The organism is Bacillus haynesii, from assembly GCF_001969855.1.
GTDB lineage: Bacteria > Bacillota > Bacilli > Bacillales > Bacillaceae > Bacillus > Bacillus haynesii.
Map to the genome: position 1 here is coordinate 1 of NZ_MRBL01000014.1, position 90539 is coordinate 90539.

The 90539-nt window shown below is 45.5% G+C and carries 76 protein-coding genes and 1 pseudogene; 52 read left to right on the top strand and 25 right to left on the bottom strand.

What is annotated here, in order from left to right:
• Positions 1-221: 221 nt before the first annotated feature.
• The 8 genes from adhE to BTA31_RS12480 form a co-directional block, all read right to left on the bottom strand.
• Positions 222-2825: a bifunctional acetaldehyde-CoA/alcohol dehydrogenase gene (adhE, locus tag BTA31_RS12445; RefSeq protein ID WP_076792016.1), complete on the bottom strand. Its 2604-nt coding sequence runs from the start codon at positions 2823-2825 to the stop codon at positions 222-224.
• Positions 2826-3111: 286 nt separating this feature from the next.
• Positions 3112-4515: a decarboxylating NADP(+)-dependent phosphogluconate dehydrogenase gene (gene gnd / locus BTA31_RS12450; RefSeq protein ID WP_076792019.1), complete on the bottom strand. Its 1404-nt coding sequence runs from the start codon at positions 4513-4515 to the stop codon at positions 3112-3114.
• 29 nt (positions 4516-4544) lie between these two features.
• Positions 4545-5891 (bottom strand): GntP family permease, encoded by a 1347-nt coding sequence (locus tag BTA31_RS12455; RefSeq protein ID WP_043927692.1) that lies wholly within the window; start codon positions 5889-5891, stop codon positions 4545-4547.
• 22 nt (positions 5892-5913) lie between these two features.
• A complete protein-coding gene (gntK, locus tag BTA31_RS12460; RefSeq protein ID WP_076792021.1) occupies positions 5914-7455 on the bottom strand; it encodes a gluconokinase in 1542 nt (513 codons plus the stop codon).
• Positions 7448-8179, bottom strand: a complete 732-nt coding sequence (locus BTA31_RS12465; protein ID WP_076792024.1) for a GntR family transcriptional regulator — start codon at positions 8177-8179, stop codon at positions 7448-7450. Before BTA31_RS12465 ends, gntK begins: the two co-directional genes overlap by 8 nt.
• A gap of 159 nt (positions 8180-8338) precedes the next feature.
• A complete protein-coding gene (locus tag BTA31_RS12470; RefSeq protein WP_076792027.1) occupies positions 8339-8773 on the bottom strand; it encodes an EVE domain-containing protein in 435 nt (144 codons plus the stop codon).
• Positions 8767-9159, bottom strand: a complete 393-nt coding sequence (locus BTA31_RS12475; RefSeq protein ID WP_076792029.1) for a rhodanese-like domain-containing protein — start codon at positions 9157-9159, stop codon at positions 8767-8769. The genes BTA31_RS12470 and BTA31_RS12475 overlap by 7 nt, the downstream gene beginning before the upstream one ends.
• A 12-nt stretch (positions 9160-9171) precedes the next feature.
• Entirely contained in the window at positions 9172-9597 is a 426-nt protein-coding gene (locus tag BTA31_RS12480) for a MarR family winged helix-turn-helix transcriptional regulator (protein ID WP_076792032.1), read from the bottom strand.
• A gap of 152 nt (positions 9598-9749) precedes the next feature.
• Here BTA31_RS12480 and BTA31_RS12485 point away from each other — a divergent pair, with 152 nt between their 5' ends.
• A complete protein-coding gene (locus BTA31_RS12485) occupies positions 9750-10922 on the top strand; it encodes an ROK family transcriptional regulator (RefSeq protein ID WP_076792034.1) in 1173 nt (390 codons plus the stop codon).
• Between the two features lie 35 nt (positions 10923-10957).
• Here the strand turns inward: BTA31_RS12485 and galT are convergent, their stop codons facing one another.
• From galT to BTA31_RS12500, 3 genes are read right to left on the bottom strand one after another with little or no spacing between them, the layout of a single operon-like run.
• Positions 10958-12445, bottom strand: a complete 1488-nt coding sequence (galT, locus tag BTA31_RS12490) for a UDP-glucose--hexose-1-phosphate uridylyltransferase (RefSeq protein WP_076792037.1) — start codon at positions 12443-12445, stop codon at positions 10958-10960.
• Positions 12442-13443: a UDP-glucose 4-epimerase GalE gene (galE, locus tag BTA31_RS12495; RefSeq protein ID WP_076792040.1), complete on the bottom strand. Its 1002-nt coding sequence runs from the start codon at positions 13441-13443 to the stop codon at positions 12442-12444. The genes galT and galE overlap by 4 nt, the downstream gene beginning before the upstream one ends.
• A 14-nt stretch (positions 13444-13457) precedes the next feature.
• Positions 13458-14627, bottom strand: a complete 1170-nt coding sequence (locus tag BTA31_RS12500) for a galactokinase (protein ID WP_043927702.1) — start codon at positions 14625-14627, stop codon at positions 13458-13460.
• A gap of 244 nt (positions 14628-14871) precedes the next feature.
• On the opposite strand from BTA31_RS12500, the gene BTA31_RS12505 reads away from it, so the two are divergent.
• The 6 genes from BTA31_RS12505 to BTA31_RS12530 all read left to right on the top strand — a co-directional run bounded on the left by BTA31_RS12505 (position 14872) and on the right by BTA31_RS12530 (position 22932).
• The gene (locus BTA31_RS12505; protein ID WP_076792043.1) at positions 14872-15864 is read left to right on the top strand and encodes a LacI family DNA-binding transcriptional regulator; all 993 of its coding nucleotides are present in this window, start codon (positions 14872-14874) and stop codon (positions 15862-15864) included.
• A 147-nt stretch (positions 15865-16011) separates the two neighbouring features.
• On the top strand, positions 16012-17280 hold the full coding sequence (locus tag BTA31_RS12510; RefSeq protein WP_076792046.1) for a galactooligosaccharide ABC transporter substrate-binding protein GanS: 1269 nt from the start codon (positions 16012-16014) through the stop codon (positions 17278-17280).
• An 81-nt stretch (positions 17281-17361) separates the two neighbouring features.
• Complete coding sequence (locus BTA31_RS12515) at positions 17362-18618, top strand: galactooligosaccharide ABC transporter permease GanP (protein ID WP_076792048.1); 1257 nt, start codon at positions 17362-17364, stop codon at positions 18616-18618.
• 3 nt (positions 18619-18621) lie between these two features.
• Positions 18622-19461 carry a galactooligosaccharide ABC transporter permease GanQ gene (locus tag BTA31_RS12520; protein ID WP_076792051.1) on the top strand — a complete coding sequence of 280 codons (840 nt, stop codon included), beginning with the start codon at positions 18622-18624 and terminating at the stop codon, positions 19459-19461.
• Positions 19462-19497: 36 nt separating this feature from the next.
• A complete protein-coding gene (locus BTA31_RS12525; protein ID WP_076792052.1) occupies positions 19498-21552 on the top strand; it encodes a beta-galactosidase in 2055 nt (684 codons plus the stop codon).
• 105 nt (positions 21553-21657) lie between these two features.
• Complete coding sequence (locus tag BTA31_RS12530; RefSeq protein WP_076792055.1) at positions 21658-22932, top strand: arabinogalactan endo-beta-1,4-galactanase; 1275 nt, start codon at positions 21658-21660, stop codon at positions 22930-22932.
• Positions 22933-23090: 158 nt separating this feature from the next.
• Here the strand turns inward: BTA31_RS12530 and ald are convergent, their stop codons facing one another.
• Positions 23091-24221 carry an alanine dehydrogenase gene (gene ald / locus BTA31_RS12535; protein ID WP_076792058.1) on the bottom strand — a complete coding sequence of 377 codons (1131 nt, stop codon included), beginning with the start codon at positions 24219-24221 and terminating at the stop codon, positions 23091-23093.
• A 313-nt stretch (positions 24222-24534) separates the two neighbouring features.
• On the opposite strand from ald, the gene BTA31_RS12540 reads away from it, so the two are divergent.
• Together BTA31_RS12540 and BTA31_RS12545 are read left to right on the top strand one after the other, a co-directional pair.
• Positions 24535-25959: an alanine/glycine:cation symporter family protein gene (locus BTA31_RS12540; RefSeq protein ID WP_043926163.1), complete on the top strand. Its 1425-nt coding sequence runs from the start codon at positions 24535-24537 to the stop codon at positions 25957-25959.
• A gap of 154 nt (positions 25960-26113) precedes the next feature.
• Positions 26114-27799, top strand: coding sequence for a methyl-accepting chemotaxis protein (locus BTA31_RS12545; RefSeq protein WP_076792060.1), 1686 nt, complete (start codon positions 26114-26116; stop codon positions 27797-27799).
• Between the two features lie 28 nt (positions 27800-27827).
• Here BTA31_RS12545 and BTA31_RS12550 read toward each other — a convergent pair whose 3' ends face one another.
• Positions 27828-28199, bottom strand: coding sequence for a YxeA family protein (locus BTA31_RS12550; RefSeq protein ID WP_076792063.1), 372 nt, complete (start codon positions 28197-28199; stop codon positions 27828-27830).
• A 181-nt stretch (positions 28200-28380) separates the two neighbouring features.
• Between BTA31_RS12550 and BTA31_RS12555 the strand changes: the two genes are divergently transcribed.
• The 8 genes from BTA31_RS12555 to BTA31_RS12590 all read left to right on the top strand — a co-directional run bounded on the left by BTA31_RS12555 (position 28381) and on the right by BTA31_RS12590 (position 36639).
• The gene (locus BTA31_RS12555) at positions 28381-29088 is read left to right on the top strand and encodes a response regulator transcription factor (RefSeq protein WP_003177869.1); all 708 of its coding nucleotides are present in this window, start codon (positions 28381-28383) and stop codon (positions 29086-29088) included.
• Positions 29085-30092, top strand: coding sequence for a sensor histidine kinase (locus tag BTA31_RS12560; RefSeq protein ID WP_076792065.1), 1008 nt, complete (start codon positions 29085-29087; stop codon positions 30090-30092). Before BTA31_RS12555 ends, BTA31_RS12560 begins: the two co-directional genes overlap by 4 nt.
• A 91-nt stretch (positions 30093-30183) precedes the next feature.
• The gene (locus BTA31_RS12565) at positions 30184-30948 is read left to right on the top strand and encodes an ABC transporter ATP-binding protein (RefSeq protein WP_043926167.1); all 765 of its coding nucleotides are present in this window, start codon (positions 30184-30186) and stop codon (positions 30946-30948) included.
• Positions 30923-32809, top strand: coding sequence for an FtsX-like permease family protein (locus BTA31_RS12570; RefSeq protein WP_076792068.1), 1887 nt, complete (start codon positions 30923-30925; stop codon positions 32807-32809). The genes BTA31_RS12565 and BTA31_RS12570 overlap by 26 nt, the downstream gene beginning before the upstream one ends.
• Positions 32810-32956: 147 nt before the next feature.
• Complete coding sequence (locus BTA31_RS12575) at positions 32957-34045, top strand: acyltransferase family protein (protein WP_076792070.1); 1089 nt, start codon at positions 32957-32959, stop codon at positions 34043-34045.
• Positions 34046-34228: 183 nt separating this feature from the next.
• Positions 34229-34456: a FeoA family protein gene (locus tag BTA31_RS12580; protein ID WP_043926170.1), complete on the top strand. Its 228-nt coding sequence runs from the start codon at positions 34229-34231 to the stop codon at positions 34454-34456.
• Entirely contained in the window at positions 34453-36465 is a 2013-nt protein-coding gene (gene feoB / locus BTA31_RS12585) for a ferrous iron transport protein B (RefSeq protein ID WP_076792073.1), read from the top strand. The genes BTA31_RS12580 and feoB overlap by 4 nt, the downstream gene beginning before the upstream one ends.
• Before the next feature lie 15 nt (positions 36466-36480).
• Positions 36481-36639: a FeoB-associated Cys-rich membrane protein gene (locus BTA31_RS12590; protein ID WP_076792076.1), complete on the top strand. Its 159-nt coding sequence runs from the start codon at positions 36481-36483 to the stop codon at positions 36637-36639.
• Positions 36640-36660: 21 nt separating this feature from the next.
• On the opposite strand, the gene BTA31_RS12595 is transcribed toward BTA31_RS12590, so the two are convergent.
• Positions 36661-37029 (bottom strand): VOC family protein, encoded by a 369-nt coding sequence (locus tag BTA31_RS12595; RefSeq protein WP_043926172.1) that lies wholly within the window; start codon positions 37027-37029, stop codon positions 36661-36663.
• Between the two features lie 208 nt (positions 37030-37237).
• Between BTA31_RS12595 and BTA31_RS12600 the strand changes: the two genes are divergently transcribed.
• Complete coding sequence (locus tag BTA31_RS12600; protein ID WP_239693193.1) at positions 37238-37543, top strand: DUF6773 family protein; 306 nt, start codon at positions 37238-37240, stop codon at positions 37541-37543.
• 121 nt (positions 37544-37664) lie between these two features.
• Here BTA31_RS12600 and BTA31_RS12605 read toward each other — a convergent pair whose 3' ends face one another.
• Entirely contained in the window at positions 37665-38624 is a 960-nt protein-coding gene (locus tag BTA31_RS12605; RefSeq protein ID WP_076792078.1) for an iron-hydroxamate ABC transporter substrate-binding protein, read from the bottom strand.
• A 171-nt stretch (positions 38625-38795) separates the two neighbouring features.
• On the opposite strand from BTA31_RS12605, the gene BTA31_RS12610 reads away from it, so the two are divergent.
• The 4 genes from BTA31_RS12610 (at position 38796) to yidA (ending at position 42074) form a co-directional block, all read left to right on the top strand.
• Positions 38796-39257 carry a DUF3052 domain-containing protein gene (locus BTA31_RS12610; RefSeq protein ID WP_076792080.1) on the top strand — a complete coding sequence of 154 codons (462 nt, stop codon included), beginning with the start codon at positions 38796-38798 and terminating at the stop codon, positions 39255-39257.
• A gap of 147 nt (positions 39258-39404) precedes the next feature.
• Positions 39405-40055 (top strand): MtnX-like HAD-IB family phosphatase, encoded by a 651-nt coding sequence (locus BTA31_RS12615; protein WP_076792082.1) that lies wholly within the window; start codon positions 39405-39407, stop codon positions 40053-40055.
• A complete protein-coding gene (locus BTA31_RS12620) occupies positions 40055-41104 on the top strand; it encodes an iron-containing alcohol dehydrogenase family protein (protein WP_043926176.1) in 1050 nt (349 codons plus the stop codon). The genes BTA31_RS12615 and BTA31_RS12620 overlap by 1 nt, the downstream gene beginning before the upstream one ends.
• Positions 41105-41261: 157 nt before the next feature.
• Positions 41262-42074 carry a sugar-phosphatase gene (gene yidA, locus BTA31_RS12625; RefSeq protein ID WP_076792084.1) on the top strand — a complete coding sequence of 271 codons (813 nt, stop codon included), beginning with the start codon at positions 41262-41264 and terminating at the stop codon, positions 42072-42074.
• A gap of 36 nt (positions 42075-42110) precedes the next feature.
• Here the strand turns inward: yidA and BTA31_RS12630 are convergent, their stop codons facing one another.
• Positions 42111-43646, bottom strand: a complete 1536-nt coding sequence (locus BTA31_RS12630) for an ABC-F family ATP-binding cassette domain-containing protein (RefSeq protein WP_076792087.1) — start codon at positions 43644-43646, stop codon at positions 42111-42113.
• Positions 43647-44070: 424 nt separating this feature from the next.
• Between BTA31_RS12630 and htpG the strand changes: the two genes are divergently transcribed.
• Positions 44071-45951: a molecular chaperone HtpG gene (htpG, locus tag BTA31_RS12635; protein WP_076792090.1), complete on the top strand. Its 1881-nt coding sequence runs from the start codon at positions 44071-44073 to the stop codon at positions 45949-45951.
• 51 nt (positions 45952-46002) lie between these two features.
• On the opposite strand, the gene glpT is transcribed toward htpG, so the two are convergent.
• From glpT to BTA31_RS12655, 4 genes are all read right to left on the bottom strand, one after another.
• A complete protein-coding gene (glpT, locus tag BTA31_RS12640) occupies positions 46003-47361 on the bottom strand; it encodes a glycerol-3-phosphate transporter (RefSeq protein ID WP_043926179.1) in 1359 nt (452 codons plus the stop codon).
• 22 nt (positions 47362-47383) lie between these two features.
• Positions 47384-48277: a glycerophosphodiester phosphodiesterase gene (locus tag BTA31_RS12645; protein WP_076792093.1), complete on the bottom strand. Its 894-nt coding sequence runs from the start codon at positions 48275-48277 to the stop codon at positions 47384-47386.
• A 255-nt stretch (positions 48278-48532) separates the two neighbouring features.
• Positions 48533-49468 carry an aldo/keto reductase gene (locus BTA31_RS12650; RefSeq protein ID WP_011198461.1) on the bottom strand — a complete coding sequence of 312 codons (936 nt, stop codon included), beginning with the start codon at positions 49466-49468 and terminating at the stop codon, positions 48533-48535.
• Positions 49469-49551: 83 nt separating this feature from the next.
• Complete coding sequence (locus BTA31_RS12655; protein WP_076792096.1) at positions 49552-50316, bottom strand: DeoR/GlpR family DNA-binding transcription regulator; 765 nt, start codon at positions 50314-50316, stop codon at positions 49552-49554.
• 467 nt (positions 50317-50783) lie between these two features.
• On the opposite strand from BTA31_RS12655, the gene iolA reads away from it, so the two are divergent.
• The 15 genes from iolA (at position 50784) to BTA31_RS12730 (ending at position 67541) form a co-directional block, all read left to right on the top strand.
• The gene (iolA, locus tag BTA31_RS12660) at positions 50784-52247 is read left to right on the top strand and encodes a methylmalonate-semialdehyde dehydrogenase (RefSeq protein WP_076792099.1); all 1464 of its coding nucleotides are present in this window, start codon (positions 50784-50786) and stop codon (positions 52245-52247) included.
• Positions 52248-52321: 74 nt separating this feature from the next.
• Positions 52322-53137 (top strand): 5-deoxy-glucuronate isomerase, encoded by an 816-nt coding sequence (gene iolB / locus BTA31_RS12665; RefSeq protein ID WP_076792102.1) that lies wholly within the window; start codon positions 52322-52324, stop codon positions 53135-53137.
• A gap of 27 nt (positions 53138-53164) precedes the next feature.
• Positions 53165-54142 (top strand): 5-dehydro-2-deoxygluconokinase, encoded by a 978-nt coding sequence (iolC, locus tag BTA31_RS12670; RefSeq protein ID WP_043926184.1) that lies wholly within the window; start codon positions 53165-53167, stop codon positions 54140-54142.
• 31 nt (positions 54143-54173) lie between these two features.
• The gene (iolD, locus tag BTA31_RS12675) at positions 54174-56087 is read left to right on the top strand and encodes a 3D-(3,5/4)-trihydroxycyclohexane-1,2-dione acylhydrolase (decyclizing) (RefSeq protein ID WP_076792105.1); all 1914 of its coding nucleotides are present in this window, start codon (positions 54174-54176) and stop codon (positions 56085-56087) included.
• Positions 56088-56100: 13 nt separating this feature from the next.
• A complete protein-coding gene (iolE, locus tag BTA31_RS12680; RefSeq protein ID WP_043926186.1) occupies positions 56101-57003 on the top strand; it encodes a myo-inosose-2 dehydratase in 903 nt (300 codons plus the stop codon).
• 12 nt (positions 57004-57015) lie between these two features.
• The gene (locus BTA31_RS12685; RefSeq protein ID WP_076792107.1) at positions 57016-58320 is read left to right on the top strand and encodes an MFS transporter; all 1305 of its coding nucleotides are present in this window, start codon (positions 57016-57018) and stop codon (positions 58318-58320) included.
• Positions 58321-58344: 24 nt separating this feature from the next.
• The gene (iolG, locus tag BTA31_RS12690) at positions 58345-59379 is read left to right on the top strand and encodes a bifunctional inositol 2-dehydrogenase/D-chiro-inositol 1-dehydrogenase (protein WP_076792109.1); all 1035 of its coding nucleotides are present in this window, start codon (positions 58345-58347) and stop codon (positions 59377-59379) included.
• 23 nt (positions 59380-59402) lie between these two features.
• Positions 59403-60269, top strand: coding sequence for a sugar phosphate isomerase/epimerase family protein (locus tag BTA31_RS12695; protein ID WP_026589371.1), 867 nt, complete (start codon positions 59403-59405; stop codon positions 60267-60269).
• Positions 60270-60334: 65 nt separating this feature from the next.
• On the top strand, positions 60335-61171 hold the full coding sequence (gene iolI, locus BTA31_RS12700; RefSeq protein ID WP_076792112.1) for a 2-keto-myo-inositol isomerase: 837 nt from the start codon (positions 60335-60337) through the stop codon (positions 61169-61171).
• Positions 61172-61192: 21 nt separating this feature from the next.
• Positions 61193-62071 carry a class II fructose-1,6-bisphosphate aldolase gene (fba, locus tag BTA31_RS12705; protein ID WP_076792114.1) on the top strand — a complete coding sequence of 293 codons (879 nt, stop codon included), beginning with the start codon at positions 61193-61195 and terminating at the stop codon, positions 62069-62071.
• 208 nt (positions 62072-62279) lie between these two features.
• On the top strand, positions 62280-63218 hold the full coding sequence (locus BTA31_RS12710) for a DMT family transporter (RefSeq protein WP_043926191.1): 939 nt from the start codon (positions 62280-62282) through the stop codon (positions 63216-63218).
• Positions 63175-64452 (top strand): ATP-grasp domain-containing protein, encoded by a 1278-nt coding sequence (locus BTA31_RS12715; protein WP_076792117.1) that lies wholly within the window; start codon positions 63175-63177, stop codon positions 64450-64452. The genes BTA31_RS12710 and BTA31_RS12715 overlap by 44 nt, the downstream gene beginning before the upstream one ends.
• 1 nt (position 64453) lies before the next feature.
• A complete protein-coding gene (locus BTA31_RS12720) occupies positions 64454-65020 on the top strand; it encodes a prephenate dehydratase domain-containing protein (RefSeq protein ID WP_076792120.1) in 567 nt (188 codons plus the stop codon).
• A complete protein-coding gene (locus tag BTA31_RS12725; protein ID WP_076792122.1) occupies positions 65017-66255 on the top strand; it encodes a DUF6421 family protein in 1239 nt (412 codons plus the stop codon). The genes BTA31_RS12720 and BTA31_RS12725 overlap by 4 nt, the downstream gene beginning before the upstream one ends.
• A complete protein-coding gene (locus BTA31_RS12730; protein ID WP_076792125.1) occupies positions 66252-67541 on the top strand; it encodes a valine--pyruvate transaminase in 1290 nt (429 codons plus the stop codon). Before BTA31_RS12725 ends, BTA31_RS12730 begins: the two co-directional genes overlap by 4 nt.
• Before the next feature lie 37 nt (positions 67542-67578).
• Here BTA31_RS12730 and BTA31_RS12735 read toward each other — a convergent pair whose 3' ends face one another.
• Genes BTA31_RS12735 through BTA31_RS12755 form a run of 5 tightly spaced genes read right to left on the bottom strand, consistent with a single transcriptional unit; the run spans position 67579 to position 74573 of the window.
• Positions 67579-69699, bottom strand: coding sequence for a cellulose biosynthesis cyclic di-GMP-binding regulatory protein BcsB (locus BTA31_RS12735; protein ID WP_076792127.1), 2121 nt, complete (start codon positions 69697-69699; stop codon positions 67579-67581).
• Between the two features lie 5 nt (positions 69700-69704).
• Positions 69705-70967 (bottom strand): glycosyltransferase family 2 protein, encoded by a 1263-nt coding sequence (locus tag BTA31_RS12740; protein WP_076792130.1) that lies wholly within the window; start codon positions 70965-70967, stop codon positions 69705-69707.
• Entirely contained in the window at positions 70960-72690 is a 1731-nt protein-coding gene (locus BTA31_RS12745) for a DUF2334 domain-containing protein (RefSeq protein ID WP_076792133.1), read from the bottom strand. The genes BTA31_RS12740 and BTA31_RS12745 overlap by 8 nt, the downstream gene beginning before the upstream one ends.
• Positions 72680-73531: a diguanylate cyclase domain-containing protein gene (locus BTA31_RS12750; protein ID WP_076792136.1), complete on the bottom strand. Its 852-nt coding sequence runs from the start codon at positions 73529-73531 to the stop codon at positions 72680-72682. Before BTA31_RS12750 ends, BTA31_RS12745 begins: the two co-directional genes overlap by 11 nt.
• Positions 73512-74573 (bottom strand): hypothetical protein, encoded by a 1062-nt coding sequence (locus BTA31_RS12755; protein ID WP_043925276.1) that lies wholly within the window; start codon positions 74571-74573, stop codon positions 73512-73514. The genes BTA31_RS12750 and BTA31_RS12755 overlap by 20 nt, the downstream gene beginning before the upstream one ends.
• 352 nt (positions 74574-74925) lie before the next feature.
• Here BTA31_RS12755 and BTA31_RS23335 point away from each other — a divergent pair.
• From BTA31_RS23335 to BTA31_RS12825, 14 genes and pseudogenes are all read left to right on the top strand, one after another.
• Positions 74926-74988 (top strand): annotated as a pseudogene (locus BTA31_RS23335) (hypothetical protein); the annotation flags it as partial.
• Positions 74989-75150: 162 nt separating this feature from the next.
• Complete coding sequence (locus tag BTA31_RS12760; RefSeq protein ID WP_043925275.1) at positions 75151-76089, top strand: sugar-binding transcriptional regulator; 939 nt, start codon at positions 75151-75153, stop codon at positions 76087-76089.
• Positions 76090-76214: 125 nt separating this feature from the next.
• Positions 76215-76886, top strand: coding sequence for a deoxyribose-phosphate aldolase (gene deoC, locus BTA31_RS12765; RefSeq protein WP_076792139.1), 672 nt, complete (start codon positions 76215-76217; stop codon positions 76884-76886).
• Positions 76887-76967: 81 nt separating this feature from the next.
• Positions 76968-78149, top strand: a complete 1182-nt coding sequence (locus BTA31_RS12770) for a NupC/NupG family nucleoside CNT transporter (protein WP_003177771.1) — start codon at positions 76968-76970, stop codon at positions 78147-78149.
• Positions 78150-78179: 30 nt separating this feature from the next.
• Positions 78180-79481 (top strand): pyrimidine-nucleoside phosphorylase, encoded by a 1302-nt coding sequence (locus tag BTA31_RS12775; RefSeq protein WP_076792161.1) that lies wholly within the window; start codon positions 78180-78182, stop codon positions 79479-79481.
• Positions 79482-79809: 328 nt separating this feature from the next.
• Positions 79810-80202, top strand: coding sequence for a DUF5082 domain-containing protein (locus tag BTA31_RS12780; RefSeq protein WP_073411360.1), 393 nt, complete (start codon positions 79810-79812; stop codon positions 80200-80202).
• 9 nt (positions 80203-80211) lie between these two features.
• A complete protein-coding gene (locus BTA31_RS12785; protein ID WP_073411362.1) occupies positions 80212-80481 on the top strand; it encodes a DUF5344 family protein in 270 nt (89 codons plus the stop codon).
• Positions 80482-80498: 17 nt separating this feature from the next.
• Positions 80499-82091 (top strand): ribonuclease YeeF family protein, encoded by a 1593-nt coding sequence (locus BTA31_RS12790; RefSeq protein ID WP_076792142.1) that lies wholly within the window; start codon positions 80499-80501, stop codon positions 82089-82091.
• A 13-nt stretch (positions 82092-82104) separates the two neighbouring features.
• A complete protein-coding gene (locus BTA31_RS12795) occupies positions 82105-82878 on the top strand; it encodes a hypothetical protein (RefSeq protein ID WP_239693194.1) in 774 nt (257 codons plus the stop codon).
• 18 nt (positions 82879-82896) lie between these two features.
• Positions 82897-83502, top strand: coding sequence for a hypothetical protein (locus BTA31_RS12800; protein ID WP_076792148.1), 606 nt, complete (start codon positions 82897-82899; stop codon positions 83500-83502).
• 813 nt (positions 83503-84315) lie between these two features.
• Entirely contained in the window at positions 84316-85758 is a 1443-nt protein-coding gene (locus BTA31_RS12810) for a DEAD/DEAH box helicase (protein ID WP_076792153.1), read from the top strand.
• Positions 85759-85877: 119 nt separating this feature from the next.
• A complete protein-coding gene (locus BTA31_RS12815; RefSeq protein ID WP_422109655.1) occupies positions 85878-87281 on the top strand; it encodes an arabinan endo-1,5-alpha-L-arabinosidase AbnB in 1404 nt (467 codons plus the stop codon).
• A 132-nt stretch (positions 87282-87413) separates the two neighbouring features.
• Positions 87414-88403, top strand: coding sequence for a choloylglycine hydrolase family protein (locus tag BTA31_RS12820; RefSeq protein ID WP_076792155.1), 990 nt, complete (start codon positions 87414-87416; stop codon positions 88401-88403).
• Positions 88404-88562: 159 nt separating this feature from the next.
• A partial coding sequence (locus BTA31_RS12825; protein ID WP_076792158.1) for a DUF262 domain-containing protein occupies positions 88563-90539 on the top strand: 1977 nt, incomplete at its 3' end.

Genomic DNA, 90539 nt, shown 5'->3' on the forward strand with positions numbered 1-90539 from the left:
CTTTATTTCTCTGTAATTATTATAATTATATACAAATTATCAAATAATAAATATTTTTTGTCAAGGGGAAAGACCTTTAATTTTTTGTTAAGTATTTCAGCTAAAGAAAAGAGTTGGAGTTTCATAACTTTGAAATAGTATGATTGGCACAAAAGATAGAGTGGTGAGAATGAAGAGACCTAATTGAAAACGAAAAGCCGTCGGAAGGACGGCTTTTCTGGCTAAACTCCTTTATACGCGGAACGGTAAATCTCAGCCAGCTCTGAAACGAGCGGCAGCTTCGGATTGGCTGTCGTGCACTGGTCTTCAAAGGCGCGTTCGGCCATGAGATCCACTTTGCTTTCGAATGCAGCGGCATCCACGCCGTTTTGTTTAATGCTCATCGGAATTTTAAGCTCTTTGGCGAGCGAGATGATCTCCTGGACCAGGCTTTCAACACCTTCTGCAGTTGTTTTTGCAGGCAGGCCGAGCGTTCTGGCAATCTCCGCATAGCGCTGGTCGGCAACGAAGTGGCTGTATTTAGGAAATGCCGTGAACTTTTTCGGCTTCGCTGCATTATAGCGGATCACGTGCGGCAGAAGGATGGCGTTTGCCCGTCCGTGAGCGATGTGAAACTCCGCACCAAGCTTATGGGCTAAGCTGTGGTTGATGCCGAGGAAGGCATTGGAAAATGCCATTCCGGCAATCGTTGATGCATTATGCACTTTTTCGCGGGCCAGCTCGTCACTGCCGTTTTTGTATGCTCTTGGCAGGTATTCGAAGATCAGCTGGATGGCCTTCATGGCCAAGCCGTCTGTATAGTCGTTAGCCATGCACGATACGTATGATTCAATTGCGTGTGTTAATACGTCCATTCCTGTGTCAGCCGTAATATGTTTCGGCACGGTCATGACAAATTGCGGGTCAATGATGGCGACATCCGGTGTTAATTCATAGTCGGCCAGCGGATACTTCGTATTCGTTTCTTTGTCTGTAATAACAGAAAATGACGTGACTTCAGAGCCTGTGCCCGATGTCGTCGGGATCGCGACAAATTTTGCTTTTTCGCCCAGTTTCGGGTATTTGACAATGCGCTTGCGGATGTCCAGGAATTTTTGCTTTAAGCCAAAGAATTCAGCATCCGGGTGCTCATAGAACAACCACATTCCTTTTGCGGCATCCATTGCAGAACCTCCGCCGAGGGCGATGATGACATCCGGCTGGAATTTGGCCATCATGTCGACGCCGTTCATCACTGTTTCGATTGAAGGATCAGGCTCGACATCAGAAAAAATTTCACAATGAACGTAATCCGGACGCCTTCTTAAGTAGTGAAGGACGCGGTCTACATATCCGAGTTTCACCATTCCCGGATCGGTCACAATCAACGCTTTTGAGATGTCAGGCATTTTCGCTAAATATTGAGTTGCGTGTTTTTCAAAATAGATTTTTGGAGGCACTTTAAACCACTGCATATTGACATTCCTTTTCGCCACTTTTTTCGTGTTGATTAAATGAACAGCTCCTACATTTGACGAGACGGAGTTCCCGCCATATGTGCCGCAGCCGAGTGTTAAGGAAGGCATATAGGCGTTGTAAATGTCGCCGATCGCCCCTTGTGACGACGGTGCATTGACGATGATCCGCCCGGCTTTCATCCTTAATCCGAATTCTTTAACGGCTTCTTGATCGTTCGTATGAATCACCGCCGAGTGGCCGGTTCCGCCGAACGCCAGCATGTCTTCGGCGCGTTTTAACCCTTCTTGAATCCCGCTGACTTTGTAGCACGCTAAAACAGGGCTCAGTTTTTCTCTGGACAGCGGGTAATCCGGACCTACGCCTTCTAATTCGGCGATGAGGATTTTTGTATCTTGAGGCACTTTTATACCGGCCATTTCAGCGATTTTGAATGCCGGCATGCCGACGATATCAGCGTTTACCGCGCAAGTATTTTCATTGATGACCAATTTCTCGACCTTTGATTTTTCGGTTTCATTTAAGAAATAGCAGTTGTTTCTTGTCATTTCAGCTTTGACGTCTGAGTAGATGTCTTTGTCTATGATGACGGCCTGCTCAGATGCACAAATCATGCCGTTGTCAAATGTTTTGGATAAGATCAGATCATTGACGGCTTGCTTCAGGTTGGCAGACCTCTCGATGTAGCATGGAACGTTTCCAGGTCCGACGCCAAGAGCCGGTTTTCCGGAGCTGTAAGCGGATTTCACCATGCCTGCGCCTCCTGTTGCGAGGATCAGGGAAACGTTCGGGTGGGTCATTAAGGCTTGAGTTGCATCCAGAGAAGGCGTTTCGATCCATTGGATGCAATTGTCGGGTGCTCCTGCCTTGACGGCTGCATCCCGAAGGATTCTTGCCGCTTCACGGCTGCATTTTTGGGCGGATGGGTGGAAAGCAAACACGATTGGATTTCTTGTTTTGATCGCTATCAGGGACTTGAACATGGTAGTGGAAGTAGGGTTGGTCACCGGCGTCACACCGGCGATGACACCGACAGGCTCCGCGATCTCAATGACTCCGTCGTGTTCGTTTTCATTGATGATGCCCACTGTTTTATCGTATTTGATATGATGGTAGACATACTCTGTGGAAAACATGTTTTTAATGATTTTATCTTCATAAACGCCGCGCTTCGTTTCTTCGACGGCAAGTTTGGCGAGAGGCATGTGCTGATCAAGGCCGGCAAGCGCCATCTGTTTGACGATCTCATCAATCTGCTCCTGATCAAAGCTGCGGAATTCTTCCAATGCCTTTAGGCCTTTTTCGACTAGCTGATCAATCATGTTTGAGGCATTTTGCTTTTGTTTCATGTCTTTTTCTTCGATTGCCATTGTAAACCCTCCAGTGAATGAATAGGAATTTGATTACAACAGGATATCCAGGGATGAATGATGTCGGCATAGTTTGTGAAACATTTCACAATATAGATTAAAAATTTTTATCCCTGAAGTGAATCTGATGCTGATTATCTGGTTTATTTTGGCATCAGTCCTCCTTTTCTGTGGCTGAATTTATCATATCACGAATTTGAAGTATGAGTTTGTGAAATGTTGAACAAAGTATGAAATTCATTCTTGAGTAAAATAAGAATGCACCCCGAGATCCGGGGTGCAGCTTTTAATGCCAGTCCGTATGAAACACGCCTTCCATATCCGTCCGCTCATACGTGTGAGCGCCGAAATAATCGCGCTGCGCCTGCAGGAGGTTCGCGTTTGAGCGGCCCGTGCGGTAGCTGTCGTAATAGGAAAGAGCTGTGCTTAAGCATGGGAATGAGATGCCTGAGCTGATGCCTTCGCAGACGACCTTTCGCAAGCCGGACTGGTATTCTTTTAGTTTTTCAGCAAAGTCTGGTGCGACCAGCAGGTTGGACAGGTCCGGCTGTTTGTCGAACGCTTCGCTGATAAGATTTAAAAATTGTGCGCGGATGATGCAGCCGCCGCGGAAGATGAGAGCGATGTCCTTTAACGGCAGGTTCCATCCGTTCAGGTCAGATGTCATTTTGTATTGAGCGAAGCCTTGTGCATAGGCGCAGACTTTCCCCATGTATAATGCCTGTCTGACGCGGTCGATCCACACGTTTTGATCCAGGTGCCGTTCTTCTGTTTCAGGTCCGGCCAATACTTTTTCCGCAGCTGTCCGTTCGTCTTTTAATGATGACAGGTAACGGGCAAACAGGGATTCCGTGATAATCGATGATGGAATGCCGTTGTCGACGGCTTGCAGGCTCGTCCATTTGCCCGTGCCTTTTTGGCCGGTTTTGTCGAGGATGACGTCGATGAGCGGAGCGCCCGTGCGCTCATCCTTTTTCCGCAGGATCTCCGCCGTGATTTCGATTAAATAGCTTTTCAGCTCTCCTTGATTCCACGTGTCGAAAATGTCAGCGATTTCATCTATCGGCAAGAGAAGCTTTTCTCTTAAAAACGTATACGCTTCGGCGATGAGCTGCATGTCTGCGTATTCGATGCCGTTGTGCACCATTTTGACAAAATGACCCGCGCCTTTCGGACCGATATAGACACAGCATGGATCTCCTCCCACTTGGGCGGCGATTTTTGTGAGAATCGGGGCTGCTTTTTCATAGACGTCCCGATCTCCGCCGGGCATAATGGATGGGCCTTTTAAAGCCCCGACTTCGCCGCCGGAAATGCCGATTCCCAAGTAGCCGATTCCTTTTGCTTTCAAACTGTCATATCTTCGTTCTGTATCTTCGTAGTGGGAGTTGCCGCCGTCCATGATGACGTCCCCTTCTTCAAGTAGAGGAACGAGCGAGTCGATGACAGAATCGACCGGTTTGCCTGCTGTGACCATAAGAAAGATTTTTCTCGGTTTTTCTAAAGACTGTACGAAATCTTCAAGCTCATAGTACGGTTTGACTGTTTGGCCTCCCGTTTTTTGGACGAGTTGATCGGTTAAATCCCTTGTGTAGTTATAGACGGCGACTTGTTCGCCTTTGCTTGCCATGTTCAGGGCGATATTGCTCCCCATGACCCCCAAACCTATGACACCGATTGTATTGCGCATGTGGTACCTGCTCCTTCATTAAAACTTTTTTATACAAATAGACTTAACAATAAAGTAAATCCTAATCCGGCCACCGCGATAATTGTTTCAAGCAGTGTCCAGGTGGCAAATGTTTCTTTCATGCTTAGGCCGAAATATTCTTTGAACATCCAGAAGCCCGCGTCATTGACATGGGAAGCGATTACACTTCCGGCCCCTGTTGCAAGCACGACCAGCGCAAGATTGACATCGCTTTGTCCGAGCATCGGGAGAACGAGTCCGGTTGTGCTTAATGCAGCAACTGTTGCGGAACCTAAAGAGATGCGCAGAATCGCGGCGATGACCCAGGCGAGCAAGATCGGCGACATGGCTGTTCCTTTGAATAATTCAGCTACATAGTCGCCTACTCCGCCGTTGATCAAGACTTGTTTGAAGGCGCCGCCGCCCCCGATGATCAAGAGCATCATTCCGATTTGTGTAATGGCAGTTGAACAGGAATCCATCACTTGTTTGATCGGGATCTTTCTGGCGATACCCATCGTATAGATCGCCACCAACAGGGAGATGACCATCGAAGTCGAGGCATTCCCGATTAAGCGAACCGCTGCCAGCAGGCTGTTGTCTGCAAGTCCCATCGTTTCTTGAATGAGCGTAATAACAGTCGAAATCGACATGATAATGACCGGAAGCATAGCTGTGAAGACGCTGATGCCAAAGGCTGGCGTCTCTTCAAGCTTGAACGTTTTCTGCTCACCGAGCGAAGCGATGCTGCCCATTTTCTCAAATGATTGCGGGACGATTTTTTTCGCCAGTTTTGTAAATAAAGGTCCGGCCAAAAGAACGGTTGGAATGGCAACAATGATACCGTAGAGCAGCACTTCCCCGATATTGGCGCCGAGCTCTCCCGCGATAGCCGTCGGTCCCGGATGCGGAGGCAGGAAGCCGTGTGTGACGGATAAGGCCGCCGTCATCGGAATTCCAAGGTATAAAATAGAAATCTTCAATTCTCTTGAAATGGCGAATACAATAGGAATTAATAAAACCAATCCGACTTCGAAGAATAATGCAACCCCGATGATAAAGGAGGCGATGACGACCGCCCATTGGATATTTTTCTCCCCGAATTTGTTGACGAGGGTCATCGCAATGCGCTGAGCGCCCCCTGAATCCGCGATCAGCTTACCCAGCATGGCGCCGAGCCCGAAGATCAATGCGATATGGCCGAGCGTTCCGCCAAGGCCTTGTTCAATCGTTTTGACGATGTCGTCAAGCGGCATTCCAAGTGCCAATGCAACACCGAACGATACGATAATCAAGGAAACAAACGTATTCAGTTTTAACCCCATAATCAAAAGCAATAATGCGACAATCCCGATTGCTACGATCAATAATGGCATGATAACGCCTCCAATTCTTCCCCTATTGTTTGCTGGTTAAGCTTCTTTGATAATTTGCAATTTGTGTATACTCGTTTTCCAGTGCTCGAGATAAGTTGATAAATATCGGCATTAATTTTCTGTATTCTTTGGCCGATTCTTCTTTCGGTGCGTGTCTGTGCGTGCTTCCGACCATGTCGGAGACGACATCGAACGAATCGATTTTTCCTGTCGCGTACAGCCCCAAAATGCAGGCGCCGAGACAAGAGCTTTCATAGCTTTCCGGCACGACGACTTCCGATTCGAAAATATCGGCCATCATTTGCCTCCACACATCAGATCTTGCGAAACCTCCGGTCGCTTGAATTCGGGCAACTGGACCGTCCATGCATTCTGTCAACGCCAGGAAGACGGTGTACAGATTGTAAATAACCCCTTCCAATGCCGCGCGAATCATGTGTTCCTTTTTATGCGACATGGTGAGGCCGAAGAATGAACCGCGCACATCCGGATTCCAGAGCGGCGCCCGTTCGCCCGCGAGGTATGGATGGAACAGCAGTCCGTCGGCACCCGGCCTGACGCGTTCGGCAATTTTGGTCAAGACATCGTACGGATCAATGCCGAGGCGTTTTGCCGTTTCGATTTCTGATGAAGCAAATTCATCTCTGATCCAGCGAAGGACGATCCCGCCGTTGTTGACTGGCCCGCCGATGACCCAATGGTTCTCAGTTAAGGCATAGCAAAAGATTCTGCCTTTTTCATCGGTCTGCGGCTCATCGATAATCGTGCGAATCGCACCGCTTGTCCCGATGGTGACGGCGATTTCGCCTTTTTTAATCGCGTTGACGCCGAGGTTGGACAACACGCCGTCGCTGGCACCGATGACAAACGGCGTTTGCGGATCGATTCCCATCATCGCCGCCAGTTCTGGATCGCAATTATGGAAAATGGCTGTTGTCGGAACGAGCTTTGATAAGTGGTCGGGCGTGATGCCGGCAATGGTCAGCGCTTCTTCGTCCCAGTTCAATGTTTTGAGATTCATCATTCCCATCGCCGAAGCTAATGAGTGATCGACGACATATTGATCAAATAGTTTTTTGAAAATATATTCTTTGATTCCGATATATTTTTTCGCTTTGGCAGCGGTTTCAGGATGTTCGTTCACAATCCACGTGATTTTGTTTAGCGGCGTCATTGGATGAATCGGCGTTCCCGTCCGTTTGTAGATATTGTGCCCGTTCATTTCTTCTTTGATTTTATGAGCCCAGCCTTCGCTTCTGTTATCTGCCCAAGTGATGCAGGAGGTGAGCGGCTTGTCGTTTTCGTCCATCGCAATCACGCTGTGCATCGCGCTGCTGAATGAAATGAATGACGGCTGTTTGTCAGGATGCTGCTGCATGATTTTCGCCGTTGACTGGATGACGGCCTGAAAGATTTCATCCGGGTTTTGTTCAGCGGTCGAGATGTCCGGTGTGTGAAGCGGGTAGCCGATGCTTTCCTTTTGGATCACGGCCCCTTTTTCACTGAATAAAACCGCTTTCGTGCTTGTCGTACCGATATCTATGCCTAACATATAACTAGTCATTTTCTTGTTCGGCCCCTTTCGTCAGCATTTGTTGCGACAGCCATAGATCTTCAACTTTACCTTGTACGTCATCGAAATTTTGATGTAGGGATTTAAGCATCAGATCCCTGTCTTTCGTTTTGATCGCTTGGATATAAAGTTCATGGTTATCGAGAATTCGTTCAAAGTCTTCGTATTTTTCTTTTAAGCGGGCCCTCATGGATAAAAGAATAAAGCTTTCCATCACAGGTTTGAGATTGTTCCATATCATCAAAATGTAAGAATGATTGATGGAGCGGACAATCGTTTCGTGAAATAAGACGTCTTGAAATGAGAACTCGTCGGCATCTTTGTATTTGATGGAGACTTTCATCATCTCCAATATTTTGCTGAGGTCTGTTACCAGTTCGTCGACATTGGCCCGTCCAAGCCGTTCGAATACGAATGTTTCCATCACCAGACGCACATCATAAATTTCTCCAATTTCTTTTTCAGTTAAACCGATGACAACGGCGCCCATCCGTTCCAAACGAATGATTTTTTCCGATGCCAGTATTTTTAAAGCCTCGCGGATGGGAGACCGGCTCACCGAGAATTCCGCAGCCAATTTATTTTCAGATAAAATGGTACCGCTTTCAATCAAGCCGGAAATAATGCGCATTCTCAGCTCGCATGCGACGCGAACACCTGTTGAAGCTCTTGAAAGCCACTTCTCCGGATATAAAAGGCCTTTAGATCCGCTCATACGCTCACCTTCCTAGTTATACGAGTATACTTGTATACAAGTATGATAACGCGATTATTTTGATTATGCAAACACTTTCATTTTAAATTTTTCGAAAAATTTTTTCCAGTTGCTTTGAATGCCCCGCTAAAGCAAAAAAATAAAGGGAGCAGGTGCCCTTTATTTTTTGACCATTTGTTTAACGATGAGTTTGAAGTCATGTTCGCTAATTTCTATGTGCCCAAATCGAAAGGAATAACCCCAGTGCCGTTTGTTTTTGATGAAAGAGAGGTTAGGAATGAATGGTTGGATCGGCGTTTCCCGGCATTTTAAAAAGTTGATCTTCCTTCTGTAAGGTGAGAATCCTTCTCCCGCATGAACCTTGTAAACTCTGTTATCACTCACTTCCCCTACAGCTGTAAACTTTTGATAGGGCGCATGATCTTTGAGATTTTGTTTTGGCGAGTAATAAAAGATCCAATCGCCAGGATTCATTCTTTTTAAAGGCGCCTCTTTTCCGTGGCAAAGTTGGGCGAAGCCTCCGGATACACCTTTCAAGACGTGATCGCGCGAAGCTACGCCGATCCAATACCTTCTTTTCATTCCATTCAGCATCCGCAAGCATCCTTGTCAGTATCCCCTTCGGTGCATGCTGACACAGGAAAATTCATTTCTCTCCATGCCGCAATCCCTCCGGTCAGCTCTTTCACTTGATAGCCTTTTTCTAATAAAAATTTAGCTGCTTTAGCTGCCGTATTGCACCAGACATCCCAGCAGTACACAATGATTTCTTTATCTTTCGGGATATCCTTTAATCGATGAGGGAGCTCCTGTTCAGGTATTACTTGAGCACCTTTTATTGTCAAGCTCCTGACTTCGCTTGGCCCGTTTCTTACATCCATTAAAAAATATTTTTCAGGGTTGTCCTTTGATGATCTTAAATAATCCATCGGACTAATGGTGGCTTCTAAACGTGCATTGAAAAAATCAATTGAATTCATGGGACACGCCTCCTAGTTTTTATACTTTTTCCATACTTTTAAAAGCAAATCTTTAAATAATTTCTTTTCATTGTCTGTCAGAGGGGATAAAACCTCGTATTCTGTCTGTACTAAAATCTGTTTGCACGATGACAGTACATCGCTGCCTTTTTCAGTAAGGATTAGGCTGTATGCCCTGCGATCACTTGCGTTTTTTGTCCTTTCCACAAAGCCTGATGCTTCTAAATGGTCGACATGGCTCACCATTGTCGTACGGTCGATCTGCAGTTGTTCAGAAATCAGTTTTTGAGAAGAAAAAGGGTTTTCTTCAATAAATACAAGTACTCCGAATTGCCTGGCATTCAAGCTATATGGAGCGAGAACATCAGCAAATTGATCCTCCATTTGCTGAAGAACCTTTCCTAGCAAAAATCCGTAGAATTGACTTAATTGTTCCAAAAATCATCACCACCTAAAATAATCACCAAACAATATAGTCAGTATAACTGATTATATTGTTAAACGCAAGCTTTCTTGTTTTCGTTTGTTAATTTAATTAATTAACCGTGGTACAATAAAACCTACGATATGGTGTAAATGGAGGATTTCACATGCAGCGCGGTACATTTCAATTAATGAAATCGGTGAACAAATCGATCATTCTTAATAAAATCAGAACTTCAGAGCCGATTTCGAGAGCCGAGATCGCCAAGGAAACAAAGATTACCCCTCCCACGGTTTCAAGCATTGTCAAAGAGCTGATCGGACAAGGGCTCGTGAAAGAAAGCACGCTCGGTCATTCGAGCGGCGGAAGGAAGCCGACCATGCTGCACATCAATACAAGTGCCTTTTATGTCATTGGCATTGATGCCGGGCCTGAGACGGTGGAGTGCATCTTAACCGATTTAGCCGGAGGGGTTTTGCAGCGGACAGCTAGCCTGTTGAAAAAACCGCTGACAAACGAGATGTTTATTGATGTTTTAAAAGAAAATATCTATGCGATTTTGGGACGAGCCGATGTCGATCAAGAAAAGATCATCGGGATCGGCATCGCAATGCACGGGGTTGTCGATGCTGAAACGGGAATGTCGCGCATTGCACCGATTTTAAACTTAACCAATATTCCCATCAAAGATGTGCTGGAACAAGAATTCAACTTAACCGTAAGAGTTGAAAACGATGCCAGGGCGATGGCGCTTGGCGAATCGTGGTTCGGCGGCCGCGGTAACGCAGGCAGCATGGCTGCCGTGAATATCGGCCGCGGCGTCGGTGCGGGGATCGTCATCAATGGAAAACTGTACCATGGAGCTGAAGGAATCGCGGGTGAACTGGGCCATATGATCATTGATATCAATGGAGAAAAGTGCGAGTGCGGCAACCGCGGCTGCCTGCAGACGATTGTGAGCGGAAAAGCAATTGCCGAACGGGGGAAAAAGCGGTTGAAAGAAAGTCCAGACTGCCTGACGGCCAAAGATTTGTTTGAAATGGCCGAGAACGGCTGCCAAACGTGTATCGAACTCTTTCGGGAAACCGGTGTGATCATCGGAATCGGGCTGACCAACTTCATTCATCTTGTCAATCCGGGCAAAATCGTGCTGGGCGGCGGAGTGATGAAAGGCGGGAAATTCATATTGCCGGCGATACGAGAAACGATACAGCAGAAAGCTTTAACAGCCGAAGCGAGGCAGACAGAGGTGACGATAACGAAGCTCGGTGATGAGGCAACGCTTTACGGAGCCGTTTCATTGCTGCTGGCGGAGCTGTTTGATCCGGTGTTAAAATAAGCCGTTTTTTCGCCTATTTTAACACCGGTGAAGCCTTACCCCTGATGATTGACCGTGCGGATAAAGCGCATGAAAGCTTCGCGGTCTTTGAATACCCCGGCATCCTCAAGGGCTTTAACAAACTTCCGGCCAAGTTCTTTTCGTACAATTGATTCAGCCTGCTCGGGCTCGGACAGCTCTCCGTATTCGGCTTTGAGCTGTTCGGCCCATTCCCGGTGATGCGCTTCAACGGCATCTGACTGACCGAGCAGGAATTCTTTTACTCCCGCCAGTTCGGTCTTTAAGCGGGGAGGAAGGACGGCCAGGCCCATCACTTCGATTAAGCCGATATTCTCTTTCTTAATATGGTGAACGTCAGCATGCGGATGGAATATGCCGTATGGGTGCTCGGCAGATGTCCGATTGTTTCTGAGCACAAGGTCGATTTCAAAAACGCCGCTCACGTTTCTTGCGATAGGCGTAATCGTGTTATGAGGTGTGCCATCTGTAAAAGCCGTGATATCCGCTTGTTGATCCGAGTAGTTTTTCCAAGTCTGAAAAATATGGTCCGCCGCATCAACAAGGCTGTTGATCGCAGTTCCTCTCAGGCGGATGACGGACATCGGCCATTTTAAAACGAAAGCTTCGATGTCAGGATGCTGTTTGATTTGAAAGGAGAACGCATCTTCAGCGCGCGTCATCGCAAACTCATATCGTCCGGCCTGATAATGGTCATGGCTTAAAATAGACCCGCCGACGATCGGCAAATCGGCATTCGATCCGATAAAATAATGCGGAAACAGCTCTGTAAAAGCAAGCAGTCTGTGAAAGGCAAGCTTATCAATTTTCATCGGCCGATGCTGCTCAGAAAATAAAATGCTGTGTTCGTTATAGTAAGCATATGGAGAATATTGAAAATACCAATTTTCTCCGGCGAGCGGGACTTTAATAATCCTGTGGTTCGCCCGGGCAGGATACCCGATTCGCCCCGCATACCCCTCGTTTTCTTTGCACAGCAGGCATGTCGGATAGCTGCGTGATTGTTTTGCTGCCGCGCGTTCCCGCTTGATTTGCTCAGGGTCTTTTTCCGGTTTTGACAAATTGATCGTAATATCCATTGTGCCGTAAGGGGTGTCCATCTGATACGAAATATTTTTTTCAATTCGTTTTGTCTGGATGTAGTTGCTGTTTTTGCTGAGCTGATAAAAATATTCGGTGGCCTCCAGCGGCGATTGCTCGTATTTTTGCTGAAACACAGTATTGATGACAGAAGGTCTTGCAACAAAGCAGTTCATCACATTTGCCGCCAGCATATCTTTCGCGTCTAGATCGTCGGTTATCACGCCGTGTTCGACTGCATAGGCGGCGAGTTTTTCCAAAAGGTCTGGGATGGAGTCGCCGGAAGCCGCAGGGACTTCCTCAGGAAACGATTCCAAGCCCAGCAGATTCATCACTTGGTTTCGTGCATAGTTCACGTCAGCCGGTTCGATTAACCCTGTTTCAAGCGCTTTTTGAATGAGTCCGGCTATGTCTTGTTCAATCATGTTGACACTTCCTTCCTGTACCCGTTTGGATGTGAGGAATGCCACTTCCAGGCGTCTTCAATGATCTTTGCTACAGAAGTGCGCGAAGGCCTCCAGCCCAGAACTTGCTTTGCCTTGTCAGAGCCGGCAATCAGGATGCTCGGGTCGCCGGCTCTGCGCTTGCCGATCTCTGCGGGAATATCTTTCCTGGTTACCTTTCTAGCCGCATCAATCATTTCTTTTACCGAAAATCCTTCGCTGCTGCCGAGATTGAATATATCGCTTTTGCCGCCTTTTCTTAAATAGTCTAATGCCGACAGATGAGCATCAATCAGGTCTTCAACATGAACATAGTCACGAATGCAAGTGCCGTCGGGTGTATCATAGTCATCACCGAAAATCGTAATATGCGGTCTTTGTCCGAGAGCGGTTTGCAGGATGATGGGGACAAGGTGTGTTTCCGGACGGTGGTCTTCTCCGATCTCTCCGGTTTCCCTTGCTCCCGCAACATTGAAGTACCTGAGAGATACAAAGCTGATCCCATGGGCTTCTTCAGTCCGCTTCATGAGCTTCTCCATGATCAGTTTCGTTTCCCCGTAAGTGCTTGTCGGCTGCGTCGGCATGTCTTCTGTGATCGGCACCGATGCAGGCTCTCCGTAGACGGCCGCCGTCGAGGAGAATACGATTTTTTTCACATCGTGATCGAGCATCGTCTGAAGCAAAACCTGTGTTCCGGATACATTGTTGTCATAATATTTGAGCGGAACTTTCATCGATTCGCCGACAAGTGAACTGGCGGCGAAATGGATCACTTCTTCAATACGTTCCTTTTCGAAAACCGTGCGGAGGAAATCACTATCACGCACATCCCCTTCATAAAAGATCGCATCAGGATGTACCGCCTGCCTTTGGCCGGTCTCGAGATTGTCAACGACAACGACGGTTTCACCCCTGTCTATTAATTGGTACACGGCGTGTGAACCGATATAGCCGGCACCGCCCAAAACCAACACACTCATATCTATTCCCCTTTCTATATTTCTTTGGCGCCGTCGCCTATTGCAGCAGTATAAAAAGCGGCATCATAGCCAACCGTTTCGCGGTAGACGGCATTCACGCGTTCATTAAAGCTTTCTGTCCGGTCTTTTTCTACAATCGCAATCGCGCAGCCGCCGAACCCGGCGCCGGTCATGCGGGCACCCAGGACACCGTCTTGTTCCCAGGCTGCCTGGACAATGGTATCAAGCTCCAGCCCTGTCACTTCATAATCATCCCTTAATGACACATGAGATTCATTCATCAGCTTGCCGAACCCGGCGAGGTCGCCCTCGCGAAGTTTTTCCAGCGCTTTCAGCGTCCGGGCATTTTCGTACACAGCATGCTTGGCGCGTTTTTGATTGGTTTCATTTCGGATGAGGTGCTGATGGGCTTCAAATACTTCCGCCGTCAATTCGCCCAGGCTTGCAATCGATAACTCCTCCTGTAGGTCGGCGAGCGCTTCTTCGCATTGAGCGCGCCTTTCATTATATTTAGACCCGGCCAGCGTCCGCTGTTTGTTTGTATTGATGATGATCACATCGTGTTCCTTCAACACGAAGGGCGCGTATGTGTAATCAAGTGTATGGCAGTCTAACAGAATCGCGTGATCCTTTTTCCCCATGCCGATCGCGAATTGATCCATAATGCCGCTCCCCACGCCGATGTATTCGTTTTCGACTTTTTGTCCGAGCTTCACCATGGAGATTGTGTCTGTCTGCAAATCATAAAGCCCTTTTAACAAAACGCCTGTCGCAAGCTCAATCGATGCGGAAGAAGAGAGGCCCGCCCCGTGCGGAATATTTCCGTAATACAAAATATCGGCGCCGTGAACGATTTGATGGCCTGCCGCTTTCATCAAAAGGAACATTCCTTTCGGATAGTTGGCCCAACCGTCAGACTTGTCAAAGGCTAAATCGCTCAAGCTGCATTCAATGATTCCTTTGTCAGGGAAGTTCTTTGAATAGAAACGGATCATTTGATCATCGCGCTTCACGCCAAGGGCATAGGTGCCAAATGAAATCGAGGCGGGGAAAACATGCCCTCCATTATAATCCGTGTGTTCTCCGATTAAGTTGATTCTTCCCGGAGCAAAAAAGGTTCGCGGTGTCTTTTCTGTCTTAAAAATAGAACGAAAGTCGTTTGATAAAGCGGCTGCAGTATTCATATATCCTCCCATTCGTATGACGTACAGACTTAATAAATTAATTTAATTAAGTTTAACATCAGTTTACTACGGGTTTTCAATTGGTGCAATAAAAAGTGTTTTTTCAAATGAAGCGTTTTCATGTAAAATCCTTATTGGCAGGGATAGGGCAATCAGCACTTGACTTTTACGCAAATCAACGTTAAATTAGTAAAATATTTTACTAAAAACCTTGAAATTTAAAATACATGGAGGTTTTACAATCGTGGCGACGATAAAAGATGTTGCAGAAAAGGCGGGGTATTCCATTTCAACTGTTTCCCGCGTATTGAATAATGACGAAAGCCTTTCCGTACCTGATGAGACAAGGGAAAAAATATTTGAAGTGGCGGAAAGCCTGAACTACCGCAAAAAAACGATCAGGACACTGGTAAAAAACATCGCGTTTCTGTACTGGCTGACGGATAAGGAAGAGCTCGAAGACGTGTATTTTAAAACGATGAGGCTGGAAATCGAGAAGCTAGCAAAGCAATTCAACGTCGAGCTGACAACGTATAAAATTTCGGGCGGCATTGACGCCATTCCCGAAAACATAGAAGGATTCATTGCGGTCGGCTCATTTTCAGATGATGAATTAATCCGCTTAAGACAGATGACGCCTCACGGAGTATTCATCGATTCGACGCCTGATCCGAATCATTTTGATTCAGTGAGGCCGGACTTAAAGCAGATGACGAGGAAAACGGTAGACTTTCTCATTGAAAAAGGACATGAAAAGATCGGCTTTATCGGAGGTACGTACCACAATCCCAATACTGATGAAGACGAAATGGACGTAAGGGAACGAACGTTTCGCGATGATATGAGAGAAAAAGGGCTCTTGGAGGAAAACTATATTTTTTGCCGCAGGGGATTTTCGGTGGAAAACGGCTACCATCTGATGGAAAAAGCGGTTGAAACATTGGGCGAAAAGCTGCCGACGGCCTTTTTTACAGCGGCGGACCCGATTGCCGTAGGCTGCCTTCAGGCATTAAATGAAAAAGGGATCGCCATCCCGGGCAGGGTGAGCATCATCAGCATCAATAACATCAGTGTGGCGAAATACGTATCTCCACCGCTGACGACATTCCATATCGATATTAAAGAACTTTGTAAAAACGCCATTGAATTGCTTCTGGAACAAATACTTGAAAAAAGAAAAGCTGTAAAAACACTATATATCGGTGCTGAACTGGTGGTCAGGAAAAGCACCAATTAAAAAAGGCGCGGGCTGCTGTTTCACAGGCTGCGCCTTTTTTCGTAAAATATTTTACTATAGTCAGTAAAATAATTGTTTACACTTTTCCTAAGTCATGCTATATTGTTTTTGTAAAACGCTTTCACTCCAATAAAAGGAATGAGACAAATGATGAATATGAAAAAATATGTGGGAATCAGCAGTGTCATCGCTCTCAGTTTGTCTTTAACTGCCTGCGGGCCTAAAGAGAGCAGCAATGAAGCATCAGGCTCGAAGCAAAAGGAACTCGTGGTCTGGGAAGATAAAGAGAAAAGCGAAGGCATTAAAGATGCCGTCGCCCAGTTTGAAAAAGAGCACGGCGTATCTGTCAAAGTTGTTGAAAAGCCTTACGCAAAGCAGATCGAAGACTTGCGGATGGATGGACCGGCAGGAACGGGGCCGGATGTGTTAACGATGCCTGGAGATCAAATCGGAACAGCGGTTACGGAAGGTTTGATCAAGGAATTAAAGGTGGACAAAGAGATCCAATCGATCTATACGGAACCTGCGATGAGATCCCAGGTGACTAACGGCAAGGTCTACGGCCTGCCGAAAGCGGTCGAAACGACGATGCTCTACTATAATAAAGATTTGATTTCTGAAAAAGAACTGCCGAAAACGCTGGATGAGTGGTATGAGTATTCCAAAAAAACGGCTGACGGCAAAAAATTCGGCTTCCTGGCGCTGTTTGACCAGATTTATTATGCGCAGAGCGTCATGGGTGGAAACGGCGGCTACATTTTTAAAAGCGATGCAGACGGCACTTATAATCCGGCCGATCTCGGCTTGAATAACAAAGGCGCAGTCGAAGGCGCCGAGTACATTCAGAAGTTTTATCAAGAAGGGCTGTTCCCTGCCGGAATTATTGGAGAGCAGGGCATCAACGTGCTGGAATCGCTGTTTACGGAAGGAAAAGCAGCAGCGATCATTTCAGGCCCGTGGAATCTGGAACCGTTCAAAAAAGCGGGCGTCAACTACGGGGTTGCCAAGCTGCCTAAGCTGTCCAACGGCAAACATATGAGTTCTTTTGTCGGCGTGAAGAGCTACAATGTAAGCGCTTATTCAAAGAATGCCGATCTAGCGGAAGAATTAGCCGTTTTCCTCGCTAATAAAGAAAACTCAAAGAAGAGATATGAGATCACAAAAGAAGTTCCCGCTGTCAAAGAACTGGCGGATGATCCTGCCGTCACAAAAAGCGAAGCGGCTCAAGCTGTTGCCGAACAATCTCAGTACTCAGAGTTGACACCGAATATTCCTGAGATGAATGAAGTATGGACGCCGGCGGATGCGGCTCTGCAAACAATCGCGACCGGAAAAGCCGAACCGAAAAAAGCGCTTGATCAAGCCGCCGAAACGATACAAGGACAGATCAAAGCGAAGCACAGCGGCAGCAAATAAGCCGCAGCAGTGGTGTCAAACTTGTCTTAAGTTTGGCGCCATTTATTATCAGGACGTCCATATAAAGAGGTGAAAGAGAAGGTGCAGCATCGCAAAAAAGCTTTACTATTATCGATTATTCCCGGTCTGGGCCAATTCTACAATAAACAATGGATAAAGGGTCTGTTATTCCTTCTTTTAGGCGTCTCGTTCTTCGCGGTTTTTGGCGATTTGCTGAATATGGGGCTGTGGGGCCTGTTTACGCTTGGAACAGAAGTGCCGCGCGACAACTCGATTTTTCTATTGGCAGAAGGCATCATTGCCGTGATTGTCACCTGTTTTGGGCTGGCTGTCTATTACGCCAATTTGCGGGACGCCTACCAAAACGGAAAACGGCGAGATGAACAAAAGGAGCTCAGTTCACTCAAGGAGCAATATCAAAATTTAATGGCGCAAGGATATCCGTATCTCATCAGCGGGCCATCGCTGTTCATCCTGATTTTTGCCGTTGTTTTTCCGATTTTGTTCAGCTTTGCATTAGCTTTTACAAACTATAACCTCTACCATTCTCCGCCTGCCCACCTTGTTGATTGGGTAGGGCTTAAAACGTTTTCCGACATTTTCACCGTTGATATTTGGCGGTCGACTTTTTTGGATGTTTTAGCTTGGACTATCGTCTGGACGCTTGTTGCTTCCACGCTCCAAGTCGGATTGGGAATTTTGTTGGCGGTTGTCGTCAATCAGAAGGAAGTCCGCTTCAAAAAATTTTTCCGGACGATTCTGGTCTTGCCTTGGGCCGTGCCCGGCTTTGTTACCATTCTCGTGTTTGCCGGCCTTTTTAATGACAGCTTCGGGGCTTTCAATCATCAAATCCTCGCCGCATTCGGCATCGATCCGATTCCTTGGATGACGAATGCCAATTGGACGAAGCTGGCGCTTATCCTCATGCAGGGATGGCTCGGTTTTCCTTATGTGTTCATTGTGACGACCGGTGTTCTGCAGTCGATTCCGGACGACCTTTATGAAGCGGCGACCATTGACGGCGCCTCCGCGTTTTCGAAATTCAGGCATATCACATTGCCGCTGATTTTAATCGCGATGGCGCCGATTATCATTACGCAATTCACTTTTAATTTTAATAACTTCAATATTATCTATCTATTCAATGGGGGCGGTCCGGCTGTTCCCGGCTCAACAGCGGGAGGAACCGACATCCTGGTGTCCTGGATTTACAAATTAACAATGCAGTCGAGCCAGTACTCTTTAGCTGCTGCATTGACGATCCTGCTGTCGGTCTTTGTCATCTCGATCGCACTGTGGCAGTTCAGACGGACAAATTCTTTCAAAGAGGGGGCTTAACATATGAAGAAAAGAAGATTCTTTCGGCTCCTTCTGACCTATTCTCTGTTGGTTTTTATGACAGCCGTTATCATATACCCTCTGCTTTGGACGGTGGGAGCCAGCTTTAATCCCGGCAACAGTTTGGTCAGTACTTCTATCATTCCGGCAAATCCGACATTGGATCACTATAGAGAATTATTCGCCGGAAAAGAGAGCCTTCAATACGGGAAATGGTATGTAAACTCGCTGAAAATCAGCATCTTTACGATGATCGGGTCGGTCATCAGCGTTTCTTTTACAGCTTATGCTTTTTCACGGTTTCGTTTTAAAGGAAGAAAAAACGCCTTAGTTTTATTCATGCTGCTGCAAATGATTCCTCAATTTTCAGCTTTGGTTGCGCTCTTCGTTTTAGCGCAGATGCTGGGAATGATGAACAGCCATTGGCTGCTGATTTTGCTGTACATCGGCGGACTCATACCGATGAACACGTATTTGATGAAAGGGTATATGGACTCGATTCCCATCGATTTGGATGAGAGCGCTAAGATTGACGGCGCAAGCAATACAAGGATTTTTCTGCAGATTATCATGCCGCTATCCAAACCGATGATCGCGGTCGTCGCCATGAACGGATTCACCGGACCGCTCGGGGATTTCGTTTTATCTTCGACGATATTGCGGACACCGGAGTCGTATACATTGCCGATCGGTTTATACAATTTAGTCAATGAAGTGATGGGAGCCAGCTATACGACGTTTGCCGCCGGCGCCATTTTGATCAGCATTCCGGTAGCCGTCATCTTTATCATGCTGCAAAAGAACTTTGTGTCAGGATTGACGGCAGGCGGAACGAAAGGGTAGTCCGAAGGAGAATATGGTCTAAAAAAGGAGAGTAATATGCCAAAAATTTATACGACACAAGCAAAATACATGCTTCACGGGGGAGACTACAATCCGGATCAGTGGCTTGACCGTCCGGATCTTCTTGCAGATGACATCAAGCTGATGAAGCTTGCCCATACGAATACATTTTCAGTGGGGATTTTTTCATGGAGCGCTCTTGAGCCGGAGGAAGGCGTCTATACGTTTGAATGGCTGGATGATATGTTTGAGAGCATTCACCGGAACGGCGGCCGGATTATATTAGCGACACCGAGCGGCGCCCGTCCTGCTTGGCTGTCGCAAAAGTATCCGGAAGTGCTGCGCGTGAATGCGGAACGTGTCAAACAGCTTCATGGCGGAAGGCATAACCATTGCTTCACTTCAGACGTATACCGTGAAAAAACGAGAGAGATCAACCGCTTGCTGGCAGAAAGGTACGGCAGCCATCCTGCCCTTTTGATGTGGCATGTTTCCAACGAATACGGAGGAGAATGCCATTGTGATCAATGTCAGCACGCCTTCAGAGACTGGCTGAAAAAGAAGTACAACCATGATCTTAAATCTTTAAATGACGCATGGTGGACGCCTTTTTGGAGCCACACCTTTAACGATTGGTCACAGATTGAATCGCCGTCTCCGATCGGGGAAAATGCGGTGCACGGCTTGAATTTAGACTGGCGCCGCTTCGTCACTGACCAGACGATCTCTTTCTTTCGAAATGAAATCGTTCCGTTAAAGGAAATCACGCCGAATATTCCGATTACGACCAACTTTATGGCGGACACGCATGATCTCATTCCGTTTCAAGGGCTGGACTACAGCAAGTTTGCCAAGCACCTGGACGTGATCAGCTGGGACGCGTATCCCGCCTGGCACAATGATTGGGAAAGCACAGCTGATTTGGCCATGAAAGTCGGCTTTATCAATGATTTGTACCGCAGCCTGAAACAGCAGCCGTTTCTCTTAATGGAATCGACGCCGAGCGCTGTCAATTGGCACGATTTTAATAAAGCGAAACGGCCGGGCATGCACCTCCTGTCATCTGTGCAGATGATCGCCCACGGATCTGACAGCATCCTCTATTTTCAATGGCGGAAATCTCGTGGCTCATCGGAAAAATTTCACGGTGCTGTTGTAGGCCATGACAATTGTTCCGAGAACCGCGTGTTTAAAGAAGTGGCAAAAGTAGGGCAAACCCTTGAAGAGCTGTCAGAAGTCACCGGAACGACCCGGCCTGCGGATGTCGCGATTCTCTATGATTGGGAAAACCATTGGGCGCTCCAAGATGCACAAGGATTCGGGATGAAGACCAAGCGGTATCCCCAAACCCTGCACGAGCACTACCGCGCGTTTTGGGAGCGTGATATTCCAGTCGACGTGATGACGAAGGAACAGGATTTTTCGTCGTACCGGCTGCTGATCGTTCCGATGCTTTACTTAGCAAGCGAAGAAACGGTCGCGCGTTTAAAGGCATTTGCTGCTAACGGGGGCACATTGGTGATGACCTATATTAGCGGAATCGTCGATGAATCTGATCTGACCTATTTAGGCGGATGGCCACAAGATCTGCAAGAGATGTTTGGCATTGTGCCAGCTGAAACCGATACGCTCTATCCGGGCGACAAAAATACGGTCCGTTATCAAAACCGGTCGTATGAGCTGAAAGATTACGCAACCGTGCTGAAGCTGAATACGGCAGATCCAGAGGGATTCTATGAGGACGATTTTTATGCGGACACGCCGGCTGTTACAAGCCATTCGTACAAACAGGGGAAAACATATTATATCGGTGCGCGTTTAAGCAGCCAATTTCATCGGGATTTTTATAAAAACTTGATCAGAGAGCTATCGATTCAACCGGCTTTTGACGTGAAACACCAGCCTGGCGTCTCCATTCAAGTCAGACAGGATGAAGAAAATGATTATATTTTCATTATGAATTTCACGGAAAAACGTCAGTCCGTCGTGTTGGAGTCGGCCGTTAAAGATATGCTGACCGGAGAAACGCTGGCCGGCGAAGTCACATTGGAAAAATATGAGGCCAGAATAGCGGTAAAAGCAAAAACATAAGCCCGGGGGACATCCGCTTTAAAGGTGGATGTTTCTCTTGCCGAAACAATGAAAGCGTTTTCTTGTTTAGTGTGTGTCAATCATGAAAGGGGAGAAGCGAGATTCATGAAGAACGTGCTGGCTGTTTTTGTGGTGTTAATTTTTGTTTTGGGCGCATTTGGAACCAGCGGTCCGGCGGAAGCCGCCAGAGATTCAGGGACGGCAGAAAGCGGCCTTTTTGTCGAAAAGGTTTCAGGGCTTCACAAGGATTTTATAAAAGGGGTTGATGTTTCGAGCATCATCGCTTTGGAAGAGAGCGGCGTTACCTTTTACAATGAATCCGGAAAGAAACAGGATATATTCAAAACGCTGAAGGAAGCAGGTGTCAATTATGTCCGGGTGCGCATATGGAATGACCCCTATGATGCCAACGGCAATGGCTATGGAGGGGGCAACAATGATCTGGAAAAAGCGATTCAGATTGGAAAACGGGCCACTGCCAACGGAATGAAGCTGCTGGCGGATTTCCACTATTCCGATTTCTGGGCGGACCCGGCGAAACAGAAAGCGCCGAAAGCATGGGCGAACCTAAGCTTCGAAGACAAAAAAACGGCGTTTTACCAATTTACAAAACAAAGCCTTGATGCGATGAAAGCAGCAGGCATTGACGTCGGCATGGTGCAGGTCGGAAACGAAACAAACGGGGGCCTTGCCGGTGAAACGGATTGGGCGAAGATGAGCCAATTATTCAACGCGGGGAGTCAAGCGATCCGGGAGACGGATTCGAATATTTTAGTCGCCTTGCATTTTACCAATCCGGAGACGTCCGGCAGGTACACTTGGATTGCCGAGACGCTTCACCGGCATCACGTAGACTACGATGTGTTTGCAAGCTCATATTATCCGTTTTGGCATGGCACGCTGAAGAACTTAACATCCGTCCTGACATCAGTCGCAGATACGTACGGCAAAAAGGTTATGGTTGCCGAGACATCTTATACGTATACGGCTGAAGACGGAGACGGACACGAAAATACAGCTCCTAAAAACGGTCAAACACTCAATTATCCGGTGACCGTTCAAGGGCAGGCGAACGCGGTCCGTGATGTGATTCAAGCGGTCAGCGATGTAGGCGAAGCCGGAATCGGCGTTTTCTATTGGGAACCGGCATGGATTCCGGTAGGACCGGCACACCAGCTCGAGAAAAATCAAGCGCTTTGGGAGACATACGGATCAGGCTGGGCCACAAGCTATGCCGCTGAATATGACCCGGAAGACGCAGGAAAGTGGTTTGGCGGCAACGCCGTAGACAATCAGGCTTTGTTTGATTTTAAAGGACATCCATTGCCGTCTTTGAATGTATTTAAATATGTGGATACGGGAACACCATTCAAAAATTGACTGTAGCCGATTTCTCGGATGAAGGCGAACGCCGTTTGCCGGAAAGCGGCCGTCAATGTTTAAAGCAGAATGAAAAAGGGCCGGATGATATCCGGCCTTTTTTCGTGAAAGGACAGTCAGAAAGAGTTATTAAAATGTTCTCAAGAGATAAAATCCGTTTAACCAGCGGTTACCGTTTGAAATGCATCTTCTACAGATACGTATTCATATCCAAGATCGCGTGCGACGGCCTTGTAGGTGATGCTTCCGTTTGCAACGTTGACGCCGAGAGCGAGCGCCTGATTTTCGGCGACTGCTTGTTCAACGCCTTTATTTGCGATTTGCAAAGCGTAAGGCATGGTGACGTTTGTTAAGCCGATCGTCGATGTACGCGGAACGGCTCCCGGCATATTGGCGACGGCATAATGGACAACGCCGTGCTTCGTGTAAGTTGGATCATCATGCGTGGTGATTTTATCAACCGTTTCAATAATGCCGCCCTGATCAATCGCCACGTCTACAACAACTGAGCCTGGCGACATCGACTGAATCATCTCTTCTGTGACAAGCTTCGGCGCTTTAGCACCAGGAATTAAGACGGCGCCGATGACAAGGTCTGAGTCTTTTACGGCTTCTGCAATGTTGAGCGGGTTGGACATAAGCGTTTGTATGTCTTTGCCAAACTGATCATCGAGCTGACGGAGGCGCTCAGCGCTCAAGTCGATCAAAGTGACGTCAGCACCAAGTCCGACAGCGATTTTGGCAGCGTTCGTACCGACCACTCCGCCGCCGATGATCGTAACTTTGCCGCGTTTTACACCAGGTACGCCCGATAACAGGATGCCTTTGCCGCCTTTTGATTTCTCAAGAAATTGCGCGCCGATCTGCGATGCCATGCGTCCGGCGACTTCACTCATTGGAGTCAGGAGCGGAAGCGTCCGGTTCACTTCGACCGTTTCGTAAGCGATGGCTGTGACGCCGCTGTCCACAAGCGCTTTCGCAAGCTTAGGTTCAGCTGCTAAGTGCAGATACGTAAATAAAACAAGTCCTTTTCGGAAATAGCCGTATTCAGAGCTGATCGGCTCTTTCACCTTCATGACCATATCCGCTTTTCCCCACACATCTTTCGCTTCAGCCAAAATCTCTGCTCCGGCGGCTTTGTAGTCGGCGTCCTCAAAGCCGCTTCCAAGTCCGGCCCCCTGTTCGATGAAAACTTGATGACCGCTTTTTTTTAGTGCGACTACTCCGGCCGGAGTAATGGCTACACGGTTTTCGTTGTTTTTAATTTCTTTAGGAATTCCAATGATCATGATGTCGTCCCCCTCAAATGAAATATGATTCTATCGCTAGTATAAATCTCTGAATCGGGAAGAACATCGTGTGTAAAATTAAAAATGTAAGCGCTTTTTTGTGAAATTTAACAAATTGGTGAACGTTGAATGAGGTGAAAGGCTTGATGCAAGGAGTTATCTATTAAGTTTTTTTTCTGTAAAAAATAGTTTTGTTAAAAAAACAAATGTAAGCGATTACATTTTGTGTCGTTTCACAAACATAACCATTTTCCGTTGTGATAGAATATCTCATGCAGCTATGAAAGCGTTATCTTTGTCAGGAGTGAGTCATATGGATATCTTAGAAATACTAGGCAAGATTAATAAGGTACTATGGGGGCCGCCCAGTTTAATTTTATTATTTGGGACAGGCTTATTTTTAACGATTGTTTTAAAGGGACTGCAATTTCGCCGCCTGATCTATGCGTTTAAGATCGGGTTTGGTAAAGAAGACAGCAAAGACGCGGCTGCCGAAGGGGATGTGAGCCATTTTAAAGCTTTAATGACAGCGCTCGCCGCCACGATCGGAAACGGAAATATCGCAGGTGTCGCGACGGCATTGACACTCGGCGGGCCGGGTTCGATCTTTTGGATGTGGGTTGTCGGGCTGTTGGGCATGGCAACGAAATACGCGGAAGCCTTGCTCGCTGTTAAATTCCGTGTGAAAAATGAAAAAGGGGAATATTCAAGCGGGCCGATGTATTATATCGAACGCGGACTCGGCCGCAGATTTAAAGGACTCGCCATCGCCTTTGCACTGTTTGGAGCTTTTGCCGCTTTGGGGATAGGCAACAGTGTCCAATCCAATACGATCGCTGATATTACGAAGAACAGTTTCGGCATCGAAAACTGGGTGACAGGGCTGATTCTGGTCATTCTCGTCAGCGTCATCATCTTCGGCGGCATCCAGCGGATCAGTACGGTTGCCAGCTTCTTTGTGCCGATCATGGCTTTTCTTTACATGGGCGGGGCAATTTTGATTCTGATTTTGAATTATGACAAGATTATTCCGGCTTTTGAGCTGATTTTCTATTATGCTTTTCACCCTGTGGCTGCAGCCGGCGGCTTCCTTGGAATTGCCGTATCTGAAGCCGTTCGGAACGGGGTATCCCGCGGTATTTTTTCAAACGAAGCAGGTCTTGGGACGGCCGCGCTAATCGCCGGAAATGCGCGTGCAGACCATCCGGTAAAACAGGCGCTCGTCGCAATGACCGGGACATTTATCGTTACGATCGTGGTGTGTACGATGACCGGTTTAACCCTTATCATTACCGGTTTCTGGGACCCGTCTGGCGGCTTGATATCAGGCGTGTCCCATAATGCCAGCCTGGAAGGCGGGGCATTGACGAGCGCGGCTTTTGCCTCAGTACTCGGCGCGGCAGGCGAATACATTGTATCGCTGTCGGTGATTTTCTTTGGGTTTTCTACAATTGTCGGCTGGTATGTTTACGGAGAAAAGTGCTTCGAGTATTTGGCCGGTTCCAAAGGAATTGCGGGCTACAGGCTTGTCTACATCCTCGCTTGCGGCATCGGGACGATTGCCAACCTCGTCACCGTCTGGGCGTTTGCCGATATGGCGAATGCGCTGATGATGATTCCAAACCTGATCGCCATCCTGCTGCTTTGGAAAGTCATCAAAGCAGAGACAAATGATTATTTTCACCACTTCTATGAACATACCAAATCGGCGGGTCCGCCTAGTAAACCAATTCATTAAAAGCTCTGCCTTCCCGGCAGAGCTTTTTCTTCGGCTTATATTCTGCACCTTCTCAAATTTTGACGAAATATGTCGATACTATGAAATGAAGAAGATATTTAATTTGAAAACTGTTTTTCATCATTGATGACATAAAGGAGAAAGGATCACCATAATGAAAGTAAAAACAAAACTGCTGGGAATCATATCAATTCTAGTCGTTTCAATCCTCGGAATCGGAATTTCCTCTGTTTTTATGATTTCTTCTACAGTGAAAAAGAATGAAGAACTTAAGGACAAGATGGAATTTCAAAAAGAGATTAAGCATATCCAATACCGTCTGACCGGCTTGTCGAATGACGAGAGAGCCCTTATTATGACCGGAGACAATGAATACAGTGAAGGAATGAAGGACAAGGCCGACGATGTTTTAAAGAGTCTTGACCGGGCCGGGAAACTGATCCGGGAAGAAACATACAAAGCGAACGTCGAAGAAATTAAAGAAAATTTCAAGGCTTTTTGGGATTTAAATCAACAAGTCATGCAGACTTACGCTTCAAGCCCTAAAAAAGCCGAATCGATCCATTTCGGAGAGGAAAGAACATTAAGAAAAGATGTCCTCGATCCGTCTGTCAATCAGCTGGTCGAAAGCCTGGAACAAGAGGTGGAAGATCTGAAAGCAGAGATCAGCGCCAATGGGACGATGAGCGAATGGGTCATCATCATTGTCACAGGAGTATCAGTGATATTGGGAATTGTTTTGAGCCTGCTGCTCTTGAAGTCTATTCTGGTACCGTTGAGAAGCCTGAATCAGCAGCTTGAGGACATCGCCCACGGAGAGGCGGATTTAACTAAAAAAGTGATCGTCAAAAATAAAGACGAGTTCGGCCAGCTTGCAAATTCTTTCAATGCTTTTGTTCAGTCGCTGACGGAAATTGTGAGGCAGATCAGCAGCTCGTCTGAACAAGTCGCCGCATCCTCTGAACAGTTGTCGGCAAGCGCGGAGGAATCGAAATCGACTTCCGAACTGATTTCCGAAGAGATGCAGGCGATTGCCGACAGCAATATGACGCAAAGCGAAATGACAGAAAAAAGCTCTGAATCGATTCATGAATTGCTGGACCGTTTATCATCCGTTGCCTCCAATACAGGCAGCATAGCGGATCTGTCGTCTTCGATGAGAGACAAAGCCGAAATCGGCTCCGAGTCCGTTCATAAAATGCTCGAACAAATGAATTTCATTGATAAATCGGTCGACTCAGCCGGCACCGGCCTGCAGGCGCTCGTGTCAAGCACGGCGGAAATCAGCAACATTTCTTCGCTCATCACCGATATTTCGGAGCAGACAAATTTGCTGGCACTGAACGCGGCAATTGAAGCAGCAAGAGCGGGAGAACAAGGAAAAGGGTTTGCCGTCGTAGCGGAAGAGGTCCGAAAATTGGCGGACGAAACGAATAAGTCCGCGAACCACATTCAATCATTGGTCACAACGATCCAAAATGAATCGGTAGAAACGGTAAATAATATTAAAGTCGTTCAAGAAAATGTCAGCTCCGGAATAGCCCTGTCCCAGGAGACGACCGGTAATTTCAACGAAATTTTGAACTTGGTGGAACAGGTTGCTTCTCAAATCCAAGAAGTCGCAGCTTCTACTCAGCAGCTGACATCAGGTGTCGAAATGGTCCAAAACACCATTCAAACATTGGCATCCGGATCACAGGAAACGTCGGCTAGCACAAAAGCGGTTGCTTCCTCAACCCAGGAGCAGCTGGCTTCGATGGAAGAAATCTCTTATGCAGCAGAATCGCTGTCCCAATTGGCTGAAGAACTACAAACCGTCATCAATCGATTTAAATATTAAGCAGAAAACCCCATCCGGCGATGGGGTTTTAATTGGTTTTCATGGCGGCCAAAGCGCCCTCGGGAATTTCTTCTTCGTGTACTTCAGTCAAGCTTTTTGCTTTCGTTCCGTACGCCCATACTTTGATGAAAGCGCCGGGACGCAGTTTTTCGTCCGCCTCTGCGTTAATCTGCTGTTTGTGTCCGCTCGCGTCATATCCGGTGAATGTGTAGTTGTACTTTCCGTTATTCAGCTTTTCTGCATGATCTTCAGCTTTGAGATAATAAGCCTCAGGCTTTCCCTGACCTTGTATGAAATCATCGGCCAGCGGTACAAGGCCCCCTGTCGCTTTCTGCAGAATAAAAACGCCGGCAATGGCGATCAGAACCGCGGCAATCAGGCCGCCCGCCCGTGTCTTCATATACCTTCTCCTCTTTCATTCAGTTTGTGGATGGTATTATTTTATAAAAAAGGCGCAGGGAGAAGATATTGATTGATATTACAGTACACTTACATGATTGTAAGGTAGGACGGATTGCGGCGGCTTTTGTTTATCAGACCGCTTCGTGTCATAATATATCCAAACAAAAGGAGAGACCGAGATGCAAAAAGTGATGATTGTAGAAGACGACCCGAAGATTGCCGATCTGTTAAAATCGCATATTGTCAAATACGGATATAACGTTCATGTAGTGAAAGACTTTGACCGTGTCATGGATGAGTTCAGAAGCACGGCGCCTGATCTTGTTCTGCTTGATATTAATCTGCCGAGCTTTGACGGCTATTACTGGTGCCGGCAAATCCGCCAGGAATCGATTTGCCCCGTCTTGTTTATTTCGGCGCGGACTGGCGAAATGGATCAGGTGATGGCATTGGAAAACGGCGGAGATGACTTTATCACCAAGCCGTTTCACGCCGAGATCGTCATGGCAAAAATACGCAGCCAGCTTCGCAGGGCTTACGGGGAGTATGCGGCAAAGGCGGAGGAACGGCTTTTGGAAAAAGAAGGGCTGCGGCTGTATCCGGAAAGACTTGAACTGACATTTGCCGGTCAAACGGCTGCTTTGACGAAAAAAGAAGCTGATATTATCGAAAGCTTAATGGAACGCCACCCGAGGATTTCCGGCCGGGAAGATTTGCTGGCTAAGCTGTGGGATGATCAGGCATATGTGGATGAAAACACGCTTAATGTCAACATTACACGCGTCAGAAAAAAATTTCAGGAGCTCGGTATTGAAGATGCAGTGGAAACAGTGCGGGGTGCGGGCTACCGCTTGAATGTATCCTGGGTGAAGGCGGGAGAGGAATGAAGCTTTTTTTCAAAGAACACTATCTGTTGATTGCTGTGCAGGTACTGCAGTTTATCACGATGCTGTCGGTGTATTGGCTTGATGGGTATCAGCACATCAGGCCGGCTTTTTATGCCGTTTTTCTCGGCTTTTTCTTTCTTGGCTGCTATCTTTTCTACCATTACTATACGCGCCGGAAGTTTTACAAGCGGATGACGAGCGGGCTGGAATCATTGGATGACACCTTCAGGCAATCGCATCAGCCTCAATCCCCTCTTTCAGAAGCGCTTGAACAGCTGCTGAAAAGCCAGTACAGGCAATACCGCCAAGAATTAAAGAAGCTGGAGCTTGGACAAAAAGAGCATTTGACTTTCATGGATCAATGGGTGCACCAAATGAAGACGCCGCTTTCGGTCATCGAACTGACGGCCCAAAATTTGGATGAACCGGAATCATCCAGCATCCGCGAGGAGACCGAGCGGATGAAAACGGGCCTCAATACGATTCTCTATATGGCCAGACTGCGGACGATCGAGCAGGATTTCCGTATAAAACCGGTTGCATTGGCGGATATCGTTCACGAGGTCAATCGCGAAAACAAGCGCTTTTACATTCGCAGTCAAGTTTATCCTAAGTTCAAGGAAGTCAAAAAAGGCATCACCGTCGAAACAGATGAAAAGTGGCTGTTTTTCATCATTTCCCAATTTGTCAACAATGCGGTCAAATATTCGGCGGGAAAAAGCAATACGGTTATTATTTCTATTGGTGAAAACGATTCGGAAGCGGTATTGGAAGTGACAGATTTCGGCGCCGGCATCCCGGATACAGATCAAAAGCGGGTATTCGACCCGTTTTTCACAGGAGAAAACGGACGCCGTTTCAGAGAATCGACCGGAATGGGTCTTTACTTGGCAAAAGCGGCGGCTGACCAGCTCGGCCACCGGATCGAACTTGAATCGCAAGAAGGGAAAGGCACGACAATCCGGCTGATTTTCACGGCTACGCAAAACCTTACATCGATGTAATGAAAGTGAAAGAAGAATCGATAGTTCATCAACAAGAGATTCAGGTAAACTGGTCACAGATCGAAAGTTAAAGGTGAAAGGAGATCTTGTGATGCTTCAGGTCAAACAAGCCAGTAAGATTTACGAAGGAAAAATTGCGTATCGCGCGTTAACGGATATTAACCTAACAATTGATAAAGGTGAATTCGTCGGCATTATGGGGCCGTCGGGAAGCGGAAAAACGACCCTATTAAATATGATTGCAACGATCGATGAACCGACGACGGGCGAAATATTGATCAACGGCCAAAACCCGCATGTTCTCAAAAAAGATAAATTGGCGAAATTTCGCCGCAGAGAGCTGGGATTTGTGTTTCAGGACTTTAACCTTCTGCCGACATTAACGGTTGAAGAAAATATCGTACTTCCTTTGACGCTTGACGGCGAAAAGGTCAGGGAAATGAAGCGGAAGGCAAACGATTTAGCCGAAAAGCTCGGGATTACCCAGATCATGAAAAAGCGCACATTTGAAATATCGGGCGGTCAGGCCCAGCGTGCGGCTGTAGCGAGAGCGATGATTCATTCGCCGAAGCTTCTGCTTGCCGATGAACCGACGGGCAACCTTGATTCAAAGTCATCCAAAGATGTGATGGAAATGCTTGAGTCGATCAACCGCAGCGAAAAAGCGACCATGATGCTTGTCACGCATGACCCTCAGGCGGCAAGCTATTGCAATCGGGTCGTCTTTATTAAGGACGGAAAGCTGTATTCGGAGATCAACCGCGGCGATAACCGCCAAGCGTTTTTCCAAAAGATTCTCGATACACTGTCCTTGTTGGGAGGGGATGCAAATGACCTTTCGTCAGTTCGCGTTTAACAACGTCATTCGCAACAAAAGGCTGTATGCCGCTTATTTTCTCAGCAGCATGTTTACGGTGATGGTTTTTTTCGCATTTGCGATTTTTGCTTTCCACCCGGTGATGACCAGTGATTCTTTAACCTCCGGCATCGGGCAGCATGCTTCCGTTGGCCTGTTAGTCTCCGGCGGCATTATTTTTGTCTTTTCTTTCTTCTTTGTGCTGTACTCAATGAGTTCGTTTCTTCAATCGAGAAAAAAGGAATTCGGCGTTTTAATGATCCAGGGAATGTCGATGCGCCAAATTCGCATGATGGTATTTCTTGAAAATATGCTGATTGGATTTTTTGCGACAATCGGCGGAATTGTGCTCGGACTTGTATTCGCCAAATTGATACTGCTCACAGCGGAAAATGTGCTGATTATTGATAACAAGCTCGATTTTTACTTCCCGTTGATGGCGATGATTGTGACGTTTATTTCTTTTAACGGCCTGTTCTTATTTATCTCTTTTCTTGTGTCGTTTGTGCTCAGGAGCGAGAAGCTGATTGTTCTGCTAAAAGGGAACAAAATCTCCAAAGGGGAGCCGAAAGCATCTGCCTTACTTACACTGATTGCAGCTGTGCTGCTTGCCGGAGGCTATTACACCGCTTTGGTTGTCAAAGGAATAGGCGTTCTTGCGGCGATGGTGCCGGTGACAATTGTTGTTATTATCGGCACATATCTGCTGTTTACGCAGCTGAGTGTTTATGTGATCCGCAGGCTCAAAAAACGGGAAAGCCTGTTTTGGCGGAAAACGAATATGATTTTGTTTTCTGATCTGTCTTACCGGATGAAAGACAATGCGCGGACGTTTTTTATGGTGGCCATTATCTCTACTGTCGCATTCAGCGCGATCGGGACGCTGTACGGTTTCCAAACTCTGCTGACAAACGGAATTAAAGAGATGAACCCGAATACGTTCTCATATAAAACGCCGGAAACAAATAAACACATCGAAAAAGACGTGGATTTCATCAACGACACGCTGAATGAACGAAATATCAAAACAGACAAAGCTTCAGCTGTCCTTCAATATTTCGATGTCGACGGCAATGACATGCTGATTGTGAAAGAATCTGACTATAACAAGTTTGCCGATCTCGTCGGGGCTGACCGCATCAAGCTGGAAGACGGGAAAGCGGCGGCTGCCGAGTATGAGGTCAAGATCGGCTTAGAGGGAGATGACGACCAGCAGCACCCTTCGTCAATCCCTCTTGCAAACGGAAAGCAGCTGAAGGCTGATCAAACGATCCGTTCAAAAGCGTTATCTGAACCCAGCTATTATATTGTGACAGACGATGATTTCGCACAGCTGAAAAAACCGAAAAGCGAAAACCGGTTCTATGCATGGCAGGCAAAAGAATCTGACGGCATGGCTTTAGTGAAAGCCGGGGAGGTTTTGCAAAAGAAACTGGATCACATGTATTTCGCGGCTGTAGATTATGAGGTATATAATATAAGCAAAGGGTATGGCCCGATATTATTTGTCGGACTGTTTATCGGAATCGTCTTCTTCGTTTCAGCAGGAAGCTTCCTCTATTTCCGGTTGTACACTGATTTGGACGATGATAAGCAGAAATTCAAATCGATTGCCAAAATGGGCTTAACAGACCGCGAACTGCATAAAGTGCTGAACAGGCAGATCGGCATTCTGTTCTTCGCGCCTATCGCTGTTGCCCTTGTCCATGGAGCTGTAGCGCTGACCGCTTTATCGCATGCCTTTCAGTACAACCTGTTCAAGGAATCTGCAATGGTGCTCGGCGTGTTCTTCGCCATACAGGTCATATATTACTTCATTGTCCGCTTCTACTATACAAAACAGATAAAAGCGGCGATTTAAAAAAGATTAGACTACGTGTCTAATCTTTTTTTTATACTTGCAGCCGGCAAATTTGGGATAAACATACCTATGTATTTTGCCTCTTCCTTCATTTGGATGATTATGTTAATTTGATATTATTTCAATTTTGAAGAAGGAGTGATCGATTTGCAAGTAAAAGAAATTTTTGTCATTCGCTGCATCTCCTGTTTAAGCGTTGTTTTGCTTCATGCGATATCGATGGTGCTCATGGTGCGGGCGGACATGCTCGGAGAGGCAGCTTTCCGGGTTGTTGAATCTTTCAGAACGCTACTGATGTTCAGTACGCCGGCGTTTATTTTCATTTCCGAATTTTTGCTCGCGCATGCCTATCCTGGCGGTGTTCCGGAAGGGTTTTTAAAAAAGCGGTTTAAAACAATTTTCATCCCTTTTCTATTTATCGCTGTTTTGGATGCTTTTATGACCGCAGGTCTGATGATGCAGCAATTTCATGCATCGGTCATTATTAAAAAACTGTTGGCGAATATATTCTTGGGGAATTTCATCGGTTACTTCATTCTCGTCATTTTTCAATTTTACTTGCTGCACATGTGCTTCCATTCATTTTTGCAAAAGGCTTCGCCTAAATGGGTGCTTTCGATTTCTTTTGCGGTCACAGCGGCTTATTTGAGCTATTTCACGTTCATTCAACCTCCGGTCGTTCAGGAGGAGGCGCCGTTTCCTTTTTCGTGGGTGCCGTTTCCCGGCTGGCTCTTTTACTTTTGTTTGGCCTATTATTGCGGCAAGAATTACGAGCGCTTTTTGGCATTGCTGGAACGGTACAGGCATGCGGTGTATGCGGCGGCTGCTGTGACCGGATGTTTCATTGTAGCGGTTTCCTACTTCGGACAAGACATCGGGGTGACGTCAAAGCGTCCGGATATCCTGCTTTATTCGACAAGCATCATTTTCTTATGCTTTCACCTGTTTTCAAAACTGAAGTCGGTGCCGAAGCTGATCATGATGATCAGCAACTATTCTTTTTCTATTTATCTATTGCACGCTTTTATCCTGATTTTCGGATTGGTCATCTTAACCACCCTTGACAGCATCGGTACGGTTTCGGCTGTTTTGCTTTTGTTTTTCATTTCTACAGGGGCTGCGGTTTTCATATCCTGGGCCGTCAATAAATTGAAGTACGGCTATATGTTTGTCGGAAAAATTTATGTGCCGAAAAAGAAGAGAATGGAGCAAAAAGTGCACCATCATGCCGGTTAACGACATAGCTTGATAGAGCGAAAAGCCAGAACGGCAGATTGTATCGCCGGGGTTTTTCGCTTTTTTATATTCCCGCAAAAATGTTCCGGTTTTGACACATCTCCTTTTAAATGGAAGGTGACTTATTGCCTATAATCATATTATGATAACGATTATCATTTTCAGAATGTGGAGGCCTCAACGATGGTTTTAGCTGAATTAAAGCAAAAAGAGAGAGCAAGAATCATAGATTTTTCAGAAGTGAATGAGCTTGTTCAGCGCAGGCTCATACAGCTCGGGATGAAAGAGGAAGCAGAAATTTGCGTGAAGCGCAAATTGCCGTTTGGCGGTCCGTTCATGTTCGAGTCAGGCGGACAGTGTCTCGGCATACGGCTTGAAGAAGCAAAAAAGATCAGGATTGAAAAGCTATGAACAGCCGGCAGATTGCCCTTTTCGGAAATCCGAATACGGGGAAGACGTCATTGTTTAATGCGCTGACAGGCTCCTATGAGTATGTCGGAAACTGGAGCGGGGTGACCGTTGAGAAAAAGGTGGGACAGCTCCGCCATAAACAAGGAATGATGGTCGATCTCCCCGGCGTTTATACATTGAGTCCGCTGTCCCGCGATGAAGGGGTCGTCACTGACTTCCTGCTCAATGAATCATTTTCAGACATATTGAATATTGTCGATGCATCACAGTTAAAGCGGAATTTGCACTTAACCGTGCAGCTCCTGGAATTTGGTCATCCGCTCACAATCGGTTTAAATATGATCGATGTTGCAGGACAGCGCGGCGTCTTCATTGATCATCAAAAAATGTCTGAAGCGCTAGGTGTTCCGGTGATTCCTGTGATTGCCCGCAGCGGCAAAGGGTGTGATGAACTGAGCCGGCATTTGCTTCTTGAAAAGGAAAAGAGAGCGGAGCCGCTCGTTATCAATTACGGAAGCGCAGTGGAAGAAGCGATTGGCCGGATCGAATCGATCATACCGGAGCCCCCCGGCGTTTTAAAGCGCTGGATGGCCCTTCAATATTTGGAAGGCAACTCGAAAATGAAAGAACAGTTAGAAGATGCAGCCGACAGCGAAAGATTAAAGGAAATTTACGAGGAGACCGAAAAACGCCTTCTTCAGGAACATTCCGTAAAATCGCTGCATCAGCATATTTACAATGAGAGAGAGAGGTGGATTGACCGCATCATGTCATCCTCTGTGCAATCTTCGTCAGACCGAAAACTGACGCTGACTGAACGCGTGGATCAGATTGTAACGCATCAGGTGCTGGGCATCCCGATTTTTTTGTTGTTCATGTATCTCATGTTTATGCTGACGTTTGATTGGCTTGGTGTTCCATTGTCTGATGCACTGGACGGTTTCATCGGCGGACCGCTGACGGAATGGACGGCCTCGGCGCTGGCGGCAATGGGAGCCAGTCCGTTTATTGAGGCGCTCATTCTCGATGGGATTATTGCCGGTGTCGGCGGTGTGCTCGTTTTCGTCCCGCAGATCTTTATCCTGTTTTTCTTCATTTCGGTGCTTGAAGATTCCGGATATATGGCGCGTGTGGCCATGGTGATGGACCGGCTGATGGAGGCGATCGGTTTAAACGGCAAAGCCTTTATTCCGCTGATCATCGGCTTCGGCTGCAATGTTCCCGGCGTCATGGCTGCGCGAACTGTAGAGCAGCCGAAGGAAAGACTCTTGACGATTATGCTGACGCCATTTATGTCCTGTTCGGCAAGACTGCCGGTTTATGCTCTGTTTGCAGGGGCTTTTTTCGCGGCACATCAGGCTTTCGTCGTCCTTTCCTTGTATGTGCTGGGCATTGCTGCGGCGCTGGTGCTGGCGAAGTTTTTATCCTCGTCCAAGCTCAAAGAAGAAAAGTCGTTCTTCGTGATTGAACTGCCGCCGTACCGTTTGCCTCAAGCGCGCACATTGTGGCGGGCAACATGGGAGAAGGGCAAAGGCTTCGTCCGCAAAGCCGGGACTTACATTTTTGGCGGGTCTGTCCTCATTTGGCTTTTATCGTATACGGGACCAGGCGGAACGGGTGTTGAGATGGATGACAGCTTTTTAGCGATGATCGGCGGAGTGCTGGCACCGTTATTGCTGCCGCTGGGATTCGGCACATGGCAGGCAGCGGCATCACTATTAACAGGTTTTCTCGCGAAGGAAGTTGTCGTTGCTTCGATGAGCATCATCTATTTCGTACCCGAAGCCCAGCTGCAAGGCATGATGGCTGAGCAATTTACACCGTTGGCCGCTTACGGATTTATGGCTTTCGTGCTTTTATACGTACCATGTCTCGCGACAGTAGCGGTGATTAAAAAAGAAACAAACTCGAAAAAGTGGATGTTCCTGTCCATTGTTTACGGACTGGCCATTGCATATGCGATCGCGTTCTTGATTTATCAGGGCGGACGACTGCTTGGGTTATCATAGGAAGGATGTGACAGCATGCTGTTTAATATCACGATCGGAGCGATCATCTTCGGTTATGCGGCATGGACGCTTATAAAATTTGTCAAACGAAGCCGGAAAGGAAAATGCGCCGCCTGTGAATTAAATCGAACGTGTCAATCGGCTTGTGATGATGTGAAAATGAAAAACAGCTGAGGGATCAGCTGTTTTCGCTTTTTATATGTTCACTTCACTCATCAAAGCGAGGGTATTTCCTTCGGTATCTTCAAAGAAGGCCATCCAGGTTTCCGTTTGCTCAATTTTCGCCACCACATGCGGCTCTATCGGAAAAGAAACGCCTTTTGTTGCAATTTCATCATATACTGCCGGCAAATCTTCAACTTGAAAATAAATGACGGAGCTTGCATGAGCAAATTCATCTTTTTCCGGGAGGCTGAGAAGAAGCCGCAGTCCGCCGCACTCAAAGAAAGCCATGCGATCTGTCCGAAATAAAAGGGACAGGCCCAATACATCCTGATAAAATGCCGCAGCCCGCTCCAAGTCTTGAACCGGCACCCCGATTTGTCCAACCTTTTCAATTCCCATTATGATCTCTCCCTTTTTTGTCATTATTTTCATTTTGCGCAATTGATACCAAAATATCTATTTTTCGCTGCATTTTTTGTTTCACGTGAAACAGGGGTGATGTGCTGAAGCGGCGGCGTTCGTGTTAAATCATTGTTTTCATGTATGTTTATTGTTAACATGACTCACGTTGGTTTAAATGGAAAACAGTAGAAAGGAGGCGAACGAGATGAGTGAAAATAAAAAGGCTGATCAGGAAAGAAAAATGGGAATGGAAGGGTTTGTGCTCCTTCTTTCACTGATCTTTATTTCCATCTTCATTGCTACAGCATACGAGATACCGAGCAATCTGTTGCTGATCATTTTATTTTTCATCGGCAGCGGCTATTATTCGATTAGGCTCGTGAGCAAAGGTCTATTGAGAAAAAAGAAGGGACTTGGCTTTAAAGCTGCGTTTTCTGCCTTTGTCATTTGGATGGCATTATCTTTTTTGTTTCATGACATTTCATATCCATTTAGTTTGAAAGAGTTATGATTTCAAATCATGATGTTTTTACTTTTCTACATTCCTTTCTATTTTATCTTTCAATTTGCTTTTAAGTTTTCAAGCATTCAAGAAAGAAAACAATAAAAAAAGCTGGAAATTCCAGCTTTTATTACTTATTCTCCTTTTCGCGCTTCACCAGCATCTCCGTAATCAAATCAACCTGTTTGCTGACAGAGATCGGATCGTACGGGTAGAACGTGTCAAAGTCGTTGATAAAGACACGGTTGTTTTTGACGGCGTCAAGGTTTTTCCAAATGGAAGACTGCTTCAGCTTGTTCAGCGTTTTGCTGTAGCCGTTCGGGTTATAGTCTGTCACGAACATGTAGTCGGCTGCATATTCAGGTACGACTTCCAAGGAAAGTTCTTTGATGTCGCCTTTTTTGAAGATGTCTTTTTGAATCTTTTCAGGCGCTTTTAAGCCGAGCGCGTTGTACACGGCTTGGCCTCCGCGGCCGCCGTTGTCATTGAATACCCAGAATTGGCCTTTTTCTGTGTTTTCATAAATACCGAAAGTAGCATTTTTGTCGACGACTTGAGCGATTTTTTTCCTCGCTGCTTTCGATTTCTGTTCGAAATCGGCAAGGAATTGTTCAGCTTCTTCTTTAGCGCCTGCAATGTCGCCGAACATCTTAATGGTTTCCTGAACATTTTTCGCTGTGTTATAAGGAATCACAACGGTCGGTGCGATTTTGGACAGTTTGTCGTAATTTTCATCGTTCATCACGACAATTAAATCAGGCTTCAGTTTCATGACTTTTTCCACATTAATCGGGTCGCCTAAATCCGTCACATCTTTCATGCGGTCCTTTAAAAATGGATTGGAGAAAGACCACGAGCCGGAGCCGACAACATTAGCGTCGACCGTGAACAGCTCACCGGCATAAAAGTCTGTCACGATGCGCTTTGGATGTGTTGGAATATCCACGTTTCCACGCGTTGATTGATACGTTCTTGTCGTTTCTTCAGACGCTTTTTCTTTGTTACCGTTTGAAGAATTGCCGCTTCCGCAGGCGCTGACCACTATACACAACAGCATAACTAAACCGATTATCAATAAGTTCTTTTTCACTTGACCCTCCTGTTGATATGAAGCATATGAAATTCTCTAAGTGATAATGATTCGCATTATCAATGTAAATATAGCAGATCCATCCCTCTTTCGTCTATCACTTTTTTGCTAAGTATGATTAGTGCTGTTTTGGTTAATTTGTTACTATAAACAGAAAAGGATTGATGAGAGATGGCAGAAACGAACCCGGTGATCAAAAAATTGCAGTTCAAGGATAATGGACAGCCTGTACTGATCGTGAATCCGCCTGAGGCATACAGCGGCATCATGGCTGAATTTCAAGGCCGTGTTCATCATCAGGCCGAAGCTGACCAATATGATTTTGTTCAGGTATTCGCAGCGACGAACGCAAAGTTGCAGGCTTTAGCCAAGGAGGCTGAGGGTCATCTGGCGGAAGACGGCCTGTTTTGGCTTTGCTACCCGAAAAAATCATCGAAAGTTTACAAAGGATCAGACTGCAGCCGCGAGACAGTAGCCGGGCTGCTTGCGGACCAGGGCTATGAACCGGTTCGGCAAATTGCAATAGATGAAGACTGGTCTGCGCTCAGGTTTCGCAAGGCGGAAAACATTAAAACGATGAAGCGCAAATTTGCCGTAACAGAAAAAGGTAAACAGCGTACAGATCAAGAATGATCATATATGCCTCTTTTCAGGGAGGCAGAATATTCAGCTTGTGAACGAAAGTACACAAAAAAGAAATAATATTATGTTCAATGATTCACAAACTTTTTGTATAATGAATCTAATCTTTTAAAATACCATAGAAAAGAGGTATGCAGCATGAAGAAATGGGCATTTGTATCTGACTTTGATGGGACGATTTCCAAACAGGATTTTTACTGGATGGTCATTGATAAATATTTTCCGGAAGGCCGTGAATTGTTCAAAAAGTGGAAGTCCGGGGAATTAAAAGATATCGAATTTTTGGGAACCGTTTTTGCTTCGATTAATCAAAGTGAACAAAAAATCATTGATGACATCCATTCCATACCGATTGATGAATATGTGCCAGACTTCATTCAGCATGTCCAGAAAAACGGCGGCGACTTCTACATTTTAAGCGCCGGCACGGATTATTACATTCATTATATTTTAAAGAAATACGGGATTACAGACGTTGAGGTCTATTCAAATAAAGGCTTTTTTAAAGAAGATAATGTTCATATGGAAATTGATGAGAATCATTGGCATTACTCTGAGCGTTATGGAATTGATAAATCAAAGGTCATTCAAAAGCTGAAAGAAAAGTATGAGACGATTTATTTTGCAGGCGACAGTGAACCGGATTCGCACCCGGCTAAATTTGCGGATGTTACGTTTGCAAAAGATGCGCTCCAGGATTTGCTGCATCAGCAGGAGGTGCCATTTGTAGCCGTTGAAACATTTGAAGACATTGAACAATATCTTAAAGAAAAAGGGCGGATCGTCTAATGCCGCGCCAGGTTACCAGCATAGCCATCCCCGCGGTTTTGGATATTAGTGAAGGCGTGCTTGGCCGGTTGGATGAGATATTGAGAAAACATCAGTTTGACAAGGCGATCATGTTTTTTGACGATTTTTCCTATCAGCAGTATGAGCATTCATTAAAAGACGCCTTTCAACATGTTAAAGTTGAAGCTGTTCTGCTGCCGTCCAGCCTCGACATACAGGAACTTTTGAAGCAGGCATTTTCAATTGGGAATTACGATGTCATCATCGCCATGGGTGGCGGTTATGTTGTCGATTGCGGAAAATACATCGCCTTTTCCAAGCGGACCCCGTTCATCAGCATTCCGACGTCGGCATCCAATGACGGGTTTGCGAGCAGCAATTGCTCGCTTCAGGTCGAAGGGAAAAAAACAACCGTACCGGCAAGGGTTCCCTACGGAATCATAGCTGATTTGAGTATCATTCAAAAAGCGCCGGATTATTTTATTTTGGCGGGGATCGGCGATTTAATGTCCAATATTACAGCTCTTTATGATTGGGAGTTTGAAGAGCGGCACGGGATCAGCGATGTAAATGCGTTTGCGTCGATGCTCAGCAAGAAAGCGGTCAACAGCTTTGTCCGTACGCCGATGCAGGATATTAAACAGCCGATCTTTTTAAAAGAGCTTGTCAGTTCTTTGACAATGGGCGGCATCGCCACGGAAATCAGCGGAAACAGCGCACCGATCAGCGGTTCTGAGCACCTGATTTCCCATGCCCTGGACAAAATTTCGGAAAAACCGCAGATGCACGGCATTCAAGTCGGGGTAGCCACCTACATCATGGCCCATGTACAGGATCACCGGGCTGAGCGGATTGAAAAGGTATTTACGAGAACGGGCTTTTTTCAATATGTCAAAACGCTGAATCTGAACAAGGATGAGTTTCGCGAGGCTGTCAATTTGTCGCACACCGTCAAGCCCAACCGCTATACGTACTTGCATGAAGCCGGCTATCGCGAAAAAGCGCTTCGCATCCTTGATGAAGATCCGATTCTCCAGGAAATATTTTAAGCACAGGCCAAGCGGCCCGAAAAACGCCTTATTTGCTGTAAGGCGTTTTTTCCGTGGGCACCAGATGAAAATGATGGGGAAAAGCTGTGATACAATAAAGAAGGTATGGGTCATAAGTACGACGTTAGGGCTCGATTCTGATCAGGGAGAGTGTAAAATGTACAAACTAATCGCGATAGATATGGATGGAACATTGTTGAATGATCTTCATGAAGTAACAGAGGAAGTACGGAATGCCCTGCATGCTGCAAAAAAGCAAGGCGTCAAAATCGTTCTCTGCACGGGCCGTCCCCTCGGCGGTGTAAGCCGCTACCTGGAAGAACTGAATCTAAATGAAGACGGCGATTATGTCATCGCCTATAACGGAGCGCTCGTTCAAAATACGCATACTCAGGAAGTCGTGTCAGAGCTGACACTGGGCTATGGTGATGTGAAATCGTTATATGAGCTCAGCCAAAAGCTTGACACTCCGATGCACTTTTTTGATTCTGCTTATTTGTATACGCCAAACCGGGAAATCAGCCCGTATACCGTTTACGAATCATACGTCACCAAAGTGCCGCTGCGGTTCCGGACGATCGAAGAAATCCCGAAAGACCTTTTGGCGCCAAAGGCGATGTATATTGATGAGCCGGAAAAGCTGGACCAGACGATCGCCGCAATACCGGAAGATGTCAAGGAACGTTATACAATGGTGAAAAGTTCGCCGTTCTTTTATGAAATTCTTCACCCAGCGGCAAGTAAAGGAAATGCCGTTCAGCAGCTTGCCGACATATTAGGCATTGCACAGGAAGAAGTGATTTGTATTGGAGACAACGGAAACGACATGTCCATGATCGAATGGGCGGGATGCGGAGTTGCCATGGGGAATGCGATCCCTGAGGTAAAAGCTTCGGCCGATTATGAGACGCGTACAAATAATGAGAACGGCGTTGCCCACGCCATTCATGAGCTTGTATTGTCCAAATAAAAAAGCCGGCCCATAGAAAGGCCGGCTTTTACTTATTTAACGGCGCCATTCTTCAATCTGCCAGATATGAGTCACCCAGTCTTCATAAAAAGCCGGTTCATGGGAAACGAGCAAAATCGTTCCCTTATAGTCGCAGAGCGCTTGCTTTAACGCATGCTTTGCCAATGCGTCAAGGTGGTTTGTCGGTTCATCAAGAACAAGCAGATTGCTGTTTGAAAGCATCAGCTCAGCCAGCCGGACCTTTGCCTGTTCACCGCCGCTGAGCGTAGTAAGGGGCTGGTTGATATGCTTTGGCGTCAAACCGGATGTCGCGAGCGTCTGCCTGATGTCTTTTTCCGATAGATCAGGAAAGAACGCCCGCAATTTTTCAAGCGGTGTATCATGAGAAGCCGGACTTTCCTGCCTGAAATAGGCAGCCTGTAAATGCTGTCCTGCTGTGACGATGCCGCTTAGAGGCTTGAGATCACCGAGCAGCGTTTTGATGAGCGTTGATTTTCCGGCGCCGTTTTCTCCGATAATGGCGATTTTATCGCCCCGTTTTACGGTTAGGGAAAGAGGCTTAAATAATGGAACTGTGTAGCCGGCCTCAAGATTTTCCGTTTTGAGTACACTCATCGCCGGATTTCGCCCCGTTTTAAATGCAAAGCTGGGGACATAAGAATCTGTCGGTTTTTCGATTCGTTTGATTTTGCTTAATGCTTTCTCCCTGCTTTTGGCCTGCTTCGCCTTTCGGACCCTGTTCCGGTCGATAAACGCTTCTAATTTTTTGATTTCCCTGTTCTGTTTTGCGTATGCGGCTTCTGTCTGTGCCCTGCTTTGCGCATATTCCTTCAGAAAATATTGATAGTTGCCGGAATACCGTTTGATCACATGATGCTCCAGATGGAATGTAACCGTCGTGATTTCATTTAAGAAGCGTTCGTCATGAGAGATGACGAGAAATGCGTGCTCATAGTTTTTCAAGTACCCAGTGAGCCACTCAATGTGTGCGGCATCCAAATAGTTGGTCGGCTCATCCAACAGCAGCACATCAGGTTCTTCAAGCAGCAGCTTGGCCAGCAGCAGCTTTGTACGCTGCCCCCCGCTTAAAGCCGTGACATCCTGATCAAGCCCGATTTCCGCCAAGCCGAGGCCTTGGGCGGCATCCTCAATTTTCGTTCCGATTTGGTAAAATCCTGAAGCTTCCAGTTCGGCTTGGAGCTCTCCGTATCTTTTCAGGACGGCCTCCAGATTGTCTCCGGCAACGGCCATTTTTTCGGCAAGCCTATTCATTTGCTTTTCGATTTCAAACAGCCGGCCGTATGCTTTCTCCATGTACTGAAGGATGGTTGTGCCTTCCGTCAGCTTGGCATGCTGTTCAAGAAAGCCGGCCCGAATATTTGGCTGCCATTCAATGTTTCCTTGATCGGGTAGAAGGCTGCCCGTCAAGATGCGCAGCAATGTCGACTTTCCGGCTCCGTTCGCACCGACAAGGCCGGCATGTTCGCCTTTCAGCAGGTGGAACCCGGCGTCTTGAAAGATCATGCGGTCTCCATATATATGGGTCAGATTTGTGACATGAACAATACTCATGATGATTCTCTCCTTCAGGCTTAATTTTGAAAAAACAAGCCATCTAAAGAGAACAGCGTGAAGCCTCGCTATCCTGTCCGGCAAAAAAAACGGGTAAGGCAAACTACACCTTACCCGCTACATATTTAAATACAGCAAGAAAGGAGTCAAATCGTATCAAACTGTTCCCGAGATGGCTTGTTAAAAAAGGGCAGACTTCTCCCGTCTTTAAGCCAATTCTCTTTTAAGAACAGTTGATAAGATTTTCATTCCTTTCCACCTCATTTTGGTCAAATTTACCTTCACAACACATTATATGAAGCGGAGTGCCGGTTGTCAAACCGCTGCCTTATGAATTGACATCGTACAGGCAGTGTGTTATTTAATTTGTGAACAGAATCGAACGATATATGTATATCATATGAGCAAAAGGGGAGAGGGCTAGATGGCTAAAAAAGAATTCAAAGCAGAATCCAAGAGATTGCTGGACATCATGATCAACTCGATTTATTCCCAAAAGGAAGTCTTTTTAAGGGAGCTGATATCCAATGCGAGCGATGCCATCGATAAAATCTACTATAAAGCGCTGACAGATGATTCACTGACGTTCAACAAAGACGACTACTACATAAAAATCTCCGCAGATAAAGAAAACAGAACGCTGACCATTGCGGACACAGGGATCGGCATGACGAAAGAGGAGCTTGAAGAACATCTTGGAACAATTGCCAAGAGCGGCTCGCTTGCGTTTAAACAAGAAAACGAATTAAAAGACGGGCACGATATTATCGGCCAGTTCGGCGTCGGTTTCTACGCCGCATTTATGGTTGCGGAGACCGTCACCGTCATGACAAAAGCCCATGGCAGCGATGAAGCGTATCGATGGGAATCAGCCGGGGCCGACGGCTATACGATCGAACCGGCTGCGAAAGAATCAGCCGGAACCGATGTCATATTGAAGCTGAAAGAGAATACAGACGACGAAAACTATGATGAATACTTGGATGTCCATCGCTTAAAAGCGATCATCAAAACATACTCTGATTTCATCCGCTATCCGATCAAGATGGATGTCACGGTCAACAAGCCGAAAGAAGGCGCCGAAAATGAATTTGAAGAAGTCCAGGAAGAACAGACGGTCAACAGCATGGTGCCGATTTGGCGAAAAAACAAAAGCGAACTGAAAGATGAAGATTATGAGGCGTTTTATAAGGAAAAGCATTACGGTTTTGACAAGCCTCTCGCACACGTCCATACAAGCGTGGACGGCGCAGTGAGATACCATGCGATTTTATTCATTCCTGAAAACATTCCGTTCAACTACTACACGAAGGAATTCGAGAAGGGTCTGGAGCTGTACTCGAACGGTGTGCTGATCATGGAAAAGTGTCCGGACCTGCTGCCTGACCACTTCAGCTTTGTCAAAGGAATGGTCGATTCAGAAGATTTATCGCTCAACATTTCGAGGGAGATGCTTCAGCATGACAGGCAGCTGAAGCTGATTGCCAAAAACATCAGCAAAAAAATCAAGAATGAGCTGAAGAGCTTGTTGAAAAATGACAGAGAAAAGTACGAGTCTTTTTATCAATCGTTTGGCAGACAGCTTAAATTCGGGGTATACAATGATTTTGGAGCCCATAAAGATCTGCTGAAAGACCTGCTGCTTTTCTATTCATCAAAAGAGAAAAAGCTGGTCACCCTTGATGAATATGTATCCAGAATGCCTGAGAATCAAAAATACATTTATTATGCATCAGGCGACTCGTATGACCGAATTGAAAAGCTTCCTCAAACAGAGCTCGTTTCGGAAAAAGGGTATGAAATCCTTTATTTCACCGAGGATATCGATGAGTTCGCCATCAAAATGCTGGCGAATTATCAAGAAAAAGAATTCAAGTCAGTATCCAGCGGTGACCTCGGAATCGAAAACGATGATGAGCAAAACCAATCAGACGGGGACGACAGCCAATACAAAGACTTGTTTGAAGAGATGAAAAAGACTCTTGATGGAAAAGTGAAAAGCGTGAGGGCGTCAAAACGGCTGAAGACTCACTCTGTATGCCTTGCCGCTGACGGAGAAGTCACCATCGAGATGGAGAAAATTTTAAACGCAATGCCTGACAATCAGCATGTAAAGGCTGATAAAGCATTGGAAATCAATACAAACCACGAAGTCTTCAAAACATTGCAGGATGCTTTTGAAAACGACAAAGACAAATTCAAGCTGTACACCGGCCTCCTGTACAACCAGGCGCTGCTGATAGAAGGCTTGCCGATCGAAGACCCCGTCGAATTTACGAACGATATATGCAAAGTGATGGCATAAAAATAAAAAAGATACATCTCAGCTTCGTCCGAGATGTATCTTTTTTTGATGTTAATGCTTCACAACTTCCTGTCCCCGCACATTCCAAGTCATCGCAAAGATGAGTGCTGCGATTGCACATGAAGCGGTTAAGAGCGTAAAGCCCGCATTCCAGCCGGATGCATCGACGATAACACCCATCAGCGCATTCGCCGTCAAGGTTCCGCCCAGGTAACCGAACAGACCCGTCAATCCTGCAGCCGTACCGGCCGCTTTTTTCGGAACAAAGTCAAGCGCCTGAAGACCGATCAGCATGACGGGACCGTAAATGAGGAACCCGATCGCGATCAATGACGCCATGTCGATCATCGGATTGCCGGCTGGATTGAACCAGTACACAAGCACTGCGATCAAAACACCTACCATAAAGACAAAGCCTGCCGGTCCGCGGCGCCCTTTAAACCATTTGTCAGAGATCCAGCCGCAAAGCAATGTCCCCGGAATCCCCGCCCATTCATACAGAAAATAAGCGACGCTTGATTTGCTCATGTCAAAGCCTTTTTCTTCGCTTAAATAGGTTGGAGCCCAATCCAGAACACCGTAGCGGACGAAATACACGAAAATGTTGGCAAGTGCGATTGCCCACACCCATTTATTGTTTAATACATATTTGAAAAGGATTTCTTTCGTTGATAATTCTTTTTCAAATGTTTTCTTCGATTTGCTTGAAAAATCGTTGCGGTATTCCTCGATTGGAGGCAGTCCGACAGACTGCGGCGTATCCCGGATCAGCCAGTAAGAAATGACGGCTACTGCGATGGCGACCAAGGCGGGTAAAATAAATACACCTTCATAGCCTGTAGCAGATCCCGTCATGCCTGAGAAGATGGCGACACCGGCAACGGCAATCGGCGCCATCAGTCCCCCGCCGACATTGTGGGCGACATTCCATATGGCGGTTTTATTGCCCCTTTCGCTGACGCTGAACCAGTGGACAAGGACACGCCCTGACGGCGGCCATCCCATGCCCTGGAACCAGCCGTTTAAGAACAGCATGATAAACATAATGGCGATCGATGAGGTGAAAAAAGGAACAAACCCCATCAAGAGGCTGATGACAGCGGAAAGGATCAAACCGGCGGGCAGGAACATCCTCGGATTGCTCCGGTCTGATATCGTGGCCATCACGAACTTGCTCAGCCCGTAAGAGATGGATAGAGCGGATAAGGCAAAGCCGAGCGCCGACTTTGAAAAGCCCTCTTCGATCAAATAAGGCATGGCAAGCGAGAAATTTTTGCGAATTAAATAGTATGCCGCATAACCGATGAAGATGCCGAGAAAAACTTGCAGTCTGAGTTTCTTATATTCCGAATCAATTTGATCTTCCGGCAGCCGCTCAATCGGCGGTGCTGGCTTAAACAGTTTTAACATGGTATACCCCTTCTTTATTCATTTACTTCTTTTCACGCAAAACATCGCGCAGCCGGTCCGGAAAGTTGGTGAACATTCCGGTCGCTCCCCAATCGAGCAGCCGCTTCATATCTTCTTTTTCATTCACGGTATAAGGATGGACCAGCATGCCGGTGCTTCGAATCTTTTGCACGTATGCCCGGTCAATGCGGTCAAAGTTCATGCCGAGTCCGACGCTGTAAGATTGATATTGTTTTAACTCGGCGTCAGAAATGGCAGCCGGTTTGTCGTACCATAATAATTGCACTAGCGGAATGTTTGGATTAGCGTTATGAATGATTTTTAAGCTATCAGGACTAAAAGATTGAATGATGACTTTGCTTGAATGAATGTCTGCTCCGGTCAGTTTGTATTGCTTCAGAATGTCCAGGAGCTTTTCTTCCATATGATCATAGTCTTCCGGTGATTTTGTTTCGATATAGTAGCGCGCGCTTCTCCCGAATGTTTGGATGATTTCTTCAAGGGTAGGCACTTTCAGCCCGGCGTACTCCGTTTTTGCCCGCTCAGGATATGCTTCGTTAAACCAGGAGCCTGCATCAAGCTCTTTGATTTCTTTCAGCGTATAGTCTTTGACAAAACCTGTACCATTGGTCGTGCGATCCAATGTCTCATCGTGCATGGCGACCAAATGGCCGTCTTTTGTCATTTGAAGATCGATTTCTATGTAATCACCTTTCATTTTTTGTCCAAGCTTATAAGCCAAAAGCGTGTGTTCGGGAGCATGCCCTGATGCGCCGCGGTGCGCGACATTTAATAGCTTGTTCGGGTTGAGCTGCGGCTGGGAATGGCTTGCGGCCTTCGCATGCCCGCTGAATCCAAAACCAAAAGTAGCGATTGCAGCCGTTATAAAGAAGATGCTGCGGACAAGTCTTTTCATAACATGATCTCTCCTTTCAAGCGGTTATGCAGAATAAAGGTGTCGGCAATTCATTACGATTTCTTTCGCCCCCTCTTATATGACGAAGAAAAAGAGATCCACAAAAAAACCCCTGGCACAAGAGGGTCTTATTGTGAATCTCCAATTCTCCGTCACTTGTATTAACTTCTTTCCTATCATATCAAAATTGGAAGCGCTGTCAACATAATTTTATAAATCAAGAAACCTATCTTTTAAGATAGGTTTCCTGATCATTTAGCGGGCAAACAGCCGGTCGATGAAATCAATGTCCTCTTGAGACAGATTGACTTCTGCCGTTTTGAGGTTGTCGATCAGCTGATCAGCGCGTTTGGCGCCCGGGATCAACACGTCGATTTCAGGTCGTGCCAAGTACCAGGCCAAGACGATATGGGCGATGTCAACATTGTGTTTTTCCGCAATCGGCGCAAGCTGGTTCACTTTTCTAATGTTTTCTTTGAAGCGTTCGCCTTGGAAGTTTTCCATTTCTCTTCTCAGGTCGCCTTCCGGGAATGTTGTATCTTCGCTGTATTTTCCGGCGAGCAATCCGGAGACGAGCGGGAAGTAAGGAACAAATGAGATGTTATGCTCCTGTGTATACGGGAAGAATGTCGTCTCAGCTTCCCTGTTCAGCAGATTGTATTCGCCTTGGAGCACATCCACCAATCCGTCTTTGTTCGCTTCTTTCAGCTGCTCAAGCGAAAAGTTGGATACCCCGATCGCTCTGATTTTGCCTTCCTGCTTCAGTTCATGGAGCGCCTGAACCGCTTCGTCTTTCGGCGTGTTTTCATCAGGGAAATGGATATAGAAAAGATCGATGTAGTCAGTTTGCAGCCGCTTCAGGCTTTCTTCGACGGACTTTTTCAAAAATGCAGGGGAGTTGTCAAAGACAAAATCGTCTCCTTCTTTCTTATGGGCGGCTTTTGTTGCAATCACGACATCCTCGCGGTTGAATTCTTTGAGGACTTCGCCGATTAATTCTTCGGAACGGCCGATGCCGTATATGTAGGCGGTATCTAAAAAAGTGACGCCGTTTCTTATTGCTTCCCGCACCAATTCTTTTCCTGTTTCTTCATTGAGATTCGGATAAAGGTTATGTCCTCCGACAGCATTGGTTCCCAAACCAATTGGAAATACGTGCAAGTCTGATTTGCCAACTTTCACTTTTTTCATTGAATTCCCCTCCTGAAATGATGTGTTGATAAATAAACTTGGCCGGCCGCTTGGAAACAGCCGGTCAAGGATGTCCACTTCAACTATACATGTTTTGCCAAATGGATTTCAATTTTGCGGTCTTCACAGTACTCGTGATATTCCTCATCAAGCGCCTGAGATGTGACGATTGCGTGCAATTTGTCAAACGGCGCGTACGTCAGCAAGGTCGACTTCCCGAATTTGGAATGGTCGGCCAGCAAGTATACTTGTTTTGCTTTTTCGGATATTTTCTTTTTGATTTCATATTCAAGCAGATCGGAGTTTGTCAGTCCATGGGTAAGTGTTGCTCCTGTTGCCGACATGAAAGCTTTATTAATATTATATTTATCCAATGTTCCCGGATCATCCATGCCGACGAAGGACTGCGTTTTCCGTTTGTAGTTGCTGCCGATGATGATCAAGTTTATATTTTGCATCGCTGCAGCAGCGTTGATAATGTCGAGACTGTTCGTTAAAACGGTTACATTTTTATTTGGATCAAGAGTTTCCAATATGGATTGAGTCGTTGTGCCGGAATCGATAAAGATCAGGTCATGGTCTTCAATAAAGCGTGAAGCATAGTGCGCGATTTTCGTCTTGGCATCCTTGTTTTGAATCGTTCTGTTTTCAAAAGGGATCAAGGCCGTTTTTTCAATCGCCGTTACGCCGCCGTAGACTTTTTTTATGACTCCTTTCTCGGTCAGCTTGTTAATGTCGCGTCTAACCGTGTTTTTGGAAACATTAAAGACCTGGCAAAGCTCATCAAGCGAAACGGTGCCATTGGTCAAAATGTATTCTTCCATTTCTTTGATCCGCATTAACTTCATACCAAGTATCTCCTTCTAGTATATTTGGATATATATATGATAAACCCAAAAGTTAACCAATAATTGCTTAAAAAATGATAACATTGGTGATAATTTTTTGCAAGATTTGCCCTGTTTCTTTTTATTATACAATGTTTCCTTAAATCATTTTAAGGTTTTCTGCAAATCTTACAAAAGAAAAATTTAATGATTTTGATTGACTTATGGGTAAGACCCGATTAAAATATAACCAAGAAGTGACCAAAACGTGATAATATTGAGAAATTTCTGAGTGTAAACGTTTTATTACGTCGCGGTTCTTTTGATAAAATCATTGTTCTATTCATTAATTTCTTTTGTAAGCGTTTAATTCCTGTTTTTTGCGAAAATCCGTTATGCATTGAAGAGCTGTTCGGCGTTCATACATAATGGTTGGAACCTGCCCCATCTGTACCAGGAGATGTTTAATATTCAAGGAGGTTATAAGAATGGCAGAAATCAGAAAGTTAAGAAACTATCTTAATGGAGAATGGGTTGAAAGCAAAACCGACAAATATGAAGATGTAATCAATCCTGCGACGAAAGAAGTGCTGTGCCAGGTGCCGATTTCGACGCGCGAGGATATCGAATACGCAGCGCAAACAGCGGCTGAAGCGTTTAAAACATGGTCAAAAGTGGCCGTTCCGCGCCGGGCAAGAATTCTATTTAACTTTCAGCAGCTTTTAACTCAGCATAAAGAGGAGCTTGCCCACCTCATCACGATTGAAAACGGAAAAAACACGAAAGAAGCGTTGGGCGAAGTTGGACGCGGCATCGAGAATGTCGAGTTTGCAGCTGGAGCGCCTTCACTGATGATGGGAGATTCACTCGCTACAATTGCAACCGATGTTGAAGCGGCGAACTACCGTTACCCGATTGGAGTCGTCGGCGGAATTGCCCCATTTAACTTCCCGATGATGGTACCGTGCTGGATGTTCCCAATGGCCATTGCGTTAGGAAACACATTTATTCTGAAGCCTTCCGAGCGGACGCCGCTCTTGACGGAAAAGCTTGTTGAACTGTTTGAAAAAGCCGGACTTCCTAAAGGGGTCTTCAATGTGGTATACGGTGCGCATGATGTAGTAAACGGTATTCTCGAACACCCGGAAATTAAAGCGATTTCATTCGTCGGTTCAAAACCGGTCGGAGAATATGTCTATAAAAAAGGAAGCGAAAACCTGAAACGCGTTCAATCGCTGACAGGCGCTAAAAACCACACCATCGTTCTGAACGATGCCAATCTTGAAGACACGGTAACAAATATTATCGGCGCTGCTTTCGGATCTGCCGGCGAACGCTGCATGGCATGTGCAGTAGTAACGGTTGAAGAAGGAATCGCAGATGAATTCATGGAGAAATTGGTTCAGAAAGCATCTGAAGTCAAAATCGGAAACGGACTTGACGACGGTGTATTCCTCGGGCCTGTCATTCGCGAAGACAACAAGAAACGCACGCTCGGCTATATACAAAAAGGAGTTGAAGAGGGTGCGGAACTTGTCTGTGACGGACGCGAAAATGTAACAGATGAAGGCTATTTCGTTGGCCCGACAATCTTTGACAATGTCACAACTGATATGACGATCTGGAAAGACGAAATTTTTGCTCCTGTACTGTCAGTCATCCGTGTGAAGAACTTGAAAGAAGCGGTTGACATCGCCAACCAATCCGAATTTGCAAACGGCGCATGTTTGTTCACATCGAATTCGAATGCGATCCGCTATTTCCGTGAAAACATTGATGCGGGAATGCTCGGCATCAACCTGGGTGTACCGGCTCCGATGGCATTCTTCCCGTTCTCCGGATGGAAGTCTTCGTTCTTCGGTACATTGCATGCCAACGGAAAAGACAGCGTCGATTTCTATACGCGCAAAAAGGTCGTCACTGCAAGATATCCGGCGCCTGACTTCAATTAATTGTGAAAAAACCGGGCGGCGCGGTTCCCGCGCTGTTCGGATCATGTTTCAAGTTTGAAAAGGAGGCTTTATCCATGAGTCATTTGTTGCGCAAGCCGCAGGCGAATGAGCTGTCACAAGGCGTGAAGCTTGTACACGAAGTGAAAAAATCGAATTCGGATCTCAGCTATGTCGAGTTTAAAGTCCTTGATCTTGCACCGGGATCCAGCTATGAAGAATCGCTGAGCAAACAAGAATGCTGCATCGTCGCGCTTACCGGAAAGATTACTGTAACCGATCACGAACAGACATTTGAAAATATCGGCACGAGAGAAAGGGTTTTCGAAAGAAAGCCGACCGACAGCGTATATGTGTCAAATGACCGCAAGTTCGGCATTACCGCGGTTACAGAGGCAAGAGTTGCCCTGTGCTATTCCCCTTCTGAGAACCAGCTGCCGACGAAGCTGATCAAAGCTGAAGACAACGGTATTGAGAACCGGGGGAAATTCAGCAATAAACGAACCGTTCATAACATACTTCCGGATTCAGATCCTTCAGCGAACAGTCTTTTAGTCGTCGAAGTCTACACTGAAAGCGGAAACTGGTCCAGCTATCCTCCGCACAAGCATGATCAAGACAACTTGCCTGAAGAGTCCTTTTTAGAAGAAACATACTACCATGAACTTGACCCGCAGCAAGGCTTTGTATTTCAGCGCGTATACACGGATGACCGTTCCATCGACGAGACGATGACTGTTGAAAATGGAAACGTTGTCATCGTGCCCGCCGGATATCATCCTGTCGGGGTGCCTGACGGATACACATCTTATTATTTAAACGTGATGGCAGGGCCGACGCGTAAATGGAAGTTTCATAACGACCCTGACCATGAATGGATTTTGGAACGCTAACAATAAGGCAAGGAGAGGCTGTTGAAGATGAAGTATACGTTTAATGAAGAGAAAGAATTTGACATTGTAGCGATCGGCCGCGCATGCATCGATTTAAACGCAGTCGAATACAACAGACCGATGGAGCAGACGATGACATTTTCAAAATATGTCGGCGGCTCCCCGGCTAATATTGCAATCGGCAGTTCCAAATTAGGATTAAAGACCGGCTTTATCGGCAAGATTCCGGATGACCAGCACGGCAGATTCATCGAAACCTATATGAGAAATACGGGTGTCGATACGTCACAAATGGCGGTCGATAAAGACGGACATAAAGCGGGGCTTGCTTTTACAGAAATTTTAAGCCCTGAAGAATGCAGCATTTTAATGTACAGGGATGATGTTGCAGATCTTTACCTTGCCCCTTCTGAAGTGAACGAAGACTATATTGCAAAAGCGAAGATGCTTCTTGTGTCAGGTACGGCGCTGGCTAAAAGCCCTTCCCGCGAAGCGGTGCTGAAAGCCGTGCAGCTGGCGAAAAAGCATCAAGTGAAAGTGGTCTTTGAGCTTGACTATCGTCCATATACGTGGGCATCTGCAGAGGAAACGGCCGTTTACTATACGCTCGTTGCCGAACAATCAGACATTGTCATCGGAACGCGTGATGAGTTTGATGTAATGGAAAATAAGAGCGGCGGCAGCAATGAAGAATCTGTTCAGCATTTGTTTGCACATTCTGCAGATCTTGTCGTTATCAAGCACGGTGTCGAAGGTTCATATGCATACAGCAAATCCGGGGACGTCTTCCGGGCGAAAGCATACAAAACGAAGGTCTTGAAAACGTTTGGAGCAGGCGATTCATACGCTTCCGCTTTCCTCTACGGACTCGTTACAGGCAAAGATATTGAAACCGCGCTGAAATACGGAAGCGCTTCCGCATCAATTGTTGTTTCCAAGCACAGCTCATCTGAAGCAATGCCGACAGTCGCCGAGATTGAAGAGCTTATCGCGGCTCAGTCTTAAATGAAGAATATGAATAAAGGTGGGATCGTTTGTGGGCAAGAAAATACGTTTAACCACAGCACAAGCGTTAATTAAATTCTTAAATCAGCAGTACATCCATGTAGATGGTGAAGAAACACCGTTTGTCGAGGGGATCTTTACGATTTTCGGCCATGGGAACGTCGTTGGAATCGGCCAGGCGCTTGAACAGGATGCGGGTCATTTAAAGGTGTTTCAAGGCAAGAATGAGCAGGGAATGGCGCATGCAGCAATGGCTTACAGCAAGCAGATGCTGAGAAGGAAGATCTATGCCGTGTCGACATCAGTCGGACCGGGAGCAGCTAACCTTGTGGCCGCCGCTGGCACGGCGCTTGCGAACAACATCCCAGTCCTCTTGATTCCAGCCGATACATTTGCCACGAGACAGCCTGATCCTGTTCTTCAGCAAGTAGAACAGGAATACAGTGCGGCGATTACGACGAACGATGCATTGAAGCCTGTTTCGAGGTATTGGGATCGCATTACGCGCCCTGAACAGTTGATGAGCAGTCTGATTCGCGCTTTTGAAGTGATGACAGATCCTGCAAAAGCTGGTCCTGCAACGGTTTGCATTTCTCAAGATGTTGAAGGCGAGGCCTATGATTTTGATGAAAGCTTTTTTGAGAAACGCGTTCACTATATTGACCGCAAAGAGCCGAGCGAGCGTGAACTGAAGGGAGCGGCAGAACTGATCAAGTCGAGCAAAAAACCGCTCATCTTGGTCGGCGGCGGAGCGAAATATTCCGGAGCGCGCGACGAACTGATCGCCATGTCTGAAGCCTACAATATTCCGCTGGTGGAAACCCAGGCCGGGAAATCCACAGTGGAAGCTGATTTTGCCAACAACTTGGGCGGAATGGGCATCACCGGTACGCTGGCGGCAAACAAAGCGGCTCGCGGGGCTGATCTGATCATCGGAATCGGCACGCGTTATACCGATTTTGCGACATCATCAAAAACCGCTTTTGACTTTGACAACGCAAAATTTTTAAACATCAATGTCAGCAGAATGCAGGCTTATAAACTGGATGCTTTCCAAGTCGTTGCCGATGCAAAAGTAACGCTCGGCAAACTGCACGGCTTATTGGAAGGCTATAAGAGCGAGTTCGGTTCATCCATCAAGGAGCTGAAAGACGAATGGCTTGCTGAACGCGACCGCTTGAGCAAGGTAACATTTAAGCGCGAAAACTTCACTCCTGAAATTAAAGATCACTTTTCTCAAGAAATACTTAACGAATACGCGGATGTGCTGCAAACCGAACTGCCGCAAACAACGGCATTGCTCGCCATCAATGAAACAGTTGATCCGGACAGCGTCGTCATTTGTTCAGCAGGCTCTTTGCCGGGGGATCTGCAGCGGTTGTGGCATTCAAACGAACCGAATACGTACCACCTGGAATACGGATACTCCTGCATGGGATATGAAGTATCGGGAACGCTCGGCTTGAAATTGGCTCATCCTGATAGAGAAGTTTATTCACTAGTCGGAGACGGAAGCTTCCTGATGCTCCACTCAGAGCTCATTACAGCAATCCAATATAATAAAAAAATTAACGTACTGCTCTTTGACAACTCGGGATTCGGCTGTATCAACAACCTGCAAATGGACCACGGAAGCGGCAGCTACTACTGTGAATTCCGAACAGCAGACAATCAGATTCTCAACGTCGACTACGCGAAAGTGGCCGAAGGCTATGGAGCAAAAACCTACAAAGCGAACACGATTGAAGAATTAAAAGCGGCGCTTGAAGATGCCAAAAAACAAGATGTCTCAACATTGATCGAAATGAAGGTTTTGCCGAAAACGATGACGGACGGCTATGACAGCTGGTGGCACGTAGGTGTTGCAGAGGTTTCTGAACAGGAAAGCGTGCAAAAGGCGTATGAAGCAAAAGAAAAAATGCTGGAATCTGCAAAGCAGTATTAAAGGAGGCACCAGGATGGGCAAGACACAAATTCTATGGGGCATCGCCCCCATAGGATGGCGGAACGATGATATTCCGGAAATCGGCGCGGGAAACACACTTCAGCATTTGTTGAGCGACATTGTTGTTGCGGGCTTTCAAGGCACCGAAGTGGGCGGCTTTTTTCCGGAACCGGCCATTCTCAATAAAGAGCTCGAGCTGAGGAATCTAAGGATTGCCGGCAAGTGGTTCAGCAGCTATATCATTCGGGACGGGATTGAAGAAGCAGCCAAGGAATTTGCGGCTCACTGCCAGTACTTGAAAGACGTCCATGCCGATGTTGCGGTCGTATCAGAACAGACGTACAGTGTGCAGGGCTTGGATAAAAACGTGTTTAAAGAAAAGCCTTATTTCACCGATGAAGAATGGCAGCGGCTATTTGCAGGTTTAAATCACCTCGGGGAAATCGCCGGCCGGTACGGCCTGAAGCTTGTCTACCATCATCACCTCGGCACAGGCGTGCAGACAGAGGAAGAGGTGGACCGTCTCATGGCGGGAACTGACCCGGCACTCGTGCACCTTCTGTATGATACTGGGCATGCCTACATTTCAGATGGAAATTATATGAACATTTTAGAGAAGCATATGGACCGTATTGGACACGTTCATTTTAAAGACGCGCGCCTTAAGATCATGGAGAAATGCAAGCAGGAAGGAAAATCGTTTCAACAGGCGTTTTTGCAAGGGATGTTCACAGTTCCAGGCGACGGCTGCATCGATTTTAAAGAAGTCTATCAAACGCTTCTAAAGCACGGCTATTCCGGCTGGATCGTAGTGGAAGCCGAGCAGGATCCCGATGTTGCCAACCCGCTTGAATACGCATTGATCGCCAGAAAGTACATCGATCGACACTTGTTAAATGTCCCGGCAACCAATTAAGGGGGCTCTAAATTGAGCTATGGAAGTGCAGCAGTCTCACCATTCAATAAACGAACCGTCGCAGCAGCTTTGGCAAATTACATTGATGCAGGCTCCATTGTCGCAGGATCGGCAGGATTATCTTTATGGGTCAGTTACCTGAAGCTTTCTGATACACAGATCGGATTGCTCGGCGCATTTAGCGCCAACGCCATCTCAGCCGCAATCGGAGCGCTGCTCGGAGGCTTTTTGGCTGACAAGATTGGCCGAAAGGCTGTCTATACAAACAGTATGCTGGTGTATGCACTGGGGATTTGTTTAGTATTGTTCGGCACCAGCTTTCCCTTTTTGTTAAGCGGTTACATTATTATCGGTTTATCGGTAGGAGCTGATATTACGGCTTCCTGGACGATCATCGCAGAGAACGCACCTAAGAAAAACAGGGCGCGTCATTGCGGGGTTGCGCAAGTCGCATGGGCTGCGGGAGCGGTTGTGGTTCTGCTGCTGTCGGTCCTGCTTGGTGATTTAGGTTTATTGGGCAATAAAATCGTGTTTGGGCATTTGCTCGTTATCGCATTGATCACCTATGTTCTGCGGAAAAGGCTGCCGGAATCCGATGCCTGGCAGGATCAATCCGAATCGGCTCAAGCCGTCAGGAAGCCGAAGACGTCTTATCTCGATTTGCTTCAGCCTAAGTATTTGAAAAGCATCTTATTCTTAATGGGCGTGTACTTGGTTTGGAATCTGGCTGCAGGTGTCATGGGGTTTTTTATGCCTTACATTTATCAGCAGGTCGGCGATGTGTCAGCGACCATGGCAAACATTTTGCAGATGGGGCTGTTTATTTTCACCGGGCTTGGCGTCGCTTTTATTTTCATGCCGTTTGCAGACAAATACAGGAAGACAGTGTTTGGGATCTCCGCATTTGCGGCGGTGATCGGCTGGTCATTGTTTCTGCTTCCGGCAGAGGGCATGCCGATTCTCATCCTCTTTATCGTGATGATCGGCATAAACAATGGGGCCGGGCAACAGGCCAATTACCAATTATGGGCGAGTGAAATTTTCCCGACGGAATATCGCGCATCTGCACAAGGATTCATGTTCTTCCTCGTTCGTATCTCAATCGGGGCTTGGAGCCTTTTCGTTCCAATGATCATCTCGAATTTTGGAATTGCATTTATGGCGGCCATTCTCCTTGGATGTGTAACGGCCAGCATGCTCATCGGGCTCTTTTTTGCACCGAATACATCCGGTAAGTCGCTTGAACAAATTCAGGAAGAGCTGTACGGGACTCCTCCGGCTCAAGCTGGGCAAGTAAAAACAAGAAAAATTATCTAACTACATTTGAAGGAGTGGCTATCAATGAAACTACGCATTGGTGTTATTGGTACAGGAGCAATCGGAAAAGAGCACATCAACCGCATCACAAATAAATTAGCCGGCGGCGAAATTGTCGCGGTCACCGATGTAAACCAGGAGGCAGCTCAGCAAGTTGTAACGGACTACAGCCTGAATGCCAAGGTCTATCCGGATGACGACAGTCTGATCTCAGCCGAAAATGTAGACGCAGTCTTAGTCACAAGCTGGGGACCGGCACATGAATCAAGCGTTTTGAAAGCGATTAAAGCAAACAAATTCGTATTTTGCGAAAAGCCTCTGGCGACGACTGCGGAAGGATGCATGCGGATCGTCAATGAAGAAATCAAAGCGGACAAACGTCTCGTTCAAGTCGGCTTTATGCGCCGTTATGACAGCGGTTACGTACAGCTGAAAGAAGCGATCGACAACCGGGTCATCGGCGAGCCCCTCATGATTCACTGTGCGCACCGAAACCCGGTTGTAGGCGACAACTATACAACAGATATGGCTGTTGTCGATACACTTGTCCATGAAATCGACGCCCTGCACTGGCTGATCAATGATGACTACGAATCCGTTCAGGTCATTTATCCGAAAAAATCGAAAAACGCGCTTCCTCATTTGCGTGATCCGCAAATCGTCATCATCGAAACAAAAGGCGGAGTCGTGATCAATGCGGAAATCTATGTCAACTGCAAATACGGCTACGATATCCAGTGTGAAATCGTCGGCGAAGACGGAATCGTGAAGCTTCCTGAACCGTCAAGCATCTCTCTCAGAAAAGACGGCAAATTCTCAACAGATATCCTCATGGATTGGCAGCGCCGCTTTGTAGACGCTTACGATGTAGAAATCCAAGATTTCATTGACTCGATCCAACAGAAAGGCGAGGTCAGCGGGCCGACTGCATGGGACGGCTATATCGCCGCTGTAACGACGGACGCCTGTGTAAAAGCTCAGGAATCCGGACAGAAAGAACCTGTGGCGCTTCAAGAGAAACCGGAATTCTATCAAACGTTTACAACTGTTGAAAAATAAAAATTTCCCGAGGAGTGAAAAGTATGAAATTAGCATTGGATCCATCGATGTATCGTGATGATTTAACTTTGGAGGAAACGGTCTATAAAACGGCGGAGCTTGGCTACGAATATATCGAACTATCGCCGCGCGAAGATTTTTGTCCATTCTATAAATATCCGAAAGTCGATTCAGCTAAAATCAAACAATTAAAGCGGCTTTTAAGAGATACCGGTGTTAAGCTTTCATCGCTCCTTCCGCTTTACCACTGGGCAGGTCCTGATGAAGATCGCCGTCAGGCAGCTGTGCGCAATTGGAAAAGGGCGATCGAAATTGCGGTTGAGCTTGAAGTCGATTTGATGAACAGCGAATTCAGCGGTTCAAAATACGATCCTTTAACAAGTGAAGAAAAATTTATCAAATCTATGGATGAGCTGCTGCCAGTCTTTGAAAAAGAAGGCATTAAACTCAATCTTCAAGCCCATCCATACGATTTTATCGAAACACACAAAGGTGCGATGGATATGATCCGTGCGCTTGACAAGGATTGGATTAATCTTGTCTACTCGACTGCCCATACATTCTTCTATGATGACGGCAAAGGCGATATCGAGACAATGTTTGACGAAGCGGGCGACCGCCTCACACATGTTTTATTTGCAGATACTTATAATCATAAAGCGGCTCATGGCCTTCGCTACATCGTCAATCCGCCTGACGCAAAAGTAACGGTTCACCAGCATTTGGACATTGGTCAAGGCGAGGTCGATTTTGATACGATTTTCAGAAAGCTGAGAGAGATGAAGTTCGACGGAATTGCGACGAATGCCGTTTTTGCTTGGGTCGACGAAAGAGCTGATGAATCAAGCAGATTCATGCTTGAAAAATTGAAACAGGAACTATTAGGATAAGCCCCTGAGTTCGGCGCCCTGCCGAACTCTCTCTTCACAAAGATATGAGAGAAGGAGAATCTAATATGAAGCTATGCTTTAATGAAGCAACAACATTGGAAAATTCAAACCTTACAAAGGATCTCGAATACTGTGAGAAGCATGGATACGATTATATCGAAATCCGGACGGTGGATAAGCTGCCTGAGTATTTAAAAGACCATTCTCTATCAGAATTGGCCGAGTATTTTCAAACACATCATATTAAGCCGCTGGCCTTGAATGCCCTTGTCTTTTTCAACAACCGCGATGAAAAAGGGCACCGTGAAATCATCGAAGAATTTAAAGGCATGATGGAAACGTGCAAAACGCTTGGTGTGAAATACGTGGTCGCGGTACCGCTTGTCACCGAACAAAAAATCTTAAAAGAAGATATTAAAGCAAGTTCCGTCGAAGTGCTGACAGAGCTGTCAGACATCGCGGAGCCGTACGGCGTAAAGATCGCTGTCGAGTTTGTCGGTCACCCGGAGTGCACAGTCAACACGTTCAGCCAGGCCTATGATATCGTCATGACCGTGAACCGCGATAATGTCGGCCTTGTTTTTGACAGCTTCCACTTCCATGCAATGGGCTCAAGTCTTGAGGATTTGAAAAAGGCGGACGGTAAGAAAATCTTCATTTATCATATCGATGATACGGAAGACTTTCCAATCGGCTTCTTAAGAGATGAAGACCGTGTTTGGCCGGGACAGGGGGCCATCGACTTGGATGCCCACTTATCAACTTTGAAAGACATCGGTTTTTCGGATGTCGTATCAGTTGAATTGTTCAGACCTGAATACTATAAGCTGAGCGCGGAAGAAACGATTCGAACGGCCAAAGAAACAACAGTTGAAGTTGTTTCAAAATACTTCAAGATTTAATACGGGATAGGAGGGGTGAACGTGGCTTTCGTTTCCATGAAAGAACTTCTTCAAGAAGCAAAGGAACATCATTATGCAATCGGTCAATTTAATATTAACGGCCTTCAATGGACAAAAGCGATTCTAGAGGCAGCGGAAGAAGAACGGTCACCTGTTATCGCAGCCGCCTCAGACCGGCTCATCGATTATTTGGGCGGATTTAAGACGGTTTCCGCAATGGTTGCGGCTTTGATTGAGGAAATGTCGATCTCCGTTCCCGTCGTGCTTCACCTTGACCATGGCAAAAATCCGGAGCGCTGCAAGCAAGCGATAGACGCGGGTTTTAGCTCAGTCATGATCGACGGCTCGCATTCACCAATCGATGAAAATATCGCCATGACAAAAGAGGTCGTGTCATATGCCAGGGCCCGCAATGTTTCGGTTGAAGCAGAGGTTGGCACCGTAGGGGGCATGGAAGACGGGCTCATCGGCGGGGTGCAGTATGCCGACATCGGTGAATGCGAACGGATTGTCAAAGAAACCGGTATCGATGCTTTGGCAGCCGCACTCGGCTCTGTTCATGGAAAATATCAAGGCGAGCCTAATTTGGGATTTAAGGAAATGGAAGAAATCTCACGGGTAACGGACATTCCGCTTGTTCTTCATGGAGCTTCGGGCATCCCGGCTGATCAAATCGCAAGAACGATCCGTCTGGGCCATGCGAAAATCAACATTAATACCGAATGCATGGTGGCCTGGACTGAGAAAACGCGCAGCGCGTTTAAAGACAATCCCGATTTATATGAACCCCGCGCCTATATGACGCCAGGGATCAGTGCAGTCAAAGAAACGGTCAAATATAAAATGAGGGAATTCGGGTCATCCGGAAAAGCGGTATGCACCCAAAAGATCGAAATATAAGTTAAACTGATGTCACCTCACTCACTTATCGAAGTGAGTGTTTTTTTGTTCACAGTATTTGTAAAGATATTCTAAAGGTTCAAAAGTATGATTGACTGTAATTGATATAATAGTTATAATTTCCCTCATAATCCATTTTGATCAGAAAAGACTTTATTTTCTGAAAATAAATGACAGCAAGACAATAACAAAATCAGGTGAATGCTATATGCTGACAAACGTTTTGAAGTATCGGGTTCATATTTTATTTATCGTGTTATGTTTGATCGGCGGGACGACATGGGCTTTTCAAAAAGCCGGGTTGAGTGACAGCCTTCCATTTTGGTCCGCCGGCATGCGGTTTATGATCGCAAGCATTTTGATTGCGGCGTTTCTTTTGATACGGAGGCAGTTTGTTCTGTCAAAGGAACTGCTGGTGCTGTCGTTTTTGAACGGCATCATGTATTTTTCCGTTCCATTCGGATCTGTTTATTGGGCTTCTCTTTATTTGCCGAGCGGGTTGGTGTCTATATTAGCGGCAAGCATTTCAGTCTTTGCCTTGATGATCAACCGCCTCGTTAAGGGGACACCGGCGACGAAATTGCAAAAATGGGGGATATGCCTTGCTTTGCTCGGTATTACAATCGTGTTTGGCAATCAGCTGTTGATCAAAGTCGATGTTATTGAAATTGTCGCAATGATTGTGATTTTGTGTGCGATGTTTGGCTCGGCTTTTATTCAAATCAAAGTGCAGCAGAGAATACGTTCGCTTCCGATTTTAAGCTTTAACTCCCTTTCGATGCTGAGCGGCGGAGCGGTTTTGCTCATCAGCAGCCTCATCTTTGAAAGCGGGACAAGAACGTTTTCCGGCGTGAGCCTTTATGCGCTGCTTTATTTAGCGGTTGTCGGCTCGATATTAGGTTTTTGGATCAACATTTATCTGCTTAAAAAATGGCACATCTCAAAAGCGACTTCCCACTTGTTTATCTCCCCTGTCATTGCGCTTTATATCGGATTTCTGTTTCTGGATGAAAAACTGAATGCGAACATTTATTTAGGAACGCTGTTTGTCATATTCGGTGTGATGTTCATCAACTTAAAAAAAGAAGAGAGGATCGCGAAAATTGACGAAACGAAACAAAAACTTGGCCATCATTTGTCAAAATAAGCACTTGCCATTTATTTTTGAAGAAGCTGAGCGTTTAGGATTGAGGGTCACGTTCTTTTACCATTCAGCCGAAGATTTCCCGGGCAATCTTCCGTCTGTGGAACGCTGTGTGCCGCTGCCGTTATTTGAAGATGAGGAAGCGGCGATGGCTATCATCAAACAGACATTTGTCGAATTTCCGTTTGCCGGCATTATGACACTGTTTGAGCCGGCATTGCCTTTCACGGCAAAAGCCGCTGAAGCTTTGAATCTGCCGGGGCTCCCTTTCACAACAATGGAAAACTGCCGCAATAAAAATAAAACCCGCAGCATCCTTCAGCAAAACGGCTTGAATACGCCGGTTTTCCACGAGTTCCATACGCTCGCTGACCTGGAAGACAGGAAACTCACTTATCCATTAGTCGTCAAGCCGGTCAACGGCTTCTCAAGCCAGGGCGTCGTCCGTGTTGATGATCGAAAGGAGCTTGAGGAGGCCATCCGGAAAGTCGAGGCCGTCAACCAGAGGGACCTCAATCGATTCGTGCAGGGCAAAACGGGCATCGTAGCCGAGCAATTTATCGATGGACCGGAATTTGCGATTGAAACGCTGTCGATTCAAGGAAACGTACATGTTCTTTCGATTGGATACAAGGGGAACAGCAAAGGGCCGTTTTTTGAAGAAGGCGTCTATATTGCTCCGGCTCAATTGAAAGAAGAGACGTGCCTTGCGATTGTCAAGGAAGTGACGGGCGCCGTTTCAGCGCTGGGCATTCACCAGGGGCCGGCTCATACAGAGCTGAGGCTGGACAAGGATGGAACACCTTATGTTATCGAGGTGGGCGCCAGAATCGGCGGTTCAGGGGTTTCCCATTACATCGTCAAAGAGAGCACGGGCATCAACTTTATGCAGCTTGTCTTGCAAAATGCATTAAAGCCGCTGGAGAGCAGCGAGTTTAAAGACGAGATCCGGCCTGTAAGGACGGCCGGCAATTATATCATTCCTGTACAGGGCTCCGGCATTTTTGAAAAAATCGACGGCCTGGAAGAAGTCAAACAGAGGCCGGAGGTGAAGCGGGTGCTTCAATTTATCAGAAGAGGCGCCAAAATCCTCCCGTACCCGCACTTTTCCGGTTATCCAGGGTTTATATTAACAAGCCATCATTCTTATGAAGAATGTGCAGCTTTCTACCGGGAGCTGGATGATGAACTTCATATCATATATCAAAATAATCTGACGGGTACAATAGGAGGTTAAGATGATCTCGACTAAAGTGCAGGAAGAGCAAGCCGTGATGATTGTCCATACGCTCGGTCCCAAAGGCACGAACTGCGAAAAAGCCGGCCTGCTTTGGCTCAAAAACAAAGGAGTCCGCGGGGAAGTCAGGCTTTATGAAACATTGGAAGAAGCGCTGCTCCATGTTAAATCGACAGAAAATTCAGTCCTCTTAGGCTGCGCTGTTTACCCATTTTTGCATCAAATCGTATTTGAGAATCTAGCGGACTTAAAGATCATAGACAGTTTTGTGATGCCTACATACAACATGGTTTTTGCCGCAAAACAGCACATGATGGCAGCGGATATTCAAACCGTCGCTTCACACCCTGCTCCGGCTCATCTGGCAAAGCTGTTCAGCAGTCAAGTCCAATTGGTCACCAGCAATGCACAAGCGGCCCTGGCCTGCGCTTCAAACGCGGCTGACGCCTGCATCACAACGATTAAAGCGGCTGATGAACACCGTTTGAAAGTCATTAAAGATTTTGGGGAAGTGCCGATGTGCTTTACAATCCACGGGCTTAAATCAATCGAAGGAGGAAGCCGATGACGACATTGACAGGGGACATTGTAAACATGGTCCACGAGCAGATTGTACCGAACATTCATGAATTGCAGACATACCAAAATGATAAAGGACAGATTACAGAGCATCACGAAAGGGCGGAACAGCTTCTGCTGCAATTGATAGAAGACGCAGGAACCATTTATGAGGCGGTTCACTTAACGGCTGCAAAAGAGGCGTTTAAACAGGACGTTTTGGACTGGATCGGACGCGGATTAGGAGAGACGCCGTATTTTGACCGGTTATTGACGGCTTACAGGGCTCCGAATGATCAGGAGACGACCTTTTTTGCGGCGCCAATCGTGACGCCGAATGGGCCTCATGCGAAAGGCTGCTATTTTGAAGCCTTTTTAGCCGTTCGTGAAGAACCAGCTTTGATGAGGCCGATAGAAGAGGAGCTGCCTCATCCTGAAAACGGCTGTCAATCCCTCAAGCTTCTCGCCGGAACAAAGGGGTTTACGGAAGAAAAGTGCATCGTATTCTTCCCGGAAAATGTGAAAACAAAAGAGAACATCACATCACAGACATTCGCGATTTTCTATTTTAATAAGTTTTATCACATTTACCATGAAGACACACTCAGAAGAGCGAGGGCCATTTTTGAACATGCGCCTTTCAAGTCGGCTCAGCTTTCCCCTGACCGCACATATGAAGCAAGGGTGTTGTGGGGCTACCTTCACGACTATTTTCATCATTGCGGAAAAAAACCTTTTCATTTGCATATTCAGGCGAAAATGAATTTTTTCGCAGGCATTTTAGAAGAAGTCAAGGTCGATTGCCAAGCGATCCTGACCTTGTGGGAGCGGCGATATGACGGCTGGGAGGAAATTATTGAATTTGTTTTGTATGAGCGGCTGCTGCGCTATCCGAGTCAGCATAATGCAACGCGGAATTTTGATTCCGGGACAGGCTATTTTCTGTTCAGCTGGATCATTGAAAACGGCTGTTCCATTCAAAGAGGAGAAGAGAAGCCCGTGTCTCTTGATCTTTCACAATGCATGGACGATTTAAAAAAGCTTGTGGCCGAAATCGAACAGCTGGAAGAGATCGAGGATGACTCGGCATACAAAGAGGCGGCGGAACGCTATGTAAGACAATACCTGCCTACCGGACAGGAAGGCGAGCGGTTCAGCGTCCCGGAACAATATTTCATTGACGAGATCAATAAGAAAATCGAAACCGCCCGTCTTCGGTTTGAACGGGAGAGACTGGAAGCGTGAAGCCGGCATTAAGCAAAATCGGAGAAAAAATGAATGAGAAGACAGGGGTCAGGGCTGTGATGAGCGATATTCAGGAAGTCCTGGCCGGCGGAGAGCGGTCATACATTAATTTAAGTGCAGGCAATCCAATGATTTTGCCCGGCGTGTCAGCCATGTGGAAGTTGGCTCTTGCCAATCTGCTTGACGATGACAGGTTTTCTTCGGTGATCGGCCAATACGGATCGAGCTATGGAACCGATGAACTGATTACAAGTGTCGTCCGCTTCTTTTCAGAGCGGTATCGCGCTGATATTCGAAAAGAGAATGTGCTGATTACAGCCGGAAGCCAGCAGCTGTTTTTTCTGGCGATCAATTCATTTTGTGGAATGGGAAGCGGGTCTGTGATGAAAAAAGCCTTGATCCCGATGCTTCCCGACTATTCGGGATACAGCGGAGCCGCACTGGAGCGGGAGATGATTGAGGGAATTCCTCCGCTCATTTCGGCATTGGATGATCATACGTTTCGATATGAGCTCGACCGTGAGGCGTTTTTAGAGAGGATGCGGACCGATCCGTGCATCGGCGCTGTCTTGCTTTCTCGCCCGAACAATCCTTGCGGTAACATTTTGCCTGAAGAAGACGTAGCATTCATTTCAGACGCCTGCCGAGCAGCGAATGTTCCGCTTTTCATTGATTCCGCATATGCTCCGCCTTTTCCGGCGATTCATTTTATCGATATGGAACCGATTTTCAACGATCAGATCATTCACTGTATGAGCCTTTCAAAAGCAGGCCTGCCTGGGGAAAGAATCGGAATCGCCATCGGGCCGTCCCGTTATATTCGGGCAATGGAAGCTTTTCAGTCTAATGCGGCGATCCATTCTTCAAGGCTGGGGCAGTATATGGCAGCATCTGTATTGAATGACGGGCGCCTCGCTGACGTGTCGCTAAATGAAGTCAGGCCATACTACCGCAATAAATTCATGCTGCTCAAGGAAACGCTGTTATGCAAGATGCCTGAAGACATCAAATGGTATCTCCATCAAGGGGAAGGATCGCTTTTCGGGTGGCTGTGGTTTGAAGACCTGCCGGTGACTGATGCGGCACTGTATGAGTATATGAAAGCGGACGGAGTCATCATCGTTCCCGGCTCATCTTTCTTTCACCATCAATCCCGGCACATGGCGCATTCACACCAGTGTATACGAATCAGCCTAACCGCGGCGGATGAAGATATCATAAGGGGAATCGATGTTTTAGCTAAAATTGTGAAGGGTGTATATGAGAAACAAGCTGAATACTTATAAAAAAACAGGGGCTAAAAGCAAGCCCCTGTTTTATTCGTCAATCCCTTTTGCCGGCATGGGCCTTTCTTTTTCTGCGCCTTGCCGTTGTCAAAATCAAAATAACCGCTGCCGCTATGATCACGATCAGGATGACAATGTACAGCATATGCTGCGGATTGCTTTCCTTTTGATCATCCGTTTTAGTTTCAGTGGATTTTGCTGTCAGCTGTTGATGGTTTGTAAACAGCTGATGGCTGTCTGTTTCATTCACAACGGTTGCTGCGAATTCATTGCTGTTCAAAAAGTTGATCATTTCTTTTGTGACTGCTGTGCCTTGCCCTTTAAACGGTGCGAAAACAGCCATCGAGTAATTTGAATCCCACAGCGATGTTTGAGTAAACGCGACTTGTTTTGTCGTTTCATTCAGCATTTGAAAAGATGACACATCGAATGTCCCGTTTTTTGCCGTCGGAACAGCCAATTCGGCTGTTTTTTCCTTCAGCAGAGAGAATTGACCGATACTTCCGATGAAGATTACGTTTCTTCCTTTCACGTCATCCGGTTTGACTTCAGAGGATGTTTTCACTGTGAATGCCTGCCGGGCTTCACTGCCGAAGGAGCTGACCACAAGCGAAAGCTCATCAAGCTTTGACTGATCCGCGTTGTCGGGCAGGATCATCAGCGTTTTGTTGTCCTGATCTCCGGCGTAGGGAAGCGGCCACGCTTGAAAATCGGCTGAAGCTGATGTGTCGCTGACATGGTAAGACAATGCACTCTGTTTATCGATAAAAATCCATTTGTCTTCGTTCGTCGCGTAGCAAGGGTTGTTCTCTTTCAAGCCTGAAGAGGAAAATTGAATATCGATGTAACGGTTTTTTTGCAAAAGTTTCGGATCGACTTTTAAAGAAACATGGTAAAAGCCGTTTTTGTCTTCTTTTCCCAAATCGTCAAGTCCGACGGAATGCGGCTGACCATTAATCACGACCTTCAGTTCCGCCTGTTCCGCAGATAAGTCGTTTTGGCCGGCCTGCTTTTGAATCGTTTCCGATTTTTTCATCGTAAGCGAAAGCTTTGCAGGTTGATTCTTGTCTAATAGAGCCGGTGCAGGATAATAAAAATGCTCCGAAGATGTCTGCCCGGACCCGATTGTCAAATCCCCTGCCCCGAAATCCTCGAGTGTCAGCTTGCTGCCATCCCGTTTGCTATGCTGCTGAAGTTTGCCGATTGCCAGCGTGTCGCCGCTGAGCTGGGCGGCATACGTTTTGTCGGTGATGACGCTGATTTTTTCAGAAAGCACATCATCAGATGCTGCGGCTGCAAACAATACAGGCTGCTGCTTATCCTTTGCTTTGAGCATCCGTTCCGCAAGCAATAGCTTGTCTCCTTTTGCTTCGAGATTCGCTTCTTTCAACAGCTTTTTCACTTTGCCGCTCCAATGTTGTTGGACGCCGATCACAATCGTCGGCCTGTCGATCTTCGCCAGGTCAGATTCGCCCAAGATCTTCGTGCTGATGCTATTGTCAACCGTTTTCAGGTAGGCTTCTGTTTTAACGGCAGCTTCGATTTCAGCCGAACTTGGATGGTCCGGAATGACGATTGCCGTTTTTTCCACGGAGCTGCCGGACTGGGCGAATGGATAAGGATAATGTTCGAGCGCCACTCCTTTAGATTCATGCTTTTCCCCGATATTCAGACGGCTGTCCGGATAAATTTTGATCCAGTTCCCTGAGGAGTCCTGTCTGACGCAGACGCCTTCATGAACGACTCCGTAGAACTTCAGTGATAAGCTGTGAAACCCTGGAGACGACTGGCTTTTGTTTAGCGCGAACTTCAGTGTTTTCTTTCCGGCATTCCCTGCAAGCTTGACCGTTTTGACCGGCTCACCATCAATCTCGGCTGTTAAAGAAGACGGTGAAATTAAAAGGTCTGAAGCCTCGTATTCAAGTGTGAGCTGCTGATGGGCAGCGGAGGCGCCCGCAGGGATTTGATACGTCAGCTCGGCGCTGTCTTTTGCCCCGTACAAGGTCAATAGATCGTTTGTGAGCACTTGCTGTTTGGCTTGTTCCCGGCTGTTTTCCCCAAGGATTGAGCCGTCTACTGTAACGTCTTTGGCCGCCGCAGCTTGTCCCGTCGCCGTGATCAGCATGAAGCTTGCCAGACATATCATGATATATTTCAAAAAAGTCACCCGCTTTTCTTTTGATTGTATCGTTCAGTTTTGTACCATTTAACCTCTTGCTTGAACAGGCGGTGCTTGATTTCGACGAATAACGAATAAATCACGAGCACAATCCAAGCCTGCGAGTATGTAAAGTACATCAGAAAAACGATGAAAAAGTTTTGCCTGTTCATTTCTGTTTTTTCGATGCTCAGTGTAATCATGACCTCCGTCATAAATAGAAAGAAAGCCAAAATCCATAAGATGATAGACAAAAAACCGAATGAAAGATGCAGATTATAAAATAAATTGATCACAAAAAGCGCATTTGACATGATGACGCCAAAGAAAAACAAAAAATACGTAAAAAAGAAATAAAACAAATCAAAAATAATCCGTTTTCTCTTCAGTTTGAAAAACTGAGCCAAAAATTTCAGGACGACATACTGGTTGCCGCGCGCCCATCTTGTCCGTTGCTGCCACCAGACTTTCCACGTTTCCGGCTCCTGTTCCCAAGTGACGGCCGCCGGGAAGAAGCGGATGTGATAGCCGAGGTTGTAGACCCGGATTGTAAGCTCGGTATCTTCGGCCAGCGCCTTATCATCCCAGCCGCCCAGCTCTTCAATAATGCTTCTTCTGATGGCAAAATTGGTGCCGGGGATCGTGGCGATTTTGAACCATTTCCATCTCCCGCCCTGTGCCATCCATTGGAAACAAATTGTTTCGATGTTGATAAATTTTGTGAGCAATGTTTTCGCCGCATTGATGACGCGGAATTTCCCCACCACTGCTCCGGCTTTCTGATCATTCATGAGCCCGAGGACAAGGTAATAAACAGCCATTTTTTCAGGCGTGTTGTCGGCGTCATATACACAAATGACGTCCCCGCTTGATTCGGCAAAACCGCAATTGAGCGCCGACGATTTACCTTTTCCGGCATGCGGGGGTTTGGTCACGACCATTTTAATAAAGTCGTATTGTCTGGAAAATTCGCCTACGATGTCACCCGTCCGGTCGGACGAATTGTCGTTGATGACGATAATCTCCAGCCGGTCTTTCGGATAATAGAGGTTGACCATCGCCTTCAGCGTCTGCCGAATGACGACCTCTTCGTTATGCGCCGGAATTAGTACGCTGACCTTCGGGAGATCCTTCATGTTCTCTTTCCACTTCGGAATGTTCCGTTCGAAGGTCATATAGTGGCGGAATCCGCCCTGCATCAGAAACATGTGATACAGAAGCATGACCCATATTAAGCTTAACGAGACTAAGAACAGAACATTACCCACGGCTTCTTCTCTCCTTAAAGATTCGTTTTTTTAATGTGGCTCTCAAGTAAAGGGTGTAGCTCACAAACATGACAACAAACAAGAGCACAATAAGAGAGAGAATCCAAAGCGCCTTTTCCAGCGGACTTTGCTGGTGATGATCGAAAAACGTCTCTATGGCGCTGACTTTGCTTTTGACTTGAATCGTTCCATCTCCGCTTGTGTGAATTTCTACTTTATCGGTTTTAACGGTTTGCTTTGTTTTTTTTACATCGAGCCATTGGCTGTTTGGAATGCGTTCCATTTGATCAACCAGTTCAGGGAGATATTTCATTCCAAGATAAGGATGATAAAATGCGCCGGCTACTCCGCCTTCAAAATCGATCATTTGAGAGATGCGCTCCTCGACTTTGCCGAGCGGATTTTGATCCGATTGATCGACATAGCCGATCGTCTCAGGATAGAGCGTCATCCCATGGAGCATAGCCGGATTCGTAACAAAAGGCCCGGCGCCTGACGTTTTCCATGTTGTATCGCTAAGCTGAACCTGGCCGAACAAGCTTGTGAAATACTGTGAGGCGATTTGATAGCCGTGCTCTGACATCGTATAGTGCGGCGCTTCAAACGCGAGCGGATACAGCCCTTCCGCGGCGAGATCCTCAATAGCGTTCGTCAGCTTCTGCCGCGTGTACGTTTCTTCATTTTTTCTGAACGGCTTCAAATAGTTTTGATATGCTTCTTCATTCGGAAAGTTCTGTTCCTTTTGCAAAAGGGTCGCGGGCTCTTCCGCATTTTGCGATGTGATCGGCTGATCGGCTTTGGCATCCCAAAACTCGAATCCTTCACCGGTTTCGCTGTAGCGGTATGTATGGGTATACCCGTGAACAATTACACTTCCGCCCATATCCTGCAGCTTCCTCAGTACTTTGACCAGCTTCGGTTTTTCAGACATATAGACTTTGTCGCCCGTTTCAGGATTGACATATACCGGAATCACAGAAAGGATAAAAGGAATATTTCGTTTATGCAGATAAGACCCGGCTTGGAGCAACAGTTTTTCATCCGACATCGGGCTGATATCCTCAAGCCGCAAATATAAAAGCGTGCTGTCCGCCGTTTCACCAAATGCCTGTCTGAGCTGCTTAGCGGCGAGGAGGTTGTTGTTTAGCAAATCGGTTAAACCGATGTACACGTTTCCTTTGCCGGTTTTCCATACAAAAGGGTGCGCTTTTCCGTCGTCAGCTTTGTATGTGTACAATGCTTTTCCCTTCAATCCTGATACATGGAGGACACGAACTCCGCTTTCTAAAGAGGTATCGCTTTCTTCATTTGTGCTGCGAATCTGATACACATTGTCTTTGCTTTTGAGCGAAAGACCTGAGAATTGGCCGAACTGCCCGGCATTAAAGCCGATCGCTATCACACGTTTTCGGGAGGAGCTGATCAGCTGCGCGAGCTCCTTGCTCAGCTTTCTTTTCGTTTGTCCGTAATAGATGACGCGGTCTTTTCCTGCGAGATCCGATGCTTTGACATCCGCGTCTTTTACAACGGTCACATGGGATGTAAAATGGCCGGCGATAAGGTCGAGCATTTTTACATCGGCTGATTTTTTGCCATCCAGTGTTGAATAGACGATGAGAATGCTGTGCTCCTGCTGCTTTGCCTCGGCGGTGTCCGGAACATAAAAAGCCGCAGACAGGATAAGTACAGCCGCGTATAGAAGTAATATCCGCTTACAGTTCATTCATCATCATCTCGTTTTCTAGTTCTTCTAAAAACTGCTCAGCAGTTTTTAAATTGTTTTGATATGATAAGTGGCACACGTGGAAAGTCAAGGTGACATACTTGCCGTTTTTCAGCTGGTACGTGTCCAGCTGTTTCTTCAGTTTTTCAAGGACGGCGGGCATATGTTCAGCAGGCGTGTGTGTCAGCAGGATGCCGAACCGCTCCTCGGAAGGACGGAATTTTTTATCCGTTTCCCGGACACATGATCTGATTTGACTGCTGACAAATTGAAAGAGACGATCGGTTTCTTTTTCTCCGTACAGAGATTTGAACTCTTTGAAATAATGCATTTGAAGAAGCAAAAAAACAAACGAGTTGCCGTACCGCTCCGCCCGCTTGATTTCTTCTGACAGCTCCAGTTTCATCCTCTGTTTATTATCAAAGCCTGTCACCCTGTCAATCGCAACAAAGCTTTTGATTTCGTCCTGAAGGTGTTTGACAGAGCGGTGAAGTCCGATCGCAATGTCATGAATTCTCCCTGACATAAAGGAAAACAGCAAAAGCGCCACTCCCCAGATGACGAGCATTTGCAGTCCCGTTTCAGACGAAGCGGCTCCTCCTTGGCCTGTGTGAAAAAACATCATCAAAGTTCCGAGAACAAACAGGACGATGATGGTCCCGGCCAGTGCGTAAATCGATCCTAGCCATATTCCCGCTGAGATGATGGCAAGTGTGATGCAAATGATGAGAATGGGTTCGGACTGCTGGGCAGAGACATACTGGATGAACAACGCAAGAGCTGCTGCAAGCCCCGTCATATAAGCGAACATTTTTTGTGATTCATTGAATGATATTTTCATTTAAAAGCTTCCTTTCGGCTAATAGGGGCAGCAGATTATCAAAAGAATGCGTATCATTGCCGCTCATATATCCCCCATAATACGTCTCGGACGAATCAAGAATTTCAAAATCATTCATTCGATCATACAGCGCTTTGACGACGGCTTTATCTTCGTTTTGGTTGATGAAGAATAAAATCGCCAACGCGTAGACGGATGGAGACTCGTATTGAACCGCCGGCTTCTTTGTATCGATCGAGTACCGGCCATACAGTTTTCCGCCGGTTTGAAACGTCTGTTTGAGCCAATCCGCTAATACAACGGCTTTTTGATCCTTTGGCGGTAAATGCCAAGCTGTGTAAAGCTGATCAATGAGATTGACTTCATGGTCATAGGTGTATGCTTTCGTTTCTGTACTGTACGCTTTCGGGAGAAAACCGTTTTTCAAAGGAGCGCGATAAAGAATGTTGGCATTCCGCCTTTCGGTTTCCTTATCGATCACTCCGTTTTTTTTCAAGACGGATAGCACATCTGGCATGATATAGGAAAGCGTGATATCCTTTGATGCGGATTGAGAGGCGGAGTCGTAAAAGTCCGTCAATATCCCGTTGTTCATGTTGTATTTTTTTAATGCGGCACCGATGTTCAGAGCGGTTTGTTTATACTCGCTGTTTCCCCATAGAGCTGCCGCTTGATCGAGGTTCACCATGATTCTGAGATCATCGATCAGGGCGTTCACCCCGCTTGGCTGGCCATTTTGGATTTGCCATGACACCAGGTTGTTTTTCATAAGGAAGAATTCGGTCAGGTGCTGATATTGCTCATGGAAATGCTCGCCGTCTTTTTTGCTGATCAAAAACTCCATCCACAAGCCAAGCGATTCCGACAAGTAAACAGGCTGGTCAGAAAAGCTGGTTTTGATCAGCCCCTGATCGCTCATTAAATGATGGTAAACGAATTGTTCGGCAGGCTGCAGCGCTGCATCATTTTTGTCATCACCTGACTGATCTTCAGCTTTGATACAACCGACGGCCAGACTGACGGATAAAAAGCACAGGATCATACCAATCCATATATACCTCACGGGTGCTTTCACGATAGATCACCCCGAATTTTTTTAGAATGATTTTGACTTATTTATTATAAATGAAAAAATGGAGATTGCTAGATTTTTTTGATCTTTTTGGACTATCCAAAAAGAGGACGTAAGTCCAATAATAAAATGTTTTTCCATTAATAGCAGGATTTTTGTATTGCTTTTATAAGGAAAAATACTAAAAGAAATAAACGGAGGACGTGAATGGACATCCTGTGTGGGCCCAGAGCGACCAGAAAAGGGCGCGATCTTGGTGAGGTATTGATTCAGCTATAAGAAGAAGCCGTGTTTTACCTGCGGACAGGCGGATCAGGCCTTTAACGACCAGCTGAAGCGCGCTTGCTTTTTACACTCGGATGACGCCTATATGCTGAAGAACTGACAGCCGCAAAAGATGCATATATAACGGATAAAAAATATGACATGGACATATGCGGTGTCGCATGATTCGGCATACGGAACGTATTTTTGCAATTCAGCTGGATGAGAAGGAGCATGAACCTATATAATATGGGTTAAAGCGTTACTAAAGGGGAGGAACGTGATGGACAAGGAAAAACAGCAATTGAGCATTGAAGCTGCGAGGCTCTACTATCAGTCTGACTACAGCCAGCAGCAAATCGCCGAACAGCTGCAGATTTCAAGACCGACGGTATCAAGGCTGCTGCAGTTCGCCAAGGAAAAGGGGTATGTTCAAATCCGCGTCATGGACCCGTTTGAAGATATGGATGCGCTCGGTGCCATGCTTAGGGAAAAATACGGGCTTCTTGAAGCGCATGTTGTCTTTTCACCGACCGCGGATTATACGACCATCACGCATTATCTCAGCCGCTTCGGGGCCGAATACATGCACGGCGCAGTCAAGGACGGCGACATTGTCGGCGTCAGCTGGGGAACGACGATGTACCAGATCGCCCAAAATATGCAGCCCAAACAGGTGAAGGGCGCAGAGGTCGTACAACTGAAAGGCGGAATCAGCCATTCCAGCGTCAACACTTATTCGTCTGAAACGATTCAGCTGTTTGCCGAAGCTTTTCAAACGATGCCGAGGTATTTGCCGCTTCCGGTCGTGTTTGACAATCCGGAAGTCAAACAGATGGTGGAACAGGACAGGCACATTAAGCGGATCATAGAAATGGGCAAACAGGCGAACATTGCGATATTTACAGTCGGCACGGTACGCGATGAAGCCCTTCTGTTCAGGCTGGGGTATTTTCATGAAGAGGAAAAAGCTCTTCTGAAAGAACGTGGAGTCGGCGATATTTGTTCGCGCTTTTTTGATGCGGAGGGGAACATTTGCAGCGATGCTATCGATTCGCGGACGATCGGCATTGAATTGGCTGACTTGAGAGAAAAAGAACGGTCGATTCTCGTAGCGGGCGGCAGCCGGAAAAAAGCAGCTATTCATGGTGCGCTCAAAGGCAAGTATGCCAATGTGCTGATTATTGATCAGCATACGGCGAAAGAACTGCTTGATGATTGAAGTGTCCAGGAAAAACAGCCTGGATTTTACTTTATTTTCTATTGAACAAAATTTCATATGATAATTTACATTTGTTCAAAAATCGGTTATGCTGAAACTATCTTATACAAAGGAAGTGCTAGTATATGACGATTGCAAATCTCATTGATCATACAGCATTGAAACCGCATACACAAAAATCCGAGATTAAGAAATTAATAGAAGAAGCGAAAACATACCAATTCGCTTCAGTCTGCGTCAACCCGACATGGGTTGAATTTGCCGCCAAAGAGCTGAAGGGAACGGAAATCGACGTTTGCACGGTCATCGGTTTTCCGCTGGGCGCCAACACGACAGAGACAAAAGCGTTTGAAACAAAAGACGCTATCGCAAAAGGCGCGACAGAGGTGGACATGGTCATCAACATCGCCGCTTTAAAAGACGGCGACGATGACTTTGTCGAGGCGGACATCCGCGCGGTCGTTGAAGCCGCAAAAGGTAAAGCGCTTGTTAAAGTCATCATTGAAACGTGTCTGTTGACAGACGAGGAAAAAGAGCGGGCCTGCCGCTTGTCTGTTGCTGCCGGTGCCGACTTTGTCAAAACCTCAACCGGGTTCTCAACCGGCGGAGCGACAGCGGAAGATATCGCCCTCATGCGGAAAACCGTCGGACCAGACATCGGTGTCAAAGCATCCGGAGGGATTCGAACAAAAGAGGACGTTGAAACCATGATCTCAGCAGGAGCGACCCGGATCGGTGCAAGCGCAGGCGTTTCCATCGTCAGCGGAGCAGAAGGAAAAAATGAAGATAACTACTAAGATCCAGTGCGGCGGGAAGCGGAAGCTTCCTGCGCACAGACACAAAAATGTAAGCGAATACATCACCAGGAGGATCAAAACATGAAATATCTCATCGGGCTCATTGGTTTATTTGTCGTCTTAGGGCTTGCATGGCTGGTCAGCAGCGGAAAGAAAAGAGTGAAGTACCGTCCGGTAATCGTCATGATCGTGCTGCAATTCGCATTGGGATATATATTGCTGAACACGGGTGTCGGAAACTATCTTGTCGGCGGTTTTGCCAAAGGCTTCGGCTATTTGCTTGAATATGCCGCAGAAGGTGTGAATTTTGTCTTTGGCGGACTGGTGAATGTGAATGAATCCACATTCTTCATCAGCGTGCTTCTCCCGATTGTTTTTATTTCTGCTTTAATCGGTATTCTGCAATATTGGAGAATCCTTCCGTTTATTATAAAATATATTGGTCTTGCGCTCAGCAAAATCAACGGAATGGGCAAACTGGAGTCATACAATGCCGTTGCCTCGGCGATACTGGGGCAATCTGAAGTATTCATTTCGTTAAAAAAGCAGCTGGGCCTGCTGCCTAAGCACAGACTTTATACGCTGTGCGCTTCGGCGATGTCAACCGTCTCGATGTCTATCGTCGGCGCCTATATGACGATGCTGAAGCCCGAATACGTTGTCACCGCGCTCGTCTTGAACTTATTCGGCGGATTTATTATCGCATCGATTATCAATCCTTATGAAGTCGATCGAGAACATGATATGGTAGAGGTACAGGAAGAGGAAAAACAATCCTTCTTTGAAATGCTGGGCGAATATATTATGGACGGCTTTAAAGTCGCCGTCGTCGTGGCCGCCATGCTGATCGGATTTGTCGCGATCATTGCAATGATTAACGGCATTTTCAGCGCCGCATTAGGGATATCATTCCAGGAACTGCTCGGATTTATTTTTGCGCCGTTTGCCTTCCTGATGGGTATCCCATGGCATGAAGCGGTGAATGCTGGAAGTATCATGGCAACCAAAATGGTCTCAAATGAATTTGTCGCGATGCAGTCTCTCGCACAAGGCAGCTTCCATTTCAGCGGCCGCACCGAAGCGATTGTTTCCGTCTTCCTCGTCTCATTTGCCAATTTCTCATCGATCGGTATTATCGCCGGTGCGGTTAAAGGACTGAATGAGAAACAAGGAAACGTCGTCGCACGCTTCGGCTTGAAATTGCTGTACGGTGCAACGCTCGTCAGTTTCCTGACAGCGACCGTTGTAGGATTGATCTATTGATAAACATTGAAAAAAGGACTGGTGATCACAATGAGAATGGTGGATATCATCACAAAAAAACAAAATGGAGAAGAATTGACAACAGAAGAAATTCAATTTTTCATTAAAGGCTACACCGACGGCAGCATTCCTGACTATCAGGCGAGCGCTCTGGCGATGGCCATCTATTTCCAGGATATGACGGACAGAGAGCGGGCCGATCTTACGATGGCGATGGTCAACTCAGGCGAAACGATCGATCTTTCCGCGATTGAAGGCATCAAGGTCGACAAACACTCAACAGGAGGCGTCGGCGACACGACAACGCTCGTACTTGCACCGCTTGTCGCGGCTCTCGACGTCCCGGTCGCCAAAATGTCGGGACGCGGCCTCGGACACACAGGGGGAACTATTGACAAGCTCGAAGCCATCAAAGGGTTTCACGTGGAACTTTCTAAAGACGAATTCATCAAGCTCGTCAACCGCGACAAGGTCGCCGTTATCGGTCAAAGCGGAAACTTGACGCCTGCTGACAAAAAACTTTATGCCCTCCGCGATGTAACAGGAACGGTCAATTCAATCCCGCTGATTGCCAGTTCAATCATGAGCAAGAAAATCGCCGCTGGGGCGGACGCGATTGTCCTTGACGTCAAAACAGGCGCCGGCGCTTTTATGAAAACTGATGAAGATGCCGTCAACCTTGCAAAAGCGATGGTTCGCATCGGAAACAATGTCGGCCGCCAAACGATGGCCGTCATCTCCGACATGTCCCAGCCGCTGGGGTTTGCCATCGGAAATGCACTTGAAGTGAAAGAGGCGATTGATACATTAAAAGGCGAAGGCCCTGAAGACTTGACTGAACTTGTCTTAACACTGGGCAGCCAAATGGTCGTTCTCGCCAAAAAAGCGGAGACCCTTGCCGAAGCAAGAGAGAAACTGATCGACGTGATGAAAAACGGAAAAGCGCTGCAAAAATTCAAAGACTTCCTGCAAAACCAAGGCGGCGACAGCTCTGTCGCGGATAACCCCGAAAAGCTGCCTCAGGCTGCCTATAAAATCGACGTTCCTGCCAAAGAAGCGGGCGTCGTGTCTGAAATCGTCGCCGATCAAATCGGCGTCGCGGCCATGCTGCTGGGCGCCGGCCGTGCAACAAAAGAAGACAAAATCGACCTTGCCGTCGGCATCATGCTCCGCAAAAAAGTCGGCGACCGGGTTGAAAAAGGCGAACCATTGGTTACCCTATACGCAAACCGTGAAAATGTCGATGACGTCATCGCAAAAGTCTACGACAACATCCAAATCGCAGAAAAAGCCGAAGCACCGAAGCTTGTGCATACGGTGATTACGGAATAGAAGAACATGCAGAAACAGCACATACCCTTGGGTGTGTGCTGTTTTTTTGATGCCGCGAGAGTTGAGAAGGTCATTTGAACTAATCCCCTGACACTATTTCAAAGAACATCGTGCGCAGCTTGAATTGCTCAATTCAAGAAAATCCAAGAAAACCAAGTCTATTATCCTATTTACCTATTTTGGATGATATTGTAATATGAAAAAGGTCTGATTTATAAGAACGTTAGATTCAACCGGAAAGCAACAATATACCTAACTGAAATACAGTGGAATAAGCGAATAGTAACGTGCGGATTTTTTATTTTCTGAAAAACGAGGTGAACCCGATATGTCTAACCATGCTGCTAAAATCGCTTCTTTGGAAAAAGATATTTCTTCTTTATCTCACAATATAAAGGATACACAAAGCAAAATCGCTGAACTGAAAAAAGCAAAAACAGCTATTACCGGTGAACTTCACACCCTTTCAAACAATGCCACTCTCATCAATCAGCCAGATATCACATCACATATATGGAATGGCAGACATACAAATCAATTTATCAATATTAGATCAAACATTGCACACAGCTATCAAAACATACAGAGAGAAACAGATGGTCTGATTTCGCATATTGAGAAAGAGATTGAAAATCTTGAAATGCAAATCTCTAATATGGAGATGTTTCTAAGTATACAAAAACAACAGCTTACAGATATAAAAAAACAAGTCAATCATTGAGGTGAAAGAATGGCAGAAATAAAGGTAAAAGCAGAAGAAGTCAAAACGGCGTTTTCAAGCCTTCAGACAAAAATCAGCGCACTTTCGATATCAGGTTCAAAAGCCGATATCGCTAATTCTTCAATGGATGTAGTGAAAAAAATAAAAAAAATCGAAAAGGAATACGAGCAGCTACTAAAAAAATACAAGGAGGCGCTATCTTCAGTTGAAAAGGACGCATGGTCAAACATTAATGTCCTGATTGATACTGATAAAAACATCTCTCAAAAAATGAAATAAGGAGGGCTGGTTTTCTCTTGAAAGTTTTAGATGTTTCTGAAGTCATTGACGCGATTGACCAATTGATTAAGGAAAAAAAGCAAGAGGAAAAAGAAATCAACGCCATAAGGGAAAGTGTACAAAAAATTGCAGAGCTTGATGATGCATTAAAAGGAGAAGGCGGAAATGCGATCAAAGAACACTTTTCTGTTCTTCATCTTCCCGTGCTGCTTTATTTTCAGCACTTTATAGATCAATACATACAGAATTTAAAAGACATTAAAGCAAAAATCAGAACTTATGAATCAACAGAGGGTTTTGTAAAGGAAGAGTTTCTGACGCATGACGTCAAAAAGGGCTTAACAGAACTGAAACGTCAAACGAATGATACAGTTGATTCGATTAATGACGAAATTGATAAAATCAGCCACTTGATTGGGGGCGGATCTATCTCTTTGGCATCATTTAATGAGCATATTTCCGAAGCAAAAAAACATGTGAACAACACGGTGTCTGATTTAAAAGAGCTTGATCGTGATGCTAATTCTATATTAAAACAATCGTCAAATTCGATCGCTCAGCTATCCAAGCTCACTGAAAAGGTGAACACTTGGTCACAGGGAGGCGCGATCTTATCTAAAAAAACGATTAAAGAGGTTGAAAACTACTTTTCTGAAACAGATGTCGTTAAACAAATGATTGACGAAGCCGTTGATTTAGCAGAAAAACAAGACGATCCGACAATGATGGGCAGAATCGCTGAATGGCTCGATTTAATCGGAACAGGAAACGGCGCGTTGGCTGTAACAAAAGGCGTCATAGCCGTGAATGTACTGGCGACGAAAATGATTGTGCTTGAAAAAGACGGAAAAGGGAACTTCCGTGTGAAAGCCTCTCCAAAATGGACGCAGGGAGCTAACGGAAAATACGATTCCAAGGTGGCTCAGTTTGTTTACAACATCCTGAAAAAAGGCGATCCAAACTCAAGCAAACCAATCAAAAAATGGCTTGGCAAATTTCAAAATAAACCAAGCGGCCTTTTAAGAAAAATTGTTGGATTGGGGCCTAACACAACAAGGATCTCCTACAAGAAAATTTTGGAGAGCCAAAGTTTTTTTGAACATAAGCCGGAAGAGTTAAAGAATTATAAAGCAAAGGTTGATGTAAAAGGAACTGTTGGTAAATTTAAGGATGAAGCTAATATAAATAAACTCGTAAAAAGAATACCATATGCAGGAATAATTTTTTCTTTTGCAACGAATGGTGCGGAATTTATAAGCGATGATAATGAAGGAAAATCCAATTATGAAAAGTTTGGACGTTTCTCAGCTGGGATTGGAATGGATGTTGGAGTAGGGGGATTAACAGCAGGCGGAGCAGCGATTGGCTCTCTTATTTGTCCAGGACCGGGAACCCTTATTGGTGGAGCTATTGGAGCCGGAGTCGGTATTACTGGCTCTATAATAGCAGGAGATACTGTAAAACAGTGGGGAGAAGATGCTGGTGAATGGGTTGAAGACAAATGGAACGATTTGCAGGATTGGTCTGAGAAACAAATATCTAGCATTTCAGAGTCAGTATCAGATGGTTTTTCAAAAGCAAAGGATTTCGTGACTGGCTGGTTCCGATAAAAGGAGGATTATAGTGTCTAAAATTATTTTAACAACAAATGAACTGGTGAGTGCATTATTATTATGCCGATATGAAAAAGCTGCTGAAGATATTATCAATGAACAACAGTTGATTCAAGATGAAGAAGATATTGAACTTTTTTCAACTCAGGCCGAAAATCTTTTAAAACAAAGAGGATATTGGGCTGATGACACAGAATCTAATTTGCAAAAAGGGTTAGAAAACCTGATTCACTTACTTATTCAATCGAAGAGAAAAGTTCGCTGCATCCATCGGAAAAGAGTGCTGATTGTACACCATGTTCAAAAAGATGAACTAATTGTGCAGGAGATAGAAAATCAAAATCATAGTTTTTCGATTTTAAGAAGCAGAGACTCTTTTCTTGAAATATTAAAAGCATTTTATCATTCACAAAGTGATAAAAAACCAGAGTGTGAAATTTTCCAAATGAGTGAAGAATCATTTGATGAGTTCCATGAAGTGGAAGCTGAAGTCATTAAACTAATGGCTGAAGATCCGAAAACACATCCGTCTATTAGCCAGTTTTCTTTTGATTTTTTGGCAAATGATCAAGAGCTTGATAATATTTCTTTTATTGAAAGTGACTATATTCAAAACCAAACAAGATTGGATCAAGTTGTGTTTTTATTAAGAAGTGATAGTTTCATTTGGCATTTAGATTATGAGAATATTAAAAAAGATGGTTCAATATATCTTCAACCGGTGGCAATCAACGAATACTTTGAAAAAATAGTAGATACAATGAACGAATTTTTTGATCTATAGAAGAAAGGATTCCTGTTTATGTACTCTTTTAGAAAAAGTCAATTATTTTGGTTGAGAAGCAATGTGGTGCTTTTACTTTTTTCGTCGCTTCTACTAATTAATAAACCATATTGGAATAACAATGGAAGTGGAACTTCGTTTTTCTTATTTGTTTTTATAGCAGAATGTTTCTTGATTATACTTGCATTGGTTTATGGTTTTCAAACAAAAAAGGGAAATGCACGTCAAAGCCTTAAAACAACATTATTAAAATCAAATATTATCGTAGGAGTATTTGTTTTTTCTGTTTTTAGTTTGTTTTTCGGTTTTATATTATCAAGTAGTATTCCGTATCCGAGTTCAATTCTTATAGTATATTTAATTGTGAATATGATTTTTGCCTTCGCTTCTTTACTCTTTCCTACAGTAGTTATTAAGCTATATGAATCAAATGTTTATGATGAAACAAAGGGTTTAATACCTGATTTTTTTAGATATGTAGCTATCTTGGTATCTTCTTTAAATTATGAAGTTCAAAAAGTTTTGGCACGTCTTCCGTTTATACTGCAGCGGATATTAGGAATAGTTTTTATTCTAGTGCTAATCTGTTCTATAGCTGGAGCATTATCAGTGTTTGAAAACTAAAGGAAAAGTAATATGTTTTCTATTAAAAAAAGTTGTTATTTTTGGATTAGAAGCAATGCAGTTCTTTTGCTGATTGCGGCTCTTCTACTGACCAATTTATCATGTTGGAATAAATATGAGAATGGCATTTCACTATTCTTGTTTGAATTATTTTCTGAATGCTTTTTAATTCTACTTTCTTTGGTGTATGGTACTAAAACAAAAAAGCTATTTAACAGCCCACGAAAAAGAATACTTAAGAAGTCAAATGTGATACAAGGTATTTTAGTATTTCTTTTCATAAGTATCTTTTTTAGTTATGCATTAAATGATATGGTACCTTTTCCAAGTTCATTGCTTTATATTTCATTAACTGTCAACTTAATAATGGCTATATATTCTTTAATTGCTCCTTCATGGGTAATAAAAATATATGAATACAATATATATGAAGTGCCGAATGGGTGGATAAGCGATTTGCTCCGGTTTTTTTTGGTTTTCGCATGGTCGGTTAACTATGAGGTTCAAGTTGTTTTATACCGGCTCCCATTTCTGTTGCAACGGTTAATGGGTATTATTTTTATATTTGTTTTGCTCATAAATATATTTTTGATTTCTTCAATGTTTTAAAAGGGAAATTGAATGTTTAAAAACAATCGTTTCTTTATCATTCTTTTGTGTTAACAGCTTTATAAGTAAATTAGGATGTTTCTTAGGGCTGCACATATTGCAGCCTCTTTTTCATGTCTTTTTGAAATCAGTCATGATTAGCGTATAATCACATTCATAACACCATCATTCACTGGAAATCATATGACCAAAAGGAGTCCATTCATGAGCAAAGCCAATTTTAGAGACTATGCAATAAGCGGGGATATTACGAAAGCGCTCGATCATTTAGGGTATAAGCAGCCGACTGCGGTGCAGAGCGAAGTGATTCCCGTGGCGCTTAAAAAGCGGGATGTTGTGGTGAGATCGCGGACGGGGAGCGGGAAGACGGCCGCGTTCGGAATTCCGCTTTGCGAGCTGACCGAATGGGAAGAGAACAAACCGCAAGCCTTGATTTTGACACCGACGCGCGAGCTTGCTGCTCAGGTTAAAGAGGATTTGACGAACATCGGCCGCTATAAAAGAATAAAAGCAGCGGCTGTTTACGGGAAGTCATCCTTTGAACGGCAAAAAACGGAGCTTAATCAAAAATGCCATATCGTTGTCGGGACGCCGGGCCGCGTATTGGATCACATTGAAAAAGGAACCCTTCCATTAGAAAAACTGAAATACCTTGTCATCGATGAGGCCGATGAAATGCTGAATATGGGATTTATCGATCAAGTGGGAGCGATCATCCGCCATTTGCCTGATGAACGGCTGACGATGCTGTTTTCAGCAACTTTTCCGGAGGATGTGGAGCATCTATCCCTTCAATATATGAAAGACCCTTTGAAAATTGAGATTAAAGCAGGCGGTACGACAACCGCAGACATCGAGCATCAACTGATCATTGTAAATGAAAATGATCCATTTTCGCTTTTAGTGGATCTGTTCATTGTTGAGAACCCGGACAGCTGCATCGTCTTTTGCCGCACACAGGAGCAAGTGAATGAGTTGCAGCGGCGCTTAGCCGGTTTGGGTTATCCGTGCGCGAAAATTCACGGCGGTATGCCTCAGGAGGATCGTTTTGCCGTGATGAACCGCTTTAGACGGGGAGCGTTCCGCTATTTAATCGCGACAGATGTGGCGGCAAGAGGCATCGACATTGAGAACATCACACATGTCATTAACTATGAGCTGCCATTAGATCAAGAAAGCTATGTGCATCGTACCGGCAGAACAGGCCGAGCCGGCAGCCAGGGAAAAGCGATTACTCTTGCCAGTCCGCGTGAAAAGAGGATGATCGCTGATATTGAAGACTATATCGGTTTTCCCATTCCTATTATTGAGACGCCGTCAAAAGAAGAAATTGCACGAGCAAAAGCGGCTTTTCTAAAGAAAATCAATACGAAACCGGAGCTTAAACAGGACAAGAGCGAACCGTTAAATAAAGAAATCATGAGGCTCTACTTTAACGGGGGAAAAAAGAAGAAACTGAGAGCCGTTGATTTCGTCGGAACGATTGCTAAAATTGACGGCGTCTCGGCTGAGGATATCGGGATTATCACGATCCAGGAGCAAGGTTCATTCGTTGAAATTTTAAACGGCAAAGGTCCGCTCGTCTTAGAGGCGATGAAAAACACGACTGTGAAAGGGAAATTGCTGAAAGTGCATAAAGCGAGGTAATAAACTCAGGCTGCCGACTTTGTCGGGAGCTTTTTTGTTCGTAATAAACCTTGGATAAGCAGCATATGATGGACTGTCAAAAAATGAAAGTGTTTCAAAAGAAAGGAGAACAAGTGAATATGAAAAAGTGTTTCATCCAAGTCCTTGCACTGCTTTTCATCATGGCTGCCTGTTTCACTCCAAACCAAGCTTCCGCACAAACTCAAAAACCTGTATTTTCAGAAGTGACGGTTCATGATCCATCGATTATTAAAGCGAATGGCACATACTATGTCTTCGGCTCCCATTTAGCTTCGGCCAAATCGACGGACCTCATGAAATGGACGCAAATTTCCTCGAGTGTCCATAACGGGAATCCTTTGATTCCGAACGTATATGAAGAATTAAAAGAAACCTTTGAATGGGCTGAATCTGATACGTTGTGGGCGCCTGATGTCACCCAGCTTGAGGACGGCAAGTTTTATATGTATTACAATGCCTGCCGCGGGGATTCTCCGAGATCTGCCCTCGGGCTTGCTGTCGCAGACGACATTGAAGGACCGTACAAAAATAAAGGCATTTTCCTGAAGTCGGGAATGGACGGGATCAGCAATGACGGGACGCCTTATGACGCGACAAAGCACCCAAATGTCGTCGATCCCCACACATTCTTTGATCAAAACGGAAAGCTGTGGATGGTGTATGGCTCCTATTCCGGGGGAATTTTTATTTTAGAAATGGACAAGAAAACCGGATTTCCGCTTCCGGGACAGGGGTACGGCAAAAAGCTGATCGGCGGCAACCACAGCCGGATTGAAGGTGCATACATTCTCTATAATCCTGAAACACAGTATTACTACCTGTACATGTCCTTCGGGGGGCTTGCCGCTGACGGCGGGTACAACATTCGCGTCGCCCGCTCAAAAAACCCTGACGGCCCTTATTATGATGCAGAAGGCCACGCGATGATTGACGTCCGCGGCAAAGAAGGAACGATTTTTGACGATCGTTCAATCGAACCGTACGGTGTCAAACTGATGGGAAATTACTCATTTAACAATCAAAACGGCTATGTGTCGCCGGGCCATAACTCTGCCTTTTACGATGAAAAAAGCGGCAAATCGTATTTAATCTTCCACACCCGCTTCCCGGGAAGGGGTGAGGAACACGAAGTCCGCGTCCACCAATTGCTGATGAACAAACAAGGCTGGCCGGTTGTCGCCCCTCACCGCTACGCCGGAGAGAAGCTCGAAAAGGTGAAAAAGTCAGATGTGATGGGTGCCTACGAATTGGTGCAGCACGGCAAAGACATCTCCGCAGATATTAAAGAATCGAAAGAAATCCGCTTAAATCAAAATGGCAAAATAACAGGCGCAGTAGCCGGAACGTGGAAGAAAACGGGACATAACAAAATAGAACTCAAGATCGACGGAAAAATATATGACGGTGTATTTTTACGCCAGTGGGATGCGGTTTCTGAGCGGAAGGTGATGACGTTTAGTGCGTTGTCCCGTGAAGGAGATGCGGTTTGGGGGAGTAAATGATGTGATTAAAAATGACCTCTGTTCTGGAGGTCATTTTTATCATAACCCCTTTCATTTTGACGAATCTTTTCCAATTCGATAACATAAAAATAGTTCACGAAGTGTAATATCAAACGAAAAGGATGGAGCGCCATGTGTACAAGTATCACGTTGACGACTGCGGGTCGGGAGCATTTATTGGCGAGGACAATGGATTTTGATTTTGAGCTTAACGGGGAAGTGCTGTTGCATCCGCGTCGTTACAAATGGAAAAGTGAAGCGGACGGCAGCGAGCATGCCGGCCGGTATGCGTTTATCGGAATGGGCAGAAGGCTCAAGAATGCTCTGTTTGCCGATGGTGTGAATGAAAAAGGATTGTCTTGCGCGGCGCTTTATTTCCCGGATTATGCTGTGTATGAAAGCGAGACGAAAGAGCAATGCCGCAATCTTGCGCCGCACGAATTTGTGACATGGGTGCTGTCGGAATGCTGTGATTTGGAGGATGTGAAAAAAGCGGCTGTTTCCTTAAACATTGTTGAGAGAGAGGTCAGTTTGCTGAGCACGGTAACGCCGCTTCATTGGCTATTAACGGACCGCTCCGGTGCGAGCATCGTTGTTGAACCGGTGGCCGGAGGCATTCAAATTCATGATAATCCGGTCGGCGTGCTGACGAACAGTCCGGATTTTCCTTGGCATTTGACCAATTTGCGCAATTATATCGGTCTTCAGCCGGGACAGTTTGCCGCGAAAAAGGTGGGAGACCTGACGCTGTCGGCTTTTGGCCAAGGTTCCGGGCTGTCCGGATTGCCGGGAGACTTTACGCCGCCATCCCGTTTTGTCAGGGCTGCAGTTTTGAAAGAGCACATGAAGCCTCTGTCCGATGAAACAGAAGGCGTCTCTGCCGCGTTTCATATTCTCTCCAATATGAATATTCCCAAAGGGGTTGTCATGACTGACAATGGCGAAGACGATTACACCCAATATACGGCGGTGATGTGCAGCGAGACGTGCAGCTACTATTTTCACCATTATCAAAACAGGCAGATTCAAAAGGTTTGCTTACTAAAAGAAGATCTGAATGGGAAGGAATTAAAATCGTTCCAGGCCAATCAAGAAGAAGCGATTCATTATCTTAAATTATGACAGAAAGAAGGATATTTTAGAAAAAAGATGAAATTTTTTTAAAAATAACCGATTGTATATATAGATATTCTTATTTGAAAGTGATACATTTTTTATACATGGAAACTCAAATGAATCGCAAGTGGAAGATTGGTTCCTATGCAAAGACGGGGGGATTAGATGGCAGCCAACTTATTTTTGAAAGATGAGGAAATAAAAGAAATTTTTCGTACACACCTTAAAATCGAGTCTAAGGTAATGTCAATTGAAACTTTATTTGGTAATGAAAGACGAACTAGAAATACGGTGTATGATCCTTATTATCAAAGAAATTACGTTTGGGACAAAGATAAAGCATCTTATTTTATTGAGAGTATATTACTTGGTACGGAAATACCTCCTCTAGTTTTTTTTAACACCGGGAAAAATATAGAAGTAATAGATGGGAGACAGAGATTTGAAACAATTAAAAGATTTAAAGAGAATAAATTTCATTTAACAAAAAAAGGATTAAGTATTTTTTCAGAATTGAAAAAGAAAAGTTTTGACGATTTTGATTTGGAATTAGAGAATGTATTCTGGGATACGAACCTTAGAATAATAGAATTTAGTGTGATTAATGAGCCTAAGTTAGATGAACGAAAAGAGGACCAGATTAAAAAAGAAATCTTCAGAAGATATAACTCAGGTATTACTCCATTAAAAAATGCTGAAATTGAAAAAGCTATCTATATTAATAATGATACCACCAAGTACTTTAAAAAACAATTTAGAGAAAATGAACTGGATTATATTAATTTTTTAGACCTTTTCTTTTTAGAAAGGGATATGGAACTAAAAAACAAAAGTATTACCCTTGAAAAAGCTATGCAAAAAGTTAGGTTGTTTTTAGTTTTGCACAATCTACCTATAAATTATTACAGTACTTTAAAAGGAAGAAAGGAAGTTATTCAGAGGCTTTTTGAAAACTTGAGTAATAATACTAGTGATGTAGAAAATCTTTTCATTAATTTTAATAAAAAGGTGGTATTACTTAAAGATTTAAAAAAACGTCTAGAACAAAATCATATTCCACATAATAAATTAGTTTTTGAATGTTTATTTTGGGCCCTAACTATATTAGAGAAAGAAAATATTGATATTAACTTAATAGTTTCCGAAAAATTCTCAAATCTTTTGCTAGAATTTATAAAGGAGAATATATTAATTTACAAAACAGAAAATAGTCATTTTTACAAAGAAATGAAAGAACGGTATGCTGGAACTGCTTCATTTTTTGAAAAGGTGTTAGATTTAAATTTAGATATTTATATCAAGAATAATATAAAGTCTAAACAAATTATTAAAAGTGTTTTGAATAATTCGACAGATACTAATACAATAATAGAAGAGTTCGAATCTCTAAGATTAAATAGGCCGGATGCAAGTACAACTACTATCGATGATATATGTCGCCAAATGAATAGAAGACGTTTTTTAGTTCGCCCTTCATATCAAAGAGGGGAAACAATTAACCAAATGAAATCTTCAGCATTAATTGAAAGTATTTTATTAGGTATAAAGCTACCACCTATTTTTATATTTAAAAGACAAGATGGTGTATTAGAAGTAGTTGATGGTCAACAAAGGTTGTTGTCTATACTTGGATTTATTGGTGAAGATTTCATTGATGAAAAAGGAAATAGAGTTAAATCTGAAAAAAATAATTTTAAACTAAGCAAACTTAGAATTTTAGACGATCTTAATGGAGCGGCTTATAACGAATTACCAGATGAATTAAAAGATAGAATTTTAGATTTCAATTTATCTTTAGTTACTATTGACGCTAGAATTAATCCTCAGTTTGATCCTATAGATTTGTTTATTAGATTAAATAATAAACCATATCCAATTCGCGAAAATACTTTTGAAATGTGGAACTCTTATATAGACAGTGACATTATTAGAACTATAAGGACAATTACAAACAAATATAGTAGTTGGTTTTTTTCAAGGTTAAAAAATACCAGAATGGAGAATGAAGAATTAATTACGGCATTAGCATATTTCTATTATAAGGAAGATAATCCGGATATAACTTTTTTAGATATATATCAAAGAAATAACAAAATTAACTTTAGAGTTAAATCAAAAGTAGACATTACAAAGGTATTAAAT

Bases quoted from the DNA above. Each gene is read 5' to 3' on its own strand.
- adhE (WP_076792016.1), bottom strand. From the start codon at position 2,825: ATGGCAATCGAAGAAAAAGACATGAAACAAAAGCAAAATGCCTCAAAC.
- gnd (WP_076792019.1), bottom strand. From the start codon at position 4,515: ATGCGCAATACAATCGGTGTCATAGGTTTGGGGGTCATGGGGAGCAAT.
- BTA31_RS12455 (WP_043927692.1), bottom strand. From the start codon at position 5,891: ATGCCATTATTGATCGTAGCAATCGGGATTGTCGCATTATTGCTTTTG.
- gntK (WP_076792021.1), bottom strand. From the start codon at position 7,455: ATGACTAGTTATATGTTAGGCATAGATATCGGTACGACAAGCACGAAA.
- BTA31_RS12465 (WP_076792024.1), bottom strand. From the start codon at position 8,179: ATGAGCGGATCTAAAGGCCTTTTATATCCGGAGAAGTGGCTTTCAAGA.
- BTA31_RS12470 (WP_076792027.1), bottom strand. From the start codon at position 8,773: ATGCTGAATGGAATGAAAAGAAGGTATTGGATCGGCGTAGCTTCGCGC.
- BTA31_RS12475 (WP_076792029.1), bottom strand. From the start codon at position 9,159: ATGAATTCAATTGATTTTTTCAATGCACGTTTAGAAGCCACCATTAGT.
- BTA31_RS12485 (WP_076792034.1), top strand. From the start codon at position 9,750: ATGCAGCGCGGTACATTTCAATTAATGAAATCGGTGAACAAATCGATC.
- galT (WP_076792037.1), bottom strand. From the start codon at position 12,445: ATGATTGAACAAGACATAGCCGGACTCATTCAAAAAGCGCTTGAAACA.
- galE (WP_076792040.1), bottom strand. From the start codon at position 13,443: ATGAGTGTGTTGGTTTTGGGCGGTGCCGGCTATATCGGTTCACACGCC.
- BTA31_RS12500 (WP_043927702.1), bottom strand. From the start codon at position 14,627: ATGAATACTGCAGCCGCTTTATCAAACGACTTTCGTTCTATTTTTAAG.
- BTA31_RS12510 (WP_076792046.1), top strand. From the start codon at position 16,012: ATGATGAATATGAAAAAATATGTGGGAATCAGCAGTGTCATCGCTCTC.
- BTA31_RS12520 (WP_076792051.1), top strand. From the start codon at position 18,622: ATGAAGAAAAGAAGATTCTTTCGGCTCCTTCTGACCTATTCTCTGTTG.
- BTA31_RS12525 (WP_076792052.1), top strand. From the start codon at position 19,498: ATGCCAAAAATTTATACGACACAAGCAAAATACATGCTTCACGGGGGA.
- BTA31_RS12530 (WP_076792055.1), top strand. From the start codon at position 21,658: ATGAAGAACGTGCTGGCTGTTTTTGTGGTGTTAATTTTTGTTTTGGGC.
- ald (WP_076792058.1), bottom strand. From the start codon at position 24,221: ATGATCATTGGAATTCCTAAAGAAATTAAAAACAACGAAAACCGTGTA.
- BTA31_RS12540 (WP_043926163.1), top strand. From the start codon at position 24,535: ATGGATATCTTAGAAATACTAGGCAAGATTAATAAGGTACTATGGGGG.
- BTA31_RS12545 (WP_076792060.1), top strand. From the start codon at position 26,114: ATGAAAGTAAAAACAAAACTGCTGGGAATCATATCAATTCTAGTCGTT.
- BTA31_RS12550 (WP_076792063.1), bottom strand. From the start codon at position 28,199: ATGAAGACACGGGCGGGCGGCCTGATTGCCGCGGTTCTGATCGCCATT.
- BTA31_RS12555 (WP_003177869.1), top strand. From the start codon at position 28,381: ATGCAAAAAGTGATGATTGTAGAAGACGACCCGAAGATTGCCGATCTG.
- BTA31_RS12560 (WP_076792065.1), top strand. From the start codon at position 29,085: ATGAAGCTTTTTTTCAAAGAACACTATCTGTTGATTGCTGTGCAGGTA.
- BTA31_RS12565 (WP_043926167.1), top strand. From the start codon at position 30,184: ATGCTTCAGGTCAAACAAGCCAGTAAGATTTACGAAGGAAAAATTGCG.
- BTA31_RS12570 (WP_076792068.1), top strand. From the start codon at position 30,923: ATGACCTTTCGTCAGTTCGCGTTTAACAACGTCATTCGCAACAAAAGG.
- BTA31_RS12580 (WP_043926170.1), top strand. From the start codon at position 34,229: ATGGTTTTAGCTGAATTAAAGCAAAAAGAGAGAGCAAGAATCATAGAT.
- feoB (WP_076792073.1), top strand. From the start codon at position 34,453: ATGAACAGCCGGCAGATTGCCCTTTTCGGAAATCCGAATACGGGGAAG.
- BTA31_RS12590 (WP_076792076.1), top strand. From the start codon at position 36,481: ATGCTGTTTAATATCACGATCGGAGCGATCATCTTCGGTTATGCGGCA.
- BTA31_RS12595 (WP_043926172.1), bottom strand. From the start codon at position 37,029: ATGGGAATTGAAAAGGTTGGACAAATCGGGGTGCCGGTTCAAGACTTG.
- BTA31_RS12600 (WP_239693193.1), top strand. From the start codon at position 37,238: ATGAGTGAAAATAAAAAGGCTGATCAGGAAAGAAAAATGGGAATGGAA.
- BTA31_RS12610 (WP_076792080.1), top strand. From the start codon at position 38,796: ATGGCAGAAACGAACCCGGTGATCAAAAAATTGCAGTTCAAGGATAAT.
- BTA31_RS12615 (WP_076792082.1), top strand. From the start codon at position 39,405: ATGAAGAAATGGGCATTTGTATCTGACTTTGATGGGACGATTTCCAAA.
- BTA31_RS12620 (WP_043926176.1), top strand. From the start codon at position 40,055: ATGCCGCGCCAGGTTACCAGCATAGCCATCCCCGCGGTTTTGGATATT.
- yidA (WP_076792084.1), top strand. From the start codon at position 41,262: ATGTACAAACTAATCGCGATAGATATGGATGGAACATTGTTGAATGAT.
- BTA31_RS12630 (WP_076792087.1), bottom strand. From the start codon at position 43,646: ATGAGTATTGTTCATGTCACAAATCTGACCCATATATATGGAGACCGC.
- htpG (WP_076792090.1), top strand. From the start codon at position 44,071: ATGGCTAAAAAAGAATTCAAAGCAGAATCCAAGAGATTGCTGGACATC.
- glpT (WP_043926179.1), bottom strand. From the start codon at position 47,361: ATGTTAAAACTGTTTAAGCCAGCACCGCCGATTGAGCGGCTGCCGGAA.
- BTA31_RS12645 (WP_076792093.1), bottom strand. From the start codon at position 48,277: ATGAAAAGACTTGTCCGCAGCATCTTCTTTATAACGGCTGCAATCGCT.
- BTA31_RS12650 (WP_011198461.1), bottom strand. From the start codon at position 49,468: ATGAAAAAAGTGAAAGTTGGCAAATCAGACTTGCACGTATTTCCAATT.
- BTA31_RS12655 (WP_076792096.1), bottom strand. From the start codon at position 50,316: ATGAAGTTAATGCGGATCAAAGAAATGGAAGAATACATTTTGACCAAT.
- iolA (WP_076792099.1), top strand. From the start codon at position 50,784: ATGGCAGAAATCAGAAAGTTAAGAAACTATCTTAATGGAGAATGGGTT.
- iolB (WP_076792102.1), top strand. From the start codon at position 52,322: ATGAGTCATTTGTTGCGCAAGCCGCAGGCGAATGAGCTGTCACAAGGC.
- iolC (WP_043926184.1), top strand. From the start codon at position 53,165: ATGAAGTATACGTTTAATGAAGAGAAAGAATTTGACATTGTAGCGATC.
- iolE (WP_043926186.1), top strand. From the start codon at position 56,101: ATGGGCAAGACACAAATTCTATGGGGCATCGCCCCCATAGGATGGCGG.
- iolG (WP_076792109.1), top strand. From the start codon at position 58,345: ATGAAACTACGCATTGGTGTTATTGGTACAGGAGCAATCGGAAAAGAG.
- BTA31_RS12695 (WP_026589371.1), top strand. From the start codon at position 59,403: ATGAAATTAGCATTGGATCCATCGATGTATCGTGATGATTTAACTTTG.
- iolI (WP_076792112.1), top strand. From the start codon at position 60,335: ATGAAGCTATGCTTTAATGAAGCAACAACATTGGAAAATTCAAACCTT.
- BTA31_RS12710 (WP_043926191.1), top strand. From the start codon at position 62,280: ATGCTGACAAACGTTTTGAAGTATCGGGTTCATATTTTATTTATCGTG.
- BTA31_RS12720 (WP_076792120.1), top strand. From the start codon at position 64,454: ATGATCTCGACTAAAGTGCAGGAAGAGCAAGCCGTGATGATTGTCCAT.
- BTA31_RS12725 (WP_076792122.1), top strand. From the start codon at position 65,017: ATGACGACATTGACAGGGGACATTGTAAACATGGTCCACGAGCAGATT.
- BTA31_RS12745 (WP_076792133.1), bottom strand. From the start codon at position 72,690: ATGAACTGTAAGCGGATATTACTTCTATACGCGGCTGTACTTATCCTG.
- BTA31_RS12750 (WP_076792136.1), bottom strand. From the start codon at position 73,531: ATGAAAATATCATTCAATGAATCACAAAAAATGTTCGCTTATATGACG.
- BTA31_RS12755 (WP_043925276.1), bottom strand. From the start codon at position 74,573: ATGATCCTGTGCTTTTTATCCGTCAGTCTGGCCGTCGGTTGTATCAAA.
- BTA31_RS12760 (WP_043925275.1), top strand. From the start codon at position 75,151: ATGGACAAGGAAAAACAGCAATTGAGCATTGAAGCTGCGAGGCTCTAC.
- deoC (WP_076792139.1), top strand. From the start codon at position 76,215: ATGACGATTGCAAATCTCATTGATCATACAGCATTGAAACCGCATACA.
- BTA31_RS12770 (WP_003177771.1), top strand. From the start codon at position 76,968: ATGAAATATCTCATCGGGCTCATTGGTTTATTTGTCGTCTTAGGGCTT.
- BTA31_RS12775 (WP_076792161.1), top strand. From the start codon at position 78,180: ATGAGAATGGTGGATATCATCACAAAAAAACAAAATGGAGAAGAATTG.
- BTA31_RS12780 (WP_073411360.1), top strand. From the start codon at position 79,810: ATGTCTAACCATGCTGCTAAAATCGCTTCTTTGGAAAAAGATATTTCT.
- BTA31_RS12785 (WP_073411362.1), top strand. From the start codon at position 80,212: ATGGCAGAAATAAAGGTAAAAGCAGAAGAAGTCAAAACGGCGTTTTCA.
- BTA31_RS12800 (WP_076792148.1), top strand. From the start codon at position 82,897: ATGTACTCTTTTAGAAAAAGTCAATTATTTTGGTTGAGAAGCAATGTG.
- BTA31_RS12810 (WP_076792153.1), top strand. From the start codon at position 84,316: ATGAGCAAAGCCAATTTTAGAGACTATGCAATAAGCGGGGATATTACG.
- BTA31_RS12815 (WP_422109655.1), top strand. From the start codon at position 85,878: ATGAAAAAGTGTTTCATCCAAGTCCTTGCACTGCTTTTCATCATGGCT.
- BTA31_RS12820 (WP_076792155.1), top strand. From the start codon at position 87,414: ATGTGTACAAGTATCACGTTGACGACTGCGGGTCGGGAGCATTTATTG.